Genomic DNA, 110,018 nt, shown 5'->3' on the forward strand with positions numbered 1-110,018 from the left:
ACATCGTCGTGGACAAGCATACGTTCAGCGGCTTCCACGAGACCGGCCTGCACGCGCAGTTGCTGGCGCGGGGCATCAGGACGCTCGTGATGACCGGCGTCGCCACCAATGTCTGCGTCGATTCCACGCTTCGGCACGGGTTCTTCCTGGGCTATCACATCGTCGTGGCCGAGGATTGCGTGGGCAGCGGCAATCCGGTGGGGCACGAGGGCACACTGTCGACGGTCAGGGTGAACTTCGGCGAGGTCACGACTTCCGCCGAACTGCTGAGGCTGTTCGGCAGGAACGCCGCGGCCGACGCGCTGCCGGCGCTCTGATGCTGCACACCAAGCACCTGCGTCCCTTCCTGGCCGTCGTGCGCCATGGCAACCTGGCCCGCGCGAGCGAGGAGTTGCGCCGCGCGCAGTCGGCCGTGTCGCGTTCGGTGCAGGAACTGGAGGGCTGGTTCGGCGTCGCGCTGTTCGAGCGCAGCGCGCGCCAGTGGCTGCTGACGGATTTCGGCCAGGCGCTGCACCGGCGGACCAAGCTGGCGTTCGCGGAACTCCAGCAGGCCTGCGACGCCCTGTGCGAGCGCTATCCCGGGTCGGTATCGCGGCTGCGTACCGCGCCGTTCTTCTCCCTGGCGGTGCACGAGCGGCGCCTGGAGCTGCTGTTCGCCTTCACCGAGCGCAAGCACATCAGCACGGCTGCGGCGGCGGTGGGAGTCTCGCAGCCTGCCGCCAGCATGGCGCTGTATGACCTGGAGGCCAGCGTCGGCGTGCCCCTGTTCGACCGGGCGCATGCGGGCGTGGCATTGAACGAGAGCGGCGAGCTGCTGCTGGCGCATGTGAAGCGGGCGCTGGCGCAACTGCGCCTGGCCGGCACCGAGATCTCCGCGCTCAAGGGCGTGATCGAGGGGCTGGTAGTGGTGGGCGCGCTGCCGTTCAGCCGGCCCTACGTGCTGCCCGTGGCGATCGGCCGGGTACTGGCGCGGCACCCGCGCCTCCAGGTGCGGACGCTCGAGGCGCCCCTGGACACGCTGGTGGCCGGGTTGAGGCTCGGCGATGTGGACTTCCTGGTGGGCGCGCTGCCGGTGGAGCCGCTGGAAAACGCGCTGGTGGTCGAGCAGTTGATGCGCGAGCCCATGGTGGTGCTGGCGCGCCGCGATCATCCGCTGGCCGCGGCCGCTGCCCTGGACCTGGCCGACCTGATGGAGGCCGCGTGGGTGCTGCCCCGGCAGGGAACGCCGACGCGCGAGGCCCTGGGAGCTTGTCTGGCGCAGCACGGGCTGCCGGAGCCGCAGGTGGCGGTGGAGTCGTCGGACATTTCCCTGATCCGCGGCCTTCTGCTGGAGACCGACATGGTGTCGGCGGCCTCGCGCCAGCTGTTTCCTCACGAGCTGCGGGCGGGCATCCTGGTCGAGCTGTCGGTGGCGCTGGCGGGCACCGAGCGCTCCATGGGTATCCTGCGCCGCACGCAGGAGCATTCGTCGCCCGGAGCGCAATTGCTGATCGAGGAGATCCGCCAGGTGTGCCGCGACGAATCGGGGGAAGGCAAGCGCGGGACAGCGCCGTGACGGCGGGTACCGCCGCCAGCGCGATCAGGCGTAGGCGTGCCAGCGGATGGTGCGTTCTGCAGCCGTCTTGGGCGCCTTGTCCATGATCATGGCGATCGTCTGCCGCGACAGTTCCTTGCGCCACGCCGCCTCGGCGCTGCGCATGGCCGAGGCGATAGCGCAGGGCCGTCGGCATTCGGCGGGCGGCGCCGCGCCTTCGCCGTTCTGGCGGATCTCGGTGCAGCGGAAGGCGGCCTCCGCGCCTTCGATCGCGTCCACGACTTCCAGCAGCGTGATCTTGGCCGGCGGCCGGGCCAGGCGGAAGCCTCCCTTGGGGCCGGCCGACGACGCCAGGATGCCGGCGCGCGCGAGCGCCTGCAGGGATTTGTTCAGGTAAGCCGCCGGCAGGTTGAACTTGGCTGCCAGCCTGGCCGTCGAGACGACCTCGTCCTGGCCTATCCACCCCAGGGCCACACAGCAGTGCAGGCCCCATTCCACGCCTTCGCTCATCCTCATGTCGAAAATTCCCTTAATGGATAATCCGGACTATACACATCCAGATTGGGATTGGCTAGCGCCCGAAATCGTCCCAGAATTCGCCCATTATCTGGTTATTTTTTATCTAGATTATGGCCGTGTCGGCGTTATGCGGCCCAACAACGACAACGTCCGCGAGGCGGGCGGAAGGAGACATCATGAAAGACGGTTATCGCCGGGCCCGGATGCGGGCGTGGATCGGCGCCTGCCTGGCGCTGGTGCCGCTGGCCTGCGCGCAGGCGGCAGGCCAGGAGAAGCTCAAGATCGGTTTCATGGCGGAGCTCTCGGGCCCGCAAGCCGCGCTGGGGCAGGATATGTACGACGGCTTCATGCTCTACCTTGATCGCAATGGCGGCAAGCTCGGCGGCAGGGAAATCAGCGTGGTCAAGGCCGACAGCCAGCTCAAGCCGGAAGTCGGCGTCCAGCTGGCCGAAAGCCTGACCGGCAGGGACGATGTTCCCATCGTCGTCGGCGTCACGTTCTCCAACGTGATGCTGGCCGTGCATCCGCGCATCACCCAGAAGAAAGTCTTCCTGATCGGCACCAACGCGGGTCCCAGCCAGCTCGCGGGCAAGGGATGTTCTCCCTATTTCTTCAGCACCTCGTGGCAGAACGACCAGCAGGCCGAGGTCGTCGGCCACTATGCGGCGTCCAAGGGCTACAAGCGGGTCGTCACCATGGTGCCCAACTACCAGTCCGGCTTCGACTTCGTCACCGGCTTCAAGCGTTATTACAAGGCGCCCCTGCTCGACGAAATCTATACGCCGCTCAGCCAGCAGGACTTCTCCGCCGAGCTTACCCAGATTGCCGCGAAGAAGCCGGATGCCGTATTCGTGTTCTACCCCGGCGGCCTGGGCGTGAATTTCCTGCGCCAGTATCAGCAGGCCGGATTGCTGGGCAAGATCCCGGTGCTGTCGGCCTCGACCACCGACGCCATCAACCTGCCGGCCCAGCGCGACAGCGCGCTGGGGGTGATCACCGGCACGGCCTGGGGGCCCGACCTGGACAACGAGGCCAATCGGGCCTTCGTCGCCGGCTTCGAGAAGAAGTACGGCCGCATCCCCTCGCACTACGCGGCCCAGAGCTACGACGGCGCGCAACTGCTGGATTCGGCGCTGAAGCAGACCGGCGGCAACGTGGCGGACAAGCAAGCCTTCATGGCGGCGCTGAAGCTGGCGGATTTCCCTTCGGTACGGGGGACGTTCAAGTTCGGCAATAACAACTTCCCCGTCCAGGACATGCATGTCTTCAAGGTGGTGAAGGACGCCCGCGGGCGGGTCACCCTCAAGACCATCGCGACGCCCCTTCCGGCCCACCGCGATGCCTACCATGCCGAATGCCCGATGGACTGACCGCCGCCCGCCATGAATGCTCAACTCATTGCCACCCAGGTGCTGAACGGCCTGCAGCTCGGCATCCTGCTCTTCCTGATGTCGGCCGGCCTGACGCTGGTCTTCGGCATCATGAATTTCGTCAATCTCGCCCATGGCTCGCTCTACATGATCGGGGCCTACCTGGCTGCCGCCATGCTCAATGGGTTCGATTCGTTCGCGCTGGCCCTCGCGCTGGCGGTGCCTGCCACGATACTGGTCGGGCTTGCGGTCGACCGCATCGTGCTGGCCGGCCTGTATACGCGCGACCATCTCGACCAGGTGCTGGCCACCTTCGGCCTGATCCTGATCTTCAATGAACTCGTGCGGTTCGCGTGGGGGTCCGCGCCGGTCTACATCAATGTGCCGCCGGCCCTGGCGGGCACCGTCGAGCTGTTCGGCTTCCCGTATCCCGCCTACCGCTTCGCCATCATCGCCGTCGGACTGGCGGCGGGGCTGCTGCTGTACCTCGTCATCAACCGAACCCGTGCGGGCATGCTGATCCGAGCCGGCGCCGCCGACGCGGAAATGGTGGGGGCCTTGGGGGTGAACATCCGGCTGCTGAACGCGCTGATATTCGGCCTGGGCGCCGGGCTGGCGGGGTTGGCGGGCGTCATGGCCGGTCCCATCCTGTCGGTCCAGCCGGGCATGGGCGAGCCCGTGCTGGTGCTGACCCTGGTGGTGATCGTGACGGGGGGGATCGGATCGATACGCGGGGCGTTCTACGGCGCGCTCATCGTCGGCCTCATCGATACCCTGGGCCGCGCCTTCCTGCCGGCCGTCCTCGATGCGCTGGCGAACAAGGCCCTTGCCCAGGCCGCGGGGCCCGCGATCGCCTCCATGCTCATCTACCTTCTCATGGCGCTGGTCCTGGCCTTGCGCCCCCATGGCCTTTTTCCTGTGAGGGTCGCATGAGCGCGTCCGCCCGGCCGTCCGTAGGACGCGCTCCCTCCCTTGGGGAGGATGTCGCGCAGCGACAGGAGGGCCGTTCAGTTAGCGCGTCCGCCCGGCCGTCCGTAGGACGCGCTCCCTCCCTTGGGGAGGATGTCGCGCAGCGACAGGAGGGCCGTTCAGTTAGCGCGTCCGCCCGGCCGTCCGGCTTTGCCAAGCTTGTGCCGTCCCTGGACACGCCGGCAACCGCCGGCTCCGGCAGGCGGGCCGCACTGCGGCGCGCGCTGCCGGCGGCCGCGGTGTTCCTCGCGCTGTGCCTGGTGCCGGCTGTCGCGTATTGGATCGGCCAGCCGTTCTGGCTAGGCCTGGTCGCGCGCATCATGATCCTCGGCCTGGCCGCCGCGGGGCTGAACCTGGTGCTGGGATACGGCGGCATGGTGAGCCTGGGCCATGCCATGTACCTGGGTATCGGCGCCTATTCAGTGGGCATTCTGTCGGCGCATGGCGTCGAGGCCGGCGCGGCGCACCTGGCGGTGGCGCTGGCCATCGGCGGGGCGGTGGCCGTGGCGGTCGGCTTCGTCTGCCTGAAGACGAGCGGCATGGCATTCATCATGATCACGCTGGCGTTCGCGCAGATGTTCTATTTCCTGGCGGTCAGCCTGAAACAGTACGGGGGCGACGATGGGCTGACCATCGCCATGCACAGCCGGATACCCGGCCTGGACCTGGAGAATCCCTACCAGTTCTACCTGCTGGTGCTGGGCGTGCTGGCGGTGGTGTGCGGGCTGTCGCATCGGCTCGTCCACTCGCGCTTCGGCATGGTGCTGCGCGGCAGCAGGCAGAACCCGCGCCGCATGCTCGCCCTGGGTTTTCCGACCTTTCGCTATCGCCTGGCCGCCTATGTGCTGTCGGCGCAGATCGTGGTGGTCGCCGGGTTCCTGCTGGCCAATCTCGCGCGGTTCGCCTCGCCTTCGTACATGAGCTGGACCCTGTCAGGCGACCTGGTGCTGATGTGCGTGCTGGGCGGCATGGGGACCTTGCTCGGGCCGATCGTCGGCGCGGCGGCTTTCGTGCTGCTCGAGGAGTTCCTGTCGGGCATGCCCCTCGACCTGCCCCCGGCGGTGGCCGATCTGGTGCGCACCCATTGGCTGGGCTTCTTCGGGGCGTTCGTCGTGGCGGTGGTTCTCTTTGCCCGGCGTGGTCTTTATGGGGCCTTGACGGCCGGGGGGAAGGCCGATGACTGACATCCTGTACGCGAGCGGACTGGTCAAGCGCTACGGCGCCCTGGTGGTGACGGACGGCCTCGACCTGACGCTGAGATCCGGGGAGCTGCATGCCGTGATCGGCCCCAACGGGGCGGGCAAGACCACGCTCATCCACCAGCTGGCCGGGGAGATCGCGCCGGACGCCGGCGCCATCGTGTTGAAGGGGCGGGACATCACCCGCGCACCGGTCCACCGGCGAGCGCTCGCGGGCCTGGGGCGTTCCTACCAGATCACCTCGGTGTTCCGCGAGTTCTCCGTGCTCGAGAACGTGATGCTGGCCGTGCAGGCCCGGCAGGGGCACAGTTTCCGGTTCTGGCGTCCCGCCGGCCGCGATGCGGGGCTGGCGAAGCCGGCGCGCGAGGCGCTCGAGCGGGTGCGGCTGGGACATGCCGCGCAGCGGCGCACTGGAACGCTGGCCCACGGCGAGATGCGGCAGTTGGAGATCGCCATGGCCTTGGCCATGCGACCCGAAGTCCTGCTGCTGGACGAACCGATGGCGGGCATGAGCCGGCAGGAGTCGGCCGGCCTGGTCGAGTTGCTGGCCGAGCTGAAGGGCCTCTATAGCATCGTGCTGGTCGAGCATGACATGGACGCCGTTTTTGCGCTGGCCGACCGCATTACCGTGTTGTCGTACGGCCGGGCCATCGCCTGCGGCACGCCGGCGGCGATACGTTGCGACGAGGCCGTGCGCACCGCCTATTTGGGAGAAGGGAATGACTGAGTTGAGCGGGCCGGACGCGGGGAGGGCGGAACCGCTGCTGTGCTTGCGCCGCGTCGAGACGGCATATGGCACGAGCCAGGCGTTGTTCGGGGTCGATCTCGACATCCATGCCGGCGAATGTGTCGCCCTGCTCGGCCGCAACGGGATGGGCAAGTCGACCACGGTAAAGACCATCATGGGCCTGCTGCGCCTGCGGGGCGGCGACGTCCGATGGCGCGGCCGCAGCCTGCGGCAGTTCGGCGCGCACCAGATCGCGCGGGCCGGCCTGGGGTTGGTGCCCGAGGGGCGGCGCGTCTTTCCGAACCTCTCCGTACGCGAGAACCTGCTCGCCACGGCGCGCGGGCCGTCGCGGCGGGGGCCGTGCTGGTCGCTGGACGACATCTACGGAATGTTTCCCCGGCTGCGCGAGCGCGAACAGAACCTGGGCTGCCACCTTTCCGGCGGAGAGCAGCAGATGCTGGCCATCGGCCGCGCACTGATGACGAATCCGGAGCTGCTGATCCTGGACGAAGCCACCGAAGGGCTGGCCCCGCTGGTGCGGGGAGACATCTGGCGCTGCATCGAGCTGCTCAAGCGGCGGGGGCTCGCGCTGCTCGTGATCGACAAGAACCTGGGACCGCTGCTGCGGGTGGCGGACCGTCATTACATCCTGGAGAAGGGAATGGTGGTCTGGCGGGGCACATCGCAGGCCCTGCAGGCCCGTCCCGAGCTGGTGCGCGACTACATCGGCATGTAGCGGCGCCGACCCATTCCCGTTATTTTCAAAGCGAAGGAGCTATCTAGATGAAACGGATCGTCGTATTGGGCGGAGGCTTCGCCGGGCTGTGGAGCGCGATAGGCGCCGCCAGGAAGCTGGACGAGCACGGCATCGGCCAGGACGCCGTCCGCGTGACCCTGGTCGACCAGAACGATTTCCACAGCATCCGCGTCCGCAATTATGAAGAGGAGCTGGATGCCACGGTCGTCCCGTTCGCGCAGGTACTCGATCCGATAGGGGTCGAGCACCTGCGCGGCGTGGTCGCCGGCATCGATACCGAGCGCCGCGCCGTCAGCGTGCGCACGGCCGCCGGTGTCCAGGAGCTTCGCTACGACCGCCTGGTCCATGCGCTGGGCAGCCGGCTGCAGCGGCCGTCCATTCCCGGCCTGGCCGAGCATTCCTTCGATATCGACACCTACCATGGCGCCAAGCGGCTCGACGCGCACCTGCACGCGCTGGCGCGGGACGGCCGGGAGCCGGACCGGTTGCGCGTGCTGGTCGTGGGGGCCGGCCTGACCGGCATCGAACTGGCGACCGAGCTGCCCGGCCGGTTGGCGAAAATGGCCGCCCAGGCGTCCGACCGTCCAACGCCCCGGGTCATCCTGGCCGACGCCAGCCCGCTCATCGGCCCGGACATGGGCGACGAGGCGCGGGCCGTCATCGTCGAGGCGCTGGCGGCGCTGGGCGTGGACACGCGCACGGGCGTGGCCATTGAATCGGTGGACCCGCGCGGCGTGACGCTGGCCGGCGGGGAGAGGATGGCGGCGGCGACCGTGGTCTGGTGCGCCGGCATGCGGGCCAACGAACTGGGTGAGGCGTTCCCCGCCGCCAGGGACCGGCTCGGCCGCCTGGAAGTGGACGAGTTCATGCGCGTACGGGGGCTGCCCCACGTGTTCGCCGCCGGCGATGCCGCCCGCGCGGTGCTGGACGGCGAGCATGCCTCGGTCATGTCCTGCCAGCACGGCCGCCCCATGGGCCGCTACGCCGGTCACAACGCCGCGGCCGACCTGATCGGCCAATCGATGCTGCCCCTGCGCATCGACTGGTACGTGACCGTGCTGGACCTGGGCGGCTGGGGCGCGGTCTATACCGGCGGCTGGGACCGCCGGGTCATATCGACCCGGGAAGCGGCCAAGGCGACCAAGCGGACCATCAACCGCCTGCGCATCTATCCGCCCCTTTCCGGCGACCGGGCGGAAATCCTCGCCGCCGCGGCGCCGCAGGTGCAGGAACCGCCGGAAGTGCGCCGGTTGGCGGGAGCCGCCGACGGACGCTAGCGGATCGACACCCGATGCATGGTCCGCGGCGCGGGATAGTAGTCGTTGACCGCGTAGTGCTGGGTGGCGAGGTTGTCCCATACCGCGACCGAGCCCTTGCGCCAGCTGAACCGGACCTGCCATTCGGGCACGCGGGCCAGGCCCGCGAGGAAGGCCAGCATGTGGGCCCCGTCGTCGTGGCCCATCTGGTTGATGCGCGTGGTGTACAGGCTGTTGACGAACACCACGCGCCTGCCCGTGACGGGGTGCGTGAAGAAGACCGGCTGGTCCACCGGCGGATAGCGGCGGCGCATGGCATGGTACTTCTCGTCGCCGTCGGGCTGGTTCCTGAGGTTGTGCACCAGGGCCGGCGCTTCCCAATGGTGGACGGCCGTCATGTCGGCCAGGTAGCGCCGCAGTCCTTCGTCCAGCGAGTCGTGCGCCGCGGTCATGCTCGCCCACATGGTGTCGCCGCCCACTTCGGGCACGTCCACCGCGTACAGGCAGGCGGCCACCGGCGGCCGGGGCTGCCAGGTCAGGTCCGCGTGCCAGATGTCGGTCCCGGTTTCCCTGCCGCGGGTCACCAGCATTTCCACGTACGGATTGGCCGGGTGCGACGGGAAGGTGGAAGATACCGGCTCGACGTTGCCGAACACGCGCGCGAAAAACACCTGGGCGTCGGGCGAGAGCCGCTGGTCGCGGAAGAAAATGACCTGGCGCTCGGCCAGCAGGTCGCGCAAAGGACCGGCGTGGCGGGTTACCTCGGCGGCATCGGCGAGATCGATGCCGAGGACTTCCGACCCGATGGCCGGGGTAAGGGGGCGGGTATGCATGGTGTCTCCGGACGGATGAAGAGGCGCGGGCGGGCAGGCGCTATCGGTCGCCGCCCACGAAGCGGTCGGTATAGAAGTCGTCCAGCGGCGCGCGCTTGGCCAGCAGCCCCTCCTTGATGTAGAAGTCCTGCAGCCTGGCCAGCAGCGCGGCGTCCATCTTGCCGGGCACCGCCTGGCCCGGATAGACGTCGCGGGCATAGGCGCCGATGATCTGCGCCACATATTCCCGCTTGTCCTTGTAGGCCGGCACGGCCTCGATGAAGTCGCCGACCGCGGCATCGGGGTCGCGCATGATGTCGCGCATGGCCCGCAGCGTGGCGCTGACCACCTTTCTTACCAGCTCGGGACGTTCGCGTATGGTTGCGTCCGAGGCGACGATGGCCTGGGGCAGGCCGGGGAAGACTTCGTCGCCATAGAACACGCGTATCCTGGCCCCGGCATTGACGGCGGCGAGCGCCCAGTCCGGGGTGGCGACCATGGCGTCGGCTTCGCGCGTGGCGAACAGCTTCCAGACGCCGGTGGGGCCCGCGGCCTGGATGTTGACGGCTTTCTTGTCTAGGCCGTAATGCTTGAGCATGCCCAGGAAACTGTAATAGATCGAATCGGTGTAAGAACCCACCGTGACCGTCTTGCCGCGCAGGTCGGCCGGGGTCTTGATGCGGGCGTCATCGGCATGGACGACGACCTGCATCAGCGAATGGCCGCCCAGCACCGCCACGACCTTGATGGGAATGCCGTTCGGGCGCAGGAAGAGTGGCGCATCGCCGACCGAGCTCCCGGCCAGCGCCGTGCCAGCGCCTACCTGCTTGGCCACCTGTACGCCGCCCCCGTTGGCCGCCATCAGGTTGACCTTCAGTCCCTGCTCCTGGAAGTACCCCCGGGACTGGGCGAGTATCCAGGGCGCGAAGCCCGGCAGCGTCGGCGGCGCCGGCGTCAGGACGGTGATTTCCTCGAGCGCGGTCGCGGCCTGGGCGGCGGCTCCGGCCAGGACCGAACAACAGGCCAGCGATCCCGCGAGCCGCTTCAGTAGGTGGGGCAAGGACATGGCACGGACTCCTTCGTGTGGACGGCGTTGGGGCGGGGAAGTCAGGCGCGGGCGGCGGACCGGACGGCCGGTGCGGCGGCGCGTTCGGCTTCGATCAGCCGGGCGAGGATGCGGCGCGCCTTGGCAGGCGCCAGGTCCGGGCTCAGGTACACCGGGCGCAGCGAGGCGATGTCCACGCCGGGTCCGATGTTCTCCTGCTGAGCCTCGATCATCGGCTCGTCTTCGTCGGCGAAGGCACGCTCGGTGGTGGCCTGTATCCAGTTCGTCAGCTCGACGTCGTCCACGGCGCGATTGCGGATGGCCGCCCAGAAGTAATGCGTGCGCGTGGCGGTTTCCGGGGTCAGCAGGTGCAGGAACGACAACGTGACCCCGTCGCGCGGTTCGCCTCCGGGTTCGGTGGCGCCGATGTCCAGGAACAGGGTGCCGGGCGCGTGCCAGCGCATGCGCGACCGGGCGTCGCCGATGACATGGATTCTGCCCCAGCACCGGGTCAGGAGCGGGCTGACGGTGCAATTGGGTTTCCAGCGGTTCGAATGCACCACTCCGTCCGTTTCGATGACTTCGTGGCGGGTATTGCCGATGGCGCCGCCCGTGGTGAAGGCCGGGTGCAAGTAGTCGACGTGGCTGAGATCGAGCAGGTTGTCGATGATCAACTGGTAGTGGGCCCGGATGCCCAGGTAGCCATGCTGGACGCGCCAGCCTTCGCCGCGGTCGAACGGGGACAGGTCCGGCAGCAGGCGGGGATCGGCCCGTGCCGGGTCGCCGGGCCAGATCCAGATGAAGCCGTAGCGCGCCAGCAGCGGATAGGCGCGGATGCCGGCATGGGCCGGGATCTGCGGGCCGTGCGGATTGTGCACGCAATTGCCCTGGGCGTCGTAGCGCAAGCCGTGATAGCCGCATTGCAACTGATCACCGTGCAGGGCGCCCCGCGACAACGGGGCGAAGCGGTGGGCGCAGCGGTCGGCCAGGGCCGCCGGGCTGCCGTCCTCCCGCCGGAAGAGCACGACGGGTTCGTCCAGGATGATCCTGCGCCGCAAGCTCCGGGTGACGTCGGATTCGGCGGCCGCTGCATACCAGGCGTTGCGCAAATATTCCAAGGCATTCTCCGGGGGAGAGCGTTGTCCCTGAGTTTAATTACCATAAGTGGTAATTAAGCTCAGGATAAGGGGGGTGGCGTGGAGCGTCAACGTGCGCGGGGGAGGGGGAACCCTGAGGCGGCTCTAGTCCGGGGCGGCCGGCCGGATCTGGTCTTCCAGCATCCGGGCGACGAAATCCACGTAGGCTTTTACCCTGGCCTCGGCCTCGGGGCCGGCGCCGAAGAGGGTATGCAGCAGCGGCTGGGCCGTCGCCATGAAGGCGGGCACGCCGATGAGGATCAGGTGCACGAAACGCGGATCGACGGCCGGCGGCTGGCCTTCGGGGAACAGCATCGCGGTAATCTCGAGTCCGCGCTCGGTGACGCGCTGCAGGGGCGTGGGCGCGGCGGGATCGGCGTCGGCGCTGCGCGGGGCATGGTAGATCTCGGCCAGCGCCAGCCGCTCGAAATGGGGATGCTGCCGCATGAACTCCAGACGCAGCGTCAACCGGGTCTTCAATTGCTCGCGCAGCGAGCCCTGCTGGCGCAGCGCGAGCTCCATGCGGTCCTGCAACTGGCGCATCAGGTGTTCGGTGACTTCGTGCAGCAGACCCCTGAGGTCGCCGAAGTAATAGCGCACCAGCGCCCGGTTCACGCCCGCCTCGGCGGCGATCTCCAGGATGGTGAGCTCCTCCGGCGTCCGGCGTTTCAGGAGCTCGACCGTGCATTCGATGATCCGGTCCCGGCCCACCGACTGGCTGTCGACCGGCCGGCCTGCCCCACGCGGCCGGCCGGGCGGAGCGTCTTTTCTGGTTCGAGGCATGTGCGCGGGCGGCATCGTGGCGGGAGAGTCGGAGACGTGCCATTCTAGGGCCTGCCCGGGGCTCCTTTCGGGGTGAACAGGCCTTGCTCCCTTCCCGGAGACCTATACTGTGTGCGCCACGGTACGGGGAGTGTGCCATTCGTTGACAGTCTCGCTTTCTCCAAGCTATTATGGCAAGCTCTCTGGAGTCGGCTCGCCCGGGCCGCGCGTTCTTTGATGCGCAGAACTGCAACATCCGGCTGGTATAAGTGCCCGGGTGTCCCGCAAATCCTGCCTTTCTCAAGAGCCGCGTCGCGGCGTTCCTCCCCCAGCAGGTGATTTCATGCCGCACGATCGTGCGGCCCGTGCATGTTCCTCTTCCGGTCTTCCCGGCGGCGGCTTCCTGCGCGAGGCCGTGCCGGGCGGCTGTTGTAGGCGTCTGGGCCTTGTGACGTAGGCCGCAGACCAAACCCAAAGACCCCAAAAGGTTACGGAAGAGGGCTTATGCCAACTATCAGCCAACTCGTGCGCAAGCCGCGCGAATCCAGCCACGCCAAGAGCAAGTCGCCTGCTCTTGAAAGCAGCCCGCAGCGTCGCGGCGTCTGCACCCGCGTGTACACCACCACCCCCAAGAAGCCGAACTCGGCGCTGCGGAAGGTCGCCAAGGTGCGCCTGACCAACGGCTACGAGGTCATCTCGTACATCGGCGGCGAAGGCCACAACCTGCAAGAGCACTCGGTCGTGCTCGTGCGCGGCGGCCGGGTGAAGGATCTCCCGGGCGTGCGCTACCACATCGTCCGCGGTTCGCTCGACCTGCAAGGCGTGAAGGATCGCAAGCAGGCGCGTTCGAAGTACGGCGCCAAGCGTCCCAAGAAGGCCTGATCGATCCGGCCTCGCAGCAACACCGTCCCGTCGCCGTGTCCTGGTTCGCAGGGCAGGCGCGAGTAAGGGGCCCGTCAGGGCGCAAGCTCTCTAGACCGGCCACGGCCGCGGGCGCAAGCCGGCGGTTCAACTGAAGACATAGGAAGTAGAAATGCCTCGTCGTCGCGAAGTACCCAAGCGTGAAATCCTGCCCGATCCCAAGTTCGGCAGCGTGGAACTCGCCAAATTCATGACCGTCGTCATGCTCTCCGGCAAGAAGGCCGTTGCAGAGCGCATCGTTTACGGCGCCCTCGAACAGATCCAGACCAAGACCGGCAAAGACCCCCTCGAGGTGTTCGGTCAGGCGATCGGCAACGTCAAGCCCATCGTCGAGGTCAAGAGCCGCCGCGTGGGCGGCGCCAACTACCAAGTGCCGGTTGAAGTGCGCCCCGTGCGCCGCCTGGCCCTGGCAATGCGTTGGGTTCGCGAGGCCGCCAAGAAGCGTGGCGAGAAGTCCATGGACCTGCGCCTGGCGGGCGAACTGATGGACGCTTCCGAAGGCCGGGGCGGCGCCGTCAAGAAGCGCGACGACACCCACAAGATGGCCGAGGCCAACAAGGCGTTCAGCCACTTCCGCTGGTAAGCACAGCACCCTTTGTTTTTCAATGGCCCGCGGCCGATCGTCGCGGGCCGACAGTCCAGTCACCAAGGAAATCCGATCATGGCCCGCAAGACCCCGATCGAGCGCTACCGCAACATCGGCATCTCTGCGCACATCGACGCAGGGAAGACCACCACCACCGAACGTATCCTGTTCTATACGGGCGTCAACCACAAGCTCGGCGAAGTGCACGACGGCGCTGCGACGATGGACTGGATGGAGCAGGAGCAGGAGCGCGGCATCACGATCACCTCGGCTGCCACGACCTGCTTCTGGAAGGGCATGGCCGGCAACTATCCCGAGCATCGCTTCAACATCATCGACACCCCGGGGCACGTGGACTTCACCATCGAGGTGGAGCGCTCGATGCGCGTGCTCGACGGCGCGTGCATGGTGTATTGCGCGGTGGGCGGCGTCCAGCCCCAGTCCGAAACCGTCTGGCGCCAGGCCAACAAGTACGGCGTGCCCCGCCTGGCCTTCGTCAACAAGATGGACCGCACCGGCGCGAACTTCTTCAAGGTGTACGAGCAGATGCGCCTGCGCCTGAAGGCCAACCCCGTGCCGCTGCAAGTGCCCATCGGTGCCGAGGACTCGTTCAGGGGCGTGGTCGACCTGATCAAGATGAAGGCCATCCTGTGGGATGACGCCAGCCAGGGCACCAAGTTCGAGTACGGCGACATCCCCGCCGAACTGGTGGACACCTGCACCGAATGGCGCGAGAAGCTGGTCGAGGCGGCCGCCGAGTCGTCCGAGGACCTCATGAACAAGTACCTCGAGTCGGGCGAGCTGACCGAGGACGAGATCAAGGCCGCCCTGCGCCAGCGCACCATCGCCGGCGAGATCCAGCCGATGCTGTGCGGTTCCGCGTTCAAGAACAAGGGCGTGCAGGCCATGCTCGACGCCGTCATCGACTTCCTGCCCTCGCCGGTCGACATCCCGCCGGTCGAAGGCACCGACGACAACGACCAGCCGGTGGTCCGCAAGGCCGACGACAAGGAGAAGTTCTCCGCCCTGGCGTTCAAGCTGATGACCGACCCGTTCGTCGGCCAGCTGACCTTCATCCGCGTCTATTCGGGCGTCCTGAGCTCGGGCGACACCGTCTACAACGCGATCAAGGGCAAGAAGGAGCGCATCGGCCGTCTGCTGCAGATGCACGCCAACCAGCGCGACGAGATCAAGGAAGTGCTGGCGGGCGACATCGCCGCCGCGGTGGGCCTGAAGGAAGTCACCACGGGCGAAACCCTGTGCGACCCCGAAGCCATCGTGACGCTGGAAAAGATGGAGTTCCCCGAGCCCGTGATCGCGCAGGCCGTCGAACCCAAGACCAAGGCCGACCAGGAAAAGATGGGCATCGCCCTGAACCGCCTGGCCGCCGAGGATCCGTCGTTCCGCGTCCGCACCGACGAGGAGTCGGGCCAGACCATCATCTCCGGGATGGGCGAGCTCCACCTCGAGATCATCGTCGACCGCATGAAGCGCGAATTCGGCGTGGAAGCCAACGTGGGCAAGCCCCAGGTGGCCTACCGCGAAACCATCCGCAAGACCTGCGAGGAGTCCGAAGGCAAGTTCGTCAAGCAGTCGGGCGGCCGCGGCCAGTACGGTCACGTCGTGCTCAAGATCGAACCGCTGGAGCCCGGTGGCGGCTTCGAGTTCGTCGACGCGATCAAGGGTGGCGTGGTGCCCCGCGAATTCATCCCGGCCGTGGAAAAGGGTTGTATCGAAACCCTGTCGGCTGGCGTGATGGCCGGCTACCCCGTCGTCGACGTCAAGGTCACGCTGTTCTTCGGTTCGTACCACGACGTGGACTCGAACGAAAACGCGTTCAAGATGGCGGCTTCGATGGCATTCAAGGATGGCATGCGCAAGGCCAACCCCGTGCTGCTCGAACCCATGATGGCCGTGGAAGTCGAGACCCCCGAGGACTACGCCGGTACCGTGATGGGCGACCTGTCCTCGCGTCGCGGCATGGTCCAGGGCATGGACGACATGGTCGGCGGCGGCAAGATCATCAAGGCCGAGGTTCCGCTGGCCGAGATGTTCGGCTACTCCACCGCGCTGCGTTCCGCGACCCAGGGCCGCGCCACGTACACGATGGAATTCAAGCATTACGCGGAAGCGCCGAAGAACGTCGCCGACGCAATCATCACGGCCCGCGCCAAGTAAGGCGGCAGGGCAGAGTATTCGTTTAACCTCCAGGTAACTGCAGGAAGAGAGAACATGGCAAAAGGCAAGTTTGAGCGTACCAAGCCGCACGTGAACGTGGGCACGATCGGTCACGTTGACCACGGCAAGACGACGTTGACGGCGGCGATCACGACGGTTCTGTCGAACAAGTTCGGCGGAGAAGCCAAGGCGTACGACCAGATCGACGCGGCGCCGGAAGAGAAGGCGCGCGGGATCACGATCAACACGGCGCACGTGGAGTACGAGACGGAGACGCGTCACTACGCGCACGTTGACTGCCCGGGCCACGCGGACTACGTGAAGAACATGATCACGGGTGCGGCGCAGATGGACGGCGCGATCCTGGTGGTGTCGGCCGCCGACGGCCCGATGCCGCAGACGCGCGAGCACATTCTGCTGTCGCGGCAGGTAGGCGTGCCGTACATCATCGTGTTCCTGAACAAGGCGGACCTGGTGGATGACGCCGAGCTGCTGGAACTGGTGGAGATGGAAGTTCGCGAGCTGCTGTCGAAGTACGACTTCCCGGGCGACGATACGCCGATCGTCAAGGGTTCGGCGCGTCTGGCGCTCGAGGGCGACAAGGGCGAGCTGGGCGAGCAGGCGATTCTGCAGCTGGCGGCGGCGCTCGATTCGTACATCCCGACGCCTGAGCGTGCGGTGGACGGTGCGTTCCTGATGCCGGTGGAAGACGTGTTCTCGATCTCGGGTCGCGGCACGGTGGTGACGGGTCGTATCGAGCGGGGCGTGATCAAGGTCGGCGAGGAAATCGAAATCGTCGGGATCAAGGACACGGCCAAGACGACGTGCACGGGCGTGGAGATGTTCCGCAAGCTGCTGGACCAGGGTCAGGCGGGCGACAACGTGGGTATCCTGCTGCGCGGCACCAAGCGCGAGGACGTCGAGCGTGGCCAGGTTCTGGCCAAGCCGGGTTCGATCACGCCGCACACGGACTTCACGGCCGAGGTGTACGTGCTGTCCAAGGAAGAGGGCGGCCGCCACACGCCGTTCTTCAACGGCTATCGTCCGCAGTTCTACTTCCGTACGACGGACGTGACGGGCACGATCGAGCTGCCGAAGGACAAGGAAATGGTGCTGCCGGGCGACAACGTGTCGATCACGGTCAAGCTGCTGGCGCCGATCGCGATGGAAGAAGGCCTGCGCTTCGCCATCCGTGAAGGTGGCCGCACGGTCGGCGCCGGCGTCGTCGCCAAGATCATTGCTTGAGGTAGACCCCCCCGTACGCGCTGACGCGCGCCCCCCAGGGGGCGAAACCAGCGGACCGGCAGAGCCGGATCCGCGGTTTCCTGGATCAGGAAGCGGCAGTGCAGGGGAGTGGTTGTAGTGCCAGCAGTGTTGACTACTACTCGAGGCGAGGTTCCCTCGCCTCATCGCTCTTTAGGACAGTTTCATGAAAAAGCAGAAGATTCGCATCCGCCTCAAGGCGTTCGATTACAAGCTCATCGACCAGTCGGCCGCTGAGATCGTCGAGACCGCCAAGCGCACGGGTGCCGTGGTTCGTGGTCCGGTTCCCCTGCCGACCCGTATCCGCCGCTACGATCTGCTGCGTTCGCCGCACGTCAACAAGACGTCGCGCGACCAGTTCGAGATCCGCACCCATCAGCGCCTGATGGATATCGTGGATCCCACCGACAAGACCGTGGACGCCCTGATGCGCCTGGACCTGCCGGCCGGCGTGGATGTGGAAATCGCTTTGCAATAACGTAGTATTTGCGCCCGGCGCTTGAAAAGGCGGTCGGGCGCGGGCTATACTAGCCGGCTAGCCCGTGGGGTTTGCCTGCGGGCGTCTTTTGCGTTTGTCCCGGGGATATTGCCGGGCGCGCGAATCCGCTCTACCTGTCGAGTTTGGCGCGGTGCCTTCTTGGGCGCCGCTGTCTCGGCGCAGCGCTCAGGCGCGACGCCATTTTTAGCCCCGGCCAATCGCAGTCGGGAATGGAGAAAACGATGTCGACCCAATCGACGGCCTCCACGCCAGCCGCATTCCGGCTCGGCCTGGTGGGTCGCAAGGTTGGCATGACCCGCATTTTCACGGACGATGGCGAGTCCATCCCCGTGACCGTGCTGGACGTGTCGAACAACCGTGTGACCCAGGTCAAATCCCCGCAAACGGACGGCTACGCCGCCGTTCAGGTCACGTTCGGTACGCGCCGTGCTTCGCGCGTCACCAAGCCCCTCACCGGCCACTTCGCGAAAGCTGGCGTGGAAGCGGGCAGCGTGCTCAAAGAATTCCGCCTTGATCCGGCCAAAGCGGCCGAGTTCGCTCCGGGCGCAGTCATTGCCGTGGAATCCGTGTTCTCGGTCGGCCAGAAGGTCGACGTGACGGGCACCACCATCGGTAAGGGCTTCTCGGGCGCGATCAAGCGTCACAACTTCTCGTCGAACCGCGCTTCGCACGGTAACTCGGTGTCGCACAACTCGGCCGGCTCCATCGGTATGGCGCAGGACCCGGGCCGCGTGTTCCCCGGCAAGAAAATGGCCGGGCACTATGGCGACGTCACCCGCACCGTGCAGAACCTCGACGTGATCCGCGTGGACGCCGAGCGCGGCCTGCTGCTGGTCCGTGGCGCCGTCCCGGGCCATGCCGGCGCGAACATCGTCGTTCGTCCCGCTGTGAAAGGAGCCTGAACATGGCAGATCTCAAGCTCCTGAATGACCAGGGCCAGGTCGCTGCAACCGTCAGCGCCCCCGACACCGTTTTCGGCCGCGAATTCAACGAAGCGCTGGTGCACCAGATCGTCGTCGCCTACCAGGCCAACGCCCGTAGCGGCAACCGCGCCCAGAAAGACCGCGCCGAAGTCAAGCACACGACCAAGAAGCCGTGGCGCCAGAAGGGTACGGGTCGCGCCCGCGCCGGTATGACGTCCTCGCCGCTGTGGCGTGGGGGTGGCCGGATTTTCCCGAATTCGCCCGAAGAAAACTTCAGCCAGAAAGTGAACAAGAAGATGTATCGCGCCGGTGTGCGCTCCATCTTGTCGCAACTGGCCCGCGAAGACCGGATCGCGATCGTCGAGAACTTCGTCGTCGACTCGCCCAAGACCAAAGTGGCCGCCGACAAGCTCAAGAGCCTGGGCTTGAACTCGGTCCTCATCATTACCGATACGGTTGACGAAAACCTCTATCTGGCCACGCGCAACCTGCCGCACGTGGCGGTGGTCGAGTCCCGTTATGCCGATCCGCTGTCGCTGATCCACTACAACAAAGTGTTGATCACCAAGCCCGCGATCGCTCAGCTCGAGGAGATGCTGGGATGAGCAACGACCGTCTGCTCCAGGTTCTGCTGGCGCCGATCGTCTCTGAAAAGAGCACGTTCATCGCCGACAAGAACCAGCAAGTGGCTTTCCGCGTCCTGCAAGACGCCACCAAGCCGGAAATCAAGGCTGCCGTCGAACTGCTCTTCAAGGTGCAGGTCGAGTCCGTGCAGGTTCTCAATACCAAGGGCAAAGTCAAGCGCTTTGGCCGCTTCATCGGCCGCCGCCGCAACGAGCGCAAGGCGTATGTGTCGCTGAAACCGGGTCAGGAAATCGACTTTGCGCAGGAGGTGAAGTAAATGCCCCTCGTCAAGCTGAAGCCGACTTCCGCCGGTCGCCGCGCGATGGTGAAGGTGGTTCACCCCCACCTGCACAAAGGTCGCCCGCTCGACAGTCTGCTCGAAAAGCAGATGCAGAATGCCGGCCGCAACAACAACGGCCACATCACCACGCGTCACCGCGGCGGTGGTCACAAGCAACACTATCGCGTGATCGATTTCAAGCGCACCAAGGACGGCATCCCGGCCAAGGTCGAGCGCATCGAATACGATCCGAACCGTACGGCGCACATCGCTCTGTTGTGCTATGCCGACGGCGAACGTCGCTACATCATCGCCCCGCGCGGTCTTGAAGTCGGCGCCACGCTGGTCTCCGGTAGCGAAGCGCCCATCCGCGCTGGCAACACCCTGCCGATCCGGAACATCCCGGTCGGCAGCACGATCCACTGCGTGGAAATGATCCCCGGCAAGGGCGCCCAGATGGTGCGTTCGGCGGGTGGGTCGGCCGTGCTGCTGGCTCGTGAAGGCACCTATGCCCAGGTTCGCCTGCGTTCGGGCGAAGTCCGCAAGGTGCACATCGAGTGCCGCGCGACCATCGGCGAAGTCAGCAACGAAGAGCATGGCCTGCGCCAGATCGGCAAGGCCGGTGCCACCCGTTGGCGCGGCATTCGCCCCACCGTTCGCGGTGTTGCCATGAACCCGATCGACCACCCGCACGGTGGTGGTGAAGGTCGTACCGGCGAAGCCCGTGAACCGGTCAGCCCCTGGGGCACTCCGTCCAAGGGTTTCAAGACCCGCCGCAACAAGCGGACGAGCAATATGATCGTCCAGCGGCGCAAGAAGAAGTAAGCGAGGCGAGCCATGTCACGTTCGATCAAAAAAGGCCCGTTTGTCGACCTGCACCTTCTGAAGAAGGTCGAGGCGTCCACGGCCGGAAAAGACAAGCGCCCGATCAAGACCTGGTCGCGTCGTTCCACGATCCTGCCCGAGTTCATCGGTCTGACGATCGCGGTTCACAACGGCCGCCAGCATGTTCCCGTGTACATCAACGAGAACATGGTCGGTCACAAACTCGGCGAATTCGCGCTGACCCGTACGTTCAAGGGTCACGCCGCGGATAAGAAGGCCAAGAGGTAAGCGCGATGGAAACCACAGCGAAAGTCCGTGGCGTACGCGTGTCGGCCCAGAAGGCCCGTCTGGTCGCGGACATGATCCGCGGCAAGTCGGTGGCCCAGGCCATCAACATTCTGACGTTCACGCCCAAGAAGTCCGCAGGCATCATCAAGAAGGCGGTCGAATCCGCCATCGCGAATGCCGAGCACAACGATGGTGCCGATATCGACGAACTGAAGGTGAAAACCATCTACGTCGACAAGGGTACCTCGCTCAAGCGTTTCGACGCCCGCGCCAAGGGCCGCGGCGTCAAGATCGAGAAGCAGACGTGCCACATCGTGGTTACGGTCGGCAGCTAAGGAGCCACGATGGGACAGAAAATTCACCCGACCGGGTTCCGTCTCTCGGTCAGCCGTAACTGGTCGTCGCGCTGGTTCGCCAGCGGCAACGCCTATGCCGGCATGCTGGCGGAAGACATCAAGGTCCGCGAATACCTGAAGAAGAAGCTGAAAGGCGCTTCCGTGGGTCGCGTGGTCATCGAGCGTCCCGCCAAGAACGCACGCGTCACGGTGTACTCGGCTCGTCCGGGCGTCGTGATCGGCAAGAAGGGCGAGGACATCGAGATCCTCAAGGCCGACCTGCAGCGCCTGATGGGCGTGCCCGTGCACGTCAACATCGAAGAGATCCGCAAGCCGGAGGTCGACGCTCAGCTGATCGCCGACTCGATCGCCCAGCAGCTCGAGAAGCGCATCATGTTCCGCCGCGCGATGAAGCGCGCCATGCAGAACGCCATGCGTCTCGGCGCCCAGGGCATCAAGATCATGAGCTCGGGTCGTCTGAACGGCATCGAAATCGCCCGTACCGAGTGGTACCGCGAAGGCCGTGTGCCCCTGCACACCCTGCGCGCCAACATCGACTACGGCACTTCCGAAGCCGGCACGACCTATGGCCTGATCGGCATCAAGGTGTGGGTCTACAAGGGCGACACCCTGGGCTCGGCCGAACTGGCTGCCGCCCCGGAAGCAACCAAGGACGAAGAGCGCAAGCCGCGTCGCGGCCCGCGTAACGATCGTGGCGATCGCCCGGGCAACCGCCCCGGCGCCGGCCGTGGTCGTGGCGGCCGCAGGCCCGAAGGCGAGGCAGCCGCTGCTGCCGCGCCCGAAGGCGGCGCCCGGCGTGCGCCGCGCAAGCCGGCTGCCGACGCGGCAGCCGCGCCTGCCAAAGACGGAGAATAAGCATGCTGCAGCCATCGCGCAGGAAATACCGCAAGGAACAAAAAGGCCGCAATACCGGCCTGGCTACGCGCGGCGCCAACGTCTCGTTCGGCGAATTCGGTCTGAAGGCCACGGGTCGTGGCCGCCTGACCGCTCGCCAGATCGAGTCGGCTCGTCGTGCCATCACCCGCCACATCAAGCGTGGCGGCCGTATCTGGATCCGTGTCTTCCCGGACAAGCCGATCTCGCAGAAGCCCGCCGAAGTCCGGATGGGTAACGGCAAGGGCAACCCGGAGTACTGGGTTGCCGAGATCCAGCCCGGCAAGGTGCTGTACGAGATGGAAGGCGTCAACGAGGAACTGGCGCGCGAGGCGTTCCGCCTGGCCGCTGCCAAGCTCCCGATCTCGACCGTCTTCGTGACGCGTCACCTCGGGACGTAAGGAGAAAGCAATGAAGGCAAGCGAACTCCGTTCGAAAGACGCTGCCGAGCTCGGCAAAGAGCTCGAGGGTCTGCTTAGGGCTCAGTTCAGTCTGCGCATGCAGCTGGCTACCCAGCAGCTTTCCAACACCAGCCAGCTCGGCAAGGTCCGCCGCGACATCGCGCGCGTCCGTACCGTGCTGCGCGAGAAAGCCGGGAAGTAAAACATGAGCGAAACCAAGCTGAAGACGCTGACCGGTCGTGTGGTCAGCGACAAGATGAACAAAACGGTGACCGTGCTGGTCGAGCGCCGCGTGAAGCACCCGCTCTACGGCAAGATCGTCGTGCGTTCGAACAAGTATCACGCTCACGACGAAACCAACCAGTACAAGACTGGCGACCTGGTCGAGATCTCGGAGACCCGTCCGGTTTCCAAGACCAAGGCCTGGTCGGTGGTGCGTCTGGTGGAAGCCGCGCGCATTATCTGATCGATCGCCGGCGGAAAGTGCACTCGCGCTTTCCCGCTAGAGCCGCCGGGAGTCTCTCGACTCCCGGCGGCTTTTTGTTTTCCTGGGGTATTCCCTTGGCGCGCCAGCGCCGGAGGCGGCACGGACCTTGCTCTGCCTTGGGTGGCCCTGCCTGGTCTTTTCCGGGCGGCGGTCTGGAGCCGACATGTTCGCCGACCTCAAGCACATTTCGCATCATGCAGCGTGGCGCCGGCAGCTCGAAATGCTGCTGGAATCAGCGGGCGAGGGGATCTATGGGATAGACCTGAGAGGCCGCTGCATCTTCATCAATCGTGCCGGCGCCGACATGCTCGGATATGCCCCGGACGAAGTGGTGGGGCGGAACATGCACTACCTGATCCACCACTCGCATCCCGACCTCACGCTCATGCACGTCGAGCACTGCCGGATTTTCCAGGCGTTTCGCGAAGGCCGGGGCGTGCGCGTGGAGGACGAGGTGCTGTGGCGCCGTGACGGCAGCTGTTTCGATGCGCAGTATGCGTCGTATCCCATACATGACAATGACCGGGTGGTCGGGGCGGTCGTCATGTTCTCGGACATATCCGAGCGGCGCCGCATGGAGCGGGAACTGCAGCGCTCGTACGCCTTGTTGGAGCGCCGGGTGCAAGAGCGTACGTCACGGCTGCAGTCAGCCCATGAATCGTTGCGCCGGCTGTCGGCGCACCTGAGCACGCTGCGGGAAGAAGAGCGCGCACGGATTGCGCGCAATATCCACGACGATCTCGGCGCTTCGTTCACGGCGCTGCAGCTGGAGCTGAACTGGCTCCGCCGGCAACTGGGCGCCGAGCCGGCGTTGCAAGGACATGTCGAGCGTATGCTGGAGGTGGCCCAGAAGGCAATGGAAGCCACGCGGCGCATCGTGAATGACCTGCGTCCCGCGGTCCTGGACCACGTGGGGCTGTGGGCGGCGCTGGAAGCGCTTTTGCTGGACCTGCAACTGCGCGCCGGCTTGGCTTGCCGTTTCGTATGTGCTCCCCAAGCGGAGCGTTGCAGACTAGGCCGCAGCGCGGAAATCGAGGTCTACCGGATCGTCCAGGAGCTGGCCACCAATGTCACGCGGCACGCCCAGGCGCGCGCCGTCAACCTGGTCGCCGAGGTGCGCACGGGTTGCCTGGTGCTATCTTTCGAGGACGACGGCGTGGGCATGCCGCCATCCGAACCGCTGCATACCTTCGGCATCCTCGGGATGCAGGAGCGCGCCCGCGCCATCGGCGCCGTCCTCGAGCTGGACAGCGCGCCCGGGGCGGGTACGCGGGCCCGGCTCACGCTGCCTGATGTTCCGGTGGGACCATGAGATTGAACATCTTGGTCGTCGATGACCATATGATCATCCGCCGCGGGCTGGCACGATTGCTGGGCGAGGATCCGCGCATCGCCCGGGTCGACGAGGCGGCCGACGGCCCGTCGGCGCTGCGGGCATTGCGCCGGGGAGCCTATCACGCCATGGTGCTGGACATCGCGTTGGGCGAGCGTGACGGGCTGGATGTCTTGAAGTCCGTTCGCGGCGAGTTTCCCATGCTGGGCGTGGTCATGCTGTCGGTCTATCCGGAGTCGCAACTGGCGGTCCGCGCTCTGCGTAGCGGTGCCCATGCCTACCTGAACAAGGGCTGCGAACCGGACGATCTGCTGGCTGCCCTGGCCAGCGCCGCCGCCGGCAAGTCCTACGTGACGCCCGCCGTGGCGGAGCTATTGGCCAGTACGGTTCGCCAGGATCGGCCCCAGGCGCCCCACGAACTGCTGTCCAACCGCGAGTTCCAGGTGCTGCAATTGCTCGTCGCGGGCAAGTCGGTGTCCGCCATTGGCGAACACCTGGTACTGTCGGCCAACACGATCTCGACCTATCGCGGCCGCATCTTCGAGAAGCTCGGCGTGCGCAGCATCGCGGAGCTGGTCGCCTATGCCCGTGCGCACGGCCTGCACCTGATCTAGGGCGCGCTGCACCAGTAGTGCGCATCGCGTGCACCGCGTAGTGGGAGCACTACAGCTTTTTCATCGAAACCGGGATACCCGCGCCGATGCCATCCGCGCACCATGACGCCATGCCTGAACCGCGGCGGGGAACGCTGCGCCGGGCCATGTTGCCAGGGTGCTACGCAATGAAGAAAACCGGGTTCCGACTGGGTATCTACGTTTTCAAGGACGCCGAGGTCATCGATTATGCCGCGCCCTACGGCGTGTTCTCGGTGGCGCGCCGCTTCGATCCCGAACTCGATGTGTTCCTGGTGGGCGAGGCGCTCCGGCCGGTCCAGACCCAGGCCGGCCTGACGGTGCTCCCGGCCTATGGTTTCAACGATGCCCCGGCGATGGACGCCTTCCTGATTCCCGGCGGATTCGGTACCCGTCAGGAAATGCATAACCGGCGGCTGCACGACTATATCGCGGCATTGCCGCCCGAGTGCCTGCTGACCAGTGTTTGCACCGGCTCCTGGATATACGCGCGCATGGGGCTGCTGGATGGACGATCGGCCACCAGCCGCAAGGAACCGGACCGGCTGGAGGCTTCGCACCTGGGCCGGACCCCGATCGACCGGCTGGCTGCCTTGGCGCCTGCATGCCGTGTGAGCCGCGCTCGGGTCGTGGATGCCGGCCGCATCATCACCGCGGGTGGCATCGCCAGCGGCCACGAACTGGGCCTGCACTTGCTGCGGCGTGCCGGCTATGCCGAAGACTTCATCGAGGACACGGCACGGGTCATGGAGTACCAACGGGCCTATGAGCTGTACCGGGAAGACATCGAGTTCGCGCCGTCCTTGTCCCCAGATATCCCTGCCTCGTTCCCTTGAGTGGAGTCCGTCATGAGCTTGTTTCGAAATCCTTTCGATGCGCAATCGAGATTGGCATGCGGTTGCGGTCGCCATGCCTCGCAGGCTGAACACGACCTGGCGCAACGGCACGAGGCCGAGGCCCTGCAGGCGCGCGCCGTGGAGAGTGCCGTCATGCGGGCGCTGTTTCCGCAAGATGCGTTGCGGCGCGCCTTCCTGCGGGCCGTGGGCAGCGGGACCGCCATGGCCGCAGTGAGTGCGCTCTTTCCGCTGGGCGCCGCCAAGGAAGCCTTCGCCCAGAGCCCGGGGGCGCTGGAGAAGACCCGGCTGAAGGTAGGCTTCATTCCCATTACCTGCGCCACGCCCATCATCATGGCGCATCCCATGGGTTTTTACGCCAAGCAGGGGCTGGACGTGACTGTCGACAAGGCAGCCGGCTGGGCGCTGATCCGAGATAAAGCCCTCGCGGGGGAATATGACGCCGCACATATGTTGTCGCCGATGCCGCTGGCGATTTCGATGGGGGTGGGAACGGGTAGCGCCGTCCCGTGGACGATGCCGGCAGTGGAGAACATCAATGGGCAGGCGATCACGTTGTCCATCAAGCACAAGGACCGGCGGGACCCCAAGAGCTGGAAGGGCATGAAATTCGCCGTGCCCTTCGATTACTCGATGCACAACTACCTGTTGCGCTATTACCTCGCCGAGCACGGCCTGGACCCGGATACCGACGTGCAGATCCGCGCGGTCCCGCCGCCCGAGATGGTGGCCAACCTGAGGGCAGACAATATCGACGGCTTTCTTGCGCCGGATCCCGTCAACCAGCGCGCCGTCTATGATGGTGTCGGGTACATCCATACGCTGTCCAAGGCGCTCTGGGACGGGCATCCTTGCTGCGCCTTCGCCGCGAGCAAGGAGTTCGTGACGCGGATGCCGAATACCTATCAAGCGCTGCTCAAGGCCATCGTCGAAGCCACGGCCTACGCGCACAGTCCCGCCAATCGCAAGGAGATCGCCGCTGCCATCGCGGCGCCGAACTACCTGAATCAGCCGGCAACAGTGGTAGAACAGGTGCTGACAGGCACGTTCGCCGATGGGCTGGGCAAGGTGATCAAGGAGCCGGCCCGCATCGACTTCGACCCAATGCCTTGGCAGTCGTTCGCTGTCTGGATCCTCACCCAGATGAAACGCTGGGGGCAGATCAAGGGCGAAGTCGACTATCAGAAGGTCGCGCGCGAGGTCTTCCTGGCCACCGACGCCTTGCGGCTGATGAAGGAGGCCGGCTACCCCGTGCCGGCTCAACCGGACAAGACGTTCAGTGTGATGGGCAAGCTCTTCGATCCCGCCCGGCCGGAGGCGTACCTGGCCAGCTTCAAGATCCGGAGAGCCTGATGCCGGTTGCGCAACGTTGGCGATCGGCCATCCTGTCGCTCATCATCCTGGCCGTGCTGCTTGGCGCATGGCAGGCGGCGACCCGTTCCGAGGAAGGCACGGCAGTAGTGGACCCCGCCTATGCGGCATTGGTGGGCAACGCAGCGGCAAGCGGGGGCAAGACGCCTTTCCCGGGGCCCGGGGAGGTAGGCGCGGAGCTTTGGCGCCATCTGGAGGATCCGTTCTACGACCGGGGGCCGAACGACAAGGGCCTGGGCCTGCAATTGGCCTATTCCATTTCCCGTGTGCTGGCGGGGTTTCTTTGCGCTGCATTGGTGGCGATTCCGCTGGGTTTCATGATCGGCATGTCGCCCACGCTTTACCAGGCGTTCGATCCGTTCATCCAGGTGCTCAAGCCGATCTCGCCGCTCGCCTGGATGCCGCTCGCCCTCTACACGATCAAGGACGCGAACTCGTCGGCGATGTTCGTCATCTTCATTTGCTCGGTGTGGCCGATGCTGATCAACACGGCCTTCGGCGTCGGCGCGGTGCGCCAGGACTGGCTCAATGTCGCGCGCACGCTGGAAGTCCCGCGCTTGCGCACGGCCAGGCAGGTGATATTGCCGGCCGCCGCCCCGACCATCATGACCGGCATGCGTATTTCCGTCGGGATCGCGTGGCTCGTGATCGTTGCCGCCGAGATGCTCATTGGCGGCACGGGCATCGGCTACTTCGTCTGGAACGAGTGGAACAACCTGTCCATCGCCAACATCATCTGCGCCATCCTGTTCATCGGATTGATCGGCATGGCGCTGGACCTCCTGCTGGCGCGGGCCGCACGCCTCGTAAGTTATCGGGAGTAGCCAATGAGCCGTCCCTTTCTGGAAGTGCATGGCCTGGCCAAGCATTACGCCGGCCGCGACGGCGGGCCGTCGGCTCCGGTGTTCGAGAACGTCGGCTTCGGCATCGAGCGCGGCGAGTTCATCTGCGTGATCGGCCATTCAGGCTGCGGCAAGACGACGATCCTCAACATCCTTGCCGGCATCGATACGCCCAGCGCCGGCACCATCATCATGGACGGCCGCGAGGTCGACGGGCCGTCGCTCGAGCGCGGCGTGGTGTTCCAGGCCCATGCGCTGCTGCCCTGGATGACTGCGCTGCAGAACGTGGAGTTCGGGGTGCGGTCGCGCTGGCCGGCGTATGGTCCGCGCAAGGTACGCGAGCACAGTGCGCGCTACCTGGAGATGGTTGGGCTCGCCCATGCGCTGGACAGGAAGCCGGCGGAACTGTCGGGTGGGATGAAACAGCGCGTGGGCATTGCGCGGGCTTTTGCCATCCAGCCCAAGATGTTGTTGTTGGATGAGCCGTTCGGTGCGTTGGACGCATTGACCCGAGGCACGATCCAGGACGAATTGCTGGCTATTGTCCGCAAGACCGCCCAGACCGTTTTCATGATCACGCACGACGTCGACGAAGCGATCCTGCTTGCCGACCGCATCCTGTTGATGAGCACCGGCCCGCACGCCCGCATTGCCGAGACGGTGGCGGTCGACCTGCCCCGCTCCCGGACCCGCGCTTCGTTGCATCACGAAGCCCGCTACTACGACATCCGCAACCACCTGGTCGACTTCCTGGTCGACAAAGCTGCCAAAAAGGAGGCCGCACCATCATGATGACCCGAGCCGAAGTGACTGAATTGATCGTCGCCCGCAAGATCGACAAGAAGTTGAGCTGGGCAGAAATAGCCAAGACCGTGGGCCAGAGCAAGGAATGGAGTACCGCCGCGCTCCTCGGCCAGATGACGCTGACCGAGGAGCAGGCACGGGCGGTCGGCAAATTGCTCGACCTGCCGGACGATGCGGTGCTGCAGCTCCAGGTCGTACCCTACAAGGGTTCGCTGCCAACCGCAGTGCCGACCGATCCGCTCATCTATCGCTTCTATGAGCTGGTCAACGTTTATGGCACTACGTTCAAGGAGTTGATTCACGAGGAGTTCGGCGACGGCATCATGAGCGCCATCGACTTCAAGATGGATTTGTCGCGCGAGGCCGACCCCAAGGGCGACCGGGTGCAGATCGTCATGAGCGGGAAGTTCCTCCCGTATAAGACGTACTGACCGCGCGACGGCACGGCGCCGGCGCACGTGGCCGGCGCCGTGCCTCCAGGGCTCAGCGAAGTTCGAAGCGCGCGCTCTGCACCGACTGCGAGTCCAGCCCGATCTGGGCTTCGAACTCGCCGGGCTCGGCCACGTGTTCGAGCCGGGCGTTGAAGAACTTCAAGTCGTCTTCGCCGATGTCGAACTGGACGGTACGCGACTCGCCCGGCTCGAGCGCCAGTTTCCGGAACCCGCGGAGCTCCTTCACGGGCCGTACGACCGATGCCGCTTCGTCGCGGATGTACAGTTGCACGACCGCCTCTCCTTGTCGCCGGCCTGTGTTGGTCACCGTGACCCGGGCCGCGATGCGTCCACCGCGTTCGAGGCGCGCGCTGCTCAGGGATACGGCGGACACCGTGAAGTCGGTATAGCTCAAGCCATACCCGAACGGATACAGCGGCCCGTTCTTCTCCTCGAAGTACTGCGAGGTGTAATTGCCCGGCTTGCCTTCGACGAAGGGCCGGCCCACGCGCGGATGGTTGTAGTAGGTCGGGATCTGCCCGATCGAGCGCGGGAAGGAGATGGGCAGCTTGCCCGACGGGTTGTAGTCGCCGAACAGGACGTCGGCGATGGCGTGGCCGCCTTCGGTGCCGCTGTACCAGGTCTCGAGCATGGCATCGGCGTTGGCGCTCTCCCACTGCAGGTCCAGCGGCCGGCCGTTCATCAGGACCAGGACCAGCGGCTTGCCCGTGGCCTTGAGCGCCTGCAGCAGCGCGCGCTGGCTGGCCGGGATGTCGAGGCGCGTGCGGCTGGAGGATTCGTGCGACATGCCGCGCGATTCGCCCACCGCGGCGACGATCACGTCGGCCCGCCGCGCGGCGGCGACCGCCTCGGCGATCATGTCGGAGGGTGGCCGGGGATCCTGGATCACTTCCTTGTGATCCCAGTTCAGGAAGTTCAGGTAGTCGACGATCTGCTGATCGTCCGTGACGTTGGCGCCCACGGCGTACAGGAGGCGGCCCTTGCCGCGCATCGCTTCTTCCATGCCCCGCCGCAGCGTGATGGACGACTGGCTCTTGCCGGCCGCAGACCAGCTGCCCATCATGTCGAGAGGGGAGTCGGCCAGCGGACCCACGAGCGCGATGGTGGCTGTCTTGGCTAGAGGCAGGGTCTGGTTGCGGTTCTCCAGCAGGACCAGCGACTTGCGCGCGACCTCGCGCGCGTCCGCGCGGTGCATGCGGCTCTCGGCATAAAGGTCGGGCGGGTCGTCGGCCGCGGCGCCTATGCGCACGTAGGGATCCTGGAACAGCCCCATGTCGTACTTGGCGCCGAGAATGTTGCGTACGGAACGGTCGATTTCCTCGACGCTGACTTCGCCCGATTTCACCAGGCCGGGCAGTTCCTGCAGGTAAAGCGTGTCGGCCATGCTCATGTCGATGCCGGCCTTGATGGCGAGCTTGGCGGCTTCGCGGCCATCCCGGGCCACGCCGTGCCGCACCAGCTCGGTAATGGCGCCATGGTCGCTGACGGCCACGCCCCGAAAGCCCCAATCCTTGCGCAGCAGGTCCTGCATCAGCCAGGTATTCGCGCTGGCCGGCACGCCGTTGATGGAATTCAACGCCACCATGACGCCGCCCGCGCCGGCCTCGATGGCGGCGTGGTACGGAGGCAGGTAGTCCTGGTACATGCGCTGGGGGCTCATGTCGACGACGTTGTAGTCGCGTCCGCCCTCCACCGCGCCATACAGCGCGAAATGCTTGACCGCGGCCATGATGCTGTCGGGCTTGGCGGGCGAGGCGCCCTGGTAGCCCTTGACCATGGCCCGCGCGATGCGCGACACCAGGTAGGGATCCTCGCCGAAGCCTTCCGAGGTGCGGCCCCAGCGCGGATCGCGCGAGATGTCCACCATGGGGGCGAAGGTCATGTCCAGGCTGTCGGCGCTGGCCTCGATGGCGGCGACGCGGGCGCCGCGCTCGATGGCGCCCATGTCCCAGCTCGAGGCCTGTCCCAGGCCGATGGGGAATATCGTGCGATGGCCGTGCACGACGTCGTAGGCGAAGAAGATGGGAATCTTCAGCCGGCTCTTCTTGACCGCGGCGTCCTGCATCATGCGGTTGTCGACGTGGACTACCGAATTGAACGTCCCGCCTATGCGGCCGGCTGCGATCTCCTGCGCGATCTTCTCGCGCGGCATGTCGGGGCCGATGCTGATCAGGCGCAGTTGCCCGATTTTTTCGTCCAGCGTCATCTGCTTCATGAGATCGGCGATGAACGCCTGCTTGTCGTGCAGCAGCGCCGGATTGGGCTGCGCGCCGGCAGGGCCGGCAAGCAGGACGGCGAACAACATGGGTGCCAGCCATTTCCGCATGGACTTTCGCGGGAGGGACGAGCGAGGGGGCGCGTCGTGGCGGCGCGCGAGTGCGCCGGGGATGCGAGGGAGGCGGATTCGATGGGAAGAGCTGGGCGCCAAGTGGTCGTCCTCCGAAAGATGTGGGCCGGGGGGCGCGGCGGGGGCGGGAAAGTAGTCGCCGCAAATGGCCCGTACGATTGTACGGGGCGGATCGCGCGATCGGGACGCAAGCGGCGCCAGGACGCCAGCCGCGTATCGCTGGCTATGATACTTTCCCTCGCCGGGATCGTCGCGCGGCGCGGCGCGCGAACGGCCCGAAGCCAGACGGCTTGTTACAACCGTATCCGTCGAGGCTCCCGAAGCATGGAATCATCGACCCCTCCGGCGGTCGTACTCCGACTTGCGGGTACCAATCATGCACATCGTTCCAGGGAGAAAATTAGTGGGTTTCACAGACGTTGCAGGCTCCGTGCGGACCAAGTTGCTGCTTGTTTCGCTAGGGATCGCCACGGTCTTATCCATGCTGGGCGCCGGCCCGGCGCAGGCATTCTCGCTCGAAGACGTCACGGCCCGGGCCAAGGCGCTGGTCGACGCTCCCTACCAGGCGCCGGTCAGCAACCTGCCGCCGGTCTTCAGCAAGATGCAGTTCGCGGACTATCTGCGCATCCAGCCGCGCCGCGACAAGTTCGAATGGCACGATCTCGACACGCCGTTCAAACTCGCCTTCTATCACCAGGGCATGCATTTCGCCACGCCGGTGGCGATCAACGAAGTGGTCGACGGCCAGGTGCACGAGATCAAGTACGATCCGGTCAGGTTCGACTTCGGCGGCCTGTCGTTCGACGCAGGCGCGACGAGCAAGCTGGGCTACGCGGGCTTTCGCGTGCTTTATCCCATCAACCGCGACGGCGTGCGGGACGAGATCATGAGCCTGCTCGGCGCAAGCTATTTCCGCGTGATAGGCAAGGGGCAGGTCTATGGACTCTCGGCGCGGGGGCTGGCGATCGACACCGCGTGGAAAGACGGCATGTCGGAGGAATTTCCCCGCTTCCGGGAATTCTGGGTCGAGCGGCCCAAGCCGCAGGACAGGCATCTCGTGATCTATGCCCTGATGGATTCGCCCCGCGCCACGGGCGCCTACCGCTTCGTGCTGCGGCCCGGCGAGGACGCCGTGCTCGACGTCGAATCCCGCGTGTTCCTGCGCGGCGAGATCAACAAGCTGGGCGTCGCGCCGTTGACCAGCATGTTCCTGTACGGCCCCAACCAGGGCGTGCGGGGCAACAATTTCCGCCCGGCGCTGCACGATTCGAACGGGCTCGCCATCCATACCGGCAACGGCGAATGGCTGTGGCGGCCGCTGAACAATCCGTCGTCGCTGTCCGTCAGCACCTTCCGGGTCACCAGCCCCAAGGGCTTCGGCCTGCTGCAGCGAGGCCACGAGTTCTACCGCTATGAGGACCTGGTCGACCGCTACGACCTGCGTCCCAGCGCGTGGATCGAGCCGAAGGGAGATTGGGGGCCGGGCAAGGTGGAACTGGTCGAGATCCCGACGCCGGACGAGACCAACGACAACATCGTCGCGTTCTGGACCCCGGACGTCCTGCCGCCCAAGGGCCAGCCCATGCGCCACGACTACCGCATTCACTGGACGATGAACGAGCCCGCGCTGCTCGAAAAGGAAGTGGGCTGGGTCAAGCAGACCCTGCGAACCGACGGCGAAGTCCGGCAGGCCAACCTGATCCGCCACCTCGACGGCAGCACCGCCCTGATTGTCGACTTCGAGGGGCCGGTGCTGGCCAAGCTGCCGTCCAACGCCGCGGTGGGGGCGGAAGTGAGCGTCGGGGACAACGCCGAGCTGCTGGAGAACGTCCTGCAGCGCAATCCCGCCATCCAGGGCTGGCGCCTGACCTTGCGCGTCAAGGTGAAGGATCCGAGGCGGCCGGTGGAAATGCGCGCGGCGCTGGTCGAGGGCAGCCACGTGCTGACCGAGACGTGGAGTTATCAACTGGCGCCGCGCAACGGCCCCAACCCGTAGTCCCGCGTTCCTCCGGCCGGGCGCGCCGTCTCCCCTCGTCGCCCCGGCGGTTGTAAGCTGGCGGCGATAGGGGAGGCGGCTCCCCGACGGAAGAAACGATGATCATCAAGAACCAGGAAGATGTCACCCGCGCCGTGCTGGCCGAGGCGGCCCGCGCGCCGGATCCGAGATTCCGGGAAATCCTGTCGGCCGGCATACGCCACCTGCATGCCTTCGCGCGCGAGGCCCGGCTGACCGAGGCGGAGTTCCACCAGCTCTGCGGCGTGATCGCTCGGCTGGGGCAGGCGACCACCGTGTCCCACAACGAGGTGGTGCTGGCGGCGGGCTCGCTCGGCCTGTCGTCCCTGGTCTGCCTGCTGAACAACGGCGACAACGGCCAGACCGAGACCACCGCCAACCTGATGGGGCCATTCTGGCGCATGGATTCGCCCGCCACGCCCAACGGCGGGTCCATCGTGCGGTCGCCCACCCCCGGCGATCCGGTGTTCGTCAACGCCTGGGTACGCGACCGCGATGGGCGGCCCGTGGCCGGCGCGGAAGTGGACGTCTGGCACAGCTCCACCGAGGGCTTCTACGAGAACCAGGATCCGTCGCAGGGCGACATGAACCTGCGCGGCAAGTTCGTCACCGACGAAAACGGGCACATCGCATTCCGCAGCATCAAGCCGGCCGGCTATCCGATTCCGGTGAACGGGCCGGTGGGCGAGCTGATCAAGGCCCAGGGCCGGCACAACATGCGGCCGGCCCATATCCATTTCATGATCTACAAGCCGGGCTTCAAGACCCAGTTCTCGCAGGTGTATTCGAGCGACGATCCCAACCTCGAGACCGACGTGCAGTTCGGCGTCACCGAGGCGCTGGTGGGCCGGTACGTGCTGCACGACGCGGCGAGCGAGCCCGCGCCCGATCCGTCGCTGCAGGGCAAGTGGTATTCGCTCGAACACCATTTCGTGATCGAGCCCGGCGAGGCCCGGTTGCCGAAGCCGCCGATCACCGGGAAGGCGGCCGGGGAGCGTCCGGCCTTGACGGTGCTGGAACGGCGGCGCTGACGCCTGGGCAGCGGCGCGCCGCGCCGGGGTTACGCGCTTTGCTGCGGCTGTCCCACTGCCGGCGCCGCCGGCATGCGGCCGCTCCAGAGCGCGAGCAGCAGGCCTACGGCCGTGAGCGCGGCGCCGGCCCAGCCCACCGACAGCAGGCCCAGGCCAGACAGGGCCAGGCCGCCCACCCAGGCGCCGAGGGCGTTGCCCAGGTTGAAGGCAGCGATGTTCAGGCTCGAGACGAGCGTGGCCCCCGCCGGGCCGGCCTGCTGCAGCACCCGCATCTGCATCGGCGCGACCGTGGCGAACGCGACCGTGCCGAGCACGATGGTATAGGCCATGGCCACGGCTGGATGGCCGAAGGCCCAGTGGCCCAGCGCCAACGCCACCGCCAGGCCGGCCGTGGTCAGCAGCAGCGCCTGCATGACACCGCGGTCGGCCATGCGGCCGCCCAGCAGGTTGCCGGCCGCCAGTCCGCCGCCGAACAGCAGCAGCGTCACGGCCACCAGGTTGTCGCCCATGCCGGTGACCTGCCTGAGCAGCGGCTCGATATAGGTATAGAGCGCGAACACGCCGGCAAAGCCGAACACCGTGATGCCCAGGCCCGCCCAGACTTGCGCGCGCCGGAGCACGGCCAGTTCCTGGCCGAGCGGCGAGACCTCCGGGCGGCCCTGGTCGCGCGGCACGAACAGGGCCAGGATCGCATAGGCGAGCATGCCCACCGCGGCCACCGCGCCGAATGCGGCACGCCAGCCGAAATGCTGGCCGATCCAGGCGCCCGCCGGCACACCCAGCAGGGTGGCCAGCGTCAATCCCGAGAACATCAGGGCAATGGCGGAGGCGCGCTTGTCGGGCGCGACCAGGCCGGTCGCCACCACGGCACCCACGCCGAAGAAGGTGCCGTGCGTGAGCGAGGTCAGCATGCGGGCCGCCATCAGCCAGCCGTAGCCAGGGGCAAGGGCGGCGGCCGCGTTGCCGGCGATGAAGATGAGCATCAGGGCCAGCAGCAGCCGCTTGCGGGGCCAGGTCCGCGTGAGCAGCGTCAGCACCGGCGCGCCGACCGCGACGCCTATCGCGTAGCCCGAGATCAGGGTGCCGGCGGTCGGCAGGGTGATGCCCAGGTCGGTGCTGACCTGGGTCAGCAAGCCCATGATGATGAATTCCGTGGTGCCGATGCCAAAAGCACCGGCAGCCAGCGCCAGGAGAGAAAGTGGCATGTTGAACGTCCTGTAGGCGAATGTGTCGATGGCAACACTGTGGGGCTGGGCGCAAGCTTTGTGTAGATGGAATAATGGAATGACATCTGTTCCTGAAAGGAAAAGGTATGTCGCTTCCCCAAAGAACGTCCTCCCGCGCCGCGTCCGTGGAGGCGCCGGGCGACGCCAACCGGTCGGGCGAGCTGGAGATATTCGTGCTGGTCGCCGAGCAGGGCAGCCTGTCCGCGGCGGCGCGCCGGCTGGGCGTATCGCCCTCGGCGGTCAGCAAGGTCATGGCCCGGCTGGAGGCGCGGCTGGACGTGCAACTGTTGCAGCGCAGCACCCGCCGGGTACAGCTCACGGCGGAGGGTGTCCAATACTACGAGCGGGGCAAGCGGGTCCTGGCCGATCTGGACGAGCTGGAAACCGCGGTGGCCGGCCAGACCGAGCCCAGGGGCCTGGTGCGCATCACCGCCAGCACCTCGACCGGACAGAAACTGCTGGGACCCCTGGTCTCCCGGCTGCTGGCGGTGCATCCGGGACTGAGGCTGGACCTGAACTTCACGGACCAGGTCGTGGACCTGCTGGAGGCGGGGGTCGATATCGCCATCCGCTGGGGGCGGCTGCCTTCCTCCGACGTGGTGGCACGGCTGCTGGGCCGTACCCGCCAAGTCATCGTCGCCAGCCCGGCTTATCTGGCCGAGCGGGGCGTGCCGCGGCATCCCGCCGAACTGTCCGGCCACGTGCGCCTGGGCTGGAATTACCCGCGCGAGGTGCCCCATTGGCCCTTCGCTGTGGACGGGCGGCGGGTCGAGATCGAAATCGGGCAGGTCATCCGGGTCAACGATGGCGAAGTCATGCGCAAGCTGGCCTTGCATGGCGCGGGCGTGGCCCGCCTGTCGGTCTACCATGCCTGGGACGACCTGCTGGCCGGACGCCTGGTGCCGGTGCTGGAGGACTACAACACCGGCGAACTGGAGCCCATCCATGCCGTCTACGTGGGCCGGCCCGACCGGCTGCCGCCGCGCACCCGGGCAGTGCTGGATTTCCTGCAGGCCAACGTGGACCTGGGCTATGCGGAGCAAACGCCCGCGACGTGAGGCGGACTGGGCGAACCGCCCTGGACCCGGATGCGGGCACTGTTGGTCCCGAGCACATAAGTGCTTGCCAAGGCGGCGCTTCCGGGGTACCATAGCTGGCTTACCTGTGGTTTTTTGCCGGAAGAGTGCGTTCGGACTTGAATGGCGGGCCCAGGGGTAAACCGTGTATGCCGCGTCCTTTGCGGCGTTCGCTTCAGAATTTCAACCCAGGGTGGCAAGCGATTGTCCGCCTGACGGGACCAAAACTGATCGGAAGGCCGGGCTCTTCGCCGAAAAAGGCGGGGTCGGGTGTTTCGGGTTAAGTTGGAACAGGGTAAACCATGATTCAAATGCAGACCACGTTGGACGTGGCCGACAACACCGGTGCGCGCTCGGTTATGTGCATCAAGGTGCTCGGCGGCTCCAAGCGCCGCTATGCCGGCATCGGCGACGTCATCAAAGTGAGCGTCAAGGATGCTGCCCCCCGCGGTCGCGTAAAGAAGGGCGAAATCTACAACGCCGTGGTGGTTCGTACCGCCAAGGGCGTCCGTCGCAAGGACGGTTCGCTGATCCGTTTCGGCGGCAATGCCGCCGTGTTGCTCAACGCCAAGCTCGAGCCCATCGGCACTCGCATCTTCGGACCCGTTACGCGCGAACTGCGTACCGAGCGTTTCATGAAGATCGTGTCGCTGGCGCCGGAAGTGCTGTAAAGGGGCCGCGATGAACAAGATCCGTAAAGGCGACGAAGTCATCGTCCTGACCGGCAAGGACAAGTCCAAGCGCGGCACCGTGCTGACCGTCCTGGCCGACCACGTCGTGGTCGAGGGCATCAATGTCGTCAAGAAAAACGTGAAGCCGAACCCGATGGCCAACCAGCCCGGCGGCATCATCGACAAGACCATGCCCATCCACGTTTCCAACGTGGCGATCTTCAACCCCGCCACCGGCAAGGCCGATCGCGTGGGCATCAAGAAGGTCGACGGCAAGAACGTTCGCGTTTTCCGTTCCAATGGCGAAGCCATTGCGACGAAAGCGTAAGCGGGAGCAAAGAACATGGCCCGTCTTCAAGACTATTACCGCGAGAAGGTCGTTGCCGACCTGACCAAGCAGTTCTCGTACAAGAGCGTGATGGAAGTGCCCCGCATCACCAAGATCACCCTGAACATGGGTGTCTCGGAAGCGGTCGCTGACAAGAAAGTCATCGAGCACGCCACTGGCGACCTGACCAAGATCGCCGGCCAGAAGCCCGTCGTGACCAAGTCGCGCAAGGCTATCGCCGGTTTCAAGATCCGCGAGAACTATCCGATCGGCTGCATGGTGACCCTGCGTGGCGCCCGCATGTACGAATTCCTCGATCGCCTGATCAGCGTCGCGCTGCCGCGCGTGCGCGATTTCCGTGGTATCTCCGGCCGTGCGTTCGACGGTCGCGGCAACTACAACATCGGTGTGAAAGAACAGATCATCTTCCCCGAGATCGAGTACGACAAGATCGATACGCTTCGTGGGCTGAACATCAGCATCACGACCACGGCCAAGACCGATGAAGAAGCCAAGGCGCTGCTGTCGGCCTTCCGCTTCCCGTTCCGTAATTAAGGGGTGAAATAGTGGCTAAGCTTTCACTCATCAACCGCGATATCAAGCGTGCCAAGCTGGCGGCCAAGTATGCCGCCAAGCGCGCCGCGCTCCAGGCTATCGTCGACGATGCGTCCAAGTCGGACGAAGAACGTTACCAGGCTCGCCTGAAGATTCAGCAGCTGCCCCGTAACGCCAACCCCACTCGCCAGCGCAACCGCTGCGCGGTGACCGGTCGCCCCCGTGGCGTGTTTCGCAAGTTCGGTCTGGCCCGTAACAAGCTGCGCGAGATGGCTATGCGCGGCGAGATCCCGGGCATGACCAAGGCCAGCTGGTAGGAGAGTCATTCATGAGCATGAGCGATCCGATCGCCGATATGCTGACGCGCATCCGCAATGCGCAGCGCGTAGATAAGGCGTCCGTGTCCATGCCCTCCTCGAAGCTGAAGGTGGCGATCGCCACCGTGCTGAAGGACGAGGGCTACATCGACGGTTTCGAGGTCAAGGCCAACGACGGCAAACCCGAACTCGAGATCACCCTGAAGTACTACGCCGGCCGTCCGGTCATCGAGCGCATCGAACGCGTCTCGAAGCCCGGCCTGCGTATCTACAAGGGACGTCATTCCATTCCCCAGGTCATGAACGGCCTGGGCGTGACCATCGTGTCCACCTCCCGTGGCGTGATGACCGATCGCAAGGCGCGCGCCAACGGCGTGGGCGGCGAGGTCCTCTGCTACGTGGCGTAAGGAGTCGACATGTCGCGTATAGCTAAATATCCCGTCGAGCTGCCCAAGGGCGTCGAGGCCACCATCGCTGCCGACCAGATCACCGTCAAGGGTCCGCTGGGCACGCTGGTGCAGGCGCTGACCGGCGAAGTCACGATCCAGCAGGATGCCGGCAAGCTGACGTTCGCCGCTGCCAACGACAGCCGCGAAGCCAAGGCCATGTCCGGCACCGTGCGCGCCCTGGTCAACAACATGGTGACCGGCGTCAGCAAGGGCTTCGAGCGCAAGCTGACCCTGGTCGGCGTGGGTTATCGTGCCCAGGCCCAAGGCGATGCCGTCAAGCTGCAGCTCGGTTTCTCGCACGATGTCGTGCACAAGATGCCCGCCGGCGTGAAGGTTGAGTGCCCCTCGCAGACCGAAGTCATCGTCAAGGGGGCCAACAAGCAACAGGTTGGTCAGGTGGCCGCAGAAATCCGCGCCTACCGCTCTCCCGAGCCCTACAAGGGCAAGGGCGTGCGCTATGCGGACGAGCGGGTCATCATCAAAGAGACCAAGAAGAAATAAGGCGGGCAAGGACGAATCATGGACAAGAAGCAAGCTCGTTTGCGTCGTGCGGTACCTACCCGCCGGAAGATCGCCGAGTTGCGCGTGCATCGCCTGTCGGTGTTCCGCTCCAACCTGCACATCTACGCAAACATCATTTCGCCGGAAGGCGATAAGGTGCTGGTCAGCGCCTCGACCGTCGAACCCGAAGTCCGCCAGCAGCTGGCAGGCGAGTCGGGCAAGGGCGGCAACGTGGCCGCAGCAACCCTGGTGGGCAAGCGCGTGGCCGAAAAGGCCAAGGCTGCCGGTATCGAGACCGTCGCGTTCGATCGCAGCGGTTTCCGCTACCACGGCCGCGTCAAGGCCCTGGCTGATGCCGCGCGTGAAGCCGGTCTGAAGTTTTAAGCGAGGATTACATGGCCAAGATGCAAGGCAAGAATGCAGCGGCTGAGGAACGCGACGACGGTCTTCGCGAGAAGATGATTGCCGTCAACCGCGTCACGAAGGTCGTGAAGGGCGGTCGTATCCTCGGTTTCGCGGCGCTGACGGTGGTCGGCGACGGCGATGGTCGCGTCGGCATGGGCAAGGGCAAGGCCCGGGAAGTCCCGGTCGCGGTCCAGAAAGCCATGGAAGAAGCCCGTCGCAAGATGGTCAAGGTGCCGCTGAAGAACGGTACCCTGTATCACAACGTGGTTGGCAAGCATGGCGCCTCGACCGTTCTGATCTCGCCCGCCGTCGAAGGTACCGGCGTGATCGCCGGCGGCCCGATGCGCGCGATCTTCGACGTGCTCGGCGTTCGTAACGTGGTGGCCAAGAGCCTCGGCTCGACCAACCCGTACAACCTCGTGCGCGCGACGCTCAACGGTCTGAGCGCAAGCTCGACTCCGGCCGAAGTCGCCGCCAAGCGCGGCAAGTCGGTCGAAGAGATCCTGGGGTAAGCCATGACTAAGAAGAACGTCAAAGTGACGCTCGTGCGTTCCCCCATCGGAACGCCCGAATCGCATCGCGCCACGGTGCGCGGTCTGGGTCTGCGCCGCCTGAACAGCTCGCGCGTCCTGGTCGATACGCCGGAAGTGCGCGGGATGATCCGCAAGGTGTCCTATCTGGTCACCGTGTCGGAAGCCTGAGAGGTCTAGCATGCAACTGAATACGCTCAAGCCGGCCGCCGGCAGCAAGCACGCCAAGCGCCGCGTCGGTCGTGGTATCGGCTCCGGCCTCGGCAAGACCGCCGGCCGTGGCCACAAGGGCCAGAAGTCGCGTTCGGGCGGCTTCCACAAGGTCGGTTTCGAAGGCGGCCAGATGCCGCTGCAGCGCCGCCTGCCCAAGCGTGGTTTCTCCACCATGGGCCAGCACCTGTACGCACAGGTCCGTCTGTCGGAACTGCAGGCCCTGCCGGTCGAGGAAATCGACGTGCAGGCGCTCAAGCAGGCCGGCGTGGTCGGCCAGCAAGTGCGCTACGTCAAGGTCATCAAGACCGGCGAGCTCTCCCGCAAGGTGGTGCTCAAGGGCATGACGGCCACGGCAGGTGCCAAGGCGGCGATCGAAGCCGCCGGTGGTTCCCTGGTCTGAATAACCGAGGACTGAGCTTTGGCTAATGCGAACGCACTGGGCAAGACCGGCAAGTACGGCGACCTGAAGCGCCGGCTGGTCTTCCTGTTGCTCGCCCTGGTGGTGTACCGGATCGGTACGCACATCCCTGTTCCCGGGATCGACCCGGTCCAGCTGACTTCCCTGTTCCACCAGAACCAGGGCGGGATACTGGGCCTGTTCAACATGTTCTCGGGCGGTGCGCTTTCGCGTTTCTCGATCTTTGCATTGGGGATCATGCCGTACATCTCGGCGTCGATCATCATGCAGCTGATGACGGTCATCGTGCCGTCGTTGGAAGCGATCAAGAAGGAAGGCGAGGCCGGGCGGCGCAAGATTACGCAGTACACGCGCTACGGAACGCTGGCGCTTGCGCTGGTGCAGTCGGTCGGCATCTCGGTCGCGCTGGAGTCGCAGCCCGGGCTGGTGGTCGATCCGGGCCTGATGTTCCGGGTCACCACGATGATCTCGCTCGTCACGGGAACGATGTTCCTGATGTGGCTGGGTGAGCAGATCACCGAGCGGGGCCTGGGCAACGGCATCTCGATCCTGATCTTCTCGGGCATCGCGGCGGGGCTGCCCCAGGCGCTGGCCGGGCTGTTCGAGCTGGTCAACACCGGGGCGATGGCCGTGCTGTCGGCGCTGTTCATCGTCGTGCTGGTGGTGCTGGTGACGGCTTTCGTGGTGTTCGTCGAACGCGGGCAGCGCAAGATCGTCGTCAACTACGCCAAGCGCCAGGTGGGCAATCGGGTGTACGGCGGCCAGAGCTCGCATTTGCCGCTGAAGCTGAACATGGCCGGGGTGATTCCGCCGATCTTCGCATCGTCGATCATCCTGTTCCCGGCCACGGTGGTCAGCTGGTTCTCGAGCGGCGACGGCCTGCGCTGGCTGAAGGACCTGGCCGCCGCGCTGTCGCCCGGGCAACCGCTGTACATCACGCTGTACGCCATTGCGATCGTGTTCTTCTGCTTCTTCTACACGGCGCTCGTGTTCAACAGCCGCGAGACTGCCGACAACCTGAAGAAGAGCGGCGCGTTCGTGCCGGGCATCCGTCCGGGCGAGCAGACCGCGCGGTACATCGACAAGATCCTGATGCGCCTGACGTTCACCGGCGCCATCTACATCACGTTGGTGTGCCTGCTGCCGGAGTTCCTGGTCTTGCGTTGGAATGTGCCGTTCTATTTCGGTGGCACGTCTTTGCTGATTATCGTTGTGGTCACGATGGATTTCATGGCCCAGGTGCAGGCTTACGTGATGTCGCACCAATACGATTCCCTGCTCAAGAAGGCGAACTTCAAGGGCGGAAATCTACCGGTGCGGTAACGAGAATATGTCCAAAGACGACGTTATCCAGATGCAGGGCGAGGTCCTGGAAAACCTGCCCAATGCGACGTTTCGTGTAAAGCTCGAGAATGGCCATGTCGTGCTGGGACATATCTCGGGAAAAATGCGGATGAACTACATCCGCATCCTGCCGGGGGATCGTGTGACGGTCGAGTTGACGCCATACGATCTATCACGGGCAAGAATCGTGTTCCGCTCGAAGTAAGCGCCAGGCTTGCCGGGTAAGAATTAGGAGTCAATCATGAAAGTAATGGCATCGGTCAAAGCAATTTGCCGGAACTGCAAGGTCATCAAGCGCAAGGGCGTGGTCCGCATCATCTGCACCGACCCGCGCCACAAGCAACGCCAGGGCTGAGCCCGGGCTAGCACTAAGGTATTCAAGGAAACGTTATGGCCCGTATCGCTGGCATCAACATTCCGCCGCATCAGCACACCGAAATCGGTCTGACGGCTATCTTCGGCATTGGCCGCTCGCGCGCTCGCAAGATCTGCGAAGCCGCCGGCGTGCCGACCGACAAGAAGGTCAAGGATCTGAACGACGCCGAGCTCGAGCGTATCCGCGAACAGGTAAATGCCGTCACCGTCGAGGGCGACCTGCGTCGTGAGATCCAGCTGTCGATCAAGCGTCTGATCGACCTTGGCTCCTACCGTGGTTTCCGCCACAAGCGCGGCCTGCCCGTGCGTGGCCAGCGTACCCGCACGAACGCCCGTACCCGCAAGGGCCCGCGTCGCGCCGCGGCTGCGCTCAAAAAGTAAACGGCTGATACCCAGTCAAGGATTCAGAAATGGCGAAATCCCCCTCCAGCGGCGCCCAGCGCGTTCGCAAGAAAGTCAAGAAGAACGTTTCGGACGGCATCGCGCACGTCCACGCGTCCTTCAACAACACCATCATCACGATCACGGATCGCCAGGGCAACGCGCTGTCGTGGGCCACGTCGGGCGGCGCCGGCTTCAAGGGCTCGCGCAAGTCCACGCCGTTTGCGGCCCAGGTCGCTGCGGAGTCGGCTGGCCGCGTGGCGATGGAATATGGCATCAAGACGCTGGAAGTGCGCATCAAGGGCCCCGGCCCCGGCCGCGAGTCGTCGGTTCGCGCCCTGAACGCGCTCGGCATCAAGATCTCCAGCATCGCCGACATCACGCCGGTGCCGCACAACGGCTGCCGTCCGCCGAAGCGTAGAAGGATCTAAGCCCACCCCCTACCCGCTGCGCGGGCCCCCTCAAGGGGGCGGCACTGGCGGACCGGCGGAGCCGGATCCGCTGTGCCCTGGGTCGGTTGGCTCGTTGCCCGTTGTGCAACATTGCCTGGGGCTGCCGGAGTTGGGCTTGGACCTGATTTCGGGGAAGGGTGCAAAGCGCGGTAGAATTGTGGGCTTTGCTGTTTGCAGTACGCAGTTTTTATTGTTTGATGGGGGCGCAGCCGGCGTGGGCTGGGTGCGCCGAGTAAGACCACCGTTTGCCGCGTTCTGGTTCATCGAACGTAAATGACCAAGGCAAACTCCTCGCCATGCGTGTGCATGGCCTGACAGAGAAAAGGATACATCGTGGCACGTTATATTGGCCCCAAGTGTAAGCTTTCCCGCCGCGAAGGCACGGACCTCTTCCTGAAGAGCGCCCGGCGTTCGCTGGATTCCAAGTGCAAGCTCGAGAGCAAGCCCGGCCAGCATGGCCGCACCTCGGGTGCTCGCACGTCCGACTACGGCCTGCAGCTGCGCGAGAAGCAGAAGCTCAAGCGCATGTACGGCGTGCTGGAAAAGCAGTTCCGCAAGTATTTCGAAGAAGCCGATCGCCGCAAGGGCAACACCGGCGAGAACCTGATCCAGTTGCTCGAGTCGCGCCTGGACAACGTGGTGTATCGCATGGGTTTCGGCTCGACCCGCGCCGAAGCGCGCCAGCTGGTCAGCCACAAGGCCCTGCTGCTGAATGGCCACACCGCCAACGTGCCGTCCATCATCGTCAAGCCGGGCGATGTGATCACCGTGCGTGAAAAGGCCAAGAAGCAAGCCCGTATCCAGGAAGCGCTGCAACTGGCCTCCAGCCAGGGTATCCCCCAGTGGGTCAGCGTCGACATGACCAAGCTCGAAGGCACCTTCAAGCAGGCCCCGGATCGCGCCGACGTCGCCCGCGACGTCAACGAATCCATGGTCGTGGAACTCTACTCCCGTTAATCGAACAAAGGCGGCGGAAAAAACGCCGCCGGCTTGTAATCCCCCCGGGGCACTGCGGATCCGGCTTTGCCGGTCCGCCAGTGCCGCCCCTCGAGGGGCGCGCGTCAGCGCGTAGGGGTGGGCCATTCCTCCACCAGCCTTATCGGTGTAACGAGCCGAGGGTATTGATAAGGAAGATTCATGGCGAATGCCGCATTTCTGAAGCCACGCAACATCGACGTCGAGACCATCGGCCCGAATCACGCCAAGGTGATCATGGAGCCGTTCGAGCGCGGCTATGGCCATACGCTGGGCAACGCGCTGCGCCGCATCCTGCTGTCCTCGATGGCCGGCTATGCGCCCACGGAAGTCCAGATCACCGGCGTCGTGCACGAGTATTCGGCCATCGACGGCGTGCGTGAAGACGTGGTCGACATCCTCCTGAACCTGAAGGGTGTCGTGTTCAAGCTGCACAACCGCGACGAAGTCGTGCTGACCCTGCGCAAGCAAGGGCCCGGCGTCGTCACCGCCGCGGACATCGAGGTCTCGCATGACGTCGAGATCATCAATCCCAACCACGTCATCGCCAACCTGACGGACAACGGCCGTCTGGAAATGCAATTGAAGGTGGAGAAGGGCCGCGGCTACGTGCCGGGCAACCTGCGCAGCTTCGCCGACGATCACGCCCGCACCGTGGGCCGTATCGTGCTGGACGCTTCGTACAGCCCGATCCGCCGTGTGAGCTACACCGTCGAAAGCGCCCGCGTGGAGCAGCGTACCGACCTCGACAAGCTGGTGCTCGATATCGAGACCAACGGCGTGATCTCGCCCGAGGAAGCCGTGCGCCAGTCGGCTCGCATCCTGATGGACCAGTTGTCGGTGTTCGCCGCGCTGGAAGGCTCGACCGAGACCATCGAGGCGCCCGCCCGCGGCACGCCGCAGATCGATCCGATCCTGCTGCGCCCGGTCGACGACCTCGAACTCACGGTGCGCTCGGCCAACTGTCTGAAGGCCGAGAACATCTACTACATCGGCGACCTGATCCAGCGTACCGAGAACGAGTTGCTCAAGACCCCGAACCTGGGCCGCAAGTCGCTCAACGAGATCAAGGAAGTCCTGGCTGCCCGCGGCCTGACCCTGGGCATGAAGCTGGAAAATTGGCCTCCTCTGGGCCTGGAAAGGCCGTAGGGGCCCCCCCTACGCGCTGACGCGCGCCCCCCCCAGGGGGCGGCACTGGCGGACCGGCGGAGCCGGATCCGCTGTGCCCTGGGTAGCGAAGCTTTTTTCGTTACGTAGTTGTAGTACCAAGAATTTTTCCACCGGCCCGCGGCGTGTTGCCGATAGAAGAGCTGGAAACCCGCGGCACCGCCGCTTTTAGATTCATAAAGGAAGTCATCATGCGTCACCGTCACGGTCTCCGTAAACTGAACCGCACCAGCAGCCACCGCCTGGCCATGTTCCGCAACATGGCTGTCTCGCTGCTCACGCACGAAGCCATCAAGACCACCCTGCCCAAGGCCAAGGAACTGCGCCGTATCGTCGAGCCGCTGATCACGCTGGGCAAGGAACCCACCCTGGCCAACAAGCGCCTGGCGTTCGCCCGCCTGCGCGACCGTGACCTGGTGGTCAAGCTGTTCGCCGACATCGGCCCCCGCTTCAAGGATCGCAACGGTGGTTACACCCGCATCCTGAAGATGGGCTTCCGCCAAGGCGACAACGCTCCCATGGCCTACATGGAGCTGGTCGACCGCGCGCCCGAGGCGGAAGAAGCCGCGGAATAGTAGAGCCCCCCCTACGCGCTGCGCGCGCCCCCCAGGGGGCTCTACTTACGGACCGGCAAAGCCGGATCCGCGGCGCCCCGGGTCGAACCGGGTGCTGGCGTGACACGGAATCCCCATCCAGCGGTGAGCTGTATGGGGATTTTTCATGTCAGTCGCGATAGCCCAGGATGGCCTTGACCTCCAGGTACTCCTCGAATCCGAACACCCCGAACTCGCGGCCGTTGCCGGACTGCTTGTAGCCGCCGAAGGGCAGGCTGCGGTCGAAGGGGGCGCCGTTGAGATAGACGCGGCCGGCGCGGATCCGATTGGCGACCCGGCGGGCCCGGGCGGGATCCGTGGATTGGACGAAACCCGCCAATCCGAACGGCGTGTCGTTGGCGATCGCTATCGCCTCTTCTTCGGACTCGTAGCTCATGATCGACAGCACGGGGCCGAAGACCTCCTCCCGCGCGATCCTCATCTGCGGCGTCACGTCGCCGAATACCGTGGGGCGGACGTAGTAGCCGCGGCGAGTGCCGTCCGGCTGCCCGGTTCCCCCGGCCACCAGCGTCGCGCCCTCCTCCAGGCCGGACCGGATGAGCGCCTGGACCTTGTCGAACTGTGCCTGGCTCACCAACGGGCCCATGGTGGTCGCCGGATCGAGGGGATCGCCCAGGCGTATGGCGTCGACGGCTTCGCGCGCAGCCTGGAAGGCCGCTTCCCGCTTGGCGCGCGGAATGAGCATGCGCGTCGGAGACTGGCAGTTCTGCCCGGCGTTGGTGTAGCAGGCGTGGACGCCGGCGATCACCGTGGTTTTCAGGTCGGCGTCGTCGAGGATGATGTTGGCGGACTTTCCGCCCAACTCCTGGGCGACGCGCTTGACCGTGTCGGCCGCGAGCTTGGCGACTCTTATGCCGGCGGTCGTCGAGCCGGTGAAAGACACCAGGTCGATTTCCGGGTGCGAGGCGATCGCCTCGCCCACCGTGGGGCCGTCGCCGTTAACGAGGTTGAAGACGCCTGCAGGCAGGCCCGCGTCGTGGACGATCTCCGCAAACATCATGGCGCTCAGCGGCGCTATCTCGCTGGGCTTGAGGACGACGGTGCAGCCGGTTGCGAGCGCCGGGGCGACCTTGGAAGCGACCTGGTTCAGCGGCCAGTTCCACGGCGTGATGAGTCCGCATACTCCTATGGGTTCGCGCCGGACGATGCCGTTCCCCATGCGCAACTCGAACGGGTACTCGGCAAGCACGCGTGCGGCCTCTTCGAAATGGAAGAGCGCGACGGTCGCCTGCCGCTCGGTGGCGAACGTGATGGGCGCGCCCATCTCCAGGGTCATCATCCGCGCCAGTTCAGGCAGGCGAGCCCGAAAGCCTTCGATGATCTTCCGAAGCCAGGAGAGCCTGTCTTCGACGCTCGTTTCCGAATAGGTTGCAAAGGCCCTGCGGGCCGCCTTGGCCGCGCGGTCCACGTCCTGCGCCGAGCCGAGGCTGATGTGCGCGAAAGCCTCCTCGGTGGCAGGGTTGACGACGCCCAGGGTCGACGGGACAGCCGGGGCGACCCAGGCACCGTCAATATAGAACTTCAAGGTTTCCATCGTTCTCCACTCTCGATACCCGCCTGGCGGCGCGGCGTTCGACCGCCACGCCCTTCGTTTGCTCCGATGGCCGGCATGTGACGCCGGCCGCCGGAGTCATTCGACCGAGATCTTGGCCGCCTCGACGATCCGCTTCCACTTCGCCGCCTCGGACGCCATCAATTGCCTGAGCTGCGCCGGCGTCCCGGACAATGCAGTCATCCCGAGCGAGGCCAGCTTGGCCTTGCCTTCGGGGGAACTGGTGTACTGGTTGATTGCCTGGTTCAGCGACGTGACGATGGACTCGGGAAGGCCGGCCGGGCCGACCATGGCGCTCCAGACGGTGGCTTCGAGCTTGACGCCTTGCTCGTTGGCCGTGGGCACGTCCGGCAGGCCCGAGAACCGGGCTTTCGAGGTGACGGCCAGGGCCTTCAGCTTGCCGGCCTGGATCTGGGGGATCAGGGACGTCACGGGGGTCGAAACGCCCGCCACCGAGCCGCTCAGCGCGCCGGCCATCGCGGGCGCATCGCCCTTGTAGGGAACGGATTGGAATTCGGCACCGGTATTGATCCGAAGATACTCGACCGCCAGGTGTCCGATGGTGCCGTTGCCCGGATTGGCGATGGACAACGCCTGCGGCGCCGATTTGCTCAGCGCGACCAGTTCGCTCAGGGTCGAGGCCTTTACCGACGGGTTGACGGCGATCATCAGCGGAATTTCGCCAACCAGCGCGATCGGCGACAAGTCTTTCTCCGGATCGAACGGCATGGGGTTATACAGCGACTTGTTGTTCGCCAGCGGGCCGGAGGTCGCCAGGCCCAAGGTATAGCCGTCCGGCGCCGACTTGGCGACGAAATCCACGCCGATGTTTCCGCCGGCGCCGGCCCGGTTCTCGACGATGAACTGCTGGCCATAACGGGCGCTCAGGTGCTGCGCAACCTGGCGGGCCACCAGATCGGAGCTGCCGCCGGGAGCGAACGAGGCAATGATGCGAACAGGCTTGTTCGGCCAGTCGCCCTGGGCCTGGACGGCGCCCGGCAGCAGCGGGAGCAGCCCGGCTGCCAAGGCGAGGGCGCGGGGGAATGCGGCCATCTTCATGGTTGTCTCCGGATAGTTTTTGTTCCCGCAGTCTCCTTCGTATCGGTAGCAGGTACAACGCCATTTTTCCGAGTTTTCGGTCAATGAAAACTGCTGCAATGCGGTCGGCACCGGGAGGGTCGTCAGCGCCGGGCGGGACGGACAGCCGATATTCCTTGCCGCGGAATCCGGTGTATGGTTGTTCCGCGGCTTGAACGACACGTTACGGACAAGGGGCAGCCATGGCACGTCTTACGGCGGAAGATTTCCATCCAGCCTTGCTGGAGCTCTACGATTACTACGTCCACGGGCGGATATCCCGGCGCGAGTTCCTGGACCGGGCCGGCAGGTACGCGGTCGGCGGGCTGACTGCCGCGGGCATCCTGGCCGCCCTGAGCCCCGACTATGCGCTGGCCCAGCAGGTGTCTTTCACCGATCCGGACATCGTTGCCGAGTACGTCACCTATCCCTCGCCCAAGGGCCATGGCTCGGTGCGCGGCTATCTGGTTCGCCCGGCCAGGGCGGCAGGCAAAGTGCCCGGGGTGGTGGTCGTGCACGAGAACCGCGGCCTGAACCCCTATATCGAGGACGTCGCGCGGCGCGTGGCGAAGGCCGGGTTCCTGGCCTTGGCGCCCGACGGACTGAGTTCCGTGGGGGGATATCCGGGCAATGACGACAAAGGCAGGGACCTGCAGCGGCAGGTCGACCCCGCCAAACTCATGAACGATTTCTTCGCCGCCATCGAATTCCTGATGCGGGGCGACATGACGACAGGAAAGGTGGGCATGACCGGCTTCTGCTACGGCGGTGGCGTTGCCAATGCGGCTGCCGTGGCCTATCCCGAACTGGCGGCCGCGGTGCCCTTCTATGGCCGGCAAGCCAAGCCGGAGGACGTGCCCCGCATCCGGGCGCCGTTGCTGCTCCACTACGCCGAGCTGGACAAGGGCATCAACGAGGGATGGCCCGCCTACGAGGCGGCGCTCAAGGCGGCGGGCAAGACCTACGAGGCTTACGTCTACCCGGGCGTCAACCACGGGTTCCACAACGACTCGACACCGCGCTACGACGAGGCGGCGGCCAAGCTCGCGTGGGAACGTACCGTAGGCTGGTTCCGGCGCTATCTCGGCTAATGATGTCAGGCGCGGGGAGCCGATGCTAGCGGGTGCGGCTCCTTCAGGTGCGCAATATCTGGCCTGGAGCAGCCGCCCATGCGGGGGACATCGGCGGGTATCGCTTTATTCCGGCTTGACGCCCGCCATCTCGACCGCGGTACGCAGGATGGACACGTCGTCGCGCAGCGCGGCGCCGAACTCCTCTGGCGTGCTGCCGATCACGCTCCAGTGCTGCTCCTCTATCTTGGTGCGCACGTCCGGCTGCTTGAGCACCGCGCGAAAGGCCTCGGCGAGTTTCGCGACGATGGGGGCCGGCGTGCCCGCGGGAGCCACGAATCCCATCCAGTTGCCGAAGGGACGGAAGTCCGGAAAGGTTTCGGTAATGGCGGGTACGTCGGGATGCAGCGGATGGCGCTTGGGCGTCATGAACGCCAGCACCTTCACCTGGCCTTCTTTCCATTGGCCCAGCAGGCTGCCCACGCTCAGTATCGTCGCATCGAGCCTGCCTGCCAGCAGTTCGATCGAGATCGGCCCCGCGCCCTGGTAGGGCACGTGCAGCATGTCGACGTGGGCGGCCGCCTTGAACTGTTCGCCCAGCAGGTGATTGAACGAACCGTTGCCCACGCTGGCGTAGGTCAGCTTGCCGGGATGGCGCTTGAGGTAATCGACGAATTCGCGCGTGGTGTTCACCGGGAGCTTGGCGCTGACCATGAGGGCGACCGGGATGTCGGCGATCGCAGTGATGGGAACGAAGTTCTTGAGCGGATCGTAGGGCAGGTCCTTGCGCAGGTAGCTGTTGAGCAGGAATGCCGAGGTCGTCGTCAGGTGGATGGCATAGCCGTCGGGAGCCATGCGGGCGGCGTAGCCGGTACCCACGATGCCGTTGGCACCCGGACGGTTCTCGAACACGAGCGGCTGGCCCAGGATCTTGCCGGCACGGTCGGCAATGAGGCGGCCGATGGCGTCGACCGGCGAGCCCGTCGGATAGGGGAACACGACGTGGATGGGCTTGCTGGGGTAGGCCTGGGCGGCCGCCGTGAGCGGACCGGCGGTGCAGAGCAGCGCGCCCAGCGCGCGGGTGAGCAGTCGGAAGGCTTGTCTCATCGGTGATCCTCGAGGGGCGGATGGTCGCCGGGATGCATGGCCCCGGCATGTCGGACAGCGCCGTGGCGGTCTACGCCCGGCGCTGGGTGGGGGGCCTCGCCGCGCAGGCATGCGCGCAGTGCGAGGCAGATCTCGTCGTTGGCCCGGCGCGCGGCGGCGGAGGCCTCGAAGAACCCGAAGAATGGGTGGAACATATCGCCGTAGCGCAGCAGCCGGACGGCGACTCCCGCGGCGCGGAGCCGCTCGGCGTAGGCGACGCCTTCTTCCTGCAGGGGGTCGTGCCCCGCCACCGCGATGACGGTGGCGGGCGACCGGGCGACGCTGGGGGCGCGCAGCGGCGATGGGGGGAAGGCGGCGGACTCGCCGCTGCGCGTCCCCATGTAGAGCCGGGCGATCTCGCGCAGGTCGGAAGGGCTTAGCATCGGATAGTCCCGGCCCGGCTGCGCAAGACGACCGGGGTCGCGCGCCATGTCCAGGCCGGGCACGATGAGCAGTTGGGCCGCGAGCGGCGCGGCACGGTCGCGGCACAGCAAGGCCGCGCTGGCCGCCAGGTTGGCGCCGGCGCTTTCGCCCGCCACCGCCACGCGATCGGGGTCGCCGCCGAGATCCGTGGCATGTGCCAGCGCCCAGCAGGTCGCGGCGAGCGCGTCGTCATGCGCCGCCGGGTAGGGATGCTCGGGGGCCAGCCGGTAGTCCACCGATACGATGACCGCATCCACGTCGCGGCAGAGTTTGCGCGCGATGTCGTCCATCAATTCGACGCTGCCGAGCACGAAGCCGCCGCCGTGGAAGAACACCACGGTGGCGTGGGGGCCGGTGGAGGCCGGCCGGTAGATCCGGACCGGTACCCGGCTGGGTCCGGTTCCGGCGTTCGTGTCTTCGACCTTGCGGACGGCGGGAACGCCATGGCGCTGGCGCGCCGACAGGATGGCGCGCGCGAGCCGCTCCCGGGCTTGCGCGGCCTCCCCCGAGAACGGTGGGGGTGCGCCGTTGGCGCGCATCGCGGCGACGATGGCGGCCAGGTCCGGATCCAGTGGCTGCAGCGTGCTCATCGGAGTGTCTTCCTGTCGCTGCGCGACATCCTCCCCGAGGGAGGGAGCGCGCCCTTCGGGCGGCCGCGCGCGCTCATGTAGACAGCCCCAGAACATGGTCCTGCGAGGCGCGGGCGCGGCGGCGCAAGGCGTCCAGGTCGATGTCGAGCATCCGGCCGTGGCGCTTGACCGCGCGGCCCGCCACGAATACCGAATCGACGTTGCCGGGATGCGCCGCCAGCACCACGGCACCCACCGCATCGGAAACGGGAGCCAGGTTCAGGTCCTCGCCGCGTATGAGCACGAGGTCGGCCTGCTTGCCCGGCGTGAGCGATCCGACCTTGCTTTCCAGGCCATTGGCGCGCGCGCCGGCCATCGTGGCGAATTCGAGTACGTCCCGCAAAGACAGGGTGGCCGGCGCGTCCGCCTCGCGCGAGTGGCCGCCGCCCATCCACGACCGGTAGTAGGCAAAGGCATGGCGCATCTGGGTGAACATGTCGCCTGAGCATTTCGTTTCGGTATCGCCGCTGAGGCTGGGGCGTACGCCGGCCGCCAGCAATCGGTCGAAGGGGATGTCGCCGATGCCCTGTGCATTCATTTCGCAGTGCACGCCGAGCGAGGCGCTGACCCCCGCGTCGGCCATCATGGCGATTTCATCGCGGCCGCAGAAGCAGCAATGCACGAAGGTCAGGTCCGGTCCGAGCGCGCCCTCCCGCTGCATCTGCGCGACGGCGCGCACCGACCCGTTGCGCGCATAGGCGCCCATATGGATGCTCGACCGTATTCCCAGTTCGCGGGCCAGGCGCAGATCGTCCAGCCACACTTCGCGCCGCGCCATCTCGGGACCGCGCGCGGCCATGGCCAGCGTCAGCAATTGGTCCTCGGAGGAGAAATACTCGCGGCGCAGGCGACGGATGTCCTGCGGATGGCCGAGCGCGCTGTCGAACATCCAGGCAGAGCCGTCCACCAGCGGCCAGCCGTGGCCGAAGACACCGCGTATGCCGGCATCGCGCAGCGCCTGGATGGCCGCGTCGCCGTGGTCGGGACTGTTCTGCACATGCGACCAGTCCAGCATGGTGGTGATGCCGCTGTCCAGGGCCGAGACCGCCCCGAGCAGCGTGCCGACATAGACGTCCTCGGTGCGGAAGGCGGCGCCCTTGGCGCCCAGCATTTCGGCGAAGTAGATCTGCGGGTCGATGTCGGCGTAGCGGTGGCGCACGCAGGTCTGCCAGGCGTGGCGATGGGTATCGACGAAGCCCGGCAGCACGATCATGCCGGCGGCTTCGATACGTTCGGCATCGCCGACGTCCAGCCGTGGCGCGATCGCGGCGATGCGGTCCCCCTCGATCAGCAGGTCGCCGCGCGGCAGGTCGCCGATTTGCGGATCCACGCTGACGATCCAGCCATTCTTGAGGAGGGTGCGCCGTGTCATGGCCGCGTCCCCCGCATCCATCGGGCGAGTTCGGATCGCACCTCGGCACCTTGTGCCGTTTCGTCCTTGGCCCAGGCCACGTAGCCGTCCGGCCGTACCAGCAGGGCTTTCACGCGCTCAAGCCCGGCGGGAGGATTGCCGACCCTGGCCTGCAGCATGCGCACCGGCAGGCCGCCCAGGTCGAGCGCTTGGAACTGGCCGCCATAGCCTTCCAGGTCCAGCAGCACGAAGCGCCGGTCGCGCAGCAGTTGGGCCAGCCGCATGGGTTGGCCATCCTGCGAAACGAGGTCGAGGTCGGGGGCATGCTGGCCTGCCAGCGGATGGCTGCCCGGCGGCGCGGGGTAGGGATGGACGAGGCCGCAGAGTTCGCGCACCAGCTTGCGCTGCACGTCGGGCAAGGGAATGAAGTCCCGTTGCAGGCGCCGCTTGAGCGCCACGCCTTCGGCACCGAAGTTGAACTGCAGCGCGCATTGGGCCATGACGCTTTCCAGGAGATCGTGCATGACGGGACGCCGTTCGGCATCGTAGCTGTCGAGGATGGATTCGTCGCTCAGGCCCTTGATGACATAGGCCAGTTTCCATCCGAGGTTGAAAGCGTCCTGCAAGCAGAAGTTCATGCCCACCCCGCTGGCGGGGTAATGGATGCGTGCCGATTCGCCCACCAGGAATACCCGTCCGCTGCGCAGCGTGGAGACGGCGCGCATCTGGTCGTCGAAGCGCGAGGCCCACCGGTAGCCGCGTATGCCGTAGTCCGTGCCATGCACGTCGCGGATGCACTGCAGCGCCTCCTCCAGCGTGACCGGTTCGTCCTTGGACGCATGCCGCCGGTCGCGATGCACGATGTTGAAGCGTGTAATGCCTTCGCCGAAGGCATAGCCGCGTATCCATCCCATTTCGTTGTCGACGTTGATGCGCCCTCCGGGCCAGGGCGCCTCCAGCTCCGCGTCGAAAACGATGCCGCGGAACGTGCCGGGGCGGCCCTCGAACGACAGCCCCGATTGCGCGCGCACCGTGCTGCGGCCGCCGTCGGCGCCCACCACGTAGCGGGCTTCCAGGGTCGTGGCGGAGCCGGTGCCGCCGCTCACCTCCAGCTCGACGCCTTCGGGTGTTTGCCGCAGCGCGCGAGCCTCGGCGCCGCGGCGGATCTCGGCGCCGCTCTCGGCCGCCCACTCCCAGAGGATCTCTTCCGTCATGTTCTGCGGAAGGCCGAGCGTGAACCCGAAGCGCGACTCCAGGTAATGCCATTCGATGGGGTGGAAGCCGGCCCAGATGTGCGAAGGCCGGAAGGGGTAGGGGCTGATGGCGCAGGTCTTCCGGATGAACCGGTCGGCAATGCCGCGGGCATCGAAGAGCTCCAGCACGCGGGGCAGCAGCGTGCCGGCGCGCGACTGCACCCCCTCGGTGCGGCGCTCCAGCACCAGCGTGCGTGCGCCGGCGCCGGCCAGCTCGGCGGCCATGGTCAGGCCCGACGGTCCGCCGCCGACCACGATTACGTCCCACTGCATCGTCTGTCTCCACCTTCTGCCAGGCTGCCGCCCGATATGGCCTCGGGTGCGGCGCCGCTTGACGAGCATGGTCGGTCAGCCGGTCGACACACGTAAAGTTAATTGTTTAAATGCAATGCATTTGCGGCATAAATGGAGTGGCGATGCGTTTCAACAAGCTCGACCTCAACCTCCTGGTGGTGCTCGATGCCCTTCTGGCCACGCGCAGCGTGAGCCGCGCCGCCGAGCGAGTCTTCCTGAGCCAGCCGGCCACGAGCCTGGCACTGGGTCGCCTGCGGGACTATTTCGACGACGAATTGCTGGTGCCCGTGGGCAAGACGCTGGTGCTCACGCCGCTGGCCGAACAGCTGATCAAGCCGGTACGGGAGGTCCTGCTGCAGATACAGACGGTGACCCGCGCCCGGCCCACCTTCGACCCGGCGACCGCCACGCGGCGGTTCACCATCGAGTCGTCGGACTACGTCATCGCCGTGCTGCTGTCCGAAGTGGTCAGGCGCGCCGCACGGCTGGCGCCCCTGATGCAATTCGACCTGCGGGCCATCAGCCCGCAGACCCACGAGCACCTGGACAGCGGCGAGATCGAACTGCTCATCGCGCCGGAGTTCGCCATCGTGCAGGGCCATCCCGCCGAGCCGTTGTTCGAGGACACGTTTTCCTGCCTGGTCTGCCAGGCCCATTCCGCGCCGGACGCCGCGATCTCCAGGGAGGCCTATTTCGCCGCGGGACATGTCGGGGTGGAGTGGGGCGGCGGGAGGCGCATCACCTACGACGCGCGGATGCTGGCGGGTAGCCGGCAGGTGCGGCGGCAGGACGTGATCGCGCCCAACTTCACGCTGGTGCCCGAGCTGCTGGTGGGAACGCCGCGCATCGCGACGCTGCCCACGAGGCTGGCTAGGCATATGGCCGCGCGTTTTCCGCTGCGAGTGGTGCCGTGCCCGATCGCGATTCCGCGGTTTGCCGAGAACGTGCAGTGGCACAAGTACCAGGAGCGCGATCCAGCGATCTCGTGGTTGCGCGAGCTACTGCGCACTACCGCCCGCGACCTGCCGCCACTGGATGCGTCGCGCCGGGGGCCGCCGCGTCGCCGGCGCCACCCAGTTCGTCACACCGGGGAATTTTCCTGAAAGGCCTTGAGCCCCTTGGGCCGCGCCGTCTCGATATGCTGCTTCAGCGCCGCCTGGAATTCCGAGAACTCCTTGCCTTCGCGGCTGGCGAGATACAGCGGCAGCGTCAGGACCAGCCCGGGCGTGCGCACCCAGCGCAGTTCGCCGCGCGCCAGTTCTCGTTCGACGGCCGTCTTGCTGAAGAAGCACACGCCCACGTCGCGCCGCACCGCTTCTTTCTGCGCTTCCGGGTGTCCCAGGTTGAGGACGATGCGGCGGGAGGGAATGCCGTTCGCCCGCAGTTGCCCTTCTTCCAGTTGCTGCATCACCGCGCTGTTGGCAGTGCTGATGAAAGGCAGCTTCGACACTTGTTCGCGTTCCACCTGCTCGCCCACCCATCTGCTGTCCGGCGCGCTGACCAGCAGCAGTTCTTCGTCCCATAGCGGCCGTACCGCCAGGCCGTCCAGGTTCTGCGTCGGCGCGATGATGAGCACCGAGAAGTCGCAGGCGCCGGTGCGCGTGGCCTCCAGGGCCAACTGCGGATTCGAGATCGAGAGATGCACCTGGCCGTCCGGCCGCAATGCCTGGAAGTCGCAGATCAGTTGCGGCAGCAGATAGGAGCCCACGCTCATCGATGCGGCGACGACGGCCTGGCCGGGGCCGATGTCGGTCGAGCCGCCCAGTTCCCGTTCAAGCTCGCGGGTTCGGGTAATGACCTCCTGCGCCCACTTGTAGACGCGCTGTCCTGTTGCGGTGAGGGCGATACCCCGGCCCTCGCGGCGCACCAGGCTCGCGCCGAGCTTTTCCTCCAGGCTGCGCACGTGCGAGGTGACCACGGGCTGGGTGATGAACAGGTAGTCGGCGGCGCGCGTGACGCTTTGCAGTTCGGCGACCACGCAGAACACCTCGAGTTTCTGCAGCGTGAGATAGGGATCGAAGCGGGCCATGATTTTCCATCCATAGTCGTCTGACTATGTTTCATTGAAAAACTTTGAATTAGACGAATGGTTGGCGTCAACCTAGGATCTGTCCCAACGGATGGAGACACCATGACACCCAACAAACAACGCGGGGTCGCGCGCATCGTGCGCGGCCTGGAACGCGCCGCCACCAGCCTGGAGCTCGCGCTTGCCAGCGCGCTGCTGGCGGCGGTGGCGATCAACGTGGCCAACGTCGTGGCGCGCTACGTGTTCGGCCGCTCGATCACCGGCGCCGACGAATTGCAGGTCTATCTCATGGCCGCGCTGGCTTTCTTCGGCTCCGCGGTAGCCGCCGTGCGGGGCCAGCATCTGCGCATGGATGTCCTGAACCGGTTCTTCCCGCACGAGCTGCGGCGCTTCCTGGCCGCCCTGGAGGCGGCGGCTGCCGTGGCGCTGTGCGGCTTCGTGTGTTTCGTGTCCACCAGCTACGCCTGGCGCATCCACCAGATCGGCAGTGTGAGCGAGAACGGCCATATCCCGATGTGGATTCCGCATTCGCTGGTGGCCGTGGCTTTCGCGACGATGGTGGTGGTGGGCCTGATCGACGTGGCGCTGCGCTTGGCCGGCGGCGGACTGCGGGAGCGCGACCGGATGGGCGTGGCCGACGAGGTGTTGTCATGAGTTTCGCATTGGGCTTCCTGCCGCTCGGCCTGCTGCTGCTGGGCTTTCCCATTTTCCTGGTGCTGCTGGCCTCGGTCAGCGTGGCGCTGCTGTTCTTCATGGAGGTGCCGCTCTCGGCGCTGCACCAGAATCTGTTCGGCGCCATCGACGCATACGCATTGCTCGCGATCCCGTTCTTCATTTTCGCCGGCGAGCTGATGGGCCGGGGATCGGTGGCGGACCGGCTGGTCGGCTTCGTCAACGCCGGCGTGGGCTCCGTGCGCGGCAGCCTGGCCGTGACGACCGTGGGGTCGTCCGCCCTGTTCGGCGCGATCTCCGGCGTCAGCGCGGCCACTGTCGCCACCATCGGCCGGGTCATGCTGCCGGCGCTGCGGCGCAGCGGCTATCCCGAGAAATTCTCCGCCGGGCTGCTCACTGCCGTGGGCGCGATCGACATCATCATTCCCCCCAGCATCCCCATGATCGTCTATGGCGCGGCCGCGCAGCAATCCGTGCCCCGGCTCTACGCCGCGGGCGTGCTGCCGGGGCTGCTGCTTGCGGGCATGCTGTGCGGCTACGTGATCTGGTATGCGCGGCGGCACCGCATCGGGGGCGGCGAGCGGTTCTCCTGGACGGTGTTCGGCCGGGCCGCGGCGCGCGGCATGGGCGCCCTGGGCGCGCCCATCATCATCCTGGGGGGCATCTACGGCGGCGTCTTCTCGCCCACCGAGGCGGCGGCGGTGGCGTGCCTGTACGCCATCGTGGTCGCGCGCTACTTCTACCGGGAGCTGTCGTGGCGCGACATTCTCGCCAGTGCGGGAACGACCGCGGTGTTCACGGGGCAGATCCTCATCATCGTGGCCTGCGCCAACGTGTTCGGCTGGCTGTTGACGGTGCACCAGGTGCCGGCGGCGCTGGTGCAGTGGCTGACCGACCTGCACCTGCCGGGCTGGTCGCTGCTGCTGGCGATCAACATCCTGCTGCTGGCGGTGGGCTGCTTCATCGACCCGCTGTCGGCCATCCTGCTGCTGTCGCCGCTGCTCATGCCGCTGGTGACGGCGATAGGCGTGGACCCGATCCACTTCGGCATCATCCTCACCGTCAACCTGTCGATCGGACTGTTCCACCCGCCTTTCGGCATCAACATCTTCGTGGCGCAGAGCGTGCTCAAGCTGCCGCTGGAGAGCATCTACCGGGGCATCGTGCCGTTCGTCGTCATCTACCTGATCGCACTGGGACTCATTACCTATATCCCCGGCATCTCGCTCTGGGGCATGCGCTTGCTGTTGAACTGAAAACCGGCCGCGACCGGCCTTCCACCACTGGAGACATCACCATGAACCGCCGTCAATGCCTCGCGCATCTGGCCGGCCTGGGAGCGTTCGCGTTCCTGCCCGCCGCCCGCGCGCAGAACCTGGTCATGAAGCTGACCACCACCACCACCGACGACCTGGGCGTGGATTGGCTGACCGCCTACAAGGCCAACATCGAGGCCGCGACCCAGAACAAGGTCAAGGGCCAGGTCTATCCGGCCAGCCAGCTCGGCACCGCGCAGCGCACCATCGAGGGCGTGAGCATGGGCACCGTGGAAATGGCGCTCAACGCATCCGGCATGTACGAGGGGCTGGATGCGCGGTTCGGCGCGCTGGCCGTGCCCGGCATGTTCGACAGCATTGACCATGGCATGAAGGTGCTGGCCGACGCCGACGTGAAGAAGCGCCTGGCGTCCATCGCGGCCAACAAGGGCGTCGAGGTTCTCACGACGCTCGTGCACTCGCAATGCAGCATCGTGTCGCGCAAGCCCATCCGCAAGCTGTCCGACCTGGCCGGGCAGAAGATCCGGGTGCCGGGTTCGTCGATACTGATCGCCCAGCTCAGGCAGCTGGGCGCCAACCCCGTGTCGATGTCGCTCGGCGAGGTCTTGCCGGCGTTCCAGAACGGCACCCTCGACGGCGTGTATTCGGGCACGCCCATCCCGTCGGCGCTCAAGTATTTCGACGTCGCCAAGTCGCAGACCCTGCTGCCTTCCACCTACATCTCGATCGTTGGGTTGGCGAGCCCGACCTTCCTCAAGTCGGCCGGGCCGCTGGAGGCCGCGCTGCGCCAGGCCGCGCGCAAGACCGACGCCGAGATCGGGCCCCGCGTGCACGCGCGCGTGGCCGAGGCCCGCGCCATCTGGGAGAAGGGCGGCGGCGAGATGATCGAACTGTCCGCGGCCGATGCCAAGACCTATCTGGATGCGGTGATTCCGGCGGCGATGAAGGAGCTCTCGCCGGAAGCCCGCAAGGATTACGAAGCGCTGCGGGCCGCCGGCGCCAAATACCGCGCCTGACGCGGATCGAATCTATCGGAGAAGCCATGCGTTCACATGAAATCCCGGCCGGGATCCTCCCCGCCCATCGCCAGCTCTTCTACGGAGGCGCCTGGCACGAGCCCCTGGCCGGCGTCTACGCGCCGACCATCAATCCGGCCTATGACGAGCCGCTGGCCGATGCGCCCGTGGCCGATGCGAGCGACGTCGATGCGGCGGTGCGCGCCGCGCAGGAGGCGTTTCCGGGCTGGGCCGCCATGCCGCCGATGGCGCGCGGCCGGCTGTTGCGCCGCGCGGCGGACATCCTGCGCGAGCATGCGCAGGAGCTGGCGCTGCTGGATTCGCTCAACAACGGCAATCCGGTATCCATCCTGGGCAAGGACGCCGGCTTTGCCGCCGACAGCCTCGATTACTTCGCCGGCCTGGCGCAGGAAGTCAAGGGCGAAACCCTGCCCATGGGGCCGGGGTACCTGGACTACACGGTGCGCGAGCCCCTGGGCGTCGTGGCGCGCATCGTGGCCTACAACCACCCGCTGATGTTCGCCGCCATGCGCATCGCCGCGCCGCTGGCAGCCGGCAATACCGTGGTGGTGAAGGCCCCGGACCAGGCGCCGCTGTCCATCATCCGGCTGGCGGAGCTGATCGGCGATGTGTTTCCCAAGGGCGTGGTCAATTTCCTGTGCGGCGGACGCGCGTGCGGCGAAGCGCTGGCGGCGCATCCGCTCGTGCGCAAGATCACCCTCATCGGCGGCGTGCCGACCGGCAAGGCGGTCATGAAGACCGCCGCCGACGGACTGAAGCCGGTGCTGCTCGAACTGGGCGGCAAGAACGCGCTGGTGGCCTATCCGGACGCGGATCTCGACAAGCTGGTGGAAGGTATCGTGGGCGGCATGAACTTTACCTGGTCGGGCCAGAGCTGCGGCTCCACCAGCCGGGTGTTCCTGCACGACAGTATCCATGACGAAGTCCTGGCGCGCGTCGCCGAGCTCCTGCCCCAAAGGCACCGTCCCGGGATCCCCTCCGATCCGGCCACCACCATGGGATCGCTGGTCAGCCGCGCCCAGCTGGAGAAGGTCGAGGGTTTCGTGAAGTCCGCCCTGGAGCAGGGAGCCAGGCTGGTGGCCGGCGGCCGCCGGCCCACGGATCCGGCGCTGCGGAACGGTTTCTTCTTCGAACCGACGGTGTTCGCCGACATGCGGCCCGACATGCGGCTGGCGCGCGAAGAGGTGTTCGGGCCCATCATGTCGGTGTTCCGCTGGTCCGACGAAGATGCGATGTGGGCCGACGTCAACGCCGTCGATTTCGGCCTGACCGGATCGATATGGACCCGCGACCTGGACACCGCGCACCGGGCGGCCCGCCGCATCCATACCGGCTACGTCTGGATCAACAACACCAGCCAGCATTTCATCGGCGCGCCTTTCGGCGGCGTCAAGCAATCGGGCATAGGCCGCGAGGAGTGCTTCGAGGAATTGCTCGAGTTCACCTACACCAAGAACATCAACCTGAAGCTGGCGTGACGTGAGCAACTACGACTACATCATCGTGGGCGCGGGCTCGGCCGGCTGCACGCTGGCCTATCGCCTGGGCGCGGATCCGGGCCTGCGGATACTGGTGCTGGAAGCCGGCGGCCGCGATCGCTCGCCCATCATCCAGGTGCCGCTGACCTGGGGCCTTATCCTCAAGCACAGGCTTTACGACTGGGGCTACTTCACCCAGCCCGAGCCCGGCATGGACGGCCGCCGCATCGAATGCGCGCGCGGCAAAGTACTGGGCGGATCGACCTCCATCAACGGCATGGCCTACGCCCGCGGCGCCAGGGAAGACTACGATCATTGGGCGCGCGACCTGGGGCTCGAGGGCTGGTCCTATGACGACGTGCTGCCCTACTTCCGCCGCAGCGAGTCCTGGGAGGAGGGGAGCAGCGAGCTGCGGGGCGGCGATGGCCCGTTGACCGTGACGCGCCTGCACTACGACGATCCGCTGGTGGATGCCTTCCTGCGCGCGACCGACCTGGCCGGCTACCCGCGCAACGGCGACTACAACGGCGCCAGCATCGAGGGGTTCGGCCCCATGCAGGCGACCATACGCCGCGGCCGCCGCTGGAGCGCGGCCTCGGCATACCTGCGACCGGCCGTGGCGCGGGGCAACGTCGAAGTGTGGACCGGCGCCCTGACCACGAAGGTATTGATGGAGAAGGGGCGGGCGATCGGCGTCGAGGTACTGCGCGGCGGAAAGCGCGAGCGTATCGTGTGCGAGCGTGAAGTGCTGCTGGCCGGCGGCGTGATCAACACGCCGCAGCTGCTCATGCTGTCAGGCATCGGGGACGCGGCTCAGTTGCGGATGCATGGCATCCAGGCGAAGGTCGACCTGCCCGGCGTGGGCAGGAACCTGCAGGATCACGTGGTGTGCGACGTGCGCTGGCGCCGCAGCGAACCGGGGCCGCTGTATCGCGCCTTGCGTCTGGACCGCATCGGCATCGATCTGCTGCGTACGTGGATGTTCGGCACCGGGGTGTCGAGCAAGGTGCCGGCCGCGGCCGTGGGCCTGGTGCGCAGCCATCCGGAACTGGACCTGCCCGACCTGCAATTGCTGCTGGCGGCGGCGCCGATGAACGCGGGACCGCATTTCGGTCCGCTGCTCAAGCCGTACGTCGACGCCTACGCCATCAAGGGCGTGTTCATCGCGCCCGAGAGCCGCGGCAGCGTGACGCTGGGCAGCGGCGATCCCACCGCCCCCGCGGTGATCCGGCAGAACTTCCTTTCCACCGACTACGACAGGCGCGCCGTGCGCCAAATGGTGCGGATCATGCGCGCGATCGGCCAGCAACCGCCCATGGCGCCATTCCGGGGGGAAGAGCTCGCGCCCGGGCCGCAGGCAACCAGCGACGAGGACATCGATGCCTTCGTGCGGCGCACGGCCATTACCCTGCACCATCCCGTGGGCACTTGCAAGATGGGGCACGAGCGGGATCCGCTCGCGGTGCTGGACGCGCAGATGCGGGTGCGCGGCGTGGACGGGCTACGCGTGGTGGACGGGTCGGCCATGCCGCGAGTCGTGCGGGGTCCCACCAACGCGCCCATCATCATGATGGCGGAAAAGGCGGCCGACCATATCCTGGGCCGGCCGCCGCTGGCGCGGAACCGACGGGGCGCGGAACCGCCCCGGGAACCGCGGGAGGCCGCCGAGGCTGTGTCGGCCTGAGGACGCGGAGCCCCGCGGATCCTAGGCCGCCGCTAGCCGGGGCACGGCGCGGCGGGGTTCCTGTCCGGTGAAGGAGAAGTCCACTTCCGGCTGGCGCCCGTCGATGATCTCGGCCACGGCGCGGCCCGAACCGCAGCCATGCGTCCAGCCCAGGGTGCCATGGCCCGTGTTCAGATACAGGCCGCGGACCTTCGATGCGCCGATGTAGGGCACGTTGCCCGGCGTGGCGGGCCGCAGGCCGGCCCAGTAGCGTGCCAGCTCGGGCCGGCTCATGCCGGGGAAGATCTCCAGCGTGCGCTTGACCAGCGCTTCGCACCGCACCTGGTTCAACTCCAGCGTGTAGCCGTTCAGCTCCGCCGTGCCGGCCACGCGCAGCCGGTCGCCAAGGCGCGAGAACACGAGCTTGTATTCGTCGTCGGTCAGGCTTACCTGCGGCGCCAGCGCGGGGTCCAGCACGGGCAGCGTGGCCGAGTATCCCTTGGCCGGATAGATGGACAGCGGTACGCCGGCCTGCCGCGCCAGCAACGGGCTGAAGCTGCCCAGGGCCAGCACGTAGGCGTCGCCGTCGACGATTTCGTAGCCGCCGGTCTCGCCGGCGATCTCGACCCCGGTCATGGCGCCGCCTTCGGTGCGCAGCGCCTGGATGCGCACGCCGTAGCGGAACGTGACGCCCCGCTCGGCGCAGAGGGCTGCCAGGCGGGTAGTGAACAAATGCACGTCGCCCGACTCGTCGGCGCTGGTATAGGTGGCGCCGGCCAGGCGCGGCCCGATCCGGGCCAGCGCCGGCTCGATGCGCACGGCTTCGTCGCGGTCGATGATGCGGCGCTCGCATCCCATCTCCCGCATGACGCGCGCCGGTTCCATGGCGGCATCGAACTCTTTCTGGCTGGTATAGAAATGCAGGATGCCGCGCTGCAGATGGTCGTACTGAATGCCGGTCTCGGCGCGCAGTTCCTGCAGGCTGGTCCGGCTATAGGTGCCGAGGTTCAGGATCTGGACCATGTTGTGCAGCGACCGCGCGGCAGTGCATTCGCGCAGGAACTGCAGGCCCCATTTCCATTGCTGCGGATCGGCGCGCAGCCGGAACAGCAGCGGCGCGTCTTCGCGCCCGAGCCAGCGCAGCAGCTTCAGGGGGGCGGAGGGGTTGGCCCAGGGCTCGGCATGGCTGACGGAAATCTGGCCGCCGTTGCCGAAACTGGTTTCGCGGGCCGCGCCCGCGTTGCGTTCGAGGACGACGACTTCGTGCCCGGCCTTGGCGAGGTACCAGGCCGACGCGACGCCGGTGATGCCGGCGCCCATGACGATGACTTTCATTGCAGGCTCTCGGAAATAGCAGGGGCAAGCGGCCATGCCGCTTGCCCCTACTGTCCTTTTGCCTGAGAGATTCGCGTGCGCCGGATGGCGTCGCTTGCCCCTTCGGCGGCCGCGCTCGAGTCCGGGCGCGACGCTCTCCAGTTGTTTGGTTGCCAGTCTTGAAACCTGAGCGTTTCAGGGGATACGCCTTCGGTAGAAGCGCAGGATGCGTCGCTTCGTTCTCCTGGTGCAGCCAGGATAGCATGGCGGCCGCGCGATTGCCATGGACCGCGCGGCGGCAGGCCGATGCGGCGCGTGGCGCTCAGTGACGCGACAGGCGCAGGAGCAGGCTGACGAGTTCGCCTTGCCTGTGAGTGCCGGTCTTGACGAAGAGCGCGCGCAATTGCGTGCGCGCCGTGCTCAATGCGATGCCCTGGTTTTGCGCGTACTCGGCGAGGCTGCATCCTGCTTGCAGCCGCGCGGCCAGCCGGGCCTCGGCGCGGCTGAATTGGAACAGGTCGGCCAGGCGCAGGGTCAGCAGCGCGGGGTCGACCACGCTCACCACCGCCAGCGGCCGCTCTTGCGGATTGTCCGGATGGGTATCGGGCAGCGGCGCCACGAGTATCTCGGCGCCGCCGGCGCTGGGAGGGGCGATGCGGCCGCCGCGCGCCGGTCCGGAGCGGGCGAGCGCTTGCTCGATGGCACTTTCCAGCCGGCCGGTCGTGGTTCGCCGGGGGCGGACGTAGCCGCCTTGTTCGCACAAGGCGCCATCCGGCAGCGCCGCGTAGCGTTCCGCGGCGGCGTTGCGATAGGCCACCCGCCGCTCGTCGTCGAGCAGCCACAGAGGCGTCGGCAGCCCGTCGAGCAGCCGCTCGCGCTGGCGCAAGCCCTCTCGAACGGCCGACATCGCATCGAACATCCGGCCGGCCCGCCGCAGGTGCGGAGCGATGCGCGCGAGCAGTTCATCGTGGGCGGCATCGGTCTGTGCGCCAATGGCCGTGAGGACGGCCAGGTAGATGCGGGAGCCATCGCCGGTGAGCTGGATCGACGCGCGGTCGTCGATGCCGTAGGCCTGCTGGAACTCCCGGTAGTAGGGATGGCTGGCCACCACGCCGGTTCCCAGGTCGCGCCGGTCGTGGCACCACTGGCCGGCCTCGTGCGTGGCGATCCAGGGACGCACCGGATCGATCCCGCCGTAGTGGCCGTTGTAGGCCTCGATGGCGGTGGGATCGCACCGGATCGATGCCGTGACGGTGGCCTGGTTTTGCCCGGGATCGCGGATCGCCATGGCGCCCGACTGCCGGCCGCTGGCCGCGACGAGGGCCTCGAGCAGGCCGGGCCAGCGCGATGCGTCGAGCACGCTCTCGTAGCAGTGCTCGACCAGCGCGTCGTAGGTTTCCAGGGACGGGATGCTGCCCATGACGGACCTTGAGTGAGTATCGTTACAGCATGTTACGTTCCTTGCGAAGCGGGCAATCACTTTTCTCGTTTGCCAGCATCAGGAAAACCCTGCGCGTTTCGAGCCGGGGCGGGGGCCGCGGCGCCCCGGGGTACTATTCCGCTATGACCACCAATGCGCTGCATGCCGGGGCCAAGCCCGTGGCATTCCCCGGTTCCGGACCCGCCCTGCGGGTCGAGCGGCTCGACAAGCGTTACGGCGGCCGCGCTATCGTGGACGGGCTGTCCTTCCAGATCGCGCGCGGCGAATGCTACGGCCTCTTGGGGCCGAATGGTGCAGGCAAGACGACGACCTTGCGCTCCGTACTGGGGCTCACGCCCATCGACGGCGGCGTCATCCGCCTGCTGGACCACGACGTGCCGGCGCACGCCCGGCAGGCGCGGACGCGCATAGGCGTGGTGCCGCAGATGGACAACCTCGATCCCGATTTCACCGTGGAAGAGAATCTGCTGGTGTTCGGCCGCTATTTCGGCCTTGCCGACGCCGAGATCCGCCGGCGCATTCCCGGCCTGCTGGAATTCGCCTCGCTCGAATCCAAGCGCACGGCTCGCATCAACGAATTGTCGGGAGGCATGAAGCGGCGCCTGACGCTGGCCCGGGCGCTGGTCAACGATCCGGACCTGATCGTGATGGACGAGCCCACCACCGGCCTGGATCCGCAGGCCCGCCACCTGATCTGGGAACGCTTGAAGACCCTGCTGGGGCGGGGCAAGACGATCCTGCTGACCACGCATTTCATGGACGAGGCCGAGCGCCTGTGCGACCGGCTGGGGCTGGTCGATCATGGTCGGATGATCGCCGAGGGCGCGCCGCAAGAGCTGATCGCGCGCCATGTGGAGCCGGAAGTCGTGGAGGTGTTCGGCGACGACGCGTTCGCTTGGCTCGAACGCCATCGGGCGGCCATGCCGGGCCGGGTGGAGGTCAGCGGCGAAACCGTCTATTGCTATACCGCCGAGCCCGAGCGTGTGCTGAGTTATCTGCGGGATGGCGGAAGGCTGCGTTACCTGCATCGTCCGGCCAACCTGGAAGACCTGTTCCTGCGCATCGCCGGCCGGGATTTGCGCGAGTAGGATGGCTCCTCCGGCGCGCTTGCGCTTGGGCGGCGGGGGCGCGTGACGTCATGGAAATCGAGATGAGTGAGCAGGTGATGAGACCTTCGGGGGCCGGCATCTGGGGGCTGCCCCGGCCGGGACGCGGCTGCATTCCGGTGCTACGGCGCAATTTCCTCGTGTGGCGCAAGACCGCGTTGACCACGATCCTGGGCGATGTGATGGACCCCATGGTGGCCCTGCTCGCCCTGGGGTACGGGCTGGGCAGCCTGCTGCCAGGCATAGACGGCGTGCCCTACGTGACCTTCCTCGCCGCCGGCTCCATCTGCATGGGCGCGCTTTATGCGGCGACCTTCGAGGCAACCTACAGCGCCTTCTCCCGGCTGCACATCCAGCGGTCCTGGGATGCCATGCTCAATACGCCGCTCTCCCTCGACGACGTCGTTTTCGCCGAGATCCTCTGGGCCGCGGCCAAGAGCATGAAGAGCGGCCTGGCGATCCTGCTGGTGGTGGCGGCGCTGGACATCTCCCGCGCGGTCACGCTGCTGTGGATACCGCTCGTGCTTGCGCTCATCGGGGTGGCCTTCGCCGCGTTGGCGCTCGTCATGTCCGCGCTGGCCAAGGGCTTCGACTTCTTCATGTACTACTTCACGCTTGGCGTGACGCCCATGGTGTTCCTGTCGGGGGTGTTCTTTCCCGTGTCGCAGCTGCCCGACGCGCTGGTGCAGGCGGCCCGTCTGCTGCCCCTGGCGCCGGCCATCGAGCTGGTCAGGCCGCTGGTGCTGGGGCGCGTGCCCGACCATCCATGGGCCCACGTGCTGCAGCTCGCGGCGACGGCCGCCGCGGCGGTGTGGCTCGCGTCCGCGCTGATGCGCCGCCGCCTGTTGCGCTAGGGGCGCGGGTATTTTGATGGAGATTATTATGTCGTTGTCGCGTCATGATGCTGATGAAGTGGTTCTGGTGCTGAGCAATGCGCCGGACGCCGAGACTGCCCAGCGCATCGCCCGCCGCCTGGTGGAAGGCGGGCAGGCCGCCTGCGTGAACGTCGGCGCGCCGATGCGGTCCATCTACCGGTGGCAGGGGGAAGTGGAGTCCGCCGACGAGATTCCGCTGTTCATCAAGACCACCGCGGCCCGCTTGCAGGCCGTACGAGAGGCGATTGCCGGACTGCATCCCTACGAGGTGCCCGAGATCATCGCCGTGCCCATAACCGAAGGATTGCCGGCCTACCTGGATTGGGTCCGGCAGGAAACGCAAAACTGATGTCCATGTTCCGTTCCTTGCCCGCTCTCGGTTCGCGTCCTTTCTGGATGCTGGCCTGCCTGCTGTGGGCCTGCGCCGTCTTCCTGCCGCGGCCCGCTCCGGCGCAAGAGTTCCTCCCCCCCGAGCAGGCATTCCGCTTCTCGGCCCGTGCCGTGGCGCCGGACGCCGTCGAGTTTTCCTGGCAGATCGCGCCGGGCTATTACATGTACCGCGAACAGTTCCGTTTCGTCGCCGAGCCGCCGGAAGTGCAACTGGGCGATCCGCAGCTGCCGCCCGGGCAGGTGAAGTTCGACCAGACCTTCGGCAAGGAAGTGGAGACCTATCGCGACAGCGTGGCTGTCCGGCTCACCATCCCCACCGGCGCCGCCTTCGCGCTGACCGTGACCAGCCAGGGATGCGCCGACGCGGGCCTGTGCTATCCGCCGGCCGAGCACAAGGTCCGCGTGCGGCCGGCCTCCGCGGCCGGCGGTCTGCCGCAGATCGAGGGCGGCGCCGGATCGCCCTCGGCCTGGTCGGTATTTGCGGGGACCGACGACGTGGGCCTCGCAGGCATGCTGGCCGGCAGTGGCCTGGTCCGTACGGCATTGATATTTCTCGGGCTGGGCGTCCTGCTGTCCCTGACCCCCTGCGTGCTGCCCATGGTGCCCATTCTGTCCGCCATCGTGGTAGGCGACGCCGCGACCGCCAGCCGGCGGCCGCGGCTGCGCGGCCTGGGCCTGGCCGCGGCCTACGTGCTCGGCATGTCGGTGGTCTATACGGCGGTCGGCCTGCTGGCGGCCTTGAGCGGCGTCAGCCTGGCGGCCACGCTGCAGACCCCATGGGTCCTGGGCGCGTTCGCCGTGCTGCTGGCCGTGCTGGCGCTGGCCATGTTCGACGTGTTCACGCTGCAATTGCCCTCGCGCTGGCAGACCGCCTTGTCGAACCGGGTCGCGCGGCTGCCGGGGGGGCGGGCCACCGGCGCGCTCGCCATGGGTGCCGTCTCGGCCTTGATCGTCGGCCCCTGCGTGGCCGCGCCGCTGGCCGGGGCATTGCTCTACGTCTCGCAAACGGGCGACGTGTGGCTGGGCGGCGCCGCGCTGTTCGCGCTGGCCTGGGGAATGGGCGTGCCGCTGCTGGCGGCGGGCGCTTCCGCCGGCGCCTTGCTGCCCAAGGCCGGAGCCTGGATGGACGGCGTGAAGCGGCTCTTCGGCATGCTGCTGCTCGCGGTGGCCTGGTGGATGCTGTGGCCGGTCCTGCCGGGCTGGGTGCAGATGGCGGGGTGGGCCGTCCTGGCCATACTCGCGGCCGCCTTGCTGCATGCTTTCGACGCCTTGCCGGCCGGGGCCGGCACCGGACGCCGGATGATGAAGGGCGTGGGCGTCCTGTTCGCGCTGGCCGGCGCGCTGCAGGCGATCGGCCTGGCCAGCGGCGGGCGCGACCCGCTGCAGCCGCTGGCCCATATCGCCGCCTCGGATCCGGCGCGGCAAGCGCCCGGCGCCGCGCCCACGGGGATGCAAGAGACTCCCGCCGCGGGCGGGGAATTGTGGACTCCTCCGGGAAGCGCCACCTCCCGGCCGGCCGCCGGCGGCGCCGTGTTCGAACGGGTGCGCAACGTGGCCGAGCTTGATGCGCTGCTTGCCGCGTCCGATCGCCCCGTCATGCTGGACTTCTATGCCGACTGGTGCGTGTCGTGCAAGGAGATGGAGGCCTTGACCTTTCCACGGCCCGAGGTGACGCAACGCCTTGCCCGCCTGCGCCTCGTGCAGGCCGACGTGACCGCCAACAATGCCGACGACCGCGAGCTGCTCAAGCGCTTCAAGCTGTTCGGGCCGCCGGGCATCGTGTTCTTCGCTCCGGGCGGACAGCCGCTGGGGCAGCGCGTCATCGGCTTCCAGGGAGCCGAGCGGTTCGCGCGCGTGCTGGACGACGTGCTGGCCGCTTCCGGGCACTGAGGAGGCCCAAGGCGTGCGCGCCGCCGGCCTGTCAGCCCAGCGCTCGTATCAATTGCACCAGCTCCACCTGGCGGCGGCAGCCGGTTTTCCTGAAGAGATTCTTCAGGTGGCTGCGCACGGTGGTCAGCGATATTCCCTGCGCGGCGGCAAAGCCCTTGACGGTTGTGCCGGCCGCCAGCGCCTGGGCGAGCCGCGCCTCGGTAGGCGTGATCCCCAGCGCCTTCGACAGCAGACCGGCCTCGAGGGGCAGGTTCTCGCCCGCGACGGAAAAAATGACCAGGGCCAAGGGCGTCGTGCGCAGGCCGGCGAGCGGGTGCAAGGGTTCGAGCGGCACGACGGTGATCCAGACCTTGCCGGAAACGGTGTTGGCGGTGAAGAGATCCGCCTTCCGGGTGGGCGAGCAGGCGGCCTGCAGAGCCGTCCGCAACCTGGGCTGGGCCTGGACGTCCCGCAGGCAGAGCATGTCCGCCTTCGTGCCCAGCCAGTCGGCGGTCCGCAGGTGCCGCTCGGCCCGGGCATTGGCATATTCGACGCGCCCCTGCGCATTCGCCACCGCGACCCCGCGCGGTAGATAATCCAGGGCGGTGCGGCCCAGCAGGGCCTCGCGGCTCAGCTGGCGCATGTGCGAGCGCAGCCGTCCCGCGCGCACCATGTCGGGCATGACGAGTGTCAGCAGGGCGCGCTCGCGTTCGCCGTAGGCGCGATGGTCGAAGGCCCGCATGATGCCGAGGTAGTCGCGCGACGAGGCGTCCTCGCGCACCAGCGCCGCCATCGAATGCCGCAGGTCCACGCTGCGCAGGAAGTCGGCGTAGACCGCCGATCGCGACATCTGCCGGCTGTCCAGGTGCTCGTGGTCCAGGATGAAGCTTCCCTCGCGCAGGCGCGAGATGAGCGCGACCCGTTCGTCGCGGGTCGCGTAATGCTGTTCGTATTCGGCGACCTTGCCCTGGGGCGCGTCCCTGAAGGCCAGGCCTTCCACGACGGCGCCGGTGCCGCGATCGACCGTGATGTGATGGAACGCCTGCCCATCCACCGCCGTCCTGAGCAGCTCCAGGCCGGCCAGCCATTGGTCCGGCGAAGCAATGCCGTCATAGAGACGTGCGGCGATGGCGCCGACGCGGCGCTGCAGGGAGAGGGGCTCGGCCATGGCGGATCCCGGTCAGAGTCGTTCGGCGGGGTCGTCGCTGGACTTGCCGGCTCGCAACCCCGCCTTGCGTGCGAGCGCCTCGGCCACCCGGTAGGGGCGCATTTCAAGGAAACGACGGGCCGAGAACCAGGTCCACAGCAGCATCGCCAGCAAGACCATGCCGACGATGATCCACCAGAACGCGCCGCGTTCGTGCAGCAGCGGCATGTAGTCGAAGTTCATGCCGAAGATGCCGGTGATGAGCGTGAGCGGCATGAAGATGACGGTGACCACCGTCAGGATGCGCATGATCTCGTTGGTGCGGTGGGCGGTGGCGGAAAAGTGGAGCTGCACCGCGTTCTCCACCGACGACTCCATGCGGCGGGCATGGCTCAGGACACGGTTGACGTGTTCCATGACATCGTTGATGCGCACCAGCAGCGCGTCGCGCCGCTGGTCGAAGGCGCCTGAGCCCCAGGCGTCCTCGCTTCGGTCCATGGCCGCATCGCGCAACTCGGACAACGCATCGTATTGCTCTTCGCAGATATTCTCGAGGCGCCGCAGCACGATGCGGGCATCGAGCAGCGCCAGCCAGTTGCGGAACCGGCCGCTGGGGTTGAGCAGCTCGCGCTGCCACCGGTCCAGCTGCAAGGTGAGGGGCTGGCGCAGCGCCAGGTACTTGTCGACCATGCCGTTGAGCAGCCTCAGCATCAGCTCCGCGGGGCCGGACGGCGGGCGGCTCAGCGGCCCGATGGTGCTGGGCGTGCGGTCGCGCCGTTCCTCCCGGACCGCCTCGCCGCGCTGCTCGGCCAGGCGGCGCTTCATCTCTTCGCAAGTGGTGCTGTGGCCGTGGCGCACCGACAGCAGCGCCTGTTTCAGGACGAAGAACGACACGGGCTGGGTGCGCAGGCTCGCCAGCAGCGGGATGCCGACCTTGCCGTTGCCGGCCGTGCGCGCTTCGGATGGCGGCGCGTCCGTCACGATGCGCCGGAACACCACCATCTCGTAGGTGATCGTATTGTCGAAGTACGAAGGATGGACCGGATTGATGGCATCCTGCAGGTGCAAGTCATGCAGGTGCACGCCGGTCAGCCGTTCGATTTCCTCGCGCCAGGCCTCGGGATTCTGCGCCACTTCCTCGGCGTTCGCGTCTATCCACAGGAAGCCTTTGCTGGCGGCCAGCTGCGCCGCGTTGTGTGGACGGGGCCCTCCGTTCTCCGAAATCCAGAGGACGTCCATGGCTTCACCCCTTCAGCTTGCGGGCCGCGTCGAGCGCAAAGTAGGTCAGGATGCCGTCGGCGCCGGCGCGCTTGAAGGCGAGCAGGGCTTCCATCACCACCTTGTCCTCGTCCAGCCAGCCGTTGGCGCAGGCCGCCTTGATCATCGCGTACTCGCCGCTGACCTGGTAGGCGAAGGTCGGCACGCGGAAAGTGTCCTTGACCCGCCGCAGGACGTCCAGGTAGGGCATGCCGGGCTTGACCATGACCATGTCCGCGCCTTCCCGCAGGTCCAGCGCGACTTCGCGCAGCGCCTCGTCGATGTTGCCCGGGTCCATCTGGTAGGCCGCCTTGTTCGACTTGCCCAGGTTGGAGGCCGAGCCCACCGCGTCGCGGAAGGGGCCGTAGAAGGCGCTGGCGTACTTGGCCGAGTAGGCCATGATGCGGGTGTGGATGTGGCCGGCGGCCTCCAGCGCGCCGCGGACGGCCCCGATGCGGCCGTCCATCATGTCGCTGGGCGCGACGATGTCCACGCCTGCCTCGGCCTGCGCCAGGGCCTGCTTGACCAGGATCTCCACCGTCGGCTCGTTCAGGACGTAGCCGGATTCGTCGATCAGGCCGTCCTGGCCGTGGCTGGTGTAGGGGTCGAGCGCAACGTCGGTCAGGATGCCCAGCTCCGGCAGGCGCTTCTTGAGCTCGGCGACCACGCGCGGGACCAGGCCATCGGGACGGGTTGCCTCGATGCCGTCCGGCGTCTTGAGCTCCGGTGCGATGACCGGGAACAGGGCCAGGACCGGGATGCCGAGCTCGACGCATTGTTCGGCCACCGGCAGCAGGGTGTCGAGGCTGTAGCGTTCGACGCCGGGCAGCGAAGGCACCGGCTGGCGCAGGCCCTTGCCCTCGGCCACGAAAACGGGATAGATCAGGTCGTCGGCCGAGAGCCGGCTCTCGCGCACCAGGCGCCGGGTGAAATCATCGCGCCGCAGGCGGCGGGGCCGTCCGGCGGGAAAATCGGCGAATACTTCGTGTTGGCTCATTGCTTTGCGTCCAGTCGTTGCGGCGAGGCGGGAGGGGCGGCACCCCGCCATCGCAAGATATCATCGCATCGCCCCTGCCGTCACGGCGCGACCTGCGGCAGCAGCCAGCCCTCGATGTGGGCCGCGGCTTCTTCCAGGCCGATGCGATGCGTCGAGGAAAACGCCACGGTATGCAGGGCGCCGATGGCCGCCAGTTCCTTCTTGACGGCGAACTGGGCCTTGATGCGCTGCCCGTAGGGGAACTTGTCGGCCTTGGTCAGCAAGGCCAGGACCGGCTTGCCCGCGGGAGCGATCCAGTCGACCAGGTTGCGGTCCAGGTCCGTGACGCCGCGGCGGATGTCCACCAGCATCACCACGCCGGCCAGCGAGGCTCGGTTGCGCAGATAGCCGCCCAGCACCTGCGCCCACTGCGACCGGTCTTCCCTGGCCACCGAGGCATAGCCGTAGCCGGGCAGGTCGACCAGGAACCCGAGGTCGCGCTCGGGCTCGATCGGGTCGGGGATGCCGAACATGTTGATGAGCCGGGTGCGGCCCGGCGTCTTGCTGGAAAACGCCAGACGCTTCTGCTGGGTGAGGACGTTGATCGCCGACGACTTGCCGGCGTTGGAGCGGCCGACGAAGCAGACTTCCGGCGCTCCGGGCGGGGGCAGTTGGTCGAGCCGGGCGGCGGACGTCGTGAAATGGGCGCGATGGAGTATGGACACTGGGCGTCGCTGCGCGGCGAAATTGAGTAAGAACCGCCTATTGTAAGGCTCGGGCCCGCGCCGCGACGCCTTGCCCGGCGGCCGCCGCCGGGAGTCATCCGATCTTCTTGAGTTCCTTCTTGAACAGCTGCTGCCGCTGCACGTAGCTCTCCACCCCTTTGCGGATGCGCGCGATGTCCTCGTCGGTCAGCTCGCGCACGACCTTGGCGGGCGCGCCCAGGATCAGGGAGCGATCGGGGAAGACCTTGCCTTCGGTGACGATGGCGCCCGCGCCCACCAGGCAATTCTTGCCGATGACCGCCCGGTTCAGCACCACCGCCTGGATGCCGATGAGCGAACCGTCGCCGATGGTGCAGCCGTGGAGCATGGCCTGGTGGCCGACGGTGACGTAGTCGCCCACGATGAGCTTGAGGCCGGGATCGGTGTGCAGCACCGCGCCTTCCTGCACGTTGCTCGAATCGCCCAGGACGATGTCGTCGTTGTCGGCGCGGATCACCGCCCCCGGCCAGACGCTGGCGTTTTCGCCCAGCCGGGCCTTGCCGATGACCGTGGCGCCTTCGGCCACGTATGCGGATGCTGGAATGTGGGGCGCGTCGGCGCCGAGCTGATAAACCGCCATGTCGATGTCCCTGCCCGAATGTTTTTAATCGGCTACTCTGTAGTTGCTATAATAAGAGGTTTCTTAAAGTCGGAAAGTGCAAGCATGGGGCCGTGCGCCTTGCGGCTTTCCCCGGCAGCATTGCAGTACAAGAACTCGCAGTAGAAGAACGTTCACCTCCGGCGCGAGCCGGGCCGAATGAATAAATGGGGGTAAGTGGGCCCCGCGGAGACGCCTGCAGGAAGAGTTTTCCCGCCGTGTCCACCCGTCCGTCCGGACGGTCGGAACCAGCAGGAATGGCAGGAGACAAGGCATCCGTGAGTCGCGTATCCCTAGCCTGATTTTTAGGAATTTAGGTCGAGGTTTTCATGAAGCGTGTGCTGTCCCTGATGCTTGTTGCGAGCGGAGCGATGTTGGGCGCGGCCGCCGTGCCGTCCCTGGCCGCCGATGCCCAGCCCCGGCCCAAGGTCGATGCGGCCAAGGGCGAGCAGTTGTTCACCAATGGCGATCCTGCCCGCAACATCATTTCCTGTGCCAGTTGCCACGGCCCTGGCGGCAACAGCCCCGGCGCCGCCAATCCCAAGCTGGCCGGACAGCACCCCGAATACCTCTACAAGCAGCTCGTCAACTTCAAGGTCAAGGAAGGCGCCAAGACTCCCGAGCGGGTCAACGCGGTCATGAACGCCAACGTGGCCGGCCTGACCGACGAAGACATGCGCAACATCTCCGCCTACCTCGGCGCCCAGACGCTCAAGCCCGCCGTGGCCAAGAACAAGGACACGGTCGAGCTCGGCCAGCGCATCTTCCGCGCCGGCATCGCCAGCAAGGGCGTGCCGGCCTGCGTCTCGTGCCACAGCCCCAACGGCGCCGGCATCCCCTCCCAGTATCCCCGCGTGGGCGGCCAGTTCGCCGAATACACCGAGGCCCAGCTGGTGGCGTTCCGCAGCGGCGCGCGGCACAATAACGTTCCGATGGCGCAAATCGCCAACAAGATGTCCGACGCCGAGATCAAGGCGGTGGCCGACTACATCGCCGGCCTGCGCTGACCGCGCGGCCTGGAACCACCGCCGTTGCGAACGGTCACTCAAGGGGCGGAGTTTCCGCCCCTTTCGCATTCCATGGCACGGCTACCCCGGCATCCGTGCAGCGCGGCCCAAGGTCCGCCATTCCGATCATGACGATAGCTTCAACCCCAGCATCCCGGCCGGCCTCCCGGCGACTCGGCGCCGATCTGTTCGAACTGCTGACTTCCATGCGGTTCGCCGTGAGCCTGCTGGTCTTCATCTGCCTGGCGAGCATCGTCGGCACGGTGCTGGTGCAGAACCAGCCGTCGAACAACTACGTCAACCAGTTCGGTCCGTTCTGGTACGAGGTGTTCGAGACCTTCTCGCTCTACCACGTCTATAACGCCTGGTGGTTCCTGCTCATCATGGGCTTCCTGGTGGTGTCCACCAGCCTGTGCATCATCCGCACCTCGCCCAAGATGATCCGCGACATGCGTTCGTTCAGGGAGAATGTCCGCGAGAACAGCCTCAGGGCATTTCATCACCGCGCGGAATTCGCATCGCCGGCGGCCCCGGGGCAAGTGGCCGAAGCGGTGGCGGGGCTGCTCAAGCAGCGGGGCTACGCGGTGCGCACCAAGGCCGGCGGCGGCGCCACGCTGGTGGCAGCCAAGACCGGCAGCGGCAACCGGCTGGGCTACATTTTCGCGCACACCGCCATCGTCATCGTCTGCATCGGCGGGCTGCTCGACAGCGAGCTGCCGGTACGGCTGCAGATCTGGCTGGGCGGCAAGCAACCCTTGTTCGAGAACATGGCCATCGCCGACGTGCCTCCCTCCGGGCGCCTCGGGGCCGGCAACCCCAGCTTCCGCAGCAGCGTTCTCGTGCCCGAAGGCGGCAAGGCGCGCAACGCCATCGTCATGGTGGACGACGGCGCGCTGGTGCAACCCCTGCCGTTCACGCTGGAACTGAAGAAGTTCATCGTCGAATACTATTCCACCGGCATGCCTCGCCTGTTCGCGAGCGAGGTCGAGGTCACGGACAACGACACCGGCGAGCGCTTTCCCGCCACCATCAAGGTCAACGAACCCCTGCGGTACAAGGGCGTCACCGTCTACCAGTCCAGCTTCGACGACGGCGGCAGCACGCTCGAACTGACCGGCTACGCGCTGCGCGGCAACCAACCCTATACATTCCCCGTCGCGGGCAAGGTGGGCGGGACCGCCCGGCTGGTGGCCGACGGCGCGGCCGGCAATGACGCGTTGAAGGATCTGTCGGTCGAGTTCAGCGGCTTTCGTCCGATCAACGTCGAGAATTTCGCCAATGGCCGCGTCGGCGCGGCCGAGCCCAAGGCCTTGCGCGAGCATGTGGCGGCCGTGTCGGGCAGCGCGGCGCGCGTGGGCCAGAACGACGATTTCCGCAACGTCGGACCGAGCGTGCAGTACAAGTTGCGCGACGCCAGCGGCCAGGCGCACGAATTCCACAACTACATGCTGCCGGTCGAGGTCGACGGCGTGCGGGTCTTCCTGTCCGGCGTGCGCACCAATCCCGACGAGGAGTTCCGCTATGTGCGCATGCCGGTCGATGCCGACAATTCCCTGAAGGAATTCATGGACCTGCGCGCCACCCTGCAGGATCCCCAGGCGCGGGCGCAGGCGGCGCGCCGGTTCGCCCAGGGCAACCGGCATGCCGCCGGCGGCGCCGGCGACGAACTCACCGCGCAATTGCAGGCCTCGGCCGAGCGGGCGCTCGATACCTTCGCCAATGGCGGATTGCAGGCCATTGCGCGCTTCCTGGAGACCAACGTCGCCGCCGCCGAGCAGCAGCGCGCGGCCGACGTCGTCGTCAAGCTCCTGGGCGGGGCCATGGCCGAACTGCGCGCGGTCGAGCGGGAACGCAGCGGCCGGCCGCCGCTTCCCGCCGACGGGCCGGCCGCGGCCGAGGCGACGGCCTGGAACCAGGTTGCCGTGGCCGCGCTGTCGGACCTCTTCCTGTATCCCGCTCCGGTCGTGCTGGGGCTGAAGGATTTCCACCACGTGCAGGCCAGCGTCTTTCAAATGAGCCGGACCCCCGGTAAAAATGCGGTATACCTGGGATGCGTGCTGTTGATCCTGGGCGTGTTCTCGATGTTCTACATCCGCGAGCGCCGGGTCTGGCTGTGGGTCAAGCCGGGGAACGGCGGCCAGGGCGCGCAGACCTTGATGGCCATGACGTCCCAGCGGCGCACGCTGGACTTCAACCAGGAATTCGAGCGGCTCAAGGCGGATATCGCCGCGTTGCCGCCGCATCAGAAAGGGTAGCAAGCATGGAATTGACTTCATCCACCCGCGGGGATGCCGGCAGGCCCGCACGCCGGGGCATCGACGCCCCGCGCAAGGTCGATTGGACCGATGCCGTCTTCGCCTTGCTGCTGGCGGCCGGCGCGGCCTTCGCCTTCCAGCGGGTGGGCGGCATCATGAATTACTACGACAAGGCCATCCTCGTCGGCGCCGTCGTGGTGCTGGCGTGGCTGGGCTGGCTCTGGCGGCCGCTGCGGGCACTGATGGTGGCGGTGGCCATCAGCGGCGGCCTGGCGGTCGCGCTCTACCAGGGCGATCTGGCACGGGCGGAGCAGGCCTTCTTCCTCAAATATCTGCTGTCTTCCCAATCCGCCATCCTCTGGATGTGCTCGCTGTTCGCGCTGGCCACGGTCTGTTATTGGATAGGCTTGATCGCGCGCAGCGGCACGGCAGCCTGGCTCGGTACCGCGCTGACCTGGAGCGCCGTCTTTGCCGGGCTGACCGGCCTCCTGGTGCGCTGGCACGAAAGCTACCTGCTGAGCCCGGACATCGGCTACATCCCGGTCAGCAACCTGTACGAAGTCTTCATCCTGTTCTCGCTGATCACCGCGCTGTTCTATCTCTACTACGAGCGCCGGTACGACACGCGCAGCCTGGGCGGCTTCGTGCTGCTGGTCATCGCATCGGCCGTCGCCTTCCTGCTCTGGTACACCTTCGACCGCGGCGCGCAGCAGATCCAGCCGCTGGTGCCCGCCCTGCAAAGCTGGTGGATGAAGCTGCACGTGCCCGCCAACTTCATCGGCTACGGCACGTTCTCGCTGGCGGCCATGGTTGCGTTTGCCTATCTCGTCAAGGCCCACGGCAAGACCACCTCCTGGGTGCGGCTGGCGCCGCTGTTCGTGCTGGGCGTGCTGCTGGCGGTCGAGCCCATGGTGTTCCGCCAGAGCGGCATGCCCGCCTACTGGATGATCTACGCCGGCGTCGCCGCGCTGATCGTCGGCGGGATCCTGCTGGGCCGCCGCCAGCTCGCCGAGCGCCTGCCCGCCCTCGAGGTGCTGGACGACATCATGTACAAGGCCATCGCCGTGGGCTTCGCGTTCTTCACCGTGGCCACCGTGCTGGGCGCCCTGTGGGCGGCCGACGCCTGGGGCGCCTATTGGCAATGGGATCCCAAGGAAACCTGGGCCCTGATCGTCTGGCTCAACTACGCCGCCTGGCTGCACATGCGCCTCATCAAGGGACTGCGCGGCAACCTCGCCGCCTACTGGGCGCTGGTGGGACTGCTCGTGACCGGCTTTGCGTTCCTGGGCGTGAACATGTTCTTGTCGGGGCTGCATTCTTACGGCGAGCTGTAGGTAGTTCCCCCCCTACGCGCTGACGCGCGCCCCCCAGGGGGCGATGCGGGTGGACCGGCGGAGCCGGATCCACCGCATCCTGGGTCTAGTACCGCTTTCTTGGAATGTGGCGCCGGTGCTTCGCTGGCTGCCAGCGGTAGCAACGGTGCCGCTACCCAAGAAAACCGTGCTAGACCCAGGGCGCCGCGGATCCGGCTTTGCCGGTCCGCCAGCGCCGCCCCCTTGAGGGGGAGCGGCCGAAGGCCGCCAGGGGGTGGGCTTCCTCTTCCCTCTATCGAATCTTTTTCGACATCCCCTGTCTATACTCGGAATGCGCGGCGGGATACCCTCTGCCGTGCGCACGGACTCCTGGAGATTGCCATGCTGATACACAGGCCTTCCGATATCGTGTCTTCCGAGATCACGCCCGAGGCGGTCTACCGCGACCGGCGGCGGTTCATGCTGCAGGCCGGGCTGGCTGCGTCGGCGATGGGGCTGGCGGGGTGGAGCGACCGGCAGGCGTTCGCGCAGACGACCGGCGTGAAACTGGCGGCGCAGCGCAACGGCGCTTTCGTGGTGATGGACAAGCCGACGTCGCAGAAGGACGTCACCACCTACAACAATTTCTACGAGTTCGGCACCGACAAGGGCGATCCGTCCGATCATGCGGGCCGCTTCCGCACGTCGCCCTGGACCGTCGCCATCGAAGGCGAGGTGGGGAAACCCCAGACGCTGTCGCTCGACGACCTGCGCAAGCTGGCGCCGCTGGAAGAGCGGGTCTACCGCTTGCGCTGCGTCGAGGGCTGGTCCATGGTGATTCCGTGGATAGGCTATTCCCTCGCCGCGCTGATCCGCCGCGTGGAGCCCACCGGGAACGCGAAATTCGTCGAGTTCGTCACCGCCGTGCAGCCGGACACCATGCCCGGGTTGCGTACGCGCGTGCTCGAATGGCCCTATGTGGAAGGGCTGCGCATGGACGAGGCCATGCATCCGCTGACCTTGCTGACCTTCGGCGTGTACGGCGAAACGCTGCCCAACCAGAACGGCGCGCCGGTGCGGGTCGTCGTGCCGTGGAAGTACGGCTTCAAGTCGGGCAAGTCGCTGGTGAAGATCCGCTTTGTCGAGAAGCAGCCCATGACCAGCTGGGTCAAGGCGGCGCCCCAGGAATACGGCTTCTACGCGAACGTGAATCCCGACGTGCCCCACCCGCGCTGGAGCCAGGCGACCGAACGGCGCATCGGCGAGGACGGCCTGTTCTCTCCCAAGCGCAAGACGCTGAAGTTCAACGGTTATGCCGAACAGGTGGCGTCGCTCTATAGCGGCATGGACCTGGCCCGCAACTACTGACGTGGCCGCTCCCCCTTCCGCCGTGCCGCAGCGGTCGAGTGCGGCCCGAACCGAACCGCGCATATTCGGCCTGGCGGTGGGCCGCTTCAAGGTCCTGCTGTTCGCCGTCGCGCTGCTGCCGCTCGCGCGCTGGATCTGGCTGGCCGCCACGGACGGGCTCACGGCCAACCCGGTCGAGTTCCTGACCCGTTCCTCCGGCACCTGGACCCTGGTCGCCCTGCTTGTCACGCTCGCCGTCTCGCCGCTGCGCAATCTGCTCGGCCAGCCGGCCTTGCTGCGGGTGCGCCGCATGTGCGGCCTGTTCACGTTCTTCTACGCCTGCCTGCACTTCACCACCTACATCTGGTGGGACCAGTGGTTCGACGTCGTTTCGATCTTGCAGGATGTGGCCAAGCGGCCTTTCATTACCATGGGGTTCGCCGGTTTCCTCGGCATGGCCGCGCTTGCCGCCACCTCGACGCGAGGCTGGATGCGCCGCCTGGGGCCGCGCTGGCAAACGCTGCACAAGCTGGTCTATGTCATCGGCGTGCTCGTTTTGTTGCACTATTGGTGGCAGAAGGCCGGCAAGAATGATTTTTCCGCGGTGTTTATCTACACTCTGGTATTTGCGGGGTTGATGGGGTGGCGCCTGGTGCGCCGGCGGGCTCGCCAGCCGTAGGGCTGCCCGGCCGGGGATGCACCCCCTCCCGCTTCACGACAACAACAAGGGGTGCGTCATGAACGAAGTCACGGTCGATTCCGCCAAGCTTCAGTCCGCCAAGAATCTCACTGCCGTGGTCTATGCGTTGTACGCGCTGTCGATCATCATCGGCATCAGCAGCATCGTGGCCATCATCATCAACTACGTCAAGAAAGGCGACGTGGCCGGCACCTGGCTGGAAAGCCATTTCCGCTGGCAGATCCGGACCTTCTGGTTCGCCGTGCTGTGGGGCGTCGTGGGCGCGCTGACGGTATGGGCCTTCGTCGGCTGGGTAGTGTGGTTCGCCGGCTTCATCTGGTTCATCTACCGCATCGTCAAGGGGTGGCTGAACCTGAACGACGGCAAGCCGATGTATGCCGCGTAAGCGGCCTACCGCTTATCCCGCCTGCAAGAGCGGATTTTTCCGCGTAGGCGCCGGCGGAAACGCAAAGGCCATCGCAAATGCGCCGGTCGCCACGGCGGCCGAGCCGAGATAGAGCCAGGCGTAGTTGTTGAAATTGTCGAAAATCCATCCTCCGGCCACCGGTCCGAAGGCCATGCCCAGGCTCGATGCCATCGTGGCTGCGCCGAAGACCGTGCCCATGATGCGCGGGCCGAAGTAATCGCGCGCAAGCACCGCGTACAGCGGCATCACGCCGCCATAGGCCGCCCCGAGCAGGACGGACAGGACGTAGAAGTCTCCGATCTGGCGGGCATTGGCATAGACGCCGATTACCACGGCCTGGACGAGCAGACCTCCGATCAGCACCCGCTTGGCTCCCAGCCTGTCGGCGAGGACGCCGAGCAGCAGGCGGCCGCCGAGCCCCGACAGACCCTCCACGCTATAGATCGACACGGCGGTCATCGGTGCGATGCCGCAGAAGGTGGCGAAGCTGACGACGTGGAAGATGGGGCCGGAATGCGCGGCGCAGCACAGGAAGAACGTCAGCGCGAGCGCCACGAACTGGGGCGACTTGAGCGCCCGCCGCACGGCGGTCTCCGCTTTGGGCGGCGCCGAGCCGGCTTCCTGCGGCGACTGTGCGCCGGGCGGCCGGCGGATGAAGAGGGCGGCCGGAATCAGCAGGGCCAGCGCGGCCATTGAAATGGCGGCCATCGCATTGCGCCAGCCGTATTCCAGGATCAGCCAGCTGGCGAGCGGCGATACGGTCATGGGCGCCACGCCCATGCCGGCCGACACCAGCGAGACGGCCAGGCCGCGATGGCGTTCGAACCATGTCGTGGTCACGGCCATGAGCGGCGCGAAGAAGGCGCCCCCCGCCACACCGACGAGCACGCCGTAGGCGAGCTGGAACGCCAGGAGCGAGGTCGCCCGGCTGGCGAGGAACAGCCCCAGTCCGAGCAGCAGCGAGGCCGCCAGGACGACGGGCCGGGCGCCGATACGGTCGCTGAGCGCGCCCCACCCGAATCCCGCCGCGCCCATGGCCAGGAAGACGAAGGTCATCGCCGCCGACACGCCCGCATGCGACCAGCCGGTATCCGTCGAGATCGGCTGCAGGTAGACCGCCAGCGAAAACATCGTTCCCGCGGCCACGCAGGTGATCAGGGCGCCGGCCGCAACAATGACCCAGCCGTAGGCGGGATCGGCCTTCGTGGGGGGCGCGGCGCGGGCGCCGGTTTCTTCCGTGTTCATCGCTGGACTCCGAACAGGTATTCGAGGTAGCGGCGCAAATGATCGATACTCGCGGCGGCGGGGCCGGCCCCGCCGGCCGCCTTGGCGAGGACGAAGCCGCCCTGTATCACCGCCTGCATGTGCAATGCCAGGCTCTCGGCCGTCCAGTCGCCGGTAATGCCGTACTTGCGCTTGGCGGCCTCGATGTCGGCCGCCAGCTCCTCGGCATGGCCGAGGATGTTGCGGCCGCAGGCGGCATTGATGTCCGGGTGGGTGAGGTAGGCTTCCTGGACGATGGTGCCCGCAAAGCAGGTGAAGTCGGGCAGGTCTCCGGCCAGCAGGGCCTTGCGGAAGTCCACATAGCCGAGCAGCCGCTCGAGCGGATCGTCGGCGCGCCGATAGGGCGCGGAGGCGAACACGGCCGCCGCATGGGCCTCCCAATGGGCAACGGCCGCCAGGTAAGGAGCGCGGGGCTGGCAAGGCATAGGCGGTTTTCCCTTCGGATTATGCAAAGGGGGGATAACCAAAACACAAATTTTCCGAAGGGCGTGGGCGTAATAAAGTCGCCGCATATGGAGACCGCCATCGACTCGGGTGACCCCTGAGCGCATTGTCGATCTCTACAACGACAATGGAGGAGAACCATGCTGTCCACGAAGACCCCCGCTCGTCTCGCGGCCGCCATTGCCGCCGGCCTCGCGCTATCGGGCGCTCCCGCTCTTGCGGCCGAACAGGGCTGGCCATCGAAGCCGGTGACCATCGTGGTGCCCTATTCGGCCGGCGGCCCCACCGACGTGGTGACGCGCATGCTGGCCGTGCCCATGGGCAAGTTCCTGGGCCAGACAGTGGTGGTCGAGAACACGGTGGGCGCGGGCGGCACGATCGCGCCGGCGCGCGTTGCGCGGGCCGATCCCGACGGCTACACCATCCTGATCCACCACATGGGCATGTCGACCGCGCCAGCGTTGTACAAGGACCTCCGGTACGATCCGCTGAAGGACTTCGAGTATGTCGGCCAGGTCATCGACGTGCCGATGACGCTACTGTCGCGCAAGGAGTTTCCCGCCAACAATTTCCAGGAACTGCTGGCCTACATCCGCGAACACCAGGACAAGGTTTCGCTGGCCGACGCCGGGCAGGGCGCCGTGTCGCAGCTGTGCGGAGCGCTGTTCATGCACCAGGTCGGCGTCAGGCTCACGGTGGTTTCCTACAAGGGCGCCGGTCCGGCGATGAACGATCTCATGGGCGGCCAGGTCGACCTGTTGTGCGACCAGACGACGCAGACGGCGCCGGTCATCAAGGACGGCAAGCGCGTGAAGGTCTTCGGCGTCACCACGCCGAACCGCCTGGCCAGCATGCCAGACATTCCGACGCTGGACGAGCAAGGCCTCAAGGGATTCGACGTCAAGGTCTGGCATGGCATCTATGCGCCCAAGGGCACGCCCGCCGCGGTCGTGAAGAAGCTCAACGACGCCCTGCGGGTGGCCCTGAAGGACGAAGCCGTGAAGAAGCGGCTCGATGGCCTGAACGCCGAGATCGTGCCCGAGAGCAAGCAGACGCCCGACAGCCTGCGCGAGCACCTTGCGGCGGAGATCGCCAAATGGGACAAAGTGCTGCGGGCCGCGGGCGCGCCGAAGAACTGAGCGCCGGTGCGCGCGGCGTCAGCGCGCGAACAGTTCGCGCACGACGCCGCGCAGCCACGCCAGCCCGGGTTCCCGCGCGAAGCGCTCGTGCCAGAACTGCGAGACGTCGTAAGGCGGGAGCCGCAGCGGCGGTTCGTACATCTTGACACCCCAGGCGTCTTCGAACGTGGCGGCCAGGGTCCGCGGAATCGTCGCGATGTAGTCGGTCTGGGCGACGATCCTGCCTATGGACAGGAAATGCCCGACGCGCAGCGCGATGGACGCTCCTACCGTCCTTGACGCGAGGATGCCTTCGAGAACGGGCGCATGTCCGGTGATCGAGCCGGACGATACGACATGGCCGAGCTTGCGGAAATTGGCCATGGTCAGCCTTGCCCGGATCTCCGGGTGGTCGCGCCTCGCGATGCACGCATACCTGGCGGTGAACAGGCGGTCGGACTGCAGGCCTTCCGGGTCGAGCCGGAGATGGCCGATCGCCAGGTCCACGCTGCCGTCGGCCAGCGCTTCGCGCAGCGCCTTTCCCTGGATCTGGCTGGTCCGCAGGTGCACGCCGGGGGCCAGGGCGGAGACGCGATCGGCCAGTTCGGGCAGGAAGACCTGCTCGCTGATATCGGACATCGCCAGGGTAAACACGCGCTGCTCGGCCTCGGGCACGAAGGGCGGCGTCTGCAGCGTCTGCCGGACGATGTCCAGGGCCTTGTGCAAGGACTCGCTCAAGCGATCGGCGAAGGGCGTGGGCAGCAGTCCATGAGGCTGCCTGACGAATAGCTGGTCGCCATAGGCGTGCCGCAGCCGCGTGAGCGCGCGGCTCATCGCCGGCTGGCTCAACCCCAGTTCCCGGCCCGCGACGGTGAGGTTGCGGCTGCCGTACACCGCCAGGAAAAGCTCCAGCAGGTTGAGGTCGACTTGATGGGAGAGTCGCTTGGGCATGGAAAGAGATATACCTCTTGTGCATGTCAGACATCAGTTCATTTCATTTTACGGATTTCACGTCGATTCGTAAGATGGGTCGCGTCGATGTCAGGAGACCCCATGCACAGCAGCGCCCATTACTTGCTCCAAGGTCTTGCCGACCTGGGCATTGATTACGTCTTTTCCAACCTGGGCACCGACCACGCCTCCATCATCGAGGAGCTCGCGCGCTGGCGCGAGCAGGGGCGGCCGCATCCGCGCTTCATGCTCTGCCCGCACGAAAACGTCGCCATCCACATGGCGGCGGGCTACGCCGCGATGACCGGCCAGGGGCAGGCAGTCATGGTCCACGTGGACGCTGGCACGGCCAATGCCGCCATGGGCATGCACAATATGTTCCGTTCGCGCCTGCCTGTCATGCTGATGGCCGGCCGCGCGCCCTATACCGTGCACGGCGAGCTGCCCGGATCGCGCGACAACTACGTGCATTTCGTGCAGGATCCCTTCGACATCGCCAGCCTGGTACGCCCTTACGTGAAATGGGAGTACACCCTGTCGACCGGCATCAACGCGCGCGAAGTGGTCAGGCGCGGGCATTCGGTCATGCAGAGCGATCCGCCGGGGCCGGTCTACCTGACCCTGCCGCGAGAAGCCCTGACCGAGGAGTGGGAAGAAGCGCGCGTACGCGGATTCGGCGAGGACAAGTACGGTGCCGTCCGCGCGGGCGGCACCGATGATGAGCGGGCCGGCGAAATCGCCGACGCCCTGCTGCGGGCCGAATGGCCGATGGCCGTCACGGCCTACCTGGGCCGCAAGGCCGAAGCGGTGGAAGCGCTGGAAGAACTCGCCCTGTTGTGCGGCATACGGGTGTACGAGTTCGCGCCGAGTTTTCTCGGCATGTCGCGGGATTCGCCGTGCTTCGGCGGCTTTGACCCGGGGGCGGCGCAGGCCGACGCCGACCTGGGGCTGCTGCTCGATGTGGACGTGCCGTGGCTGCCGAAGTATGCCGCGCAGCGGCCGGACATCCGATGGCTGCACATCGACGTCGATCCGATCAAGAAGGATTTTCCGATGTGGGGATTCGCCACGGACATGCGCGTCCAGGCCGACTGCGCCACGGTCCTGCGGCAGGTGATCTCCCTGGTCAAGGAACGGGCGGACCAGGCCTTCCATGACCGGGTGCGCCGCCGCCTGGCGCAGTACGAGGCGCAGGCCCGCACGCGCGCCGATGCGCAGGCCCGGGCCGCGGCCAAGCGCGGAACCCGCGGTGCGATCTCGCCGGCCTATCTGTGCGCGCAACTCAGCGCGGGCATTTCGCAGGACGACGTCGTCATCAACGAAGCCATCCGCAACGCGCCGGCCGTGCTGGGGCACATTCGCCGTACCCGGCCCCTTTCCCTGCTGGGCACGGCGGGCGGCGGGCTGGGCTACAGCGGCGGCATGGCCCTGGGGGTCAAGCTCGCGCGGCCCGGGGCGCGCGTCATCCAGGTCGTGGGCGACGGGGGCTTTCATTTCGGCACGCCGACCTCGGTGTACGACGTCGCCCAGCGCTACCGGCTGCCGATTTTCACCGTGGTCCTGGATAACGGCGGCTGGCAGGCGGTCAAGGAAGCCGTGCTGCGGGTTCACCCGGACGGCGCCGCCGCCGGCAGCAACGAATTCCATGCGCGCCTGGAAGGCGAGTCGCGCCGTTTCGACATGATCGCCCAGGCCTTCGGCGCCCACGGCGAGCGCGTCGAGGACCCCGACGAGGTGCCCGCGGCCATCGCCCGCTGCCTGCGCGCCGTCGACGAGGGCAGGGCCGCGGTCCTGCACGCGTGCATCGGCGGCATATAGCGGCCCTACGCAGGCGCCGGATCGCGCCCGCGAGAAGGCGCGCACGGCGATGCCAACAAAGAAGGACTACGAGTCCCGAGGAGGAAGACAGCATGCAAGTACGTCGCATCTTCAGAATGGCGGCAATGGCGTTCGTCCTGGCGCAGGCGGTGCCGCTCGCGGCCGCCCAGGCCGCGGAAGACCAGTATCCGGCCCGCCCCATCACCATCGTCGTGGGCTACGCGGCGGGAGGCGGCAACGATATCCTGGCGCGCATCGTGGCCGAGGAAATGTCCAAGGGACTCAAGCAACCCGTCATCGTGGAAAACCGGCCCGGGGTCGCTTCCATCGTGGGGGCGGGATACGTGGCCAAGGCCAAGCCTGATGGCTACACCCTGTTCTGGGGCGCAAGCGGCCCGATATCGTTCAATCCGGCGCTTTACGCCAAGCTGCCCTACAAGGTCGAGGATTTCACGCCGGTGACCCTGACCGCCACGTTTCCTCTGGTGCTGGTGGCCGACGCCTCGCTGCCGATCAGGACGGTGGCGGATCTGGTGGCCTATTCCAAGCAGCATCCGGACAAGGCCAACTACGGCTCGAGCGCCGCGTCGTTCCAGCTCGTCACCGAGCTGTTCAACGGCAAGACCGGCGCGCGCTTCGCGCATATTCCATACAAGGGCAGCAACGAGTCGATACAGGCGGTCATGGCCGGCAACGTCACCATGGCCATCACCGATCCCACGCCGGCCACGATAGGACTGCAGAGCAAGCGGATCCGCGCGCTGGCGGTGACCTCCTCGCGGCGTACCGAATTGCTGCCCGAGGTGCCGACCCTGAAGGAATCCGGCATCGACCTGGACGTCGAGCTGTGGAGCGGGCTGCTGGCGCCGGCCGGCACCCCGGCGTCCGTCGTCCAGGCCTTGCAGAAGGAAGTGGCGCGGGTCGTGGCGTTGCCGGAAGTCAGAAAGAAGATGGCGGCGCTGGGATGCCTCGCCAAGGCCAGTTCGCCCGAGGAGTTCCAGCGCCTCATCCAGTCGGAAGTGCCGTTCTGGACCAAGGTCGCGCGCGAAAACAACATCAAGATGGACTAGCGGCCCGGAGAAAGACCATGCAGATCACGCGTATCGCGGCCGTGCCGGTCAAGATGCCGGTCCAGGTCGACATCGCGGGGACGGGCGGCGTCGAGCAGACCATCCGGGCGTGCCTGGTGCGGGTCGAGACCTCGGCCGGGCTATGCGGCCACGGGCTGACTTCCATTACCGACGAGAAGGTCGTCGCCGCCGCGGTGAACGACGTGGCGGGGCCGGCCCTGGTCGGCGAAGATCCGATGAACCATGAGGCGCTGTGGGACCGGCTCTATTGGCTGCTCTGCCCGCGGGGCCAGACAGGTTACGCCTCGCACGCCATTGCCGCGCTGGACATCGCGTTCTGGGACATCAAGGGGAAGGCGCTGGGGCAGCCGGTCTGGCGGCTGCTGGGCGGCGCGCGCGCCCGGGTGCCCGTCTACGCGACGTTCGGTTTCGATTTCCTGGACCGGGGGATGCTCGCGCAAGCGGCTGCCGTCCTGAGCGGTCAAGGCTATCGCCACCTGAAGATGGTGGTCGGACACCAGGCGCTGCAGCGGCGGGACCGGGGCGGCCCGTCCCTGGACGAAATCATCGCCGAGGACGAGCGGCGCGTGCGCGCCGTCCGCGAGGCGGTGGGCGACGCCGCCGAGATCTATATCGATGCCAACTGCAGCCTCGATGCGTTCCATGCCCAGAGACTGGCCTCGAGGTTGTCGGATTGCCGCATCGCCTTCTTCGAAGAGCCGGTCACGCACAACGACATTCCGGCCATGGCCGACCTGCGGCAGCGGTGCGGGATCGCCGTGGCCGCCGGGCAGAACGAAGGCCTGGCGTTCCGCTTTCGAGACATGCTGGTCCATCGCGCCGTGGATTTCATCCAGCCCAACGTGGTGATCGGCGGAGGCTATACCCAATGCGTCCGCATCGCGGGGCTCGCCAGCGCCTTCAATGTCCCCATTACCAACGGCGGCGCTTTCCCGCTGCACAACATGCACTTGCATGCCGGCCTCGCCAACGGCGGGAAGGTCGAATGGCACCTGCCGACCGTGGCGCTGATGCACAGGCTCTTCGACGGGTTTCCCGAGCCCTCGGCCGGATGGCTGGACCTGCCGCAGGCGCCGGGCCTGGGCTTCGAGCCGAACGGGGAAACGCAGGAGCGGTTTCGCGGCTGAGCGAGGCCGCGCGACCGGCAATGAATGCTTCACGCGCACGAGGAGGCGATATGAGGCTTGCCTGTTTGATGTTGGGAAGCGCGGCCCTGTCCATGGCCGCGGCACCACCGGCCGGCGCGCAGGATGCCTGGACCACGCAGCCGATCAGGCTGGTCGTCCCGGCCTCGGCCGGAGGGTCCATGGATCAGATGGTCCGGCCCCTTGCCGCGGTGATGAGCCGGCTGTCGGGCCAGACTTTCATCGTCGACAATCGCAGCGGCGGGGCGGGCGTGCTGGCGCGGGAGTTCGTGGCCGGCGCGCCGCCGGACGGCACGGTGTTCCTGCTCGGCAGTGTCCATGAATTGACTCGCCTGGCGCTGACGCCCAATCTTCCCCATCCGCTGACCGGCCCGGATTTCGTCCCCATGGCGAAAATCGCCACGATGCCCAACCTCGTCGTCGTCAAGGCCGGAGGCGGCCTGGACGACATTGCGGAGCTCGTCGCCAAGGGCAAGCAGGGTTCCAAGGGCATCAGCTACGGCGTAGGCAGCATCGGCAACCTGCAGCACCTGGCCGGCATCACGTTCGCGCAAAGCGCCGGCGCCCATATGGTGGCCATCCCCTACAAGGGCAGCGCGCCGGCGCTCAAGGACCTGGCGGGCGGCCAGATCGACGTGCTGTTCGATACCATGCCCGCCGCCTCGACCTTCGTCCGCGAAGGCCGGCTGCGCGCGCTAGCCGTGACGTCGGCCAGTCGCTCGCCCTTGTTTCCCGACGTGCCGACCCTCAAGGAGCTTGGCTTCCCGCGCATGGTCCTGGGAACCTGGTATGGCGTGTTCGCGCCGTCCAAGCTGCCGCGGGACATCGCCGACGCCGTCATGGACCTGCTCAACCGAGCGTTGATGGACCCCGAGATCCAGCGCATGTGGCCGGAATGGGGAAGCGAGAAGCCGACTCGGCAATCCCGGGCGGAGTTCGCGGAATTCGTCCGGGACGAGGCCCGGCGCTGGCAGGACGCGGTGAGCCAGAGCGGTATCAAGGTGGAATAGGAAACGCGCCGTCCATGCTTGCACTGGCCGATTTCGAACGCGCCGCCAGAAGAAGGCTGCCTCGCTGCATTTTCGGTTTTGCCGCGCATGGCTCTGAAGACGAGCGGTCCCTGCGCGCCAATGACGAGGCGCTGGCCGAGATGGGGCTGGTCCCGCGCGTGCTGGTCGACGTGGCGTCGAGATCCACGAGCTGCGACTTGTGGGGACGCACATACAGCGCGCCGTTCGGCATCGCGCCCATGGGCGGCGCCGCACTGTTCGCCTATCGGGCCGACCAGGCGCTGGCGCAGGCTGCCGCCGCCGAGAGCGTGCCGTTCGTCCTGAGCGCGGCCTCGTCCGTTCCGCTGGAAGAGATCGCGCGGCGGGCACCGCATGCGTGGTACCAGGCCTATCTCGCCGGCGATCGCGGCCGCATCGAGGCGTTGTTGCATCGCCTCGAGCGCGCCGGCATCGGCACCCTGGTCGTGACCGGCGACGTCCCCGTGGCCGCCAATCGCGAGAACGACCTGCGCCTGGGGTTCGGCATTCCGGTCAGCGTGCGTCCCCGGTTGCTGGCCGACGTCCTGGCCCATCCGCGGTGGCTGGCAAGTGTCGCGCTGCGAACTGTGTTGCGGGACGGCGTCCCGTACTTCGAGAATTTCGGCGCCCAGCGCGGCGGCCCCATCATCGACGCGCCGGGCCCGCAGCTGCGTGCCGGCCGGGATCGCTTCACCTGGGAGCACTTCCGATTCATCAGGGACCGCTGGAGGGGCAGGCTCGTGCTCAAGGGGGTCCTGCATGAAACGGATGCCAGGATGGCGCTGGATGCCGGCGCCGATGGGCTCATCCTCTCGAACCACGGGGGCAGGCAGCTCGACGGCGCCGTCTCGCCTTTGCGCGTGTTGCCACGCCTTGCCGCGCTGCGCGGGCAGGCCAGGCTGATCGTGGACGGGGGATTCCGGCGCGGCACCGACGTCATCAAGGCGCTGGCGCTGGGGGCCGATTTCGTGCTGGTCGGCCGTCCCTTCCTGTATGCCGCCGCGGTCGGCGCCCAGGCCGGCGTGCAGGCCGCGATCGGACTCCTGCGGCAGGAGATCGACCGCGACATGGCGCTGCTTGGCGTGACCGCCGTCTCCGGCATCGACGCCTCCCTGCTTTCCCCCGCAGAAAAACCGGAACCGCTCCGCGGCCTCGCGCCCCTTATGGGTCACGGCGGCAGCGGCCGATAGCGACTATTCCCCATGGAGCCAACATCACGACCTACCATTCCCGACTGATCATCGACGGCGCGGCGCGCACCCACCTCCGCCAATATCTGCCCACCCCCATAACTACTCTGCACCGGCTCCTGCCCCCCCAACCGCATCTTCACCGCGCAATACTTGAACTCCGGAATCTTCCCAAACGGATCCAGCGCCGGATTCGTCAGCTTGTTGATCGCCGCCTCGTAATAGCAGAACGGCACGAACACCGCTCCCCGCGGCGTCCCCTCGTCCGCCCGCGCATACAACGACACCCCGCCGCGCCGCGACTCCAGCGTCACCACATCCCCCGGCTTGCCGCCCAGCTCCGCCAGGTCCAGAGGATGCACCAGCGCCACCGGATCCGGCTCGATCGCATCCAGCACCGACGCCCGCCGGGTCATGCTGCCCGTGTGCCAGTGCTCCAGCTGGCGCCCCGTGATCAGCACCGTCGGATACTCCGCATCCGGTTTCTCCGCCGCCGGAATGATGTCCGCCGGAACGAAACGCGCGCGACCCGTCTCCGTCGGAAAACTCGTCGTAAAGACGACCGGATCGCCAGGGTCGCCTTCCGCCACGCAGGGGTAGGTCACCGCATGCTCGGCCTGCAGCCGCTCCCACGTGATGCCGCCTATGCTCGGCATCGAACGGCGCATCTCGTCGAACACCTCCGACACATCGCGATAATTCCAGTCCAGCCCCATCCGGGCCGCGATCTGCTGGATGATCCACAGGTCCTGGCGCGCATCGCCCGGCGGCTCCAGGGCCTGGCGGCCCATCTGCACCAGCCGGTCGGTATTGGTGAACGTGCCCGTCTTCTCCGGGAAGGCCGACGCCGGCAGGATGACATCGGCCAGATAGGCCGTCTCCGTGAGGAAGATATCCTGCACCACCAGATGGTCCAGCGCCGCCAGCGCTTCGCGCGCGTGATTGGCGTCGGGGTCGGACATGGCGGGGTTCTCGCCCATGATGTACATGCCACGCACCGTGCCGGCCTTGATCGCATGCATTACCTCGACCACCGTCAGGCCCGGCTGGGCATCCAGCGGCATGCCCCACAGCTGCTCGAATTTCTCGCGGGCGGCCGCATTGTCCACGCGCTGGTAGTCCGGATACATCATCGGAATCAGCCCCGCGTCGGAGGCTCCCTGCACGTTGTTCTGCCCGCGCAGCGGATGCAGGCCCGTGCCGGGGCGTCCGATCTGGCCCGTCATCAGCGCCAGCGCGATCAGGCAGCGGGCGTTGTCGGTGCCGTGCACGTGCTGCGATACGCCCATGCCCCACAGGATCATCGAGCCCCTGGACGTCGCGTACAGGCGCGCCACCTCGCGGATGGTATCGGCGTCGATGCCGCAGATCGGCGCCATCCGCTCCGGGCTGTAGCCTTCCACGTTCTCGCGCAGCTCCTCGTAGCCGATGGTCCGGCTGGCGATGAAGTCCTCGTCCACCAGCCCTTCGTGCACGATCACGTGCATCATCGCGTTCAGCAGCGCGACGTCGGTGTCCGGCTTGAACTGCAGGAAACGGTAGGCCTGCCGCGCCAGGTCGGAGCGGCGCGGGTCTGCCACGATGAGCTTGGTGCCCTGCTTGACCGCGTTCTTGATCCAGCTGGCCGCCACCGGGTGGTTCACGGTGGGATTGGCCCCGATCACGATCACCACCTCGGCCTTGTTCACGTCCATCACGGGATTGGACACCGCGCCCGAGCCTATGCCTTCCAGCAGCGCCGCAACCGAGGACGCATGGCACAGCCTCGTGCAGTGGTCGACGTTGTTGCTGCCGAAGCCCGTGCGCACCAGCTTCTGGAACAGGTACGCTTCCTCGTTGCTGCCTTTGGCCGATCCGAAGCCCGCGAGCGCGCGCTTGCCATAGGTGTCGCGGATCGCGCGCAGGCGGGAGCCGACCAGCTCCAGCGCCTCGTCCCACGTGGCCTCGCGAAAGACGTCCATGACCCGCTCCGGGTCCATGACAGCGTCGCCACGCTTGGGCGCGTCGGGCCGGCGGATCAGCGGGCGGGTGAGGCGCTGCGGATGGTGCGCGTAGTCGAAGCCGTAGCGGCCTTTCACGCACAGGCGCTTGTGGTTGGCCGGCCCGTCGCGCCCTTCCACATAGAGAATGCGATTGTCCTTGACGTGATAGGTCAGCTGGCAGCCCACGCCGCAATAAGGACAGACCGACTCGACCTGCCGGTCGGGCTCGGCCAGCGCCGCCTCGCGCGCCGGCATCAGCGCGCCGGTGGGACAGGCCTGCACGCATTCGCCGCAGGCGACGCAGGTCGAGGCGCCCATGGCGTCGTCCATGTCGAACACGATTTTGGCGTGGTCGCCCCGGTAGGCGAGCCCGATGACGTCGTTGACCTGCTCGTCGCGGCAGGCCCGCAGGCAGCGCGTGCATTGGATGCAGGCGTCGAGGTTGACGGCGATGGCGGGGTGCGAGGCATCGGCCCGCACCTGCGCGCGCGGCGCGAATCGCGGCTTGCCCACGCCCAGCTTGCCCGCCCAGTGGTCGACTTCGTTGTGCCGGGTGTACGAGGCCTCGGGCATGTCGGACTGCAGCAGCTCGAGCACCATCTTCTGCGCCTTCAGGGCACGCTCGCTATCCGTCCTGACCGCCATGCCGTTGCGCGGCGCGCGGCAGCACGAAGGCGCCAATACGCGCTCGCCGTCGATCTCGACGACGCAGGCGCGACAGTTGCCGGCGGTCTCCAGGCCTTCTGCATAGCAAAGATGGGGGATCTCGATCCCCATCCGCGCGGCGACCTGGATCAGGGTTTCATTCTCGGCGGCGCTGACCTCCAGGCCATTGAGCGTGAAGGTGACGGTGGCCGGTTCGAGACCGAGTTCGCGACGGTTGACGGTATTCATTTCAGTTATCCATGTGCGCTGCGATCACAGTGCGCGGCCCGGCGACCCAGGGCATAGCGGATCCGGCCCCGCCGGTCCGCGGGTGGCGTCTCCCGCGGGGGAGCGTAACTCCTGGGGGAAATACTTGACGACGCAGTCCACGGGGTTGGGGGCTGCCTGCCCCAGCCCGCATATGGACGCATCCCGCATGACGGCGGACAGTTCCTGCAACAGGTCGATGTCCCACTGGGGCTTCTGGATCAGGTCCAGGGCCTTGGCGGTACCGACCCGGCACGGCGTGCACTGGCCACAGGACTCGTCCTTGAAGAAGCGCATCAGGTTGCGCGCCGCGCCGACGGCCGTATCGTGGCGGGACAGCACCATGACCGCCGCCGACCCGATGAAGCAGCCGTAGGGCTGCAGCGTATCGAAATCCAGCGGGATGTCGTTCATCGATGCGGGCAGGATGCCGCCCGACGCGCCTCCGGGCAGATAGGCATAGAACTCATGGCCATCCTGCATGCCGCCGCAGTATTCGTCGATCAACTCCTGGATCGTGATGCCCGCCGGCGCAAGGTGGACGCCGGGCTTGCGCACCCGCCCCGATACCGAGAACGAGCGCAGGCCCTTGCGGCCGCGGCGACCCTGCGAAGCGAACCAGGCTCCGCCTTTTTCGAGGATGTCGCGCACCCAGTGCAAGGTCTCGAAGTTGTGCTCCAGCGTGGGCCGGCCGAACAGCCCGACCTGGGCGACGTAGGGCGGCCGCAGGCGGGGCATGCCGCGCTTGCCTTCGATGGATTCGATCATGGCCGATTCTTCGCCGCAGATGTAGGCGCCCGCGCCGCGGCGCAGCTCGATGGCCGGGAGCCCGGGGGCGGGCGGGTCGGCGCGCAGGCGCTGAAGCTCGGTTTCCATGATGGCGCGGCAGCCGGGATACTCGTCGCGCAGGTAGATATAGACGGTCTGCGCTTCTACCGCCCAGGCGGCGATCAGCAGGCCTTCCAGGTGGCGATGCGGATCGCGTTCGAGGTAGTAGCGGTCCTTGAAGGTGCCGGGTTCGCCCTCGTCGACGTTGACCGCCACCAGGCGCGGCCCAGGTTCGGCGCGCACCGCGCGCCATTTGCGTCCGGCCGGAAAGCCGGCTCCGCCCAGGCCGCGCAGGCCCGAGTCCTCGAGCGCGGCGAGCACGGACTCGACGTCGCGCTGCCCGCTCGCGCATTCCCGCAGCAGCCGGTAGCCGCCTTGCGCGACATAGGCCGCATAGTCGATGTAGGGGCCGGGGACCTCGCGGGTCTCGCCTTTCTCCACCGCCGCCCTGACCGCGTCCGGGGTGGCGCCGGAAACGGGGCGTTGTCCCACCATCGCGACCGGCGCCTGCTCGCAGCGGCCCACGCACGGCGCCTGCAGCACGCGCACGTCGGCGCCCAGCACCTGCGGCAGGCGTTCCAGCAGCGGCTGGGCACCTGCGATCTCACAGGACAGGCTGGTACAGACCCGCACCGTGAGCGGCGCGGTGCCGGCCACCGTCTGGCCGTCGTCCCGAACCACCTCGAAGTGATGGTAGAAGGAGGCCACCTCGTAGACTTCGGCCTGCGCCATGCGCAGTTCCTGCGCCAGGGCGGCCAGATGGCGCGTGCCCAGTTGGCCGTAGCGGTCGTTGATACGGTGCAGATGCTCGATCAGGAGATCCCGCCGCCGGGGCGCGTCCCCCAGCAGGGTGCGCACCTCGGCCAGCGCGGCCGGGTCGACGCGGCGGCCTTTGGGTTGTTGGCGCTTGCGTTCGCGCGTGGGCGGCGCCGCCACGATGGGGATGACTTTCTGTTCCATGGGATCCGGGCCGTGCGTCGCGAGAGGCGGAAACGGCTAATATATGTAATTCAGAACATATTTATGTCGTTATGCAGCCCACTCTAACAAAGAAACCCGCGGGGAAAAATATGTCCAGGATTGCATAATGTTCAAGATCGCCATCCAGCCCGGCTGGCAGATCCAGGGGACCGATGCGTCCGCCGGTCCCGCCTTCGATACGGCGCTGTTGCTGCGGCTCCTGGCGGGCATACGCGCTTCCGGATCGATCGCCGCCGCCGGCCGCCTGGAAGGTTTGTCGTACCGTCACGTATGGGGGCTGCTGCGCAGCGCCGAGGAACTCTTCGGCACCCCGTTGCTGGAAAAGCAGCCCGGCCGCGGCACGCAGCTCAGCCATCTCGGCATGGTGCTGCTATTGGCCGAAGACCGCATACGCGCCCGCTTGTCGCCCACGCTCGACAGCCTGGCCTCCGAGCTGGAGGCCGAGATCCGCAAGGCCGTGGCGCCGGACCGGGCGCCTTTGCGCCTGTACGCCAGTCACGGCTTCGCGGTCGCCGCGCTGGTGGACTGGATCAATGCGGCCAACATGCCGGTGGAGCTGCGCTACCGCAACAGCACCGAGGCGGTGGCCGCGCTGGCGCGGGGCGAATGCGACCTGGCCGGCTTCCACGTGCCGCTCGGGGAGTTCCAGGGCGAGGCCGTGCGCCAGTATTCGCAATGGCTGGATCCTAGCAAGCACGTGCTGGTCCAGCTCGCCCTGCGTGCCCAGGGTCTATGCGTGGCGTCGGGCAACCCCAAGCGCATCGTGGAGCTGGCCGACCTGGTCCGGCCCGGCGTGCGCTTCGTCAACCGCCAGGCGGGCTCGGGCACGCGGATGCTGCTGGAATTGATGCTGGGGCGCGACCGGGTGCTGCCGCAGGACATCAACGGTTTCGACAGCACCGAGTTCACCCATGCGGCGGTGGCGGCCTACATCGCCAGCGACATGGCGGATGTCGGCTTCGGGATCGAGACCGCCGCGCGGCGGTTCGGCCTGGATTTCGTCCCCCTGGTGACCGAGCGGTACTTCTTCGCGGTGGAGCAGGGGCCGCTCAAGGCGCGCAGGCTGGACGAAGTGCTTACCATCCTGCGGTCGCCCGGATTCGTCCAGCGGCTGGAGGCCCTGCCTGGCTACGAGCCGGTCAGGACGGGTGAAGTGCTGACTCTGGCACAGGCATTCGGCCCCGCCGCGCTGGGCGTTCAGCCTTCTTGACCGGAAGTCGCCGTCTTGCGCGCGCGGCTGCGCGGGGCGGCCTTTCGTGCCGTCTTGCGTGCCGCCTTCTTGGCGGGCGCGGCGGCTGTTTCTTGGGGGGAGGGGGGCGTCTCGCCGCCGCTGGCGGCCACGGGCTCCAGCGCTGCCGGGGCCTCGACCGGCTCGGACGGCGCTTCGGCGGTCTCGGCGGTTTCCCGTGTGCGCCGCGCGGCGCTCTTGCCCGAGGCGCGGGTGCCGCGCCGCTTGTCTCCCCGCGCGGCAGCCGGGGCGGCGGCCTCGGTCCCGGCAGCGGGTGGCTCCGCGGGCGCGGTCACCGGCTTTGCAGCCGGGGTGTCGACGAGCGCGGGTTCGCCGCCGCCGTTGCTCCGATAGACGTAGGCCCCTGACTTGTCGTCGCGGCCGAATTCCAGCAGCCCCTTGGCCTGGGCGGCTTCCAGCAGGTTGCCGAAGGCGCGGAAGCCATAGTAGGACTCGTTGAAATCCGGCCGCCGCCGCTTGATCGCCTCTTTCAGCACGGAGGCCCAGATCTTGCCGGTGTCGCCACGTTCGGAGACCAGCGCGTCGAGGGTTTCCACGGCCAGCGCAATGCCTTTGTCGCGCCGGGACTCCAGCTCGTCCTTGCGGTGCTTGTCTTCGTCGTGCGGCCGCCGGTTGGCCGACGGCGTCCCGCGCGTCTCGCGCCGGGCGGCCTGCTGGGTTTCCCGCACCAGGTCGTCGTAGAAAATGAATTCGTCGCAATTGGCGATCAGCAGGTCGGAAGTGGACTGTTTCACGCCCAGGCCGATGACCTGCTTGGCGTTCTCGCGCAGCTTGGAGACGAGGGGCGAGAAATCGGAGTCGCCGCTGATGATGACGAAGGTGTTGACGTGCGATTTCGTATAGCAGAGATCCAGCGCGTCGACGACGAGGCGGATGTCGGCCGAGTTCTTGCCCGACTGGCGCACGTGCGGGATGTCGATCAGCTCGAAATTGGCCTCGTGCATGGTGGCCTTGAAGCCTTTGTAGCGTTCCCAGTCGCAATAGGCCTTCTTGACGACGATGCTGCCCTTGAGCAGGAGGCGTTCGAGCACGAGCTTGATGTCGAATCGCTCGTACTTGGCGTCGCGCACGCCCAGCGCCACGTTTTCGAAATCGCAGAACAGCGCCATGCTGACGTTGTCCGGGGTAGTGTTCATGGGGCGGTGCTCCGGTCGTGCGGCGGCGGGCCGGCTGCCCGCCATGAAGATGGGATGATACCGGTTCCAGGCGTCCCGGCGCCGCCTCGTGGCGAGCCGGCGTCCGCGGGGCAGGCGCAATGGCCCTGCTGGCGGAATTGGTACATGCGCGCGACAACCTCGATCCTTTACACTCGTTCTCCGCCGGCGGGACCGCCGCCATTTCCCTTCACTCCCCCGCCGGCGCGCCTACTACGCCATGCAGCCAGTCTCGACTCGACCACCGCTTGCCGGCGAGGCGCCCGCCATCGTTGCCATATCGGGCCTCGCCAAGACCTACGCCAACGGCTTTCACGCGCTAAAAGGCGTGGACCTGCAGATACGCAAAGGGGAAATCTTCGCCCTGCTCGGCCCCAACGGCGCGGGCAAGACCACCCTGATCAGCATCGTCTGTGGCCTGTCCCGGCCGACCGCCGGCACTGTGCTGGTGGACGGCTACGACATCGCGCGCGACTATCGCGCGGCCCGCTCGCGCATCGGCCTGGTGCCGCAGGAACTGGCCACCGATGCGTTCGAGACCGTCTGGGCCACGGTCAGCTTCAGCCGCGGCCTGTTCGGGTTCCCGGCCAAGCCGGCCCATATCGAGAGCGTACTGCGCGACCTGTCGCTCTGGGACAAACGCAACGCCAAGATCATGACCCTCTCGGGAGGGATGAAGCGGCGCGTGCTCATTGCCAAGGCGCTGGCGCACGAGCCCAAGGTGCTGTTCCTCGACGAGCCGACCGCGGGCGTGGACGTCGAACTCAGGCGGGACATGTGGAAGATGGTGCGCCGCCTGCGCGACGAGGGCATGACCATCATCCTGACCACCCACTACATCGAGGAAGCCGAGGACATGGCCGATCGGATCGGCGTCATCAACAAGGGCGAACTCGTGCTGGTCGAGGAAAAACGCGCGCTGATGCGCAAGCTCGGCAAGAAGCAGCTGACGCTGCAATTGCAGGCCCCGCTCGCCTCCCTGCCGCCGGCCCTGGCCGGCTATGGCCTGGAACTGGCCGACGGCGGGAACGCGCTGGTCTATACCTTCGACACACAGGGCGAGGCCACCGGCATCGCCTCCCTCATGCGGGCCCTGAACGAACAGGGCATCGATTTCAAGGATCTCCATTCCAGCGAGAGCTCGCTGGAGGACATTTTCGTAAGCCTGGTCCAGGAGCAAGCATCATGAATTTTCATGCGATCCGGGCGATCTACCGGTTCGAGATGGCGCGCACTTTCCGCACGCTGACCCAGAGCATCGCCTCGCCGGTACTGTCCACCTCGCTGTATTTCATCGTATTCGGCACGGCCATCGGGTCCCGCATGGGCGAGATCGGCGGCGTCAGCTATGGCGCGTTCATCATCCCCGGGCTGATCATGATGTCGCTGCTCAACGAGAGCATCTCCAATGCCTCGTTCGGCATCTATCTGCCCAAGTGGACCGGTACCATCTACGAGCTGCTGTCGGCGCCGGTCTCGCCGGTGGAGGCCGTGATCGGCTACGTCGGCGCGGCGGCCACCAAGTCGATCATGCTGGGCACGCTGATCCTCGTCACGGCCCGCATCTTCGTGCCCTACCACATCGAGCATCCGGTCTGGATGGTGGGCTTCCTCGTGCTGACCGCGGTCACGTTCAGCCTGTTCGGCTTCATCATCGGCCTGTGGGCGGACGATTTCCAGAAACTGCAGATCATCCCGCTGATGGTCGTCACGCCGCTGACCTTCCTGGGCGGGGCGTTCTATTCGATCAGCATGCTGCCGCCGATCTGGCAGAAGATCACGCTGGCCAACCCCGTGGTGTATCTGATCAGCGGATTCCGCTGGAGCTTCTATGGCCAGTCCGACGTCAACGTGGTCGTGAGCCTGGGCATGACGCTCGGCTTCCTGGCCGTCTGCCTGGGTATCGTGACCTGGATATTCCGCACCGGCTACAAGATGAAAACGTAGGCGGACTGCGCCGCGCCGGTGCGTATGGACCGCCATTGGTGCGGACGGGGCGCAACCGGCGTGCATGACGGGTGCCAACCCGCTCCCAGGATCGGCTTGGCATTTTTTATGCTTGCAAGCCGGCTACCGCAACCAAATTATTGAATCAGTCAATTATTTAGGAAACAGTCGTGGCGATTGCCGTAAACCCTAATTCATCGATAAATTAATTACTTGTTTAATTAATCGAAGAACAGCCGGACGTCTGCGGCGTCCGCGCCACGGCAAGCCATCAGCGGTTGGCACTGCTTCATCCGAAACCTTTGCGAGAGGTCGCTATGCGTAAGTTGTCTTGTGCGTTGTTGCTGGTGGGAGCGGTCGGCGGAGCATCGTCCGCGGCGTGGGCGCAGGAAACCATCAAGATCGGCGTCATCCAGCCCTTGACCGGCTCGGTGGCGTACAACGGGTTGACCTACGTCAACGGCGCCAAGCTGGCGGTCGAGCGCCGAAACGCGGCCGGCGGCGTGCTGGGCAAGAAGGTCGAGCTCGTCATCGAGGACGGGCAGTGTCGTCCGGCCAATTCCGTGAACGCGGCCGAGAAGCTCATCGTGCGCGACAAGGTCGTGGCGCTGACCGGCGCGTTCTGCAGTTCGGCCACCGCCGCCGTCATGCCGGTGGCGGAGAAATACAAGCTGCCCATGCTGTCCGGCGTATCGTCCAAAGCCGACCTGACGGAAAAGGGGCTGCAGTACTTCTTCCGTTCGGCGGAAACCGACCGGCTGATGTCCAAGACCTTCAGCAAGATCCTGGCCCAGAAGCTGCAGCTCAAGACGGTAGCCTACATCGGCGTGAACGACGACTGGGGACGCGGCAGCGTGGAGGACTTCTCCAAGGACCTCGGCGCGCTCGGCGTCAAGACGGTGATGAAGGAGTACTTCGACCATGGCGCCACCGACTTCTACACTTTGCTGACCCGGCTTCGGGCGGCCAAGCCCGACGGCGTGTTCGTCGCGGCCGAGACCCAGGACGGTTCCATCCTCGTCAAGCAGTTCAAGGAATTCGGCATCCAGACCAAGATCTTCGGCGTGGGATCGTGGGCGACGGCCGACTTCATCGGCCTGACCGGCGAAGCCTCGGAAGGCATCTATGCGGCCGTGCCGTATGCGTCCAGCATGCCGGGCGAGCGCAACCAGTCCTTCGTCCAGTACTACAGCGCCGCCTACAAGGAAAAACCGGGCAAGTACGGCGCCGCCGGCTACAACGCGCTGAACATCGTGATGGAGGCGATCGCCCGGGCCGGCAACACCCAGGCCGACGCCATCCGCGATGCGCTGCGCAAGACCGACTACGCCGCGCCCAACGGCCATTTCAAGTTCACCGAGAAGGGCGAGGGCTATGGCTTCGACGTGGTGCTCGTGCAGATACAGAACCGCGAACCCAAGGTGGTGGCGCAAGCCCCCACGGAAAAGCCTTGATTCGTCCCGTCGGACGCTGAGTCGGGAGAAACGATGGATTTGCTGCCACAGTTCTTGGCCAACGGATTGGTGATCGGGTCGTTCTACGCGCTGTCCGCGTTGGGACTCACGCTCATCCTCGGCTTGATGCGGGTCGTCAACTTTGCCCATGGCGAGCTTTACATGCTCGGGGGCGTCATGGGCTGGTGGGTCACGAACGCGCTCGGTCTGGATTTCCTGACCGGCCTCGCCCTGGTGGCCCTGGTGATGGGCGTGTTCGGATGGCTCGTCGACCGCGTGCTGATCGAACGCATCCGCGGCCAGGGCGAGGAGCCGGGCATCCTCCTGACCATAGGCCTGTCCATTTTCCTGGCCAATACCGCGCTGCTGGTGGTCGGTACCGCGCCGCTCAAGGTGGAGGGGCCCGTATCGAGCGGGCCGGTGTTCCTCGGGCCCATCGTGGTCACCAAGATCCGGCTGTTCGCGGTCGCGGTCTGCGCCGTGCTCATCGTGGCGGCGTACCTGCTGATCCAGAAGACCCGGCTCGGCCGGGCGATGCGGGCCACGTTCCAGGACCCCATGGCCGCCCAGCTGGCCGGGATCAAGACCGCCAACGTCTATGCGTGCACGTTCGCGCTCGGGACGATTATTGCCTCGCTGGCGGGGATGCTCCTGGGGTCCATCTACTCGGCGCAGGTGTCGGTGGGAGGTCTGGTCAGCATGAAAGCCTTCGTGGTGGTGATACTGGGCGGCATGGGAAGCTTCGCGGGGGCAGTGGTCGGCGGACTGGTGCTGGGCATTGCCGAGGCGCTGTGGGGCGGCTATGTGGCCACGGGGTGGGTCGACATCATCGGCTTCGCCATCGTCATTCTTACTCTGGTGTTCCGGCCCTACGGCCTGTTCTCCAAACGCGCCGAGAGAGCCTGATCATGCAATTCGAACGCAATGCCATCCTGGGCGCGCTGCTGGCCGCCGCGCTGCTGCCGCTGGCGGTCCACGACCAGTACCTGCTGCACGTGGCCATCATGGTGCTGTTCTATGCCGTGCTGGCCACCAGCCTGAACTTGGTTGTGGGCTATGTGGGCGAGTTCTCGCTCGGCCACACCGCCTTCCTGGGCACCGGCGCCTACGCCGCGGCCCTGCTGTCCACCAAGCTCGGCTGGCCGATGTGGGCGACCATCCCGGCCGCCGGCGCGCTGGCGGCGGCCATGGGCCTCTTGATCGGCAGCATCACGCTGCGGCTGCAGGGTCCGTTCTTCGTCATCGTGACCTTGTCGTTCGCCGAGGTGCTGCGCCTAGTCGCCGACAATTGGGTCGCCTTCACCAACGGCCCCATGGGAATCGCCGGCGTGCCGCAGCCGGCGTGGCTGGCCGAGGCCGGCAACCTGGCCACCAAGCAGTTCTATTTCTACCTGGCGTGGGGCGTGCTGGCGATTTCGCTCTATCTCGCGTTCCGCTTCGTTTATTCCAACGCCGGGCGCGCCGCCGTGGCCGTGCGCGAGAACCGCTACGTCGCCCAGTCCATCGGCATCCGGCCGTTCCGCTACGCCATGCTGGCTTTCGTGCTCGGCGCCTTCCTGGCTGGCATGGCGGGCGGCTTCTATGCGCACTACATCTCCTTCGTCGGACCCGAGGTCTTCCGGTTCGCCTTCATGGTGAGCATGATCATCATGGTGCTGATCGGCGGCAAGGGCACGCTGGTCGGACCGCTGATCGGCGCGCTGCTCGTGACCTTCCTGGAGGAGTACCTGCGCGAGGCCAAGGAGCTGCGCCTGTCGCTGTTCGGCTTGGCGGTGATGGCTATCGTGCTGTTCTTGCCGCGCGGGCTGATGGGGTTCCTGACGGCCAGGAGAGAAATCCGCAAGCCGGCTACGCCACCCGCGGTATCTGTCGCGGCCAACATCGCGCCGCGGCGCCAGGGAGCCTGACATGAACGTTTCCCATTCGGTTTCGCGTGCGCCTGGCCACGTTCCCATGCTGGATGTGCGCGGGCTGTGCAAGACCTTCGGCGGCATCAAGGCCGTCAAGGACATCAGCTTCCAGGTCAGGGCGGGCGAGATCGTCGGGCTGATCGGTCCGAACGGCGCCGGCAAGACGACCTGTTTCAACCTCATTACCGGCTTCTATACGCCCACCGCAGGCGAGGTCTACGTCAAGGGCGAGAACCTCACCGGCGCCAGGCCCTACCAGATGGCCAGGAAGGGCATCGTCCGCAGTTTCCAGAAGACCAACATCCTGAAGTCGCTGTCGGTCTTCGAGAACATCCTGGCTGGCCACTACCTGAGCGCCAGGCAGAGTCTGCTGCGGACCTTCTTCCCGGGACGCGCCGTGCGCGAGGCTGAGCGGACTGCCCGTGAGGAAGCCGAGCGCATCGTCCACATCATGGGACTGGGCGAGCGCATGAATGCGCCGGCCTACCTGCTGTCCTGCGGGGAACTTCGCCTGCTGGAAGTGGGCCTGGCGCTGGCCGCCAAGCCCGACATCCTGATGCTGGACGAACCCGCCGCGGGGCTCAACAGCCAGGAGGCCATGGAGCTGGGCCGCATCCTCGGGCGCCTGCGGGGCACGCAGGTGGAGTCCATCCTGATCGTCGAACACAACATGGGATTGGTGATGAGCGTATCCGACCGGGTGGTGGTCATGCATTTCGGCGAAAAACTGGCGGAGGGCGCCCCGGCCGACGTGCAACGCAATCCGGCGGTCATCGACGCCTATCTCGGGGGAGGGCGCGCGGCATGAGAACCGGCCCTGGCGATTCCACGCCACTGCTCGAACTGAGCGACATCCACGTAGGCTACGGCAAGACCGCCGCGCTGCATGGCGTGAGCCTGGTCGTGCGGCCCGGCGAAACCGTGGCGCTGATCGGCGCGAACGGCGCGGGCAAGAGCACGACGCTGCGCGCCATCTCGGGACTGCTCAAGCCGACGCGCGGCAATATCCGCTTCGGCGGGCGCGGCATCGGCGGCATGCCGCCGGACCGCATCGTCGGGCTGGGTATCGCGCATTGTCCTGAGGAGCGCCACGTCTGGCCCGCCATGACGGTATACGAGAATCTCGTGCTCGGCGCCTACCTTTGCCGTTCCCAGGCCACGGTGCAGGAGCGCGTCGCCAAGGTGTACGAACGCTTTCCGCGCTTGAAGGAACGGCACCAGCAGCTGGCCGGCACCCTGAGCGGGGGCGAGCAGCAGATGCTGGCGATCGGGCGCGCGCTCATGTCGGAGCCCACGCTGCTGCTCCTGGACGAACCCAGCCTGGGCCTGAGCCCCAAGATGGCCGCGGAGGTTTTCGACGTGGTGCGGGAGATCAACAGGCAGGGCGTGACCGTCCTGCTGGTGGAGCAGAACGTGCACAACGCGCTGACCGCGGCTTCCCGCGCATACGTGTTCGAGACCGGCCGGGTCGTGGCCGAGCGGGACGCGGCGGGACTGCTGGAGGATCCGGAACTGCTGGCGGCGTATCTGGGCGGGTAGGCTGGGAGGCGGCCCCATCCGCCTCCAGTCCATTTATTAATTTACTGATTAATTATTTGACGGAAGCGGAATCTGCCGCTCCGTCCCGAGAAGGCAAGGAGAAGCTGTATGAGTCGTCCTCTACGCGTAGGCATCGTGGGTGGCGGGATCGGAGGCGTGGCGCTGTCGCGTGCCTTGACGCTGCGCGGCATCGAGCACCACGTGTTCGAGCGCGCGCCGGCATTCGGCGAAGTCGGCGCGGGCGTGCAGGTCACGCCGAACGCGGTCAAGGTGCTCAAGGCGCTGGGCCTGGCGGAAGAGCTGAAACGGGTGGGGTTTCTGCCGCAGGCCATGGTCGGGCGCAATTGGCGCTCGGGCAGGGAGCTGTTCCGCACGCCGCTGAAGAACAGTTGCCCGCAGATCTACGGCGCGGAGTTCTATCACGTCCACCGCGCCGACGTGCATGCGATTCTGTCGCGGCACCTGGAGGACGGCAAGGGTGCGACCCTGGGCGTCAATTGCACCGGCGTGCGCACGGAAGGCAATGTCGCGGTGGCATCGTTCAGCGACGGCAGCGAATACGAGGCGGACCTGATCGTCGGCGCCGACGGCGTGCGGTCGGTGGTGCGCGACGCCTTGTTCGGCGCGGAGTCGGCGCAGTTCACCGGCCACATGTGCTGGCGAGCCCTCGTGCCCGTCGACCGTCATCCGCTCAAATTCGTCAGCCCGGACGCCGCGTTCTGGATGGGTCCGCACGGCCACCTGGTGACGTACTACGTCAATGGTGGCGCGGCGGTCAACATCGTGGCCGTCAATGAGTCGCGCAACTGGGTGGAGGAATCCTGGAACGTGCGCAGCAGCCGCGAAGAGCTGATGAAGGCCTACGAGGGATGGCACCCCGACGTGATCGAACTCTTCAGCCGGACCGAAGACGTCTACAAATGGGGATTGTTCGACCGGGATCCGATGCCGGCCTGGTCCAAGGGGCGCGTCACGCTGCTGGGCGACGCGGCGCACCCCATGCTGCCGTTCCTGTCCCAGGGCGCGGCGATGGCCATCGAGGACGGCTACGTGCTTGGCGCGGCGCTGGAGCACTACCGCCGGGATATCGCCGCCGCGCTGAACGCCTACGAGGGCGAACGGCGGCCTCGTACCAGCCGTGTGCAACTGGAAGCCCGCGAGCGCGGCAAGACCTACCACCTGCCGTCGCCATGGGCCCAGTTCAAGCGCGACCTGCTGTACCGGTGGCGCGAGCTGATCAATCCCAACGCCGTCGGCATCCAGGCCAACTGGGTCTACATCTACGACGCGACGACATGCGCGCAGCGTTTCGGCCAGCAGGCGCTGGCGGCATAGCGAGGCGAGAGAACATCCATGAAAACCAGCTATCGGATCGGCCAGATCGTGCCGAGTTCAAATACGACGATGGAGACCGAGATACCGGCCATGCTGCGGCTGCGGGAACAGATCAGGCCCGAACGGTTCACCTTCCATTCGGCGCGCATGCGCATGAAGCACGTCACCAAGGAAGAACTGGCCGCGATGGACGGGGAGTCGGACCGCTGCGCCCAGGAGCTCAGCGATGCCCGGGTCGACGTGCTGGGGTACGCCTGCCTGGTGGCCATCATGGCGATGGGCGCGGGCTATCACCGGGAATCCGAGGCGCGGCTGCGCCAGCGCACGCGCGACAACGACGGCGATGCGCCGGTGGTGACGAGCGCCGGCGCGCTGGTCGACGCGCTGCGGATCATCGGCGCCCGGCGCATCGCCCTGGTGGCGCCCTATATGGTGCCGCTGACCAGGCTGGTGATCGGCTACATCGAAAGCGAGGGCGTAGAGGTCGCGCAGTGGCGAGCCCTGGAGATCCCCGACAACCTGGAAGTGGGGCGGCACGATCCCGCCAGGCTGCCGGACATCGTCGCATCGATGGACACGTCGGGCGTGGACGCCATCGTCCTCTCGGCCTGCGTGCAGATGCCGTCGCTGCCCGTCATCGCCGAGGTCGAGGCGCGCACCGGCAAGCCGGTCGTTACCGCCGCCGTCGCCACTACCTACGCCATGCTCAAGGCGCTCGGCCTCGAGCCTGTCGTGCCCGGCGCCGGCGCGTTGCTGTCTGGCTTCTATTGAGGAGGAAACCGGTGAGCAGCACGTATCTCTATGGCGCCAACGTACGGGCCAACGGCATACGCCAGCATTACCTGCGATTCGGCGGCAAGGGCCGGCCGCTCGTGCTGGTGCCCGGCATCACCAGCCCCGCGGTGACCTGGGCCTTCGTGGCCGAGCGGCTGGGACGCCATTTCGACACCTATGTGCTCGACGTCAGGGGCCGGGGCCTCTCGGAAACCGCGCCTGGCATGGACTACAGCCTGGAAGCCTGCGCGGCCGACGTGGGAGCCTTCGTGCAGGAACTGGGCCTGGCGGACTACTTCCTGGTAGGGCATTCCATGGGGGCGCGCATCGGCGCCATCGTCGCCGCGCATCACGCAAACGGGTTGGCGCGCCTCGTCATGGTGGACCCGCCCGTGTCGGGCCCCGGACGCCGGCCCTATCCCGCCAAGATCGACTGGTACGTCGACTCCATACGCCTCATGCGCGAGGGCAATGGGTGGGAAAAGCTCAAGGCCTTCTCGCCGACTTGGACGGAGGCCCAATTGCGGCTCCGGGCCGAATGGCTGCATACCTGCGACGAAGAGGCGATCGTGTGCGCCTATCACGCCTTCGGTACGCACGACATGCACGCCGACCTGCCGGCGATCAAGGTACCCGCGCTGCTGATGGTGGCCGGCAAGGGCGGTGTCATCGAGCCGGCGGACATCGAGGAAATCAAGAGCTTGATGCCGCAGTTGGAGGTACGCATCGTGCCGGAAGCCGGCCACATGATCCCCTGGGACGACGAAGAGGGGTTCTTCAAGGGCTTCGGCGCTTTCCTGGAAGTTCCCGTTTAGCGAGGAAAAGACAATGGCTGTCAGCGATTCCGACTTGATCCAGGCGTGGACGCAGGTCTTGACCCTGTCGCGCCTGAAGCGCGGCGACACCGTCACCGTGTTGACCACCGAGGGCGTGACGCATCCGCAGACTTTGCGTTGCGCCATGACTGCCGCGGGCCTGCTCGGGGCGCGCGTGAACCGGCTCGATCTATCGCCCGTCAATGGCGAGAAGTCGCTCAGCCGCGATTCCCTGGCCTACCTCGGTACCACGCCGCTGAGCGGCAACCGGGCGGCGATTGCTGCGCTCAAGGCCAGCGATCTCGTGGTAGACCTGATGACGCTGCTTTTTTCCCCCGAGCAGCACGACATCCTGCAGGGCGGGGGCAAGATCCTGCTGGCCGTCGAGCCCCCCGAGATCCTCCTGCGCATGGTTCCCACCGAGGCCGATCGACGCCGCGTGCTGGCGTGCGGCGCGCTGCTCGAAGGGGCCCGGGAAATGCGGGTGCGTTCGGCTGCCGGGACCGACTTGACGTGTCCGCTGGGCGAGTTCCCGGTGGTCAAGGAGTACGGCTTCGTCGACGAGCCCGGCCGATGGGACCATTGGCCGAGCGGCTTCGCGCTGACCTGGCCTAACGAGCGCGCCACTCGTGGCCGCATCGTGGTGGACAAGGGCGATATCCTGCTGCCGATGAAGTCGTACGTGAACGACCCCATCGTGATGGAGGTGGAGGACGGCTACGTCACGTCGATTACCGGCGGCATGGACGCCGAGCTGCTCAGCGACTACATGGATTCCTTCAACGATCCTGAAGCCTATGCCATGTCGCACATCGGCTGGGGCGCACAGGATCGCGCGCGCTGGTCCACGCTGGGCTTGTACGACAGGGAGGCCACGATAGGAATGGACGCGCGCGCCTACGCCGGCAACTTCCTGTTTTCGCTGGGACCCAACAACGAAGTGGGCGGCTCGCGCACGACCGCCTGCCACATGGACATTCCGCTGCGCCGCTGCACGGTGTCCCTGGACGGCCGCGAGGTGGTGCGGGAAGGGCGCTTGCTGGAAGAATGCCTGGCCCTTCAGGAGGCCGCATGACGACAGACCGCCACGATGACACGGCCGTCTAT

The 110,018-nt window shown here is 66.6% G+C and carries 114 protein-coding genes and 1 riboswitch (2 of these 115 cut by a window edge); of the genes, 87 read left to right on the top strand and 27 right to left on the bottom strand.

What is annotated here, in order from left to right:
• On the top strand, positions 1-317 hold the 3' end of the coding sequence (locus CDO44_RS09450) for a cysteine hydrolase family protein (RefSeq protein WP_087779979.1). It extends 349 nt beyond the left edge of the window; the window shows 317 of its 666 coding nt (coding positions 350-666); its start codon lies off the left edge, out of view; the stop codon is at positions 315-317.
• On the top strand, positions 317-1,555 hold the full coding sequence (locus CDO44_RS09455) for a LysR substrate-binding domain-containing protein (RefSeq protein ID WP_087779980.1): 1,239 nt from the start codon (positions 317-319) through the stop codon (positions 1,553-1,555). Before CDO44_RS09450 ends, CDO44_RS09455 begins: the two co-directional genes overlap by 1 nt.
• A 24-nt stretch (positions 1,556-1,579) precedes the next feature.
• Here the strand turns inward: CDO44_RS09455 and CDO44_RS09460 are convergent, their stop codons facing one another.
• The gene (locus CDO44_RS09460; RefSeq protein WP_087779981.1) at positions 1,580-2,050 is read right to left on the bottom strand and encodes an Rrf2 family transcriptional regulator; all 471 of its coding nucleotides are present in this window, start codon (positions 2,048-2,050) and stop codon (positions 1,580-1,582) included.
• Between the two features lie 179 nt (positions 2,051-2,229).
• Between CDO44_RS09460 and CDO44_RS09465 the strand changes: the two genes are divergently transcribed.
• The 6 genes from CDO44_RS09465 to CDO44_RS09490 all read left to right on the top strand — a co-directional run bounded on the left by CDO44_RS09465 (position 2,230) and on the right by CDO44_RS09490 (position 8,352).
• A complete protein-coding gene (locus CDO44_RS09465) occupies positions 2,230-3,423 on the top strand; it encodes an ABC transporter substrate-binding protein (protein ID WP_233146103.1) in 1,194 nt (397 codons plus the stop codon).
• Positions 3,424-3,435: 12 nt separating this feature from the next.
• Positions 3,436-4,356: a branched-chain amino acid ABC transporter permease gene (locus CDO44_RS09470; RefSeq protein WP_087779982.1), complete on the top strand. Its 921-nt coding sequence runs from the start codon at positions 3,436-3,438 to the stop codon at positions 4,354-4,356.
• Between the two features lie 197 nt (positions 4,357-4,553).
• Positions 4,554-5,576, top strand: a complete 1,023-nt coding sequence (locus CDO44_RS09475) for a branched-chain amino acid ABC transporter permease (RefSeq protein WP_233146104.1) — start codon at positions 4,554-4,556, stop codon at positions 5,574-5,576.
• Positions 5,569-6,318, top strand: a complete 750-nt coding sequence (locus CDO44_RS09480) for an ABC transporter ATP-binding protein (RefSeq protein ID WP_087779984.1) — start codon at positions 5,569-5,571, stop codon at positions 6,316-6,318. The genes CDO44_RS09475 and CDO44_RS09480 overlap by 8 nt, the downstream gene beginning before the upstream one ends.
• The gene (locus CDO44_RS09485; protein WP_087779985.1) at positions 6,311-7,054 is read left to right on the top strand and encodes an ABC transporter ATP-binding protein; all 744 of its coding nucleotides are present in this window, start codon (positions 6,311-6,313) and stop codon (positions 7,052-7,054) included. Before CDO44_RS09480 ends, CDO44_RS09485 begins: the two co-directional genes overlap by 8 nt.
• Before the next feature lie 47 nt (positions 7,055-7,101).
• Complete coding sequence (locus tag CDO44_RS09490) at positions 7,102-8,352, top strand: NAD(P)/FAD-dependent oxidoreductase (RefSeq protein ID WP_087779986.1); 1,251 nt, start codon at positions 7,102-7,104, stop codon at positions 8,350-8,352.
• Here the strand turns inward: CDO44_RS09490 and CDO44_RS09495 are convergent.
• From CDO44_RS09495 to CDO44_RS09510, 4 genes are all read right to left on the bottom strand, one after another.
• Complete coding sequence (locus CDO44_RS09495) at positions 8,349-9,164, bottom strand: TauD/TfdA family dioxygenase (protein WP_087779987.1); 816 nt, start codon at positions 9,162-9,164, stop codon at positions 8,349-8,351. The genes CDO44_RS09490 and CDO44_RS09495 overlap by 4 nt on opposite strands.
• A gap of 40 nt (positions 9,165-9,204) precedes the next feature.
• Positions 9,205-10,209 carry an ABC transporter substrate-binding protein gene (locus CDO44_RS27595; RefSeq protein WP_158213246.1) on the bottom strand — a complete coding sequence of 335 codons (1,005 nt, stop codon included), beginning with the start codon at positions 10,207-10,209 and terminating at the stop codon, positions 9,205-9,207.
• Between the two features lie 41 nt (positions 10,210-10,250).
• On the bottom strand, positions 10,251-11,306 hold the full coding sequence (locus CDO44_RS09505; RefSeq protein ID WP_087779989.1) for an aromatic ring-hydroxylating dioxygenase subunit alpha: 1,056 nt from the start codon (positions 11,304-11,306) through the stop codon (positions 10,251-10,253).
• A gap of 123 nt (positions 11,307-11,429) precedes the next feature.
• Entirely contained in the window at positions 11,430-12,107 is a 678-nt protein-coding gene (locus CDO44_RS09510) for a TetR/AcrR family transcriptional regulator (protein WP_233146105.1), read from the bottom strand.
• Positions 12,108-12,590: 483 nt separating this feature from the next.
• Between CDO44_RS09510 and rpsL the strand changes: the two genes are divergently transcribed.
• The 22 genes from rpsL (at position 12,591) to cynS (ending at position 28,857) form a co-directional block, all read left to right on the top strand.
• Entirely contained in the window at positions 12,591-12,968 is a 378-nt protein-coding gene (gene rpsL, locus CDO44_RS09515) for a 30S ribosomal protein S12 (RefSeq protein WP_087779991.1), read from the top strand.
• 151 nt (positions 12,969-13,119) lie between these two features.
• A complete protein-coding gene (gene rpsG / locus CDO44_RS09520; protein WP_087779992.1) occupies positions 13,120-13,590 on the top strand; it encodes a 30S ribosomal protein S7 in 471 nt (156 codons plus the stop codon).
• Between the two features lie 78 nt (positions 13,591-13,668).
• Positions 13,669-15,771, top strand: coding sequence for an elongation factor G (gene fusA, locus CDO44_RS09525; protein WP_087779993.1), 2,103 nt, complete (start codon positions 13,669-13,671; stop codon positions 15,769-15,771).
• Positions 15,772-15,825: 54 nt separating this feature from the next.
• The gene (tuf, locus tag CDO44_RS09530; protein ID WP_087779939.1) at positions 15,826-17,016 is read left to right on the top strand and encodes an elongation factor Tu; all 1,191 of its coding nucleotides are present in this window, start codon (positions 15,826-15,828) and stop codon (positions 17,014-17,016) included.
• Between the two features lie 184 nt (positions 17,017-17,200).
• The gene (rpsJ, locus tag CDO44_RS09535; protein WP_087779994.1) at positions 17,201-17,512 is read left to right on the top strand and encodes a 30S ribosomal protein S10; all 312 of its coding nucleotides are present in this window, start codon (positions 17,201-17,203) and stop codon (positions 17,510-17,512) included.
• Between the two features lie 230 nt (positions 17,513-17,742).
• A complete protein-coding gene (rplC, locus tag CDO44_RS09540; RefSeq protein WP_087779995.1) occupies positions 17,743-18,435 on the top strand; it encodes a 50S ribosomal protein L3 in 693 nt (230 codons plus the stop codon).
• 2 nt (positions 18,436-18,437) lie between these two features.
• The gene (gene rplD, locus CDO44_RS09545; RefSeq protein ID WP_087779996.1) at positions 18,438-19,061 is read left to right on the top strand and encodes a 50S ribosomal protein L4; all 624 of its coding nucleotides are present in this window, start codon (positions 18,438-18,440) and stop codon (positions 19,059-19,061) included.
• A complete protein-coding gene (gene rplW, locus CDO44_RS09550) occupies positions 19,058-19,357 on the top strand; it encodes a 50S ribosomal protein L23 (RefSeq protein WP_087779997.1) in 300 nt (99 codons plus the stop codon). The genes rplD and rplW overlap by 4 nt, the downstream gene beginning before the upstream one ends.
• Positions 19,358-20,185, top strand: coding sequence for a 50S ribosomal protein L2 (gene rplB, locus CDO44_RS09555; RefSeq protein WP_087779998.1), 828 nt, complete (start codon positions 19,358-19,360; stop codon positions 20,183-20,185). It abuts the gene before it with no gap.
• A 12-nt stretch (positions 20,186-20,197) separates the two neighbouring features.
• Entirely contained in the window at positions 20,198-20,473 is a 276-nt protein-coding gene (rpsS, locus tag CDO44_RS09560; protein WP_087779999.1) for a 30S ribosomal protein S19, read from the top strand.
• 5 nt (positions 20,474-20,478) lie between these two features.
• The gene (rplV, locus tag CDO44_RS09565) at positions 20,479-20,808 is read left to right on the top strand and encodes a 50S ribosomal protein L22 (protein WP_087780000.1); all 330 of its coding nucleotides are present in this window, start codon (positions 20,479-20,481) and stop codon (positions 20,806-20,808) included.
• Positions 20,809-20,817: 9 nt separating this feature from the next.
• Positions 20,818-21,684, top strand: coding sequence for a 30S ribosomal protein S3 (rpsC, locus tag CDO44_RS09570; RefSeq protein WP_087780001.1), 867 nt, complete (start codon positions 20,818-20,820; stop codon positions 21,682-21,684).
• Positions 21,685-21,686: 2 nt separating this feature from the next.
• Positions 21,687-22,103 carry a 50S ribosomal protein L16 gene (gene rplP / locus CDO44_RS09575; protein ID WP_087780002.1) on the top strand — a complete coding sequence of 139 codons (417 nt, stop codon included), beginning with the start codon at positions 21,687-21,689 and terminating at the stop codon, positions 22,101-22,103.
• Between the two features lie 10 nt (positions 22,104-22,113).
• Positions 22,114-22,305: a 50S ribosomal protein L29 gene (rpmC, locus tag CDO44_RS09580; RefSeq protein ID WP_087780003.1), complete on the top strand. Its 192-nt coding sequence runs from the start codon at positions 22,114-22,116 to the stop codon at positions 22,303-22,305.
• A gap of 3 nt (positions 22,306-22,308) precedes the next feature.
• On the top strand, positions 22,309-22,569 hold the full coding sequence (gene rpsQ / locus CDO44_RS09585) for a 30S ribosomal protein S17 (RefSeq protein WP_087780004.1): 261 nt from the start codon (positions 22,309-22,311) through the stop codon (positions 22,567-22,569).
• A 184-nt stretch (positions 22,570-22,753) separates the two neighbouring features.
• Positions 22,754-23,902, top strand: a complete 1,149-nt coding sequence (locus CDO44_RS09590; RefSeq protein ID WP_087780005.1) for a PAS domain-containing sensor histidine kinase — start codon at positions 22,754-22,756, stop codon at positions 23,900-23,902.
• Positions 23,899-24,537 (top strand): response regulator transcription factor, encoded by a 639-nt coding sequence (locus CDO44_RS09595; protein WP_087780006.1) that lies wholly within the window; start codon positions 23,899-23,901, stop codon positions 24,535-24,537. Before CDO44_RS09590 ends, CDO44_RS09595 begins: the two co-directional genes overlap by 4 nt.
• A gap of 167 nt (positions 24,538-24,704) precedes the next feature.
• Entirely contained in the window at positions 24,705-25,391 is a 687-nt protein-coding gene (locus CDO44_RS09600) for a DJ-1/PfpI family protein (protein ID WP_198951332.1), read from the top strand.
• 12 nt (positions 25,392-25,403) lie between these two features.
• Positions 25,404-26,762 (top strand): CmpA/NrtA family ABC transporter substrate-binding protein, encoded by a 1,359-nt coding sequence (locus tag CDO44_RS09605; protein WP_087780007.1) that lies wholly within the window; start codon positions 25,404-25,406, stop codon positions 26,760-26,762.
• Positions 26,762-27,604 carry a nitrate ABC transporter permease gene (gene ntrB, locus CDO44_RS09610; RefSeq protein WP_087780008.1) on the top strand — a complete coding sequence of 281 codons (843 nt, stop codon included), beginning with the start codon at positions 26,762-26,764 and terminating at the stop codon, positions 27,602-27,604. The genes CDO44_RS09605 and ntrB overlap by 1 nt, the downstream gene beginning before the upstream one ends.
• 3 nt (positions 27,605-27,607) lie before the next feature.
• Positions 27,608-28,414, top strand: coding sequence for an ABC transporter ATP-binding protein (locus CDO44_RS09615; RefSeq protein WP_087780009.1), 807 nt, complete (start codon positions 27,608-27,610; stop codon positions 28,412-28,414).
• Positions 28,414-28,857 carry a cyanase gene (gene cynS / locus CDO44_RS09620; RefSeq protein WP_087780112.1) on the top strand — a complete coding sequence of 148 codons (444 nt, stop codon included), beginning with the start codon at positions 28,414-28,416 and terminating at the stop codon, positions 28,855-28,857. The genes CDO44_RS09615 and cynS overlap by 1 nt, the downstream gene beginning before the upstream one ends.
• A gap of 52 nt (positions 28,858-28,909) precedes the next feature.
• On the opposite strand, the gene bglX is transcribed toward cynS, so the two are convergent.
• Positions 28,910-31,183, bottom strand: a complete 2,274-nt coding sequence (gene bglX / locus CDO44_RS09625) for a beta-glucosidase BglX (RefSeq protein WP_233146106.1) — start codon at positions 31,181-31,183, stop codon at positions 28,910-28,912.
• Positions 31,184-31,706: 523 nt separating this feature from the next.
• Between bglX and CDO44_RS09630 the strand changes: the two genes are divergently transcribed.
• Complete coding sequence (locus CDO44_RS09630; RefSeq protein ID WP_087780011.1) at positions 31,707-33,221, top strand: glucan biosynthesis protein G; 1,515 nt, start codon at positions 31,707-31,709, stop codon at positions 33,219-33,221.
• A gap of 98 nt (positions 33,222-33,319) precedes the next feature.
• Positions 33,320-34,270, top strand: a complete 951-nt coding sequence (locus tag CDO44_RS09635; protein ID WP_087780012.1) for a dioxygenase — start codon at positions 33,320-33,322, stop codon at positions 34,268-34,270.
• A 29-nt stretch (positions 34,271-34,299) separates the two neighbouring features.
• Here CDO44_RS09635 and CDO44_RS09640 read toward each other — a convergent pair whose 3' ends face one another.
• Entirely contained in the window at positions 34,300-35,475 is a 1,176-nt protein-coding gene (locus CDO44_RS09640) for an MFS transporter (protein ID WP_087780013.1), read from the bottom strand.
• 107 nt (positions 35,476-35,582) lie between these two features.
• Here CDO44_RS09640 and CDO44_RS09645 point away from each other — a divergent pair, with 107 nt between their 5' ends.
• The 19 genes from CDO44_RS09645 (at position 35,583) to rplQ (ending at position 46,228) form a co-directional block, all read left to right on the top strand.
• Positions 35,583-36,554, top strand: a complete 972-nt coding sequence (locus CDO44_RS09645; RefSeq protein WP_087780014.1) for a LysR family transcriptional regulator — start codon at positions 35,583-35,585, stop codon at positions 36,552-36,554.
• 320 nt (positions 36,555-36,874) lie between these two features.
• Positions 36,875-37,243 (top strand): 50S ribosomal protein L14, encoded by a 369-nt coding sequence (gene rplN / locus CDO44_RS09650; protein ID WP_087780015.1) that lies wholly within the window; start codon positions 36,875-36,877, stop codon positions 37,241-37,243.
• A 10-nt stretch (positions 37,244-37,253) separates the two neighbouring features.
• Positions 37,254-37,571, top strand: a complete 318-nt coding sequence (rplX, locus tag CDO44_RS09655) for a 50S ribosomal protein L24 (protein WP_087780016.1) — start codon at positions 37,254-37,256, stop codon at positions 37,569-37,571.
• Positions 37,572-37,586: 15 nt separating this feature from the next.
• Positions 37,587-38,126: a 50S ribosomal protein L5 gene (gene rplE, locus CDO44_RS09660; protein WP_087780017.1), complete on the top strand. Its 540-nt coding sequence runs from the start codon at positions 37,587-37,589 to the stop codon at positions 38,124-38,126.
• A gap of 11 nt (positions 38,127-38,137) precedes the next feature.
• Complete coding sequence (gene rpsN, locus CDO44_RS09665; protein ID WP_087780018.1) at positions 38,138-38,443, top strand: 30S ribosomal protein S14; 306 nt, start codon at positions 38,138-38,140, stop codon at positions 38,441-38,443.
• A gap of 11 nt (positions 38,444-38,454) precedes the next feature.
• Positions 38,455-38,850 (top strand): 30S ribosomal protein S8, encoded by a 396-nt coding sequence (gene rpsH / locus CDO44_RS09670; RefSeq protein WP_087780019.1) that lies wholly within the window; start codon positions 38,455-38,457, stop codon positions 38,848-38,850.
• A 9-nt stretch (positions 38,851-38,859) separates the two neighbouring features.
• Positions 38,860-39,393, top strand: a complete 534-nt coding sequence (gene rplF / locus CDO44_RS09675) for a 50S ribosomal protein L6 (protein ID WP_087780020.1) — start codon at positions 38,860-38,862, stop codon at positions 39,391-39,393.
• An 18-nt stretch (positions 39,394-39,411) separates the two neighbouring features.
• Positions 39,412-39,777 carry a 50S ribosomal protein L18 gene (gene rplR / locus CDO44_RS09680; protein WP_087780021.1) on the top strand — a complete coding sequence of 122 codons (366 nt, stop codon included), beginning with the start codon at positions 39,412-39,414 and terminating at the stop codon, positions 39,775-39,777.
• 11 nt (positions 39,778-39,788) lie between these two features.
• A complete protein-coding gene (gene rpsE, locus CDO44_RS09685; RefSeq protein ID WP_087780022.1) occupies positions 39,789-40,310 on the top strand; it encodes a 30S ribosomal protein S5 in 522 nt (173 codons plus the stop codon).
• A 3-nt stretch (positions 40,311-40,313) separates the two neighbouring features.
• The gene (gene rpmD, locus CDO44_RS09690; RefSeq protein ID WP_087780023.1) at positions 40,314-40,499 is read left to right on the top strand and encodes a 50S ribosomal protein L30; all 186 of its coding nucleotides are present in this window, start codon (positions 40,314-40,316) and stop codon (positions 40,497-40,499) included.
• A gap of 10 nt (positions 40,500-40,509) precedes the next feature.
• A complete protein-coding gene (rplO, locus tag CDO44_RS09695; RefSeq protein WP_087780024.1) occupies positions 40,510-40,941 on the top strand; it encodes a 50S ribosomal protein L15 in 432 nt (143 codons plus the stop codon).
• An 18-nt stretch (positions 40,942-40,959) separates the two neighbouring features.
• Positions 40,960-42,282: a preprotein translocase subunit SecY gene (gene secY / locus CDO44_RS09700; protein ID WP_087780025.1), complete on the top strand. Its 1,323-nt coding sequence runs from the start codon at positions 40,960-40,962 to the stop codon at positions 42,280-42,282.
• A 7-nt stretch (positions 42,283-42,289) separates the two neighbouring features.
• The gene (infA, locus tag CDO44_RS09705; protein ID WP_087780026.1) at positions 42,290-42,508 is read left to right on the top strand and encodes a translation initiation factor IF-1; all 219 of its coding nucleotides are present in this window, start codon (positions 42,290-42,292) and stop codon (positions 42,506-42,508) included.
• Between the two features lie 36 nt (positions 42,509-42,544).
• The gene (rpmJ, locus tag CDO44_RS09710) at positions 42,545-42,658 is read left to right on the top strand and encodes a 50S ribosomal protein L36 (protein ID WP_087780027.1); all 114 of its coding nucleotides are present in this window, start codon (positions 42,545-42,547) and stop codon (positions 42,656-42,658) included.
• Positions 42,659-42,693: 35 nt separating this feature from the next.
• The gene (gene rpsM / locus CDO44_RS09715; protein ID WP_087780028.1) at positions 42,694-43,059 is read left to right on the top strand and encodes a 30S ribosomal protein S13; all 366 of its coding nucleotides are present in this window, start codon (positions 42,694-42,696) and stop codon (positions 43,057-43,059) included.
• A 29-nt stretch (positions 43,060-43,088) separates the two neighbouring features.
• A complete protein-coding gene (gene rpsK, locus CDO44_RS09720; RefSeq protein WP_087780029.1) occupies positions 43,089-43,490 on the top strand; it encodes a 30S ribosomal protein S11 in 402 nt (133 codons plus the stop codon).
• A gap of 354 nt (positions 43,491-43,844) precedes the next feature.
• Entirely contained in the window at positions 43,845-44,468 is a 624-nt protein-coding gene (gene rpsD / locus CDO44_RS09725; protein ID WP_087780030.1) for a 30S ribosomal protein S4, read from the top strand.
• Between the two features lie 180 nt (positions 44,469-44,648).
• On the top strand, positions 44,649-45,635 hold the full coding sequence (gene rpoA / locus CDO44_RS09730) for a DNA-directed RNA polymerase subunit alpha (RefSeq protein WP_087780031.1): 987 nt from the start codon (positions 44,649-44,651) through the stop codon (positions 45,633-45,635).
• 209 nt (positions 45,636-45,844) lie between these two features.
• Positions 45,845-46,228, top strand: a complete 384-nt coding sequence (rplQ, locus tag CDO44_RS09735; protein WP_087780032.1) for a 50S ribosomal protein L17 — start codon at positions 45,845-45,847, stop codon at positions 46,226-46,228.
• Positions 46,229-46,376: 148 nt separating this feature from the next.
• On the opposite strand, the gene CDO44_RS09740 is transcribed toward rplQ, so the two are convergent.
• Both CDO44_RS09740 and CDO44_RS09745 read right to left on the bottom strand, forming a co-directional pair.
• Positions 46,377-47,801, bottom strand: coding sequence for an aldehyde dehydrogenase family protein (locus CDO44_RS09740; protein WP_087780033.1), 1,425 nt, complete (start codon positions 47,799-47,801; stop codon positions 46,377-46,379).
• Positions 47,802-47,897: 96 nt separating this feature from the next.
• Complete coding sequence (locus CDO44_RS09745; RefSeq protein WP_087780034.1) at positions 47,898-48,878, bottom strand: tripartite tricarboxylate transporter substrate binding protein; 981 nt, start codon at positions 48,876-48,878, stop codon at positions 47,898-47,900.
• 221 nt (positions 48,879-49,099) lie between these two features.
• Here CDO44_RS09745 and yghX point away from each other — a divergent pair, with 221 nt between their 5' ends.
• Complete coding sequence (gene yghX, locus CDO44_RS09750; protein WP_087780035.1) at positions 49,100-49,987, top strand: YghX family hydrolase; 888 nt, start codon at positions 49,100-49,102, stop codon at positions 49,985-49,987.
• A gap of 105 nt (positions 49,988-50,092) precedes the next feature.
• Here the strand turns inward: yghX and CDO44_RS09755 are convergent, their stop codons facing one another.
• The 4 genes from CDO44_RS09755 to CDO44_RS09770 all read right to left on the bottom strand — a co-directional run bounded on the left by CDO44_RS09755 (position 50,093) and on the right by CDO44_RS09770 (position 55,041).
• The gene (locus CDO44_RS09755) at positions 50,093-51,073 is read right to left on the bottom strand and encodes a tripartite tricarboxylate transporter substrate binding protein (RefSeq protein ID WP_158213248.1); all 981 of its coding nucleotides are present in this window, start codon (positions 51,071-51,073) and stop codon (positions 50,093-50,095) included.
• Positions 51,070-52,125, bottom strand: coding sequence for an alpha/beta hydrolase (locus tag CDO44_RS09760; RefSeq protein ID WP_087780037.1), 1,056 nt, complete (start codon positions 52,123-52,125; stop codon positions 51,070-51,072). Before CDO44_RS09760 ends, CDO44_RS09755 begins: the two co-directional genes overlap by 4 nt.
• 73 nt (positions 52,126-52,198) lie before the next feature.
• Positions 52,199-53,536 (bottom strand): amidohydrolase family protein, encoded by a 1,338-nt coding sequence (locus CDO44_RS09765; RefSeq protein ID WP_087780113.1) that lies wholly within the window; start codon positions 53,534-53,536, stop codon positions 52,199-52,201.
• A complete protein-coding gene (locus CDO44_RS09770) occupies positions 53,533-55,041 on the bottom strand; it encodes an FAD-dependent monooxygenase (protein WP_087780038.1) in 1,509 nt (502 codons plus the stop codon). The genes CDO44_RS09765 and CDO44_RS09770 overlap by 4 nt, the downstream gene beginning before the upstream one ends.
• 143 nt (positions 55,042-55,184) lie before the next feature.
• On the opposite strand from CDO44_RS09770, the gene CDO44_RS09775 reads away from it, so the two are divergent.
• Entirely contained in the window at positions 55,185-56,165 is a 981-nt protein-coding gene (locus CDO44_RS09775) for a LysR family transcriptional regulator (RefSeq protein ID WP_087780039.1), read from the top strand.
• Here CDO44_RS09775 and CDO44_RS09780 read toward each other — a convergent pair.
• Entirely contained in the window at positions 56,144-57,091 is a 948-nt protein-coding gene (locus tag CDO44_RS09780) for a LysR family transcriptional regulator (protein WP_087780040.1), read from the bottom strand. The two genes, CDO44_RS09775 and CDO44_RS09780, sit on opposite strands and share 22 nt — an antisense overlap.
• Positions 57,092-57,193: 102 nt before the next feature.
• Here CDO44_RS09780 and CDO44_RS09785 point away from each other — a divergent pair, with 102 nt between their 5' ends.
• The 5 genes from CDO44_RS09785 to CDO44_RS09805 are packed head-to-tail and all read left to right on the top strand — an operon-like array spanning position 57,194 to position 63,239.
• Positions 57,194-57,745, top strand: coding sequence for a TRAP transporter small permease (locus tag CDO44_RS09785; protein ID WP_158213249.1), 552 nt, complete (start codon positions 57,194-57,196; stop codon positions 57,743-57,745).
• Complete coding sequence (locus tag CDO44_RS09790) at positions 57,742-59,019, top strand: TRAP transporter large permease (RefSeq protein ID WP_087780042.1); 1,278 nt, start codon at positions 57,742-57,744, stop codon at positions 59,017-59,019. Before CDO44_RS09785 ends, CDO44_RS09790 begins: the two co-directional genes overlap by 4 nt.
• Before the next feature lie 41 nt (positions 59,020-59,060).
• Positions 59,061-60,056, top strand: a complete 996-nt coding sequence (locus CDO44_RS09795) for a TRAP transporter substrate-binding protein (protein WP_087780043.1) — start codon at positions 59,061-59,063, stop codon at positions 60,054-60,056.
• Between the two features lie 26 nt (positions 60,057-60,082).
• Positions 60,083-61,555: an aldehyde dehydrogenase family protein gene (locus CDO44_RS09800; RefSeq protein ID WP_087780044.1), complete on the top strand. Its 1,473-nt coding sequence runs from the start codon at positions 60,083-60,085 to the stop codon at positions 61,553-61,555.
• A gap of 1 nt (position 61,556) precedes the next feature.
• Positions 61,557-63,239 carry a GMC family oxidoreductase gene (locus CDO44_RS09805; protein ID WP_087780045.1) on the top strand — a complete coding sequence of 561 codons (1,683 nt, stop codon included), beginning with the start codon at positions 61,557-61,559 and terminating at the stop codon, positions 63,237-63,239.
• 21 nt (positions 63,240-63,260) lie between these two features.
• Here CDO44_RS09805 and CDO44_RS09810 read toward each other — a convergent pair whose 3' ends face one another.
• Both CDO44_RS09810 and CDO44_RS09815 read right to left on the bottom strand, forming a co-directional pair.
• On the bottom strand, positions 63,261-64,553 hold the full coding sequence (locus CDO44_RS09810) for a D-amino acid dehydrogenase (RefSeq protein WP_087780046.1): 1,293 nt from the start codon (positions 64,551-64,553) through the stop codon (positions 63,261-63,263).
• Between the two features lie 40 nt (positions 64,554-64,593).
• Positions 64,594-64,704: riboswitch (glycine riboswitch) on the bottom strand.
• 150 nt (positions 64,705-64,854) lie between these two features.
• Positions 64,855-65,952, bottom strand: coding sequence for a hypothetical protein (locus CDO44_RS09815; RefSeq protein WP_087780047.1), 1,098 nt, complete (start codon positions 65,950-65,952; stop codon positions 64,855-64,857).
• 143 nt (positions 65,953-66,095) lie between these two features.
• Here CDO44_RS09815 and CDO44_RS09820 point away from each other — a divergent pair, with 143 nt between their 5' ends.
• The 4 genes from CDO44_RS09820 to dsbD all read left to right on the top strand — a co-directional run bounded on the left by CDO44_RS09820 (position 66,096) and on the right by dsbD (position 70,234).
• Entirely contained in the window at positions 66,096-67,061 is a 966-nt protein-coding gene (locus CDO44_RS09820; RefSeq protein WP_087780048.1) for an ATP-binding cassette domain-containing protein, read from the top strand.
• 62 nt (positions 67,062-67,123) lie between these two features.
• Positions 67,124-67,933: an ABC transporter permease gene (locus tag CDO44_RS09825; RefSeq protein ID WP_233146107.1), complete on the top strand. Its 810-nt coding sequence runs from the start codon at positions 67,124-67,126 to the stop codon at positions 67,931-67,933.
• Positions 67,934-67,961: 28 nt separating this feature from the next.
• Positions 67,962-68,303 (top strand): divalent-cation tolerance protein CutA, encoded by a 342-nt coding sequence (gene cutA, locus CDO44_RS09830; RefSeq protein WP_087780049.1) that lies wholly within the window; start codon positions 67,962-67,964, stop codon positions 68,301-68,303.
• Positions 68,303-70,234, top strand: a complete 1,932-nt coding sequence (dsbD, locus tag CDO44_RS09835; protein WP_087780050.1) for a protein-disulfide reductase DsbD — start codon at positions 68,303-68,305, stop codon at positions 70,232-70,234. The genes cutA and dsbD overlap by 1 nt, the downstream gene beginning before the upstream one ends.
• Before the next feature lie 31 nt (positions 70,235-70,265).
• Here dsbD and CDO44_RS09840 read toward each other — a convergent pair whose 3' ends face one another.
• The 5 genes from CDO44_RS09840 to CDO44_RS09860 all read right to left on the bottom strand — a co-directional run bounded on the left by CDO44_RS09840 (position 70,266) and on the right by CDO44_RS09860 (position 74,937).
• Positions 70,266-71,381, bottom strand: a complete 1,116-nt coding sequence (locus CDO44_RS09840; protein WP_087780051.1) for a helix-turn-helix transcriptional regulator — start codon at positions 71,379-71,381, stop codon at positions 70,266-70,268.
• Between the two features lie 12 nt (positions 71,382-71,393).
• On the bottom strand, positions 71,394-72,599 hold the full coding sequence (locus CDO44_RS09845; protein WP_087780052.1) for a magnesium transporter CorA family protein: 1,206 nt from the start codon (positions 72,597-72,599) through the stop codon (positions 71,394-71,396).
• A gap of 4 nt (positions 72,600-72,603) precedes the next feature.
• Positions 72,604-73,614, bottom strand: a complete 1,011-nt coding sequence (hemB, locus tag CDO44_RS09850; protein WP_087780053.1) for a porphobilinogen synthase — start codon at positions 73,612-73,614, stop codon at positions 72,604-72,606.
• An 80-nt stretch (positions 73,615-73,694) separates the two neighbouring features.
• A complete protein-coding gene (yihA, locus tag CDO44_RS09855; RefSeq protein ID WP_087780054.1) occupies positions 73,695-74,318 on the bottom strand; it encodes a ribosome biogenesis GTP-binding protein YihA/YsxC in 624 nt (207 codons plus the stop codon).
• 94 nt (positions 74,319-74,412) lie between these two features.
• Positions 74,413-74,937, bottom strand: a complete 525-nt coding sequence (locus tag CDO44_RS09860) for a gamma carbonic anhydrase family protein (protein WP_087780055.1) — start codon at positions 74,935-74,937, stop codon at positions 74,413-74,415.
• A gap of 347 nt (positions 74,938-75,284) precedes the next feature.
• Here CDO44_RS09860 and CDO44_RS09865 point away from each other — a divergent pair, with 347 nt between their 5' ends.
• The 6 genes from CDO44_RS09865 to CDO44_RS09890 all read left to right on the top strand — a co-directional run bounded on the left by CDO44_RS09865 (position 75,285) and on the right by CDO44_RS09890 (position 81,941).
• On the top strand, positions 75,285-75,962 hold the full coding sequence (locus CDO44_RS09865; protein ID WP_087780056.1) for a cytochrome c: 678 nt from the start codon (positions 75,285-75,287) through the stop codon (positions 75,960-75,962).
• Positions 75,963-76,090: 128 nt separating this feature from the next.
• The gene (locus CDO44_RS09870; RefSeq protein ID WP_233146108.1) at positions 76,091-78,217 is read left to right on the top strand and encodes a cytochrome c biogenesis protein ResB; all 2,127 of its coding nucleotides are present in this window, start codon (positions 76,091-76,093) and stop codon (positions 78,215-78,217) included.
• 5 nt (positions 78,218-78,222) lie between these two features.
• Positions 78,223-79,551, top strand: a complete 1,329-nt coding sequence (ccsB, locus tag CDO44_RS09875; RefSeq protein ID WP_087780058.1) for a c-type cytochrome biogenesis protein CcsB — start codon at positions 78,223-78,225, stop codon at positions 79,549-79,551.
• A 360-nt stretch (positions 79,552-79,911) separates the two neighbouring features.
• Positions 79,912-80,877 carry a protein-methionine-sulfoxide reductase catalytic subunit MsrP gene (msrP, locus tag CDO44_RS09880; protein WP_087780059.1) on the top strand — a complete coding sequence of 322 codons (966 nt, stop codon included), beginning with the start codon at positions 79,912-79,914 and terminating at the stop codon, positions 80,875-80,877.
• Position 80,878: 1 nt separating this feature from the next.
• Positions 80,879-81,535: a sulfite oxidase heme-binding subunit YedZ gene (locus CDO44_RS09885; RefSeq protein WP_369824593.1), complete on the top strand. Its 657-nt coding sequence runs from the start codon at positions 80,879-80,881 to the stop codon at positions 81,533-81,535.
• 58 nt (positions 81,536-81,593) lie between these two features.
• Complete coding sequence (locus CDO44_RS09890) at positions 81,594-81,941, top strand: hypothetical protein (RefSeq protein ID WP_087780060.1); 348 nt, start codon at positions 81,594-81,596, stop codon at positions 81,939-81,941.
• 12 nt (positions 81,942-81,953) lie between these two features.
• Here the strand turns inward: CDO44_RS09890 and CDO44_RS09895 are convergent, their stop codons facing one another.
• On the bottom strand, positions 81,954-83,207 hold the full coding sequence (locus tag CDO44_RS09895; protein ID WP_087780061.1) for an MFS transporter: 1,254 nt from the start codon (positions 83,205-83,207) through the stop codon (positions 81,954-81,956).
• On the bottom strand, positions 83,204-83,671 hold the full coding sequence (locus tag CDO44_RS09900) for a hypothetical protein (protein ID WP_087780062.1): 468 nt from the start codon (positions 83,669-83,671) through the stop codon (positions 83,204-83,206). The genes CDO44_RS09895 and CDO44_RS09900 overlap by 4 nt, the downstream gene beginning before the upstream one ends.
• A gap of 159 nt (positions 83,672-83,830) precedes the next feature.
• Between CDO44_RS09900 and CDO44_RS09905 the strand changes: the two genes are divergently transcribed.
• Entirely contained in the window at positions 83,831-84,829 is a 999-nt protein-coding gene (locus CDO44_RS09905; protein WP_087780063.1) for a tripartite tricarboxylate transporter substrate-binding protein, read from the top strand.
• A gap of 18 nt (positions 84,830-84,847) precedes the next feature.
• On the opposite strand, the gene CDO44_RS09910 is transcribed toward CDO44_RS09905, so the two are convergent.
• Entirely contained in the window at positions 84,848-85,759 is a 912-nt protein-coding gene (locus CDO44_RS09910) for a LysR family transcriptional regulator (protein ID WP_087780064.1), read from the bottom strand.
• Between the two features lie 102 nt (positions 85,760-85,861).
• Here CDO44_RS09910 and CDO44_RS09915 point away from each other — a divergent pair, with 102 nt between their 5' ends.
• The 5 genes from CDO44_RS09915 to CDO44_RS09935 all read left to right on the top strand — a co-directional run bounded on the left by CDO44_RS09915 (position 85,862) and on the right by CDO44_RS09935 (position 92,031).
• Positions 85,862-87,577 (top strand): thiamine pyrophosphate-requiring protein, encoded by a 1,716-nt coding sequence (locus CDO44_RS09915; protein ID WP_233146109.1) that lies wholly within the window; start codon positions 85,862-85,864, stop codon positions 87,575-87,577.
• Positions 87,578-87,669: 92 nt separating this feature from the next.
• On the top strand, positions 87,670-88,647 hold the full coding sequence (locus tag CDO44_RS09920; RefSeq protein WP_087780066.1) for a tripartite tricarboxylate transporter substrate binding protein: 978 nt from the start codon (positions 87,670-87,672) through the stop codon (positions 88,645-88,647).
• A 17-nt stretch (positions 88,648-88,664) separates the two neighbouring features.
• Complete coding sequence (locus CDO44_RS09925) at positions 88,665-89,795, top strand: mandelate racemase/muconate lactonizing enzyme family protein (protein WP_087780067.1); 1,131 nt, start codon at positions 88,665-88,667, stop codon at positions 89,793-89,795.
• A 50-nt stretch (positions 89,796-89,845) separates the two neighbouring features.
• The gene (locus tag CDO44_RS09930) at positions 89,846-90,823 is read left to right on the top strand and encodes a tripartite tricarboxylate transporter substrate binding protein (protein WP_158213250.1); all 978 of its coding nucleotides are present in this window, start codon (positions 89,846-89,848) and stop codon (positions 90,821-90,823) included.
• A gap of 14 nt (positions 90,824-90,837) precedes the next feature.
• Complete coding sequence (locus CDO44_RS09935) at positions 90,838-92,031, top strand: alpha-hydroxy acid oxidase (RefSeq protein WP_087780069.1); 1,194 nt, start codon at positions 90,838-90,840, stop codon at positions 92,029-92,031.
• Here CDO44_RS09935 and fdhF read toward each other — a convergent pair.
• Together fdhF and CDO44_RS09945 are read right to left on the bottom strand one after the other, a co-directional pair.
• Positions 92,010-94,907, bottom strand: coding sequence for a formate dehydrogenase subunit alpha (fdhF, locus tag CDO44_RS09940; protein ID WP_087780070.1), 2,898 nt, complete (start codon positions 94,905-94,907; stop codon positions 92,010-92,012). The genes CDO44_RS09935 and fdhF overlap by 22 nt on opposite strands.
• A 24-nt stretch (positions 94,908-94,931) precedes the next feature.
• Positions 94,932-96,713 carry an NADH-ubiquinone oxidoreductase-F iron-sulfur binding region domain-containing protein gene (locus CDO44_RS09945; protein ID WP_087780071.1) on the bottom strand — a complete coding sequence of 594 codons (1,782 nt, stop codon included), beginning with the start codon at positions 96,711-96,713 and terminating at the stop codon, positions 94,932-94,934.
• Between the two features lie 127 nt (positions 96,714-96,840).
• On the opposite strand from CDO44_RS09945, the gene CDO44_RS09950 reads away from it, so the two are divergent.
• A complete protein-coding gene (locus CDO44_RS09950) occupies positions 96,841-97,944 on the top strand; it encodes a substrate-binding domain-containing protein (RefSeq protein ID WP_087780072.1) in 1,104 nt (367 codons plus the stop codon).
• On the opposite strand, the gene CDO44_RS09955 is transcribed toward CDO44_RS09950, so the two are convergent.
• Complete coding sequence (locus CDO44_RS09955) at positions 97,932-99,119, bottom strand: NYN domain-containing protein (protein WP_087780073.1); 1,188 nt, start codon at positions 99,117-99,119, stop codon at positions 97,932-97,934. The genes CDO44_RS09950 and CDO44_RS09955 overlap by 13 nt on opposite strands.
• Before the next feature lie 238 nt (positions 99,120-99,357).
• Here CDO44_RS09955 and CDO44_RS09960 point away from each other — a divergent pair, with 238 nt between their 5' ends.
• The 12 genes from CDO44_RS09960 to CDO44_RS10015 form a co-directional block, all read left to right on the top strand.
• Positions 99,358-100,326, top strand: a complete 969-nt coding sequence (locus CDO44_RS09960) for an ABC transporter ATP-binding protein (protein WP_087780074.1) — start codon at positions 99,358-99,360, stop codon at positions 100,324-100,326.
• A complete protein-coding gene (locus tag CDO44_RS09965; RefSeq protein WP_087780075.1) occupies positions 100,323-101,084 on the top strand; it encodes an ABC transporter permease in 762 nt (253 codons plus the stop codon). The genes CDO44_RS09960 and CDO44_RS09965 overlap by 4 nt, the downstream gene beginning before the upstream one ends.
• Positions 101,085-101,401: 317 nt before the next feature.
• On the top strand, positions 101,402-102,538 hold the full coding sequence (locus tag CDO44_RS09970) for an ABC transporter substrate-binding protein (protein ID WP_087780076.1): 1,137 nt from the start codon (positions 101,402-101,404) through the stop codon (positions 102,536-102,538).
• A gap of 33 nt (positions 102,539-102,571) precedes the next feature.
• Positions 102,572-103,444, top strand: a complete 873-nt coding sequence (locus tag CDO44_RS09975; protein WP_087780077.1) for a branched-chain amino acid ABC transporter permease — start codon at positions 102,572-102,574, stop codon at positions 103,442-103,444.
• A gap of 2 nt (positions 103,445-103,446) precedes the next feature.
• Positions 103,447-104,445, top strand: a complete 999-nt coding sequence (locus CDO44_RS09980) for a branched-chain amino acid ABC transporter permease (RefSeq protein WP_087780078.1) — start codon at positions 103,447-103,449, stop codon at positions 104,443-104,445.
• Between the two features lies 1 nt (position 104,446).
• Positions 104,447-105,256: an ABC transporter ATP-binding protein gene (locus CDO44_RS09985; protein WP_233146110.1), complete on the top strand. Its 810-nt coding sequence runs from the start codon at positions 104,447-104,449 to the stop codon at positions 105,254-105,256.
• A complete protein-coding gene (locus tag CDO44_RS09990; protein ID WP_087780079.1) occupies positions 105,253-105,987 on the top strand; it encodes an ABC transporter ATP-binding protein in 735 nt (244 codons plus the stop codon). Before CDO44_RS09985 ends, CDO44_RS09990 begins: the two co-directional genes overlap by 4 nt.
• Before the next feature lie 108 nt (positions 105,988-106,095).
• Positions 106,096-107,322: an FAD-dependent monooxygenase gene (locus CDO44_RS09995; protein WP_087780080.1), complete on the top strand. Its 1,227-nt coding sequence runs from the start codon at positions 106,096-106,098 to the stop codon at positions 107,320-107,322.
• A 69-nt stretch (positions 107,323-107,391) separates the two neighbouring features.
• Positions 107,392-108,093 (top strand): Asp/Glu racemase, encoded by a 702-nt coding sequence (locus CDO44_RS10000; protein WP_198951337.1) that lies wholly within the window; start codon positions 107,392-107,394, stop codon positions 108,091-108,093.
• Between the two features lie 11 nt (positions 108,094-108,104).
• Entirely contained in the window at positions 108,105-108,911 is an 807-nt protein-coding gene (locus tag CDO44_RS10005; RefSeq protein ID WP_087780082.1) for an alpha/beta fold hydrolase, read from the top strand.
• Positions 108,912-108,924: 13 nt separating this feature from the next.
• Entirely contained in the window at positions 108,925-109,986 is a 1,062-nt protein-coding gene (locus tag CDO44_RS10010) for a 2,5-dihydroxypyridine 5,6-dioxygenase (RefSeq protein WP_087780083.1), read from the top strand.
• Positions 109,983-110,018: the 5' portion of an isochorismatase family protein gene (locus tag CDO44_RS10015; protein ID WP_198951333.1), read on the top strand. The gene runs 597 nt beyond the window's last position; the window shows 36 of its 633 coding nt (coding positions 1-36); its start codon is at positions 109,983-109,985; the stop codon falls past the right edge of the window. Before CDO44_RS10010 ends, CDO44_RS10015 begins: the two co-directional genes overlap by 4 nt.

It is taken from the genome of Pigmentiphaga sp. NML080357 (assembly GCF_002188465.1).
Classification (GTDB): domain Bacteria; phylum Pseudomonadota; class Gammaproteobacteria; order Burkholderiales; family Burkholderiaceae_B; genus Pigmentiphaga.

What these genes read in the sequence shown, in the direction of transcription:
- cynS (WP_087780112.1), top strand. Translation starts at nt 28,414, where the DNA reads ATGACCCGAGCCGAAGTGACTGAATTGATCGTCGCCCGCAAGATCGAC.
- yghX (WP_087780035.1), top strand. Translation starts at nt 49,100, where the DNA reads ATGGCACGTCTTACGGCGGAAGATTTCCATCCAGCCTTGCTGGAGCTC.
- rplE (WP_087780017.1), top strand. Translation starts at nt 37,587, where the DNA reads ATGGCCCGTCTTCAAGACTATTACCGCGAGAAGGTCGTTGCCGACCTG.
- CDO44_RS09635 (WP_087780012.1), top strand. Translation starts at nt 33,320, where the DNA reads ATGATCATCAAGAACCAGGAAGATGTCACCCGCGCCGTGCTGGCCGAG.
- CDO44_RS09935 (WP_087780069.1), top strand. Translation starts at nt 90,838, where the DNA reads ATGCTTGCACTGGCCGATTTCGAACGCGCCGCCAGAAGAAGGCTGCCT.
- CDO44_RS09950 (WP_087780072.1), top strand. Translation starts at nt 96,841, where the DNA reads ATGTTCAAGATCGCCATCCAGCCCGGCTGGCAGATCCAGGGGACCGAT.
- rpmD (WP_087780023.1), top strand. Translation starts at nt 40,314, where the DNA reads ATGACTAAGAAGAACGTCAAAGTGACGCTCGTGCGTTCCCCCATCGGA.
- rplN (WP_087780015.1), top strand. Translation starts at nt 36,875, where the DNA reads ATGATTCAAATGCAGACCACGTTGGACGTGGCCGACAACACCGGTGCG.
- rplO (WP_087780024.1), top strand. Translation starts at nt 40,510, where the DNA reads ATGCAACTGAATACGCTCAAGCCGGCCGCCGGCAGCAAGCACGCCAAG.
- rplW (WP_087779997.1), top strand. Translation starts at nt 19,058, where the DNA reads ATGAGCAACGACCGTCTGCTCCAGGTTCTGCTGGCGCCGATCGTCTCT.
- CDO44_RS09760 (WP_087780037.1), bottom strand. Translation starts at nt 52,125, where the DNA reads ATGAGCACGCTGCAGCCACTGGATCCGGACCTGGCCGCCATCGTCGCC.
- rpsM (WP_087780028.1), top strand. Translation starts at nt 42,694, where the DNA reads ATGGCCCGTATCGCTGGCATCAACATTCCGCCGCATCAGCACACCGAA.
- CDO44_RS09460 (WP_087779981.1), bottom strand. Translation starts at nt 2,050, where the DNA reads ATGAGGATGAGCGAAGGCGTGGAATGGGGCCTGCACTGCTGTGTGGCC.
- rplF (WP_087780020.1), top strand. Translation starts at nt 38,860, where the DNA reads ATGTCGCGTATAGCTAAATATCCCGTCGAGCTGCCCAAGGGCGTCGAG.
- rplP (WP_087780002.1), top strand. Translation starts at nt 21,687, where the DNA reads ATGCTGCAGCCATCGCGCAGGAAATACCGCAAGGAACAAAAAGGCCGC.
- CDO44_RS27595 (WP_158213246.1), bottom strand. Translation starts at nt 10,209, where the DNA reads ATGTCCTTGCCCCACCTACTGAAGCGGCTCGCGGGATCGCTGGCCTGT.
- rpsQ (WP_087780004.1), top strand. Translation starts at nt 22,309, where the DNA reads ATGAGCGAAACCAAGCTGAAGACGCTGACCGGTCGTGTGGTCAGCGAC.
- CDO44_RS09630 (WP_087780011.1), top strand. Translation starts at nt 31,707, where the DNA reads ATGCTGGGCGCCGGCCCGGCGCAGGCATTCTCGCTCGAAGACGTCACG.
- CDO44_RS09595 (WP_087780006.1), top strand. Translation starts at nt 23,899, where the DNA reads ATGAGATTGAACATCTTGGTCGTCGATGACCATATGATCATCCGCCGC.
- rplR (WP_087780021.1), top strand. Translation starts at nt 39,412, where the DNA reads ATGGACAAGAAGCAAGCTCGTTTGCGTCGTGCGGTACCTACCCGCCGG.
- CDO44_RS09960 (WP_087780074.1), top strand. Translation starts at nt 99,358, where the DNA reads ATGCAGCCAGTCTCGACTCGACCACCGCTTGCCGGCGAGGCGCCCGCC.
- rpsJ (WP_087779994.1), top strand. Translation starts at nt 17,201, where the DNA reads ATGAAAAAGCAGAAGATTCGCATCCGCCTCAAGGCGTTCGATTACAAG.
- rplX (WP_087780016.1), top strand. Translation starts at nt 37,254, where the DNA reads ATGAACAAGATCCGTAAAGGCGACGAAGTCATCGTCCTGACCGGCAAG.
- CDO44_RS09870 (WP_233146108.1), top strand. Translation starts at nt 76,091, where the DNA reads ATGACGATAGCTTCAACCCCAGCATCCCGGCCGGCCTCCCGGCGACTC.
- dsbD (WP_087780050.1), top strand. Translation starts at nt 68,303, where the DNA reads ATGTCCATGTTCCGTTCCTTGCCCGCTCTCGGTTCGCGTCCTTTCTGG.
- CDO44_RS09860 (WP_087780055.1), bottom strand. Translation starts at nt 74,937, where the DNA reads ATGGCGGTTTATCAGCTCGGCGCCGACGCGCCCCACATTCCAGCATCC.
- CDO44_RS09465 (WP_233146103.1), top strand. Translation starts at nt 2,230, where the DNA reads ATGAAAGACGGTTATCGCCGGGCCCGGATGCGGGCGTGGATCGGCGCC.
- CDO44_RS09800 (WP_087780044.1), top strand. Translation starts at nt 60,083, where the DNA reads ATGCGTTCACATGAAATCCCGGCCGGGATCCTCCCCGCCCATCGCCAG.
- CDO44_RS09775 (WP_087780039.1), top strand. Translation starts at nt 55,185, where the DNA reads ATGCGTTTCAACAAGCTCGACCTCAACCTCCTGGTGGTGCTCGATGCC.
- CDO44_RS09480 (WP_087779984.1), top strand. Translation starts at nt 5,569, where the DNA reads ATGACTGACATCCTGTACGCGAGCGGACTGGTCAAGCGCTACGGCGCC.
- CDO44_RS09785 (WP_158213249.1), top strand. Translation starts at nt 57,194, where the DNA reads ATGACACCCAACAAACAACGCGGGGTCGCGCGCATCGTGCGCGGCCTG.
- CDO44_RS09845 (WP_087780052.1), bottom strand. Translation starts at nt 72,599, where the DNA reads ATGGACGTCCTCTGGATTTCGGAGAACGGAGGGCCCCGTCCACACAAC.
- CDO44_RS09815 (WP_087780047.1), bottom strand. Translation starts at nt 65,952, where the DNA reads ATGGGCAGCATCCCGTCCCTGGAAACCTACGACGCGCTGGTCGAGCAC.
- CDO44_RS09980 (WP_087780078.1), top strand. Translation starts at nt 103,447, where the DNA reads ATGCAATTCGAACGCAATGCCATCCTGGGCGCGCTGCTGGCCGCCGCG.
- fusA (WP_087779993.1), top strand. Translation starts at nt 13,669, where the DNA reads ATGGCCCGCAAGACCCCGATCGAGCGCTACCGCAACATCGGCATCTCT.
- tuf (WP_087779939.1), top strand. Translation starts at nt 15,826, where the DNA reads ATGGCAAAAGGCAAGTTTGAGCGTACCAAGCCGCACGTGAACGTGGGC.
- CDO44_RS09455 (WP_087779980.1), top strand. Translation starts at nt 317, where the DNA reads ATGCTGCACACCAAGCACCTGCGTCCCTTCCTGGCCGTCGTGCGCCAT.
- CDO44_RS09495 (WP_087779987.1), bottom strand. Translation starts at nt 9,164, where the DNA reads ATGCATACCCGCCCCCTTACCCCGGCCATCGGGTCGGAAGTCCTCGGC.
- infA (WP_087780026.1), top strand. Translation starts at nt 42,290, where the DNA reads ATGTCCAAAGACGACGTTATCCAGATGCAGGGCGAGGTCCTGGAAAAC.
- rplV (WP_087780000.1), top strand. Translation starts at nt 20,479, where the DNA reads ATGGAAACCACAGCGAAAGTCCGTGGCGTACGCGTGTCGGCCCAGAAG.
- rpmC (WP_087780003.1), top strand. Translation starts at nt 22,114, where the DNA reads ATGAAGGCAAGCGAACTCCGTTCGAAAGACGCTGCCGAGCTCGGCAAA.
- CDO44_RS09900 (WP_087780062.1), bottom strand. Translation starts at nt 83,671, where the DNA reads ATGCCTTGCCAGCCCCGCGCTCCTTACCTGGCGGCCGTTGCCCATTGG.
- rpsS (WP_087779999.1), top strand. Translation starts at nt 20,198, where the DNA reads ATGTCACGTTCGATCAAAAAAGGCCCGTTTGTCGACCTGCACCTTCTG.
- rplC (WP_087779995.1), top strand. Translation starts at nt 17,743, where the DNA reads ATGGAGAAAACGATGTCGACCCAATCGACGGCCTCCACGCCAGCCGCA.
- CDO44_RS09990 (WP_087780079.1), top strand. Translation starts at nt 105,253, where the DNA reads ATGAGAACCGGCCCTGGCGATTCCACGCCACTGCTCGAACTGAGCGAC.
- CDO44_RS09780 (WP_087780040.1), bottom strand. Translation starts at nt 57,091, where the DNA reads ATGGCCCGCTTCGATCCCTATCTCACGCTGCAGAAACTCGAGGTGTTC.
- rpsL (WP_087779991.1), top strand. Translation starts at nt 12,591, where the DNA reads ATGCCAACTATCAGCCAACTCGTGCGCAAGCCGCGCGAATCCAGCCAC.
- CDO44_RS09925 (WP_087780067.1), top strand. Translation starts at nt 88,665, where the DNA reads ATGCAGATCACGCGTATCGCGGCCGTGCCGGTCAAGATGCCGGTCCAG.
- CDO44_RS09920 (WP_087780066.1), top strand. Translation starts at nt 87,670, where the DNA reads ATGCAAGTACGTCGCATCTTCAGAATGGCGGCAATGGCGTTCGTCCTG.
- CDO44_RS09490 (WP_087779986.1), top strand. Translation starts at nt 7,102, where the DNA reads ATGAAACGGATCGTCGTATTGGGCGGAGGCTTCGCCGGGCTGTGGAGC.
- CDO44_RS09485 (WP_087779985.1), top strand. Translation starts at nt 6,311, where the DNA reads ATGACTGAGTTGAGCGGGCCGGACGCGGGGAGGGCGGAACCGCTGCTG.
- rpmJ (WP_087780027.1), top strand. Translation starts at nt 42,545, where the DNA reads ATGAAAGTAATGGCATCGGTCAAAGCAATTTGCCGGAACTGCAAGGTC.
- CDO44_RS09910 (WP_087780064.1), bottom strand. Translation starts at nt 85,759, where the DNA reads ATGCCCAAGCGACTCTCCCATCAAGTCGACCTCAACCTGCTGGAGCTT.
- CDO44_RS09865 (WP_087780056.1), top strand. Translation starts at nt 75,285, where the DNA reads ATGAAGCGTGTGCTGTCCCTGATGCTTGTTGCGAGCGGAGCGATGTTG.
- CDO44_RS09945 (WP_087780071.1), bottom strand. Translation starts at nt 96,713, where the DNA reads ATGGAACAGAAAGTCATCCCCATCGTGGCGGCGCCGCCCACGCGCGAA.
- rpsG (WP_087779992.1), top strand. Translation starts at nt 13,120, where the DNA reads ATGCCTCGTCGTCGCGAAGTACCCAAGCGTGAAATCCTGCCCGATCCC.
- CDO44_RS09615 (WP_087780009.1), top strand. Translation starts at nt 27,608, where the DNA reads ATGAGCCGTCCCTTTCTGGAAGTGCATGGCCTGGCCAAGCATTACGCC.
- cutA (WP_087780049.1), top strand. Translation starts at nt 67,962, where the DNA reads ATGTCGTTGTCGCGTCATGATGCTGATGAAGTGGTTCTGGTGCTGAGC.
- bglX (WP_233146106.1), bottom strand. Translation starts at nt 31,183, where the DNA reads ATGTTGTTCGCCGTCCTGCTTGCCGGCCCTGCCGGCGCGCAGCCCAAT.
- CDO44_RS09765 (WP_087780113.1), bottom strand. Translation starts at nt 53,536, where the DNA reads ATGACACGGCGCACCCTCCTCAAGAATGGCTGGATCGTCAGCGTGGAT.
- rpsH (WP_087780019.1), top strand. Translation starts at nt 38,455, where the DNA reads ATGAGCATGAGCGATCCGATCGCCGATATGCTGACGCGCATCCGCAAT.
- CDO44_RS09825 (WP_233146107.1), top strand. Translation starts at nt 67,124, where the DNA reads ATGAGTGAGCAGGTGATGAGACCTTCGGGGGCCGGCATCTGGGGGCTG.
- rpsE (WP_087780022.1), top strand. Translation starts at nt 39,789, where the DNA reads ATGGCCAAGATGCAAGGCAAGAATGCAGCGGCTGAGGAACGCGACGAC.
- CDO44_RS10010 (WP_087780083.1), top strand. Translation starts at nt 108,925, where the DNA reads ATGGCTGTCAGCGATTCCGACTTGATCCAGGCGTGGACGCAGGTCTTG.
- CDO44_RS09985 (WP_233146110.1), top strand. Translation starts at nt 104,447, where the DNA reads ATGAACGTTTCCCATTCGGTTTCGCGTGCGCCTGGCCACGTTCCCATG.
- CDO44_RS09740 (WP_087780033.1), bottom strand. Translation starts at nt 47,801, where the DNA reads ATGGAAACCTTGAAGTTCTATATTGACGGTGCCTGGGTCGCCCCGGCT.
- CDO44_RS09890 (WP_087780060.1), top strand. Translation starts at nt 81,594, where the DNA reads ATGAACGAAGTCACGGTCGATTCCGCCAAGCTTCAGTCCGCCAAGAAT.
- CDO44_RS09510 (WP_233146105.1), bottom strand. Translation starts at nt 12,107, where the DNA reads ATGCCTCGAACCAGAAAAGACGCTCCGCCCGGCCGGCCGCGTGGGGCA.
- rplD (WP_087779996.1), top strand. Translation starts at nt 18,438, where the DNA reads ATGGCAGATCTCAAGCTCCTGAATGACCAGGGCCAGGTCGCTGCAACC.
- CDO44_RS09995 (WP_087780080.1), top strand. Translation starts at nt 106,096, where the DNA reads ATGAGTCGTCCTCTACGCGTAGGCATCGTGGGTGGCGGGATCGGAGGC.
- CDO44_RS09820 (WP_087780048.1), top strand. Translation starts at nt 66,096, where the DNA reads ATGACCACCAATGCGCTGCATGCCGGGGCCAAGCCCGTGGCATTCCCC.
- CDO44_RS09755 (WP_158213248.1), bottom strand. Translation starts at nt 51,073, where the DNA reads ATGAGACAAGCCTTCCGACTGCTCACCCGCGCGCTGGGCGCGCTGCTC.
- CDO44_RS09840 (WP_087780051.1), bottom strand. Translation starts at nt 71,381, where the DNA reads ATGGCCGAGCCCCTCTCCCTGCAGCGCCGCGTCGGCGCCATCGCCGCA.
- CDO44_RS09605 (WP_087780007.1), top strand. Translation starts at nt 25,404, where the DNA reads ATGAGCTTGTTTCGAAATCCTTTCGATGCGCAATCGAGATTGGCATGC.
- hemB (WP_087780053.1), bottom strand. Translation starts at nt 73,614, where the DNA reads ATGAGCCAACACGAAGTATTCGCCGATTTTCCCGCCGGACGGCCCCGC.
- CDO44_RS09895 (WP_087780061.1), bottom strand. Translation starts at nt 83,207, where the DNA reads ATGAACACGGAAGAAACCGGCGCCCGCGCCGCGCCCCCCACGAAGGCC.
- ntrB (WP_087780008.1), top strand. Translation starts at nt 26,762, where the DNA reads ATGCCGGTTGCGCAACGTTGGCGATCGGCCATCCTGTCGCTCATCATC.
- CDO44_RS09810 (WP_087780046.1), bottom strand. Translation starts at nt 64,553, where the DNA reads ATGAAAGTCATCGTCATGGGCGCCGGCATCACCGGCGTCGCGTCGGCC.
- CDO44_RS09965 (WP_087780075.1), top strand. Translation starts at nt 100,323, where the DNA reads ATGAATTTTCATGCGATCCGGGCGATCTACCGGTTCGAGATGGCGCGC.
- CDO44_RS09975 (WP_087780077.1), top strand. Translation starts at nt 102,572, where the DNA reads ATGGATTTGCTGCCACAGTTCTTGGCCAACGGATTGGTGATCGGGTCG.
- CDO44_RS10000 (WP_198951337.1), top strand. Translation starts at nt 107,392, where the DNA reads ATGGAGACCGAGATACCGGCCATGCTGCGGCTGCGGGAACAGATCAGG.
- CDO44_RS09470 (WP_087779982.1), top strand. Translation starts at nt 3,436, where the DNA reads ATGAATGCTCAACTCATTGCCACCCAGGTGCTGAACGGCCTGCAGCTC.
- rplB (WP_087779998.1), top strand. Translation starts at nt 19,358, where the DNA reads ATGCCCCTCGTCAAGCTGAAGCCGACTTCCGCCGGTCGCCGCGCGATG.
- CDO44_RS09970 (WP_087780076.1), top strand. Translation starts at nt 101,402, where the DNA reads ATGCGTAAGTTGTCTTGTGCGTTGTTGCTGGTGGGAGCGGTCGGCGGA.
- CDO44_RS09590 (WP_087780005.1), top strand. Translation starts at nt 22,754, where the DNA reads ATGTTCGCCGACCTCAAGCACATTTCGCATCATGCAGCGTGGCGCCGG.
- CDO44_RS09905 (WP_087780063.1), top strand. Translation starts at nt 83,831, where the DNA reads ATGCTGTCCACGAAGACCCCCGCTCGTCTCGCGGCCGCCATTGCCGCC.
- fdhF (WP_087780070.1), bottom strand. Translation starts at nt 94,907, where the DNA reads ATGAATACCGTCAACCGTCGCGAACTCGGTCTCGAACCGGCCACCGTC.
- rpoA (WP_087780031.1), top strand. Translation starts at nt 44,649, where the DNA reads ATGGCGAATGCCGCATTTCTGAAGCCACGCAACATCGACGTCGAGACC.
- CDO44_RS09930 (WP_158213250.1), top strand. Translation starts at nt 89,846, where the DNA reads ATGAGGCTTGCCTGTTTGATGTTGGGAAGCGCGGCCCTGTCCATGGCC.
- CDO44_RS09790 (WP_087780042.1), top strand. Translation starts at nt 57,742, where the DNA reads ATGAGTTTCGCATTGGGCTTCCTGCCGCTCGGCCTGCTGCTGCTGGGC.
- CDO44_RS09640 (WP_087780013.1), bottom strand. Translation starts at nt 35,475, where the DNA reads ATGCCACTTTCTCTCCTGGCGCTGGCTGCCGGTGCTTTTGGCATCGGC.
- CDO44_RS09600 (WP_198951332.1), top strand. Translation starts at nt 24,705, where the DNA reads ATGAAGAAAACCGGGTTCCGACTGGGTATCTACGTTTTCAAGGACGCC.
- CDO44_RS09795 (WP_087780043.1), top strand. Translation starts at nt 59,061, where the DNA reads ATGAACCGCCGTCAATGCCTCGCGCATCTGGCCGGCCTGGGAGCGTTC.
- ccsB (WP_087780058.1), top strand. Translation starts at nt 78,223, where the DNA reads ATGGAATTGACTTCATCCACCCGCGGGGATGCCGGCAGGCCCGCACGC.
- rpsC (WP_087780001.1), top strand. Translation starts at nt 20,818, where the DNA reads ATGGGACAGAAAATTCACCCGACCGGGTTCCGTCTCTCGGTCAGCCGT.
- rplQ (WP_087780032.1), top strand. Translation starts at nt 45,845, where the DNA reads ATGCGTCACCGTCACGGTCTCCGTAAACTGAACCGCACCAGCAGCCAC.
- CDO44_RS09645 (WP_087780014.1), top strand. Translation starts at nt 35,583, where the DNA reads ATGTCGCTTCCCCAAAGAACGTCCTCCCGCGCCGCGTCCGTGGAGGCG.
- rpsK (WP_087780029.1), top strand. Translation starts at nt 43,089, where the DNA reads ATGGCGAAATCCCCCTCCAGCGGCGCCCAGCGCGTTCGCAAGAAAGTC.
- CDO44_RS09770 (WP_087780038.1), bottom strand. Translation starts at nt 55,041, where the DNA reads ATGCAGTGGGACGTAATCGTGGTCGGCGGCGGACCGTCGGGCCTGACC.
- CDO44_RS09915 (WP_233146109.1), top strand. Translation starts at nt 85,862, where the DNA reads ATGCACAGCAGCGCCCATTACTTGCTCCAAGGTCTTGCCGACCTGGGC.
- CDO44_RS09955 (WP_087780073.1), bottom strand. Translation starts at nt 99,119, where the DNA reads ATGAACACTACCCCGGACAACGTCAGCATGGCGCTGTTCTGCGATTTC.
- msrP (WP_087780059.1), top strand. Translation starts at nt 79,912, where the DNA reads ATGCTGATACACAGGCCTTCCGATATCGTGTCTTCCGAGATCACGCCC.
- CDO44_RS09745 (WP_087780034.1), bottom strand. Translation starts at nt 48,878, where the DNA reads ATGAAGATGGCCGCATTCCCCCGCGCCCTCGCCTTGGCAGCCGGGCTG.